We start from the raw sequence: 115,343 nt of genomic DNA on the forward strand, positions 1-115,343 counted from the left end.
ACCTTTGCAGTCTAGGAAGGACGAGTACTGGCGCGGAGCGAATTTCACATTCGTGAGCACCAGCACGCAGGACTGACACCGAATGCGAGGGTTTGTCTACACGCTGAAGCTGCTCAAAATGAGCAGCTTTTCATCCATTACTTTTGTTCAATTCCTTTTTTCACTTCATCAATCATCGCATTCAATGATTCAAGGCCGCCGCCTGCTAAATACCACATGTCAGAGTTTAAATACACCACATGATTGTTTTTAACCGCTTTGACTGATTTCACATAATCATTTTCAACAAGCTGTTTCGCAGACGTTTCTTCTCCAATTGCCGCGCCTCGATCCACGACAAATAAGTAATCTGGGTTCGTTTTGACCATATACTCATACGAAATGCTTTGTCCATGTTTATCAGATGGCTCTAGCTTTTGATCTGCTGGTGTGATGCCAAATACATCATGGATCAGACCATATCTTGACTTAGGACCAAATGCCGTCATTTTGCTGTCGTTTGCCATAATGACGAGTCCATTTTTCTTTAACTCTTTGGCTTGTTTCTTTAATGCAGCCACTTTTTGGTCAATGGCAGAAAGTTCTTTTTTGACTTTGTCTTCCTTATCAAAAATCTTTCCTAATGTTTCAGCATTCTTTTTAAATGATTCCATATAGTTTGCGTTATCTACATCCATATAAATCGTCGGAGCAATTTTAGAAAATTCATCAAATGCATCTGCTTGACGGTGCTGAATAATGATCAAGTCAGGCTTCATCTCTGCAATTTTCTCAAAGTTTGGCTCTTTTAACCCGCCGACATTTTCATATTTGTCACTTTCATATTTAGATAAATAGTGAGGAATTACTTGTTTTGGTAATGCTGTCACGTTGACACCAAGCTTATCAAGTGTATCGAGACTTCCCATATCAAAGACGACGACTTTTTTCGGGTTTTTCTTGACCTTCACACCGTCTTTATTCAACATATCCTTTACTGTTACGGTTTCCTCATTCGTTCCCGCTGTTTTTCCTTGGTTACCACAGGCAGCAAGGACAGCAATCGCTGTTAATACTGTTATCATCCAAATCCATTTTTTCATGATTGATCACCTCTTCATTTTTTCAAGAAAAATATAAGCAAATACGCTCACCACGAATGACTTCGATCGGTATGCGCATGTCATAAATGTGTTCAAGTGCTTCTGTTTGAATCACTTCATCAACGCTTCCTTCTTTGATCACCTGCCCCTCTTTTAAGGCGACGATGTGATCTGAATAGACAGATGCAAAGTTAATATCATGGAGAACAACAACAATCGTTTTTCCAAGATCTTTCACGAGCTGCTGAAACAGCTTCATCATTTCAACTGAATGGTTCATATCTAAATTATTTAAAGGCTCATCTAAGAAAATATAATCCGTATCCTGAGCTAGCACCATGGCAATAAAGGCTCTCTGCCTTTGTCCGCCGCTTAGTTCATCTAAATATTGATGCTGGATTTCGATGAGTCTCATGTATTGAAGCGACACATCTATCATGTTCTCATCTTCTTTTGTCAAGCGCCCTTGAGAGTAAGGAAAGCGGCCAAAGCTGACAAGCTCACGAACGGTCAAACGCACACTCATGTGGTTCGACTGCTTCAAGATGCTCATTTTTTTCGCAAGCTCCTGAGGAGAGTACGCACGATAAGGTTTGTCCTCTAAATAAGCTTCCCCAGTATCAGGTTGAATCAGGCGGCTCATGATGGACAAAAGCGTACTTTTGCCTGCGCCATTTGGACCAATGAGAGAGGTCAGCTGTCCTTTTTTTACACTGACAGTTGTTTCGTGAAGCACTGTTTTTCCGTTATATGTCTTACTGACTCCCTTCATCACGACCATGAACGACTCTCCTTTAAAAGTAGATAAATAAAATACAGTCCGCCGACTAAATCAATTAGCACACTAAGCGGTGTTTGAAACGTAAATACCTTTTCCACAAGAAATTCCCCGCCTACAAGCGCAATGACACTAATGAAAAACGAGCCTAATAGCAAGTACGTGTGCCGATATGTACGAAACAGCTCTCTTGCCACATTTACGACGAGTAAGCCAAGAAACGTAATCGGGCCGACGAGGGCCGTCGCAATAGAAACAAGGACGGCAATGACGATCAGCATCTTTTTTGTGATCCTGTCATAGTCAATCCCGAGATTCACAGCCTGTTCCTTTCCTAACGACATGACATCTAATTTCGCGCGGAAGGTCCATATATAAAGACAAAGTGCCGCAAATAAAAGAGAAGCGAAGAGTAAAATATCTGTGTTCATGTGATTAAAGCTGGCAAAGGACTTGTCCTGTACGACTTGGTATTCATTCGGGTCAATGAGCATTTCCATAAAGGAAGAAAGACTTTTGAACAATGTTCCAAACACAATCCCGACAAGCAGGAGTAAGAAAATATGCTTGTTTTTGCGCTTGAACATGACCGTATAGAGCAGCACAGAAAACAGAATCATTAATCCAACGCAGAGAAAGAAATTCAGGTTCTTATTCGCGATCATCAAATTGGTCGATCCAAAAAGATAAATAATCGCCGTTTGCAAAAACAAGTAAAGCGCGTCTAACCCTAAAATACTTGGCGTTAAGATTCGGTTGTTGGTCAATGTTTGAAATACAACAGAGGAAAAGGCAATCGCGCCTCCTGTCAAAGTCATGGCAAGCACCTTTTTTAAACGGCTCGGCACTGTGTACTCCCAGTACCCCATTTGAAAGGTGACGAAGATGACAATGAATACGGCTGCAATGGCTGCAATGAGAAATAATGTTCGTTTCTTATGCATAGCGCTTCCTCCTTAATAACATGTACAGGAAGATCGCACTTCCAATAATGCCGACCATAAGCCCGACAGATATTTCATATGGATAAATGATCACTCGTCCGAGCACGTCACATATGAGCACAAAAATGGCCCCTAATAAAGCCGTATGCGGAAGGCTCTTTTTCAAGTGATCCCCTCGGTAGATCGATACAATATTCGGAATGATTAAGCCGAGGAAAGGTAGCATGCCAACAGTCAAAATCGTTACAGAAGTAATCATCGAAACAATCACCAAACCAACTGCCATGACACGTTTATACGTTAAACCTAAATTGACGGCAAAGCTCTCACCCATACCAGCCACTGTAAAGCGGTCAGCATATAAATACGCGATGATCAATAGAGGAACACTCACATAGAGCAGTTCATAACGCCCCTGAACAATAAGAGAAAAATCCCCTTGCAGCCATGCGGATACGTTTTGGATCAAATCATATTTATAGGCTATAAACGTGGAAATTGAACTAATAATTCCGCCAAACATTAAGCCGACTAACGGTACGTAGATCGTATCGTTCACCTTAATATGGCGTAAAATTTTTAAGAATAATAGATTGCCAGCTAACGTAAATAAAAACGCAATCGCCATTTTCATCAGCGGGCTTGCCTGTGTAAAAACAAGCATAGCGGTTAAAATACCCAGCTTGGCACAATCCATTGTTCCTGCAGTCGTTGGAGAGACAAATTTATTTCTCGTCATGCTTTGCATGATAAAACCGCATAAGCTCAGGCTCATGCCAGCAAGCACAATACTCATCAGCCGCGGGATGCGACTTGAAAATAAGGTGTTCATTTGTTCATCTGATAGATGAAACAACTGTAAAAGAGGCAGGTCCTGTACTCCGACAAACAGCGACGCACATGCCAAACACACAAACAACAAACTTAATTGGTACAACTTCATACAGGGTTCACACTTTCTATCAAGCTCTCTGCCACAAATGATTATCATTATCAATTAACGGCAGTTCATATATTATCATATTTAGTGAAATATTCAATAGTAGAATGAGAAAGGGTGAAAACTGCATAAAAAAACAGCTTTTAGGATCAGCTGCTTTTTTACGCTTCAATATTCAATTGAAACTGCCCTTGCAGTTCCTCTTCAGCCTCTTGAAATAACTGCCGCAAATTCTCTGCATAACCACCAAGCTCGTCTTTGCAAACTTGATAATGAATCCACGTGAGCTCTACAGGCATACTCACTTCTCCTGTTAAACAGTCCCAAAGGGCATCAAGATTTTCCCCGTAATGATCAGGAAGTTGTAACACTGTTTTTAGTTGATCATGAAGCTCCTCTTGTGATCTGCACATCGCACCATTTAGCTGTACTTTTTTCATTTCCCTCCTCCTCTTCTGTCTTTATTTTAAACGAATTGGAGAGGAAAGAGAAAGAATCCATTTCACTTTTGCCTCTCTCTGAAACTTAGACTAAACAAGATCAGACAGGCAGCCAGCACGAGCATGAAAAAGAGCGTTAACACTGTCTGAGTACCGTACATATCAGCAAAGAGACCCACAAACACACTTGGTATGCCAAGACCTAGATACGCAAACAAGTAATATCCAGCAACGGCTCTAGCCGCTTCCTTCTTCCCTTTCTCAACAATCAGCTGGAGACCGCCTAAGTAAGTAAATCCATAGCAAGCTGTGCCCGCTAAAAGAGTTCCAGCAAGGACAAGGAATATGGACCCGCTATTAGCACCGAATAACAGCAGGCCATATCCACATGGAAGACAAATAAAACCGATATGAAGCGCTGCACTGCTATTCATCTTTCGGACAAAAGGCTGCATCAGAACACCTGCCATATTAATAAAAAACAGTGCCGGGCCTACCCACAATTCATAGCCATTTAATTTAAGCTGTGCTGGCAAAATCGAAATGACAAGACCGCACACAGACCATGCGATAGCAATGGCTATGTTCGCTGGCATTGTTCCTTTTGGAAACCTCGGCATGTTCATGAGCGGTTTACTTGCCTCCCCTTGTACAGGCGGCACCAAAAAGAATACAGCAACAATCGTCAACATAATCAAGACCAACACAATCCAATAGCTAAGAGGCGTCAGTGACACTTGCTCAAAAGAAAGAATCGCTGTAAAAAGAGCACCTCCCCCAAATCCAATTGAACTGCATAACGCGATAAACGTTGGGATCCAGCCCGATTTCTCTGGATATAAAGCAATCAAGTAGGCAGTACATGTGCCAACACTTAACCCAAGTCCCACTCCTTGCAGCAGCCGGGCGACAAAGAGCATTTGTATGGTCGGATGCACGATCATGAGCAGGGTGGCACATAATGAAAAGCAAAGTGCAATCAATAAAATCGGTTTTCGTCCTGCCCGGTCAGACATGCCGCCAAGTAACAGTAATACTGGAATCAGTCCGAAAACATACGCAGCAAACACAAGGGCTGTTGACGCCTTTCCGTATCCTGCCTGCTCTGCATATTCCGTATAAAGAGGGACTTGCAGGTTCACTGCTGTTGTAATCATAAAAAGGCTAAATAAAACGAACACAAACGGAATCATGGATAGCTGTGCTGTTTCTTCTTTTGATGCAGGAATCATGGGACTCTCTCCTCTGTGTAAATGATATGAACCAGTGTACACATCATTTGGATTTCTTCCCACATCCAAAAATGAAGCTATTGACCAGTCCATAATTCCATGTCATCATCAATGATGACATGACAAAGGAAAGAAGGTGCACTGTGTACATTCATTTAGACCGTTCCAGCTCTACCCCGCTCTGGCAGCAAATCGTCAATGGCATCATTCAAAAAATTCATACAAACACACTGAATCCTGATGATCAGTTGACTCCAACAAGAGTATTAGCACAAGAGCTCAACGTATCTCGATCCACCGTACAGCTTGCCTATGATGAACTGCTAGCAAGAGGCTATGTCAGCACCTCTAGAAGAGGCGGGACAAAGGTCATTTCAAGTAATCACTATGCTGCTTCTCCCCCACATCAAAACGAACCGCCTTTTGCACTTCCGATAAGACCTCACTTTGACGAGGCTGAAAAACAAATGGATCACTGGCTCTCGGCCAATCAATTTCATGACACACTTGAGATTGATTTCCGCCATCAAGAACCAGCCATCGACGACCATTTTCAAAACATATGGAAACGCTCGCTTCTAAAAGCATTACAGCGCTTAAATATGAAAGATTGGGGCTATTCTTCTCCGCATGGATTATGGGAAGTGCGTTCAGAAATTCGCCAATACTTATCAGTTGAACGCGGCATTGATATAGAAGAAGACCAAATGGTGTTAACAGGGGGCACACAGCAAGCCATTGACTTAATTTCACAAGTCATGCTCAAAAAAGGAGATACAGTAGCAGTTGAAGATCCTGGTTTTCCTGGAGCTAGGTTGTCCTTTTTACATCGCGAAATGAATATTTACCCCGCACCAGTCGATGAAGAAGGAATGATGGTGAATACATTGCCAGAACGTACAAAACTGATCGCTGTAACGCCCTCTCATCAGCGGCCAACCGGAGTCTGTATGAGCGTCAATAGAAGACGGGAGCTGCTGCAGTTTGCTGCGAAGGCTCAATCTTACATATTAGAAGATGATTTTGATGGGGATTATCGTTATCATGGCGGACCGCTTCCTTCTTTATTTTCAGAAGCACCCGATCATGTGATCTATATTGTCAGTTTTTCCAAGGTACTTGCTCCAGGCATCCGCCTTGCTGCCATCATCGGCTCCAAAGCAGTCATCAAAGAAATCGCTGCACTGCAATCACTTATTCAAAGACAGCTGCCGATCATGGAGCAAATCACTCTTGCCTCTTTTTTCAGAGAAGGAGAGTTTACGCGATATGTCAGGCGGATGAGACAGGTGTATAAAAAACGGCAGGCAGCGATGATGGATGCTCTTTTGACATATCACTTTGACAAACACTTCCGTTTATATGGAACTGATACAGGCCTTCACGTCTTTTTGGAAGGAACACCAGACTTTGATGAACAAGGTACGATTGAGGCCGCAAAAGCGGCAGGTGTCGGCATTTATCCATTAAGCCCCTATTGTTATGAAAGCAAAAGGAAAGGGTTGCTGCTTGGTTTTGCCTGTACGGATGAAGCCATGATTCAAGAAGGTGTTCGCCGATTAAAGCAAACACTGCACATCTAAAAAAGCCTGGAAGTCTCTCTTCCAGGCTTTTCATTGTGATTGCTGAACGTTTCCCACTTCTTCAATGAAAGAGGCTGTCTCTTGCAATCCATCTTGAAAATGTTGAGTGGCTGACATAAACAGCTTTTCTTGATCAGGACGCTTTAACAGCTGCTCTACCTTGCTCATTCCTTTTTCAAATGAAGCAAGACCTGTCTTTAATTGTTTGTCTGCCTTTTGATACACAGCTGGCACTTCTTGATGAGTAAGCCCTTTTTGAATGACACGGTCGAATGCTTTCGTCGCTTTTGTCAATTTTTCATTCACTTGAATTTTTCCGTGTCCATCTGAAATAAATTGATCGGTCATGTTTTCATATGCTTCATTTAACTCATCCATATAACGCTGAACCCATTGTTCATACGCAGCTTCTTTTGTGTTTTGTTTTGAAGGCGGCTGACCTGCTTGATTGCAGGCTGTGAGTAGTGTCACTGTCACGGTAAATAGCAGCATCAAATGCCATCGTTTTTTCATACACGGCCCCCATTTCTCTTTCCCATTTGTTCATATCGGTCAAATATGATCAACTTTTACCTCATACGAACACCTTGCAAGAAATGACTTATTTTTATTGTAACAGACCGCATGTATCACTTCTGTGATTTATGCGGAAATGAATGAAAATCCTTCTAATGGTTCACATTTCCCTGCCATTTCATGATGATACAGTCAATAGACGACGAGAAAGGCACATTTGGTTTCAATCTAATTCATCTTCGCCATTTTTTCTCCAATAAAAAAGACCCCTTTCGGCGCCTTTTATGATCCTACCCATTTATTGCAGCTTTCCTTTACAAGCAATCTCCAGCTCTTCTACCACTTCGCCATCTTGAATGAGGTATGCTTTTTCATGAAGATTCACAGCAGGACAGATGTGATTCGGAATAATTTGCACCTTCTCACCGATCTGTACACTTTGACGAAAGCCTTCATGATAGATAATGGCATGCTCGTCAAATACGCTTGAAACAAATACATCATCATATTCTTTCACTTTGCCTAAGCCCTCTGTTTTGGTCAGCCCTTTTGTACGTGTTTGTGCCGTCAGCCCCTTGGCCCCTACATCTGTAATCACCCGGCGCTCTGTCGGTTTACTAATGACCGTTGTCAGCACAGATGCTGCACAATGTGAATATGTGCCGATTACATTGGACTGGGAAGCGTCCATCAAGATGTATGTGCCTGGCCGTATTTCTGTGACTCCTTTTGGAATATCAAATTGAAATAAAAATGGCGGTGTTGATCCAATACTGACGACCTCTAGCGGCATACCAGCTTCTTCTGCAATCTGCGCAAAACGGAGCGTTCGATTTACAGCCTCCTTGTATAATGTCCGGCAATGTGCTTTACTTTCCGCTTGATACGTATGACCATCATGAGAAAAAATCCCCTTTAAATGAACGGCATCACTTGTTTGAATCGCCTCTAATATGTGGCAGAAATCATGTTCTTCAATGACACCAGACCTTCCCTCTCCAACCTCTATCTCAATTAAAACCTCCGCTTTTTTCTCTGATTCACAAAAGACTTGCTCAATCTGCTTCACATGCTCAACACAATCTATACCGAATGAAATCTGTATCAACTCTGCCAGTTTACGAATCCGCTTGAGTTTAATCTCACCTACAATTTGATTGGCGATAAAAATATCCTTGAGCCCATGGGCTGCCATTACTTCAGCCTCTCCTACTTTCGCCACCGTAATGCCAGATGCACCTTTCTCTTCCTGCAGCTTGGCAAGTGCAGGCGTTTTATGAGTTTTCGTATGAGGGCGCAATTTGACATGCTGACGGTCTGCGTATTGCTGCATCGCCACTACATTCTCCATCATCACCCGTTTATCAATGAGTAGTGCCGGCGTATCCAGTTCTTCATACATCATCCCCATGACCCCTTTCGTTATATAAAAAATTATATGATATAGATAAATTATATATTTTTTTATACGATAATCAATGGTTTTTTCTGCAAAAAAGTGATGACGATGAGTAAGCAGTCCAGCGGCTGTCTGCCGCTGGTCTCTCACTAATAACGATTACGAAGTTCTCTTAAGATAAAATCATACACAAGGTTGAGCTGCTGTTCCTTTGGATACAGCATAAATTCTTGTTTCTTAGGAAGACCTCCATCAAGTCGATCTTGAAATTTCGTTCGGAGATACGCTGTTCGGTGTACCTGACTCTCAAATGACTTATATGAGACATCTAATTTGACCGATTGCTCATTTGTAAAAGTAACAACCGTGTCTCCGAGGGATGATTCCTGAAAGATATGAATGTATTTGTGGGAGATCCATCCGCATTGAGGGCGGTTGGATGAATAGGTTGGGAAGAAATACAGATGATTGGATGAGTCAATCACGATGGGAGGCTTGTGTGATATACCTGTTACTTCATATGTTCCCGCTTTTCTGCCTGCATAGCTTGAGCCAAAGAACCTGCAACTGCGTTCTATAATTTGCAGCGGCTTTAATTCAACGTAAAAGCTTGTCTCTCTTTCGATCACTTTTGAATATACTCGTTTTCCTTCTTCAACCGGAAGGACCGCCATTGTTGTTTGATTAATGACGTATGAATCTAATGGTGTTTCACTAATTCCTGACACTTCATTTCCTCCTGTGTTAATTTTTGGTTATTTTAGATACTATTAATCTATCACCAACGTATAAGAAACGACAGGATTTTTTCAATATTTATTTAAAATTATCTTTTTATCATGTTTTTTAGTACATTCGATCTATCTAAAAGCCATTTTTAAAGATATATCGCATCTTGTCGACTGGACAAGTGGTGTCGATATGGCTCAAAAATAAATTGTCTAAAAATTATAAATCCTTGTTGATTTTTTCTCCGCCAATCCATATACTATAAAAAAGGCATCGGGGGGATTCTTTATGAAAGAGAAAAAAACGTATGCTGAGCTCATGAAGTCCCGCAACACCCAAAAAACCGAAGAGAATGGCGTTACTATTTTAGACATTTATATTCAAATGGTTTTAGATGAGGCGCTTTATAAACAGCGCTTAACCTTCCTTAGAGAAGAGATTGACAAGGCGCTAGATCAGCGTGATGAAAAGCGTTTTAATGACCTGTCAGCTCAATATGCAGAACATTGCTTACATCAATCATGATGATTTTACTTGCGGCAGAGAGACAGAAACTTGTCTCTTTACCGCAAGTTTTTTGTTTTTATCCATTTAATATGGTTCCGCCATTCACATGAATCATTTGTCCATTCATATAAGAAGAGTCTTCGCTCGCTAAAAATAAATAACTCGGTGCTAACTCTACTGGCTCACCAGGCCGCTCCATTGGGACATCACCACCAAATTCAGACACTTCCTTTTCCGTAAATGTGGATGGAATCAGCGGTGTCCAAATCGGTCCAGGCGCTACCCCATTTACCCGAATCCCTTGTTTGATAAGAGATAGAGATAATGATCTTGTAAACGTTACAACCGCCCCTTTTGTCGATGCATAATCAATTAAGGTTTCATGACCTTTATAAGCAGTGACCGATGCTGTATTAATAATACTGCTTCCTTTTTTTAAATGAGGGAGCACCGCTTTTGTTAAATAGAACATGGCAAATATATTCGTTTGAAATGTCCGAAGAAGCTGGTGAGAGGTAATCTGTTCAATGCTTTTTTGCGGATGCTGTTCACCTGCATTGTTGACCAAAATATCAATCGAACCGAAAGCATCTTTTGTTTGTTTGACGACCTCGTGTGAAAAAGCTTCATCGCCTAGATCGCCTGCTATTAAGATAACGCGACCTCCCATTTTTTCAATATAGTCCTTCGTTTCTTCCGCATCACGATGTTCATTCAAATAAACAATCGCTACATTGGCTCCTTCTTTCGCAAATAAGACAGATACTGCTCTTCCAATCCCGCTGTCTCCACCTGTGACAATCGCCGTTTTCCCTGTCAGCTTTTTGCCTTGCACCTCTCGATCAAAGATAGGTCTAGGGTTCATTTTATATTCAAGTCCTGGACGTTCGTTCTGATGCTGAGGCGGTAACGTTTTCTTTGGCTGCTTTGTTGACACGTCAGACCACTCCTTCCTTTTTATCTCGTTTATTTTTATGTGTTGCTCATTTTTTTATGTATTTCGCTCTTGTTTTCATTAAAATGTATGATTTTCAGCATCGTGGAAAAATTATACACAACAAGTGACTGGAGGCGACAACATGGAACAAGAACATAAAGGATCGGAACAAGCAAAGTCATTATGGCTAGCTGATAGTGAGAAGCCCTCTTTTCCTACTGTCAGCGAAGATCTTACAGCAGATGTCATCATTGTCGGTGCTGGTATTACCGGTATCGCTACTGCATTTGAAATGACAGAACGCGGACTGGATGTCATCATCATAGATGCTGATCAAGTATTGCAAGGAACCACCGGACATACAACAGCGAAAATTACCTCCCAGCATGATGTGTACTATCATGATCTGATTCAACATATTGGTATGCCGAAAGCCCGTTTATATGTAGAAGCAAATGAAAAAGCTAAGGAACTCATCCAAGCACGTGTGAAAGAGTATGACATTGATTGTCATCTTGAGGTAAAAGATGCTTATCTTTATACAACAGAAGAAAACGGCGTCAAAAAGTTAAAGAAGGAATTAGATGCGTACAAACAGCTCGGTATCGATCGCGAATGGAAAACAGCGCTCCCGTTTGATGCTGGCATCAAGGCAGCCCTCGCCATGACGCAGCAGGCACAATTTCATCCTCTTCATTATCTTCATGCACTGATCGATCAGCTCATTGACAGAGGCGTGCGCATATTTGAACAGACAACGGCAGTCGATGTAAAAGAAGGAAAACACCCTGCTGTCATCACAAAAAGTGGCCATCATCTGATGGGGCGCTCTATCATTTCATGCTCACACTTTCCTTTTTACGATGGCAAAGGACTGTATTTCACGCGAATCCATCCTGAGCAATCTTATGTCGTCGCAGCCAAAACAAAAAAACCGCTTCCAGACGGCATGTACTTAGGAATTGATCAGCCTGCCCATTCATTAAGAACAGCAAAATTCCATGGAGAAGACGTCGTGCTCATCGGTGGACAAGGCCATAAAACCGGACAAGGCGGAGATGAATCCGCACACTATGAAGCACTAGAAAAGTTTGGTGAAGCGACCCTTGGCATAACGGAAGTCCTTTACCGCTGGTCCACGCATGATATGGTCACAATGGATCAAATCCCATACATTGGCCGCCTGACATCACATCATTCGAATATTTTTGTGGCAACAGGCTTTAGAAAATGGGGCATGACCACTAGCCACGTAGCAGCAACACTGATCGGAGATTTGATCGAAGGAAAATCGAATCCTTACGAATCCATCTTTACTCCATCAAGACTCGTGTCAGACGCATTCGTAAAAGACTTTATCAAAGAAAACACCAATGTTGCAGCGAAGCTGATCAGCGGTAAATTAAAGCGAGCTGATCAAACAATTGATGATTTAAAACCGGGTGAAGGCGGGATTGTGTCTTATGAGCATAAAAAATGTGGCGCTTTTAAGTCAGAGGACGGCGATATCTTTCTTGTCGATACAACCTGTACTCATTTAGGCTGTGAAGTCGCGTGGAATAATAGTGACCGCACGTGGGACTGTCCTTGTCACGGGTCTCGTTTCTCCATTACGGGAGAAGTAGTAGAAGGTCCGGCGAAAAAACCACTAAAAAGGTCATATAAAGAACAGTAAAATTTCACTGTTTCCCCTTTAAAAAATCCAATATTATCCGATAAAAAACATAAAGTCTGATATTTTTGATGATCATGGGGGGACAAACACATTGTTATTTAAAAAAGAGAGTAAAAAGAAAAACACTGCTTTTTTCACACAGCAGGATGATGGGATAAAACGAATCAATTTTCCGGAGAATACGGACATTGCCAAACAAATTAAAATGATTGATTTGACGCAGCAAGACCTTTTTATCTTGAAACAGCTGAATCCAATCGTTCAAGATGAAATTGAACATATCGTCGATAAATTTTATAAAAACCTAGAAGTCGAGTCTTCCTTGATGCACATCATTCAAGATAACAGCTCAGTCGAGCGTCTAAAGAAAACACTACGCATTCATATTAGTGAAATGTTTGCCGGTGTGATTGACGAATCTTATGTGGCCAAAAGAATTAAAATTGCACAAGTTCATTTAAGAATTGGACTTCAACCTAAATGGTATATGGCAGCCTTCCAAGACCTATTGCTATCCATAATGGATTTATTTGCCCAGCATATCCAAGATTTCAAAGAATATCAGACGGCAGTGAAGGCGACGACGAAAATTTTAAATCTAGAGCAACAGCTTGTCCTAGATACGTTCCAAAATGAATACTCTAAAGTTCGTGATGAAGCAGAACTACAGCAAAAAGAGCTTCATACAAAAATTACAGAAACATCTAATTCACTTGCTTCTCTCTTCTCAAACACAACAAATGCAGTGGACAAACTTGTATCAAAATCTGATGAGATGGCGGATATGTCACAGGCTGGCACAAAGATCTCAGCACAAGTTGAAGAGAAATCAATTGGCGGTAAAAAAGAGTTAGAAATTCAGCAGACGCAAATGAACCAAATTGACGGCAGTATGACAAAGATTGAAACAGAAATTAAACGCTTAGAAGAAATTGCGAAACAAATTGAACAAATTTTTGGGATCGTCACAGGTATTGCGGAGCAAACGAATTTACTATCTTTAAACGCTTCAATCGAATCAGCTCGAGCAGGTGAACATGGCAAAGGCTTTGCTGTCGTTGCAAATGAGGTTCGCAAATTATCAGAGGATACAAAGAAAACGGTTTCAACTGTATCTGAGCTCGTCAACAACACAAATTCACAAATCGCCATTGTGTCACAGCATATTGCTGATGTGAATTTACTTGTGACAGACAGTAAAGAAAAAATGACCCAAATCAACTCGCTATTCGATGATATCGTCAGCAGCATGAACTTAAGCAAAAACCAAAACGGAAAAATTGAAATAGATTTGCAAACATTCCTAAACGAATTGAAAGAAGTCAAACAAACAGTGTCCCAAGTGGCAAGTTCGGTCGAGTCTTTAACGAGTCTGACAAATCACTGATCCAGTCATTCTTCTTCTGTTTTAGTATAATAGAGGAAAAGATAGAAAAGGCGGGATTTGATTGACAGCAATTTGCCTAGTCAGACACGGAGAAACCGATTGGAATGCAGCAAAACGAATTCAAGGACGAACAGATATCCCTTTAAATGACACTGGTAAATGGCAAGCGGAACAAACCGGTCTTTACTTAAAAAATGCCCACTGGGATGTTGTCATTTCCAGTCCGCTATCAAGGGCAAAAGAAACAGCTCATTTGATTTTACAGCATGTACATGCACCGCTCGTGATCATGGACGATTTTATTGAACGTGACTATGGCGACGCTGAAGGCATGTCATTTGAGGAACGTCAGAAACTGTTTCCAAATAAACAGTATCCAAATATGGAACCACTATCGGCACTTCAAGATCGAATGCTAGAAGGTATTGAAAAAGTGAGAGCAACCTACCCAGATCAACGGGTACTAATCGTAGCACACGGTGCTGCCATCCATGCCTTACTCACCTCACTAGCTGACAAACATATGGGTATTAAGGATACAAGACTTGAGAATGCCTGCTTAAATTATGTGGAATGGACAGATGGTGAATGGAAGGTGAACGATTACAACGTGGTCAGCCATTTAACACAATCTGCCCCTTCTTAAAGAACCTGTTTTCATAGCAGGTTCTTTTTCATGTCAAAAACAATGATAAAATAATATTTTTTTATATCGAAATTCGAAATAGATGATAGCCTTTTCTACCTATTTTATGGCATTTCGGGTATCGAATGTTTATCCTCAAATGGATCATGAGAAAAAAAGCACGATTCCTTTTTAATAGAAAACCGTTGGAAATATAAAATAAACATATTTTACCATCATTTCCAAGTGACTTAATTCCCTATTTTTCGCTAGGACTTCCACAAAAATTCAGGTCTACTCTTATTTGCCTATCTCTATTAAACTGAAAATACAGAATAATCAAACGGATCATTCTAATAGACTACGGATGATTATTCTGAAATAAGAAAAAGGGATGTGGAATGTGCGTGAAAAAGAAAAATGTGATGACAAGTGTTTTATTGGCTGTCCCTCTTCTGTTTTCAGCAGGGTTTGGAGGCTCGATGGCAAATGCCGAAACTGCCTCAAAGTCAGAAAGCGAAAAAAGCTATATCGTTGGCTTTAAAGCTTCTGCCACCACAAACAGCTCTAAGAAACAGGCAGTGACACAAAATGGTGGGAAATTAGAAAAACAATACCGCCTCATTAATGCTGCACAAGTGAAGATGTCTGAACAAGCCGCAAAAAAACTTGAACACGACCCTAGCATTGCTTATGTAGAAGAAGACCACAAAGCAGAAGCATATGCCCAAACCGTCCCTTATGGTATCCCTCAAATCAAAGCTCCAGCCGTACACGCTCAAGGTTATAAAGGTGCTAACGTCAAAGTAGCTGTCCTTGATACTGGAATCCACGCCGCACACCCTGACTTAAATGTTGCAGGCGGTGCTAGCTTCGTCCCTTCAGAGCCAAATGCCACACAAGACTTTCAATCACACGGAACTCATGTAGCCGGAACCATTGCTGCCCTTGATAACACGATTGGTGTTCTTGGGGTTGCGCCAAGCGCCTCCTTGTATGCCGTTAAAGTATTAGATCGTTACGGCGATGGACAATACAGCTGGATTATCAGCGGTATTGAATGGGCTGTTGCCAATAACATGGATGTCATCAATATGAGCTTAGGCGGACCAAACGGCTCCACAGCGCTTAAAAATGCTGTAGACACAGCGAATAACCGCGGAGTAGTTGTCGTTGCCGCAGCAGGGAATTCAGGTTCAACTGGCTCTACTAGCACCGTAGGGTATCCTGCAAAATACGACTCTACAATTGCTGTTGCCAACGTGAACAGCAACAATGTCAGAAACTCGTCTTCTAGCGCAGGTCCTGAATTAGATGTTTCTGCACCTGGTACATCGATTTTAAGTACAGTACCAAGCAGTGGATATACGTCTTATACGGGAACATCAATGGCATCTCCTCATGTAGCAGGAGCAGCAGCGCTTATCCTTTCTAAGTATCCGAATCTATCAACGTCTCAGGTTCGTCAGCGCTTAGAAAATACGGCAACACCGCTTGGTAATTCGTTCTATTATGGAAAAGGATTAATTAACGTTCAAGCGGCTTCTAACTAAAATAAGTGTGACAAAAAAATCCGGCGAACTGAGCCGGATTTTTTATTTATTGCTTTTTCGATGTTTCCTCTTTTTTTGCGGCTTTTTCCATATCGAAGATTCTCTCCATCATCGTCGGGTGTCCATAGCGGAAGATTTTCACTAAAAGTGGCGGATTGACTTGGGAAAGCCCTGATTTTGCAAGCTTTTGAAATGACGTCACCCCCGCCTCTCCATCTTTCGTCAAGTTCACGGCGTATTCATCAGCTGCACGTTCTTGATGCCTTGACACAGCATTTGTAAAAGGAGAAGCAACAAATGACAGCATAGATACAATGATCAACAGAAGCGGAAGAGCAGCAACGTCATGTGGTGCCTTCAGACGAAATGGAGAAGCGCCTTTTTGGTAAAGGTAAAAATAAAGACGGTCAATGGCAAAAAATCCAACCAGAGACAGCACTAAATATCCTGCTAAACCGATATACACATGCTTCATCACGTAATGTCCCATCTCATGCGCCATGATAAATAAGATTTCACGGTCTTTCAGCTTTTGAAGTGTCGTATCCCACAAAACAATACGCTTATTTTCACCAATTCCTGTGACGTAAGCATTCATCGTGTTTGTTTTCTCTGACATGTTGACTTCATATACATGATCTGCTGGAATGTGTGCTTTCTCTGCAAGAGTTAATATCTTTTTCTCAAGCGCTTGATCCTTCAATGGGTAAAAATCATTGTAGAGTGGATCAATAACGACCGGCTGTATAAAGAAGAGAAACAGTGTAACTGGAACGGTTAAACACCAAGCATACAGCCACCAATATTTCCTTTTCTTTTGAATGAGCCAAAAGAACACAATGGCGCATAGAACAAGCAGTGGATATTGAATCCAAAAATCAAGCGTTTGGTCTTTTAGCCAACTTGTCGTACTTTGTGCTGAAACACCGTAGTACAAGGACAACTGGTAGCTCACCCACTTGACCGGCAATGTGATCAGCATCGTCAAAAGTGACAGCACAAACACATACACAAGTTTGCTCAAAAGGTCAAAACGAGCTGCTGCCAAGCTCCAATCTGCTAATTTCCTTGAAAACCCTGAAATGAGCAAAAGGAAAAAGACATACCAATCTAAAGGAATTGTCATAAAGTACAACAGGTTACGAATGTTCGAGTAACTTCCACTAATCACAAGCTCATGGCTTGTCATAAATGTATGCGGGTCTGCACTTGTCCCTTTCACACTGTCAGGGACAGATGAATCCCCCATTAGAAATAAGTAAGAATAAATAAAAAGACCGTACAATATGTATGCTACCGTTGCAAGAGCTACCCATTTGCGTACTCGCACTGGTCAGCCTCCTTTCCATTTCTCTCTCTATTGTAATCACGCACGTTTTTGTTTAGAACCTGTCTCATGTGGCTCCATCATAGCATGCCCTATCTGAAAAAGCTTGAGTGAAAAAAATGATTATGCTGTTCAAAAATCGGAGAAACTAACCATAAAAAAGTGAGTTGGAGGTTCATCATGAAGAAAATCCTTGCAGGAATTGTGATCTTTGGGCTTTTACTGATTACCTTCTTTTATGTGTTCAGCCGGACAAGTGACATCTTCGATGAAAATCGAGCAGAGAAATTATTGCTTTCACCCACGAACCAGTCCATTTCTTATGAAATAGATGATAAAGATACAACTGAGGATCTAATTGAACAATTAAACAAAGGGAAACAAACAAGCAGCCATCTCAAAAAGAATGTAAAGAAGCCAGATTATATCGCCAAGGTCATGTTCGGACGGACAAATGGCACTTCTTTTCAGCTATGGACCAACCGCTCTCAAGTTGTTTTTTTAGTAGACGGCACCTATTATGAATTAAATCAAAAACAGTCAAATTCCTTTCGAAAACAGGTACAAGAAGCGATTCAAAAAGGAGCCTCTTCATAAGAGTCTCCCTAGATTGTTGACAAAGGGATAAAATGAACTTTATTTTATCCCCTTGTCTTCTTTTCAGCATGATAGAAAACCTTTGCAGTCTAGGAGGCGCGGAGCGAATGTGAACCAGCACGCAGGACTGACAAAGAATGCGAGGGTTTGTCTACACGCTGAGGAGCCTCCTCATAAGAAGAGACTCTTTTTTTATTTACTTGTTTCTGCTTGGTACTTATCCTTTAGCGCTCTTCTTAAAATTTTACCAGTCGTGTTTTTTGGAATATCATCAATGAAATGGATCGTTTGGGGCTGCTTATATTTCGCCAAATAGCGTGAACAATGTGTGATGATGTCTTCTTGATTGATGTGAGCATGTTTCTTAGGGGAAATGTAACAGACAACAGCCTCTCCTGTGTTTGGATCGGGCACACCGATGACAACGGCTTCTGCTACAGCTTCATGTTGATAAAGCACTTCTTCTACTTCTCTTGGATAGACATTATACCCGCCTACGAGAATCATATCCTTTTTTCGATCGACGATATAAATATATCCGTCTTCATCTCTTCTCGCCAAATCTCCTGTGTACAGCCAGCCATCTTTCAGTGCTGCTTCTGTGTCTTCTGGCATTTGATAATAGCCTTTCATAATGTTTGGCCCTTTTGCGATCAGTTCTCCGACTTCGTTTGGTCCAACTTCTTCTCCAAGTTCATTCACGATCTTATTTTTCACATTCATAATATCAGTGCCGACCGAGCCTGGTTTTCTTTTTCCATCAAGGGGATTGAATGCCGTCACTGGGGAAGCCTCTGACAATCCATAGCCCTCTAACACCGTGACACCGAACTTTTCTTCAAAACCGTGAAGTAAAGCAACAGGCATGGACGCACCGCCTGATATACAAATCCTCACCGACTTCATCGCTTCCTCATGACCGTCCTGACGATATAAATAGTTATACATGGTTGGAACACCAACAAATAGCGTTGGTTTTTCTTTCTCCATCATTCGTAAAAGCTCTGATGGGCTGAAATGCGGCAGGACATAGATGGTCGCTCCATGAATCAAAGGGGCATTCATACAGACGGTCAAACAAAACACATGGAACATCGGTAAAGCAGCAATCACCTTGTCCTTCTCATCAATTGACAGGTACTCCGCAATGTCTCTTGCATTTGAATATAGGTTAACATGAGTGAGCATTGCCCCTTTTGGTTTTCCTGTTGTGCCAGATGTAAATAAAATAACGGCCGTATCGTCAGGTTGTATGACAGGATGCTCAGTTTCCGGCGCATCTCCAGACACAAGCTTTCCGAAGAAAACAAGACGATCAGATACTTCTTTTAAACTTGACCTGCACGCAGATTCATTTTGTGCACAAATAATGACTCGTTCAATAGATGGAAGCTGTTCATACACCTGCTCGTATATCGGCAGAAGCTGATCCGGTGCAACAATCCCTTTTACATCACCAGTGACCAGCATATAGCCGATTTCACTTGGCGTATATGTTGGATTGACAGGTACAACAACAAGTCCTGCCTTTAATGCACCAAAAAATGAAATCACAAAATGCGGTGAATTTCCTAAAATCAGTGCGATATGATCTCCCGCTTGAAACCCTTCGCTCACTAAACCATCTGCAAAACGTTCGATACTTGTCATCAGTTCTTGATAGGTCCACTTGTTCCCTTCAAAGATCAGTGCGACGTTCTCTCCCTTGGTCATCGCAGTCTGCTCAAGATTTTTGATCAAATCCATTCTCCCACCCCTTATACTTCATCAATGAATGAATAGCCATTCATTTTATGACCAAACATTCCTCCTTTCTATTATAATAGACAATCGAAAAAATTCACAAGATCAAATGTAAACCGCTTTCATCTCTTTCATTAGAAAAAGCACCGCTATCTCTAGCCGTGCTTGTCCTTGCTTAATAAATCAAATCCAGAAAATCTTCTTTTGATACGTTACCAAAATAATGGCGCATATCCATGTCTTCTAATACATCACTAATGGTTTTGCGATCATATTGTTGCCCAATGAGTCGTTTCTCAATATCAGCAATATCCCCTACACCGAAGAAGTCACCAAAAATTTTGCAGTCTTGAATGATGCCTTTTTTCACTTCTAATCGAAGATCAATCGATCCAGCTGGAAAACGCTTAGAGTGCTGCAAGTTAAACTTAGGTGAACGGCCGTAGTTCCATTCCCATTTTTGGTATCGATCACGAGAAATCTCATGAATCTTCTCCCAATCCTTTTCTGTCAGCTGATACTCAGGCACGTCTCCGTTCGTGTCAAAAATATAGCTTAAAAGAATTTTTCTAAATTCTTCTGTTGTCATCTTTTGATCCATCAGTTCACTAATATTCGCAACCCTGCTTCTAATGGATTTGATGCCTTTTGATTCGATCTTTTCTTTCTTCACATTTAATGCCGAGACAACATGTTCGATTTCTGAATCAAATAATAGGGTGCCATGACTGAAGATACGTCCTCGTGTAGCAAATTGAGCATTCCCCGAGATTTTACGCCCATCTGCCATGATGTCATTTCTGCCGCTTAATTCCGCTTTGACGCCAAGCTTTTCAAGCGCTTTGATGACTGGCTCGGTGAATTTTTTAAAGTTATGAAAGCTGTCCCCATCGTCTTTTGTAATAAAACTGAAGTTCAAGTTTCCTTTGTCATGGTAAACCGCACCACCGCCAGATAACCGGCGAACGACTTTGATGCCATTGTCTTCCACATATTTTGTGTTGATTTCTTCTATTGTATTTTGGTTCTTTCCAATAATAATAGACGGCTGGTTGATGTAAAACAGCAAATACGTTTCTTCTGGATCTAAATATTTTAAGCAATACTCTTCAATGGCTAAATTAATCATTGGATCATAATGTTGCTCGTTATCGATAAACAGCATCTCTATCTTCCTTCCTTGTTCCATCTAAGCCCTGATTGGGCAAGCTGTATATTGCCAGTATATAACGCCTGTGCTTCATTGACTAGGTCTTTATGCCGACCGAAATGAGGCAGATGGGTGATGATAAGCTCTCCAACATTTGCTTCACTTGCCAGCTTCCCTACTTCAGTGCTGTTCATATGTCCTGCACCCGATCCGTCTTGTCCGGCGTAAAAGTTGCTTTCGGCAATAAGTAAGTCTGCATCCTTGCTAAAAGGGATAAATGCATCTTGATAGCTGGAGTCAGCTGTATACACCACCACAGCCTCATTTGCCTGAATTCTCATCGCATAGCATTCTGCCGGATGAACCGTTTTCAAAAAATCAATTTGAAATGGTCCAATTTGAATGCCCTCTTCCGGGTGATAAGGTTTTGTCTTTGTATGTACATCATCAGAGAGCCGCTGAAATGCTGCTTGATCCCCGGTATGTCCGTAGATCGTCAGCGGACCACTGCTTTTTCCTAAATGATAACCCACTAGCTTCGCATATTGGAGAGGTCCGATATCTGCAACATGATCGTGATGATAATGAGAAAGGAGTACAGCATCTAGTTCTTCTATATCAATGTATTGCTGAAGCTTTGACAGAACTCCGCTCCCGCAGTCGACAAGCAGACGAAAACCATCTGATTCAAAAAGATAACCTGATGTGGCTTCACCAGCTGCTGGAAATCCTCCGTAGCAGCCAATCACGGTTAATTTCATCGTCATATTTCCTCCTTTTCAAAAAATCCCCTTCTTACAATATACCCATTTTTCATAAAAAAAGCATTCTTCTTGCCTATTGTTACAAAACAGATTGACAATTATAAATCTGTTATAATACAATGATAACAATAAAACGTATTGGAGGATGACAAATGCTAGGAAAAATCACTGAGTTTTTTAGAAATTTGCCTTCAAAAAAATGCACAAAATGTGGAAATGATTTAATGGAACAGCACGAGTGTTACGGTAATGAATGTGAGGAATGCTCACAAGTAAGTTATCTTAAATAAGGAAATAAATAGAATAAAAAGGCACTTTTTTCCTCCTTCGTCAGTTGGAGTCAAAAGTGCTTTTTATTTTTTCTGAAAAATAGGTAAAAAGGTAAAACCCTTGGTACAGAAGGGTTTTTTAGTATTTTCATATGATGACTTTTAGTTCGGAAGGCACTTTTTATTGACTTAAAACAACGAAGGGGGTTCGAAGTGTCCATTTTTTCAAATAATTTTGTATTTTCTTAATATAATTTAATCGTGGACGAACCTCTTTAATTTTAGTTATACTTTAATTCATATATTAAAACTTAATATGATGGGAATATTCCTTTAATGAATATGCTAGGGAGGAAATCTATGAAAAAATTAAAATTTGGATTAGCTACACAAATCCTAATCGGTCTTATTCTCGGTGTCGTTGTTGGGGCAATCTTTTTCGGTAACCCAGGCGTTGAGACTTATTTAAAACCAATTGGAGACTTCTTCTTAAGACTCATTAAGATGATTGTGATACCAATTGTCGTATCTAGCTTAATTTTAGGAGTTGCAGGTGCCGGTGATGGTAAAAAGGTAGGGAAGCTTGGTTTTAGAACCATTCTTTATTTTGAAATAATCACAACATTTGCGATAATTCTTGGTCTCGTGCTTGCAAACTTTGTACAACCTGGTGCAGGCGTTGACTTCGGAAATACGGAAAAACAGGACATTAGCCAGTATGTTGAAACGGAAAAAGAGCAAAGCAGTAAATCAGTTGCTGATACGTTCCTTCATATCGTTCCAACGAACTTCTTCCAATCATTGGCGGAAGGTGATTTGCTTGCGATTATTTTCTTTACTGTGTTATTTGCACTTGGCGTTTCAGCCATTGGTGAACGCGGCAAACCAGTGCTCGCCTTCTTTGAAGGTGTATCACACGCCATGTTCCATGTCGTCAATGTTGTGATGAAAGCTGCACCATTTGGTGTCTTCGCACTCATTGGTGTGACTGTCTCAAAATTTGGTCTTGAATCTCTTATTTCATTAGGTAAGCTGGTAGGTCTTGTTTATTTTGCGCTCGCTCTCTTCCTTATCGTTGTATTCGGAATTATTGGAAAGATGATTGGCGTCAATATTTTCAGATTTCTTGCTTACATGAAAGACGAAATGCTTCTCGCCTTTAGTACATCCAGCTCTGAAACAGTTTTACCGAGAGTCATGGATAAAATGGAGCGCATCGGGTGTCCAAAAGGAATTGTTTCTTTTGTTATCCCAATTGGTTATACGTTTAATCTGGACGGCTCCGTCTTGTATCAAGCCATTGCGGCGCTTTTCTTAGCGCAGGTATATGGCATTGACCTCACGATCGTACAGCAGCTCACACTAATCCTTGTATTGATGGTGACATCAAAAGGAATGGCTGCCGTTCCTGGTACATCCTTTGTTGTATTACTTGCAACACTTGGAACAATCGGTGTTCCTGCTGAAGGTCTAGCCTTTATTGCAGGTGTTGATCGTATCATGGATATGGCAAGAACCGTTGTCAACTTAACAGGTAATGCACTTGCAGCTGTCGTGATGTCTAAATGGGAAGGGCAATATGACCCTGAAAAAGGACACCGCGTGATGACTGGACAAGATGTACCTGAGCCAACACAACTTTCAAGCTAATCAAAAAGAACCCCGCGATCGGGGTTCTTTTTTATACTGTGATTAATTTGCTTTGAACATAGTGGTACAGAAGATTGGCTGTATGAATCAATGAGTCTTCATGGGTTCTTTCAAAGGCATGCGAAGAGTCAATGCCAGGTCCAATCAGTCCATGAATGATATCATGCCCTGCTCGAATCGCTGCCGACGCATCTGAGCCATAATAAGGGTAAATATCAAGGCGGTAATCGATCTTATTTGCCTCAGCTAATGCTGCTAAATGTTTGCGCAGCCCATAGTGATAAGGACCGCTAGAATCCTTCACACATATTGACACACTGTATTCATCAGTTGATTGACCGTCACCGATGGCTCCCATATCAACAGCCAAATATTCCACCGTTTCTTCCGGGATATTTGAGTTCCCACCGTATCCGATTTCTTCATTATTTGAAATTAAGAAATGTGTCGTATGCGGCAATGTGATGTTCTCTGTTTGAATGCGGTGAATCAATCTCAGCAACAACGCCACACTTGCCTTATCATCAAGGTGTCTTGATTTAATAAAACCTGAAGATGTCACTTCCACTCTAGGATCAAATGAGATAAAGTCTCCTACTTGAATGCCAAGTGCTTGCACATCGTCTGCATTTTTCACTTTTTCATCTAAGCGAATCTCCATATTTTCTTGATTTCGCTTCGCTTTTCCAGCATCCTCATATACGTGAACGGACGTTTGATGCATCAGAATGGTACCTGTGTATGTACGGCCTGTTACTGTTTCAATTTCACAATACTCGCCTTCTATCGAGTTATATTGAAAGCCTCCAATGAGTGCAAGACGCAGCCGGCCATTTGATTTAATTTCTTTGACCATCGCACCGAGCGTATCGACATGTGCTGTCAGCATGCGGTGTTCCTTGTCATCTGTTCCTTTTAGGGTGGCAATTAATCCGCCTTTTCGATTTCGCTTCGTTTCAATATTTAAATCTTGTAAAAAACGTTCGACAAAGCCAATCACTTTCTCAGTATTTCCTGATGGACTTGGGATCGACACAAGCTTTTGAATAAGCTGAATCGTTTCATTTACTTCCGTTGTCATTCGGCATATCCTCCTTCATCTAAAAGAAATTCTTTCCAAGCATGCCTTTTTTCAGCATCCTTCTTAAAATATATCGCTTCGGGTTCCTGATGTCTAATTTCTAATAGAAAAACCTTTCTCAGGAAAGAGAAAGGTTTCAGAATGTTGACAAAGGGCTAAAATGAACTTGATTTTAGCTCTTTGTCTTCTTTTCAGCGTGATAGAAAACCTTTGAATTCTAGGAAGGACGAGTACCGGTGCGGAGCGAATTTGACATTCGTGAGCACCGGCACACAGGACTGACAAAGAATGCGAGGGTTTGTCTACACGCTGAAACCTTTCTCATGAAAGAGAAAGGTTTTTTTGATTAAGCTTCTTCTTGTTTCATTTTTCTTATGTTCCAAGCAAAGTATGCTGTTGTTGCAGCCATCATGATGATGGCTACTGTTCCAAGAATCGCTGCTTGGTGCCATAAATAACTGTTATCACCGCTTGCAATGATCGTTCTAAATCCGTTGATGGTATACGTCATTGGAAGCAGACTGTGAATAACTTGGAAGAATTTTGGTACAAGCTCAAGCGGGAATGTACCCGCACTTGCTGCAAGCTGAAGAACCAAGATAATGACGGCAATAAAGCGTCCTGGGTTCCCCATCGTCGTCGCAAGAAGCTGAATGATCGCTAGGAATGTCAGACTGACGATGATCGCAAAGAGATAGAAGCGCCAGAGGCTTTCCACTTCAAGTCCAAGTCCAAAGATCAGCATGGAGCTTGCAATCACTGCCTGCAAGATACCGACTAAGAGAAGCACACTATATTTGCTGACAAACCATTCAAACGCATTTCTAGGGCGTCCTGCAGGATCTTTCATTGGGAATACAACAGTCAGCATAAGAGCTCCAACAAAGAGTCCCATTGATAAAATATATGGTGTGAGCCCTGTTCCATAGTTATCAATTTTTTTCGCTGTATCATTCTCTGTTTTGACTGGGCTTGCAATCATATTGTAGTTGTCCTGCCCCGCATCAATGTCTCCTGTTTCATCTGCAGCGCTTTTTAGCTTATCAGAAAGCTTTCCAGTTCCACTTTTTAAGTCACCTAATCCTTTATCAAGGGATTTTGACCCTTCAGCCAGTTTAGATGAGTTGCTTTGGATACTCGCTGATCCACTTTCTAGTTTATTCAATGCTGCACTAAGCTGGCTTGAACCATTTGCCAGTTTATCCGCACCACTTTTCGCTGTATCAAGCTTTCCATTTGCTGTTTGCAGGCCATCTTGTAATTTCCCTTGGCCCGTTTGAAGCTTCAGTGCACCTTGATACAATTTATTCGTACCGGATGTCATTTGATCAATCGCATTTTGTATGGCGACTGTCGATGTATACAGCTGTTCTGTTTTCTCTGGCAGCTGCTTGACTTGCTGTAGCTGTGCTTTTGCAGATGCAACCGCAGACTGAACTTCACTTGCGTCAGGCAGTTCCTGCAGCGCCGCTAAGCTTTGCTCAAGACCAGACAAATCAGGCAGTTCAATTTTAGGAAGACTGTCTAGCTGATCCATTGCCGCCTTTTTCTCTTCATCTGTCATCGAGCTGTTTTGAATAATACTTTTTACTTTTGCATCTCGATTAGATAATGCTTCTTTTAAAGAAGCAAGTTTGGTACTAAACGTTTTTGCATCTTCTTTCACCTGATCAATCTTAGGCGCCATCTTTTCAAGATTCGCTAATTCAGGTGAAGACAATACTTTCTCCACAGCAGCGATTTTTTCTGAAAATGACTGTGCTTTATTGTTCAGCTGCTCAATGCCTGCTGTGAATTGCGGCATTTTAGAAGAAAGCTGCTCATGTCCTTCACGGCTTGTGTTTAACCCTTCGGTCAATGTATCAATTCCTGTGCCAAGCTCACCAAATTTCTGATCAATCGTTTGATAGCCTGTTAAGAGCTGACCAAGACCGCTATCAAGAGATTGAATTCCAGTGTTCAGTTCACCCATTTTTCCTGCAAACTGATGAACACCTTCGCTATACGTTAACGTTCCTTCTGCCAATTTCGCCAGATTGTCTTTTAACTTTTGGCTACCGTCTTTTGCGCTTTTTGTTCCGTCATCAATTTTCTTCGCTCCATCGCTTGCTTGATCTAATCCTTTTGCAATCGTTTTGAAGTTATCAAAGATGACCTCTGCATAATTTTCTGTGACTTCCTTTGAAACCGAATCTTTTAATTTGATAATGGCGTTATTCGCAATTTGAGACGCAGCATAGTTTGCGCCTGGATTCGTATAATATTTCAGATTCGATTTTTTCGGATGTTTGTCTAGTACTGTACTCGCATTTTTCGAGAAATCTTTCGGAATCTCGACGACGAGATAATAGTCTTCGTTATTTAACCCTTTGATGGCCTTTTCTTCACTATCAACAAAATGCCATTTAAAACTATCGTTTTTCTTTAATTCCTTCACTAAATCATCGCCCACTTGAAGGGTTTTGCCGTCATAATGACTGCCTTCATCCAAGTTGACAACCGCTACAGGTAATTGATCAACTGTACCATATGGATCCCAGTAAGCTTTTAAAAATACACCACTATAAATCAGTGGAATAAATAAGACAGCTAAAATCGGGATCAGTAGTTTTTTGCTCGTCACAATGTCTTTCCATTGATTCCGAATTAAATTCATTGCTGTTTTCCTCCCATTGATGAATGACTAAATTAAGAATTCGGTCATTTGAACTCAAAAAAAATTATGTTGTTGCAGACAGTCCTTTTAGTACATAAAGCTCGAGCGATTCAGCGACCTCTTCTTTTGTTAAAGGCTCATATCGCTTTTCCCAGTCGAAAATAAGTGCAATATATAGTTTCACCATCACAAATGCCGTCAATTCAGGATCACAGGGCTTAATGTCGCCTTTTTCAATCGCTTCTTTTACTTTTGTTTTAATATAGCGAATGATCATCTGCTCCATTTTTTCAATCATTTCTTTCACTGCTGACGTGCCAAGCTCCGCATTTTCCTGAAAGATTTTAATTGTAAGTTGGTGGTTTTTTCGAAATTCTAATATTGCAAAGAGTGCTAAATGAAGGTTTTCTGAGAAACTATTCTTCTCATCTATTGCTTCATCTGCAATTTTCTTCATCTCCATTAACAGTGATGTGAAAATTTCATCGAACAGCTCTTCTTTGTTTTTGAAAAAGGTATAAATCGTTCCTTTTCCGACGTTGGCAAGCTTTGCTACAAGGTCCATTGTCGTGGCTTTATACCCGAACTGAGTAAATGCCTTTGTTGCTCCATCTAAAATCATTTGTCTCCTATCAACACTCATGATCTCACTCCCAAAATGACTATTTGAACGTTTCGGTCATTAAGTACAGAAAGTAATATACCATATCCTTTTCCTCAGATGCAACAACTTTGTTCAATTTTATTATTCACCACTCTTTTCTAAACATACAAACATGAAAAACTCCCTTTCCATGACAGAAAAGGGAGTTTGTTTTTTATGAAAATAGATAAGATACAGCTTCTGAGATGGCAGCTTTTCCTTGATCAATACAATCAGGAATCCCAACACCTTCGAAAGCAGCACCCGTGATATAAATACCAGGATATGATTGCTTAAACGTTTCTCGCATAGTCGAAATCTGTTTTTGATGACCCACATGATATTGCGGCATGCTTGTTTTCCAGCGAGTCACTGTCGTCAGCTCTGGATCTGCTTTAATATCCATGATTTTCTTCAAATCCTCCAGCACGATGCTCACGATTTGATGATCAGACTGTTCGACAATTGATTCATCGCCAGCTTTCCCAACGTATGCACGGAGCAATGTTTTTCCTTTAGGTGCAGTGTGAGGCCATTTCTTATTTGTCCACGTACATGCTGTAATGGAGAAATCACTATTTCTTGAGATGACAAAACCAGTACCATCATATTCATTGTGAACATCCTCTTCTTTAAATCCGAGTGCAACTGTTGCAACAGAAGTCGATGTCATGTCATGCAAGTACTCAAGCCCTGCTTCTTTTGGAAACATGGAATAGATCGATTGGTGAGGAGTTGTCACAATGGCAGAATCTGCAAAAAGCGTTTGACCGCTGTCTAATTGAACGCCATAGCCTCCCTCTGCTTTTTCGATCTGGGTCACTTTTGTCCCTTTGTAAATCTTCGTCAGCTTGAGTTTACTTTCGACCGCTTCAACAAGTGCTTGCAGCCCTTGATTGATTGTCTGGAACTGTCCTTGCTTTTTCGCTGTCACTTGTTGCGCTTTTGCATGCTGCTGTGATTTTTTCATCCCAAGAATCAAACTGCGATGCTTCTGTTCTGTTTGATAGAACTGCGGGAAGGTAGACATTAAGCTCAGGCGATCAATGTCACCAGCATAAATGCCTGATAGTAGCGGTTCAATTAAATTCTCCACCACTTCATCACCCACACGTCTTCTAAAAAATTCCCCCAGAGACTGATCTTCTGTCTGTTTGCTTTTTGGTAAAACGAAATCCATCGCTGCACGTGCTTTTCCGGCAACTGAAAAAAGCCCAGTTGTAATGAAAGGACTGATTTGAGTTGGAATGCCCATGACAGCCCCCTTTGGCATCGGATGAAGGGTTTCATTGACTAATACATACGCTTGCCCTGTTTCATTATTGACGAGCTGATCAGATAGGCCAACATCTTTTGCCAGCTGGGGTCCACTGACCTTTCTTTCTAAAAATGAATCGGGTCCACGTTCAATGATATAACCGTCTTTATATAATGTTTGAATTTTTCCACCTAGCCTAGGACTCGCTTCAATAAGAGATATTTGGATAGGAAGGCCTTTTTCTTCAATTTCCTTTTCCAAATAGAAGGCGGCGGCCAAACCCGTGATGCCACCGCCAATGATGACAAGGTGTTTTTGATTGTCATGCATAGGATCGCCTTCTTTTATATGATTACTTGCTTTCATTAAGCTTCTTTAATACGACTGTTGCCAGTGCATCAATAAATGCTGGTTTCGCATTTGGCATTTCTGGACGATAGTAGGCTGCACCAATTTCATCCGTGACGACTTTACATTCATAATCATTGTCGTATAACACTTCAAGGTGATCAGCGACAAATCCAACAGGCACGTATACAAAAGTTTTATAGCCTTTTTGCTCAAATAGGTCACGCGTGAGATCCTGTACGTCTGGTCCAAGCCACGGATCAGGCGTATTGCCTTCACTTTGCCAGCCAATTTCATAATGCTCAATTCCTGCACCTTCAGCAATCATTTTTGCAGATTGTGCAAGCTGTTCAGGGTATGGGTCCCCTGCTGCAATAATTTTTTCAGGAAGACTGTGTGCAGACACAATCAGCACTGCTGAATCTCTTTCTTCCTGACTCATGGATGCATACGTCTCTTTCACTTGTTTCACCCAATAGTCCACAAACTTCGGTTCATCGTACCAGCTTTCAACAGAAGTAATGTTCAGATGGCCAAGCTTTTCTGCTTCATCTTGTGCACGTTTGTTATACGATTTCACACTAAATGTGGAGAAGTGCGGTGCAAGGACAATACTCACCGCTTCTGTGATGCCATCTCGGTGCATGTCAGCGACCGCATCTTCAATGAAAGGCTCGATGTGTTTTAACCCAATGTATACATGAAATTCAATCTCGTCTTGGATCTCATTCAAATGTTCACACAAACCATTTGCCTGCTGTTCTGTAATTTTTGATAAAGGAGAAATGCCGCCAATTGCCTTGTAGCGGTCCTTTAAATCTTGCAGCATCTCCGGTTCTGGCTTTCTGCCTCTACGGATATGTGTATAGTAACGTTCAATGTCTTCTTCTTTATATGGGGTGCCATATGCCATGACAAGTAGCCCCATTTTCTTTTTCTCCACAACCAACACTCCTTCAGATCATTTGAAATCATTTAGATGGATGTCTTTTTATGTTTAGCTGAATAATCGTGAATAAAATCAGTCAGCTTCTTTAACGTGTCTGGTGAGACATCAGGGAATACCCCGTGACCTAAGTTAAAGATGAATTGATCTGATTTCATCCCTTGATCTAAAATCGCTGCTGCTCTTTCTTCAATCACTTCCCAAGGAGAAAGTAAAATCGTTGGATCAAGGTTTCCTTGTAACGTTTTTGTTAAGCCTTCTTTTCGCGCTTCGTCTATACTCATACGCCAATCCAGTCCAACGACATCAAGCGGCAAGTCATGCCAATCTTTCGCCAGATGGCTCGCACCGACACCATACATAATCATTGGTACGTTTTCAGACTTCAGCTCTGTGAAAATACGCTGCATGACAGGCTTAATGAAGGTCCGGTAATCTGCTGCATTTAAAGCGCCAACCCAAGAGTCGAAGATTTGAAATGCTCGGACGCCTGCTTTTACCTGAGCGCGTATGTATGTGATCGTCATATCGGCTAATTTATTCATCAAAAGCATCCATGTCTCTGGCTCACTGTACATGAGCGCCTTTGTTTTATGATAATTTTTAGATGGACCGCCTTCGATCATATAGCTTGCCATCGTAAAAGGTGCACCTGCGAAACCAATCAGCGGAACATTCAACTGCTCCTCTGTTAACAGCTTGATCGTATCAAGCACATACGGCAGGTCTTCTTCAGGATGAAGCTCTCCAAGACGCTGGATATCTGCCTTTGTCCGAATAGGCGAGTCAATCACTGGTCCAATTCCATTTTTAATTTCAACGTCCACTCCAATAGCAGGAAGCGGAGTCATAATATCTTTATATAAAATAGCGGCATCTACACCATATTGTTCTACAGGAAGTCTTGTTACGTAAGCACATAGCTCTGGCTGATGCGTAATTTCAAATAGCCCGTATTTTTCTTTAAGGGCACGATATTCAGGCTGCGAGCGTCCTGCCTGTCTCATATACCAAACCGGTACATGGTCTGTTTTTTCCCCTTTGCACGCCTTTAAGAACGTGTCATTAAAAGCCTTCGTTTTTCCCATTACCTTTCATTCCACCTTTCGCCTCACACTCTCTTTGTATAAGGCTCAAACACTGCTTTTACTATACCGCTTTTTCAGGGCTCGGTATACTAAAGCGGCTCAATGTTCAAAAAATCGCCGAATATTAACGTCCAAAAGCCTCTGGCTTGATATAAGCACTGCCTTCGCCTTCTTCTTGTGTTTGAGTATTGTATGGAACAACCTTATACTGCGCATCTGAAAACACATTCGCATACGGCATTGTGTAGCTGTTTGTTCCTGTTACTGAGTCGATCAGGGTCTCGCTTCCATTTCTCTTTTCATAAATACGATATTCAACGCGTTTGTCTTCCTGTTCATCCCATGACAGCTCCAATGTAAAGAGCCCTTTGATTTTAAATGCATACCGTGCTTCAAAGCCTGACAGTCCTTCTAAATGGATTGGCGATTGAAGTTCTTTAATTCCCTCTGGTTTTTGGAATGTTTCATTGGTTATTTGGGCTGTCGTTAAAATATCTTTCATTAACTGCACTGGATACTGACTGCCGCCAGTTAAATAATGACTGTTATCCGTTTTGTCATACCCCATCCAGATTGCCCCTGTTGTACTAGGTGTGTAGCCAGCAAACCAAGCATCTTTCGTTGCCCCTTTGACACCGGAATACGTAGTTGTGCCTGTTTTACCAGCCAAATCTCCAGCGTATGATCCGCTCTGAGCGGTTCCGCCTTTGACGACCTGTTGAAGCATTCTTGTCATATTCCAAGCATTTTGTACGCTAAACACTCGTTCTTCTTTGTTTCGATTTTTTTCAACGGTTTCACCATCATCATTCGTGATTTTCTGAATGAAGAACGGCTTTTTATAGACGCCTTCATTTGCAAATGTATGAAATGCTCCAGCTATCTGCAATGGAGAAACCCCTTTTTCTAACCCGCCAAGCGCTATGGCAAGTCCTTTATCCGAAATATCCATCCCCATTTTCTCAAGATAGGATTTAGACGTATCGATGCCAAGCTGGCTTAACGTCCATACGGCAGATGTATTTTTACTTTTCATGAGAGCCTCTACCATCGTGACCCTGCCCTCGTACTGTCCATCGTAGTTCTTTGGAGAATAGCCGTCATAGCTTTTTTCCTTGTCCTCAAGCAGTGAATACGGTCTGAATTTTTTCTCCTGCATCGCTGGACCATATACTGCGATCGGCTTAAAGACAGAACCAGGCTGTCTAACAGCTGTGACTCTGTTATAGCCTCTTGCCTGATATTCTCGTCCGCCTATTGCTGCTTTTACACCACCAGATGCGTTGTCAATAAACACAGCGCTGCCTTCAGGTGACCCGCTTTTTCCCGGGAAATAACGATTGTTTTTCATCGCATCATAGGCAACTTTTTGCAAATTCATATCGATTGGTACCGTAATGGTATAGCCGCCTTGAAGCAATTGTTCATGCGAAATCGAATACTGTGATTCTGCTTCTTTAATCATGAGATCTACATAACTGTCCACCCAAGGGGTTTCTGATTTCTTTTTTAAATGAATACCAAGTGTTCTTCCTTTTGCTTCAACTGTTTCTGTAGAAGACAAATATCCTTGTTCATTCATTAAATTCAGGATGGTATCCCGTCTTTGTTTATTTTTATCTGGGTGTAGAACAGGGGAATACGTTGAAGGTGCCTTTGGCATGGCAGCAAGTGTAGCTCCTTCACTGACAGTGAGATCTTTTACATCTTTACTAAAATAGTAATTGGCCGCTGCTTGGATCCCATAGACGCCATGACCAAAGTAAAGCTGATTCAAATACATTTCAAGCAGCTTGTCCTTTGAATAATCTCTTTCTAAATTGATCGCAATAATGACTTCTTTTGTTTTTCGAAGAAACGTTTTATCATTTGTGAGAAAGATATTTTTGGCGAGCTGCTGGGTGATGGTACTGCCGCCTTCTACCTTTCCACCTGCTAATATATCTCGATAAACCGCCCTTGAAATCGATTGTGCATCAATTCCGTGGTGCTCATAAAAGCGCTTGTCCTCTACAGCAACAAAAGCTTTCGCCACTTTATCTGGGACCTCTTTTAATGACACAGGGTCCCGATTTTCTGAATACATGCTTGTGAGTTCTTTTCCATTCTGATCAATGATTTTCGAGGAAGCGTGAAAAACGAGCTTCTTCTCATCTATGACATAATGTCCTAAAAATAAAATGGTCAGATAGCCAATAAATGAAAGCACGATTGTACTTCCTGCAATGACTAATGGAATGATTATCTTCTTTTTCTTCAAATTAGGTCACCTCATTCCTTTATACGGATAGTATGGGATGTATTGCTTCATAATATGTTTTATGGATTGACTATCAAAGAATTATATATCATTCTTTTGTTATACTATCAAGCAGGAGGCGGTTTAGATGAATTTCTATATTACATATGGAACAGCAGACTTTTTGCAAAAAATCGCAAAAAAACATCATCTTGAAAATCTGCTTTATACGGTCGGTAAGGAACAAGCGGCTCTTTTTCATGAAACGGAGGGTGAGACAGTCTTTAAAGCACCCCATGCCTATGATGTGATTTATACAAAAGGTGAGCTCGTCCAATCTGGCTTTGTCACGCTGAATCATATCCCTGTAAAGCTCGAAAGCAGAGCACTTTTTGAATCCACCTTTCAGAAAAAAACAAACATGTCAGAGCACCAGCGCGGCTTTCAGGCGCTTCGTGTGTTAAGACCAAAAAAGGATGAAGAAGTGTACTTGATATTGACCCTTTGGGAATCTGAAGACTTATTTCAAGACTTCCAAGAGTCAGAAGCGTTCTTTCAGCCGCACGAGGATACTGGCTCCATCTTCTCTCGTCCTGCCTATCTGACATCCTATCATGCAGTTATAGACCATTAAGGAAGTGCTGCTTTTCGCACTTCTCAGATTGTTGACAAAGGGCTAAAATGAACTTGATTTTAGCCCTTTGTCTTCTTTTCAGCGTGATAGAAAACCTTTGCAGTTTAGGAAGGACGAGTACTGGCGCGGAGCGAATTTCACATTCGTGAGCACCAGCACGCAGGACTGACAACGAATGCGAGGGTTTGGCTACACGCTGGGAGGTGCTGCTTTTCGCACTTCTTTTTTTCATAAAAAAAAGCCCTTCTGCTGGGCTTTCAACGCTTATCTCTAAGCTCGTACCGATGAATGATTGGCTGAAGTACATAAAAATTCAGCAAGATCCATCCTAATAAGATTGGCCATTTGAGCATAGGTGAAGCACCTTTCATCTGAATAAGTAGTACCAACAGTGGAATCAAACAAATCATCAAAAAGCTCATCTTCGAAACGAACGTTTCTTTGATTTGATGCCGGCAGCTTGGACAAAGCATCATTCTCGTATGCGATAAATGAAATTTTTCGACGAAAGAAAATGCTTTTGAACAATTTGGACAGCTTCCCAATGCCACTCCCCCTTTTCAAGCTTCATACTTAACCTTCGACTTTTATGTAAAATGACCTTTTCTGTCATTCTCGACATCCTCTTCTGTTGAAAGATTCTAACAATTACCATACAATCAGTAAAAGAGCCTAAAGGAGGTTTTCGGATCAATGACAGTATCCACTTTACACAAAAGGATCAATGAACGTCTTGATGAACATTATGAGGAAATGGTTGAAATTAGACGCTATCTCCATATGAATCCAGAACTTTCTTTTCAGGAAGAGGAAACAGCTGCTTACATCGCTCAATATTATGACAGATTACATATCCCAACACGCACACATGTAGGCGGACATGGTGTACTCGCTTTTATTGAAGGAGCTTCCCCTGGACCGACCATTGCACTGAGAGCTGATTTTGATGCACTTCCCATTCATGATGAAAAGGATGTACCTTACCGTTCAACAAAACCTGGCGTCATGCACGCATGCGGTCACGATGGCCACACAGCAACACTTCTCGTCTTAGCGAAGATCTTACATGAGCACCGAGATCAATTAAAAGGAAAAATCGTCCTTATTCATCAACATGCTGAAGAATATGCCCCCGGCGGTGCGAAACCAATGATTGAAGATGGCTGTTTAGACGGTGTTGACGTCATTTTCGGCACCCACCTTTGGTCCTCAGAGCCATGCGGCACTGTTCTTTATAAAAGCGGGAACTTTATGGCAGCCGCCGATCGTTTCTCTATTCAAGTGCAAGGGAAAGGTGGACATGGCGCACAGCCGCACATGACGAAAGATGCCGTACTCATCGGTTCACAAATTGTAGCCAATCTTCAGCAGGTCGTGGCCCGTAAAGTCAACCCGATTGATTCTGCGGTGGTATCTGTAGGGGGATTTGTCGCTGAAAATGCCTTTAACGTCATTGCAGATTCGGCCGTGCTGACAGGTACTGCACGTTCCTTTGAAGAGAGTGCACGCCATATCATTGAACGTGAAATTGAACAGGTGGTGAAAGGTGTCTGCCACATGCACGATGCCTCTTATACTTATGAATATGTAAGAGGCTATCCTGCAGTCAAAAATCACCCTGCACCAACTGAATATATAGCAGAAATAGCCAAACAGACAGAAGGAGTCACAGAAGTAAAAGAAGCCGAAACCCAAATGGGCGGAGAAGACTTTGCTTACTACCTTCAGCATGTTCCTGGTACTTTCTTCTACACAGGCGCTATGCCAGAAAACAGCCAAGATGTGTATCCACACCACCATCCAAAATTTGATATTAACGAAAACGCAATGCCTGTCGCAGCAAAGGTACTCGCTCATGCCGTCCTTTCCTACGATGAATGAAAAAAAGCCGCTGTTAGGCAGCGGCTTTTCTATTTCAATTCCTTCAACACACGCAAGTGAAACACATGGCGTGCGACTTCACCAAGCTGTCCTGTCAGCTGATGATTTGCCACCCCGCCAACAGCGGCACCGACCACAGGCATTAATTGAAACAGCTTCACAAGGTCAATATAATCTCGATATTCCTGCTGAAAGCTATACCAATCCATTTCTTCCCGGGTTGTTTCCCATTCTTCAATGAGTTTCATCATTTTTTGACGGTGTGCACTGCTTGAAAAGGCGAGTTGAAAAATACAAAGCAAAAAGAGCCTTTCCTCTTTTTGAGACAAATCAAATCCATATATACAAGCAAGCTCATATAGACATTTCATTTTAATACTCAAAAGGAGAGGGAAATCCGCCATTCCGAGAAACAATCCACCCGCACCTGTGCCAATTCCTTCAATCGCAGCGGCCTTTTGATAATATGTCACCTTTTCCTTTGCCAGCTCATTTCGCTCTACAATAGACAATTGTTCATCAATGACTGTAAATGAAGTAAAATGGCTTCCTGATACGGTGGATTCAACCATTGTTTTCACCGCACTTGTGATGACTTGATGAAATCGAGCAGGGATTCGGCGATTCACTTGCTGCTGAACGCCTTTTGAAAACCGCTCGATCTTGGATGGTTTTCTTAAAAAACGCATTTGAAAAAAAATGGCCTCTTCATACAGTTCCCGTTCAGCTGCATTCATCCCAGTTCCCTCCTTGGTGACATCATACGCTCGCTGTAAAAAACAAATCTCCGCTTATCTCATCTTTTTTAATCTGCTTTGTACGTAAGGCTTAAATAGGACAAGCACAAATACCAATGAAATGAGAACAGCAAGTCCGCTTCCCTTCCATCCACCTGCTGGGAAAACGGCGGAGCTCAGTACAAATGACTGGATGATGAGTACATTTCGTACGAGAACAAAAAAGCTTCGATCTTTTTCTTGCTGAGACACAGGATAAAGTGCCTGTAACGACAGATGAGCAAAGTGCTTTGTTAACGGGACAAGCTGTACACCTGTGATAAAGACTGTAAACAAGACAAGTAATGCCCCCACCCAACCTGCTGCACCTGTATACAAGAGGATGAGCACAAACACGACCGTTAACCTAAACACAAGACCAAAATAGTCATTTGAACGTAAAAACGCCCTCACATACATATAAGAAAAAGCTTTACGCTGTTCATAAGGGACAAACTGCAAGACCCAGTCCATATACGCCCTTCTTTTCACTTGTTTCTTTAAATGAGGGACATCTGTAAATAAGTTTGCCAAGCGGTAAAAACGCTGTTTTCGTTTTAACTCATCAGAAATATGCAATTCCCATTGAAAAGGCTGTTTTTTTACTGCATTTGTTAAGTAAATGAGATAGACAGCATATAAAAGATAAAAAACGATGGCAATGGCATAAGCTGCTTGTAAAACGGTATACATTAACATTGTATTGAGCAGAAAACGAATCACTGCATCAATCCATCTGACATGTTTCCCTTGAAAATAAGTGATTCTCCACTGAATCGCTGTATTCAGACCTTTTATTAAGATCATTTGCGCCAAAATGAGCACATATAGCATCAGATCGCCTGAGGAGACAGCCGAATATAGCGGAAGTGCAATAATGGACACGGCAATCAAAGGAAATAACTGAGAAATGAAGCTAAAGTTAAACGCTTGTTTTAAATAAGGGTCCATCTTAGCTTCCAAAGGAAGCATAAACACAAGATCTGCCTCTTTGATCAACGTTCGCACGTAAGAACTAGTCAGTACCAATGAGAAAACAACTGCCATGACCCAATAGGATGGGAAGTGAGCTGGAATATGCTTCAGCCAATTACTGTACCAGCTCGCCCCGCCTGCAAGGAAAAAAATGAGCACAATCACAAGATGATCATTGAACATATATTTTAAATATTTTCTTGTTTCTTGTACGTGTTCTTCTAATCTTGATTTCCAAATGGTTTGCGTTGTTTTACTCATAGCTTTCTTCCTTTGTTAATTCCAAATAAAGATCATCGAGTGTCGCATCTCTCATGTTGAACTGCTCTCTTAGTTCTGTCAGTGTTCCTTTCGCTCTAATTTCCCCTTCATGCAAAATAATAAAGGAATCACAATAACGTTCCGCTGTGGCTAAAATATGCGTTGACATCAGAACACTTGCGCCATTTTGTTTCGCCGCATTCATACGTTCTAATAGTGCGTTGATCGCAAGCGGATCAAGCCCTAAAAACGGCTCATCGATAATATACAACTCTGGCTCCACAAGAAACGCACACATAATCATCACCTTCTGCTTCATCCCTTTAGAAAAATGAGCAGGGAACCATTTCAATCGCTTCTCCATTCGGAATTCCTTCAGCAAAGACGGCAGACGTTCTTCTAATTGTTCTTTTGAAAGGCCGTAAGCCATCGCTGTCAGCTCTAAATGCTCTTTTAACGTTAATTCTTCATATAAGACAGGTGTCTCTGGAATAAACGTAAATTGTGAACGATACGCCTCTTGATCTTCTTGAAGGGTTCGTCCGTTCAGCTCAATGACCCCTTTATGAGGTTTCATTAATCCAATAATATGACGAATGGTTGTACTTTTTCCCGCCCCGTTTAAGCCAATGAGACCAACGATTTGGTTTCTTTCTAATTCAAATGAAATATTTTTCAGAACGGGATTCTTTGTATATCCACCCGTTACATCTTTTACAGTTAGAAGGGACATCAGTTCGTTCCTTTCTTTCTTTTTTCCTTTATAGTACCAAAAACGAAAGACAATTTGAAATGTTTACCTATAGACAACTCATGAATAAAACATCGGCATACTGGTCATCATAATGTATGTAGAAGAAATGAACTTGATGACCAATACGTAAATGAGGTGTTTGTTAAAGGCAATGACCGCATGACAAATTGGTTTTTCATCTAAAAACCTTAGCTTCTGTTTTGCTTCACTGATTCTTGATTTTTGTGTCCTATACAAATATGTATACGACGAACCAAAACGTCAAATGAGGTGTTTACGGCAGAAATAGCAGGCATATGAATTCTTTATTTCAGTAAATAGAGAATTCAAAAGGCATATCAAATGAAAGCATCAGCATTTCTTCTGCAGGAGCAGGATGAGCGACCAAAGGAGTTCGCTTGTCCTGTTTTCTTTTTTGCTTCTTTTTGTGATACGATAAAGGAAAAATAATGAGGAGTGACATGGCGTGAGCGACTGCATTTTTTGCAAGATCATTGATGGAGACATTCCATGTGCAAAAGTATATGAAGATGAGCACGTATTGGCTTTTCTTGATATTAGCCAAGTAACGAAAGGACATACCCTAGTAATCCCGAAAATACATAAAGAAAACATTTATGACATGACACCAGAAGTGTCTAATCATTACTTCCAAGCGATTCCGAAAATTGCTAGAGCGATTAAGCAAGAATTTGAACCAATTGGTTTAAACCTTCTGAACAACAACGGTGAAAAAGCCGGACAATCTGTGTTCCATTACCATATGCACATTATTCCGCGTTATGGCAAAGGCGACGGCTTTGGTGCCGTATGGAAATCTCACCAAGATCAATATACATCAGAGGATTTAAAAGACATTTCTTCTGCCATTCATACGCGCCTTACCTCATCTTAATGGATGAGGTTTTTCTTTTTTTCACCTCTTTTCTGTGCTTATCCTGTGAATCGTAAGATATTTAGGACGATTCAAATTTTTTGTCCAAATGCTTCAAATTTGTGATAGGATGGTTTTATCTTTTGATCCATTAACGCGAGAAATAGGGAGAGATTGTGATGAAGCGAACGACGAATTTTAATGCTGGTCCGGCGGCGCTGCCGCTAGAAGTGCTTCAAAAAGCACAGGAAGAACTTGTTGATTTTAAACAAACCGGAATGTCTGTGATGGAACTTTCTCATCGCAGTGGTGAGTATGAAGAAGTCCACAATAAAGCGAAAGCACTCTTGGTAGAATTGATGGACATTCCAGAAGATTATGAGGTCCTCTTTTTACAAGGCGGGGCAAGTCTTCAATTTGCAATGATTCCGATGAACTTCTTACATGAAGGCGAAACGGCTCATTTCATCCAAACAGGTGCTTGGTCAGAGAAAGCCTTGTCAGAAGCAAAAGGGTTTGGTGAAACATCAGTGTTTGCCTCAAGTGAAGACGACAACTATTCGTATATTCCAGATGTAGATGCTTCCGTTTTAAATGACGGTGCTTACTTGCACATCACATCGAACAATACCATTTTCGGTACTCAGTGGAAAACGTTCCCGAACACGTCACTCCCGCTTATTGCCGACATGTCCAGTGATATTCTCAGCAAAAAAATAGACGTGTCTTCATTTGATTTCATTTATGCCGGGGCACAAAAAAATCTAGGGCCTTCTGGTATCACGATTGTGATCGCGCGCAAACGTTTATTAGAGAAAGAAAAAAGCGGCACACCTAAAATTTTAAAATATTCAACACATGCCAAAGCCAATTCTCTTTATCACACACCACCGACTTTTGCGATTTATATGCTGTCCCTTGTCCTGGAGCATGTGAAACAGGCGGGCGGCGTAGAAGCAGCAGAAAAACGCAATGAACAAAAAGCAGCGCTTCTGTATGATACGATTGATCAAAGCGGCGGTTTTTACAAAGGGCATGCACGTGCTGACAGCCGTTCGCATATGAATGTCACGTTTACCCTGCGTGATGATGCACTCACTGCATCCTTTGTGGAGAAAGCAAAACAAGAACAAATGGTTGGACTTGCCGGCCACCGTTCTGTTGGCGGATGCAGAGCCTCGATTTACAACGCCGTCTCTATAGAAGACTGCCAAAAGCTTGCGGACTTTATGAAAAAGTTCCAGCAAGAAAATGAGTAAAAAGGCTTTTCTATCGTGAAATAAATTTGTTATAATAACAAGAAATATAAAGTCATGACTCTTGCAATAAATGATCAGCCATATTATTGGAGAGTTCTAAGAGCTTAGCAGAGGAGAGCATAGAAATGAAAACAAAAGAATTAGTGATTATGTCATTGCTTGCAGCAATGGGAGCTGTTTTGCATACGATTTTCCCGCCCATCTTTTTCGGAATGAAACCTGATATGATGCTGGTCATGATGTTTTTAAGCATCATCCTTTTTCCGAAGGTACAGCATGTCGTTGTGATCGCCCTAGTCACTGGGGTCATTTCCGCTTTGACAACAGGTTTTCCAGGCGGACAAATTCCAAATATGATTGATAAACCGGTGACAGCCTTTATCTTCTTAGCCCTTTTCTTATCTTGCCAGAAGATCAAGAACAAAGTCGTTCTGACCGCTGTACTCACCGCTGTTGGGACCGTCGTATCGGGCGTGATTTTCCTATCTGCCGCTTTACTGATTACTGGACTGCCGGCTGCGTTACCAGCACTTCTTGTAGGTGTTGTCCTGCCAGCAACTGTGATAAATACGATAGCAATGGTATTTGTCTTCCCGATTGCTCAGTCCATATTAAAGCGCGCAAGAATGATTGAAGTCGCTTAACGAATAACTGAACCTCTTCATTAGATGAAGAGGTTTTTTTCATATTGTTGACAAAGGGCTAAAATGATTCTTTATTTTAGCCCTTTGTCTTCTTTTCAGCATGATTGAAAGCCCTTGAAGTCTAGGAAGGACGAGTACTGGCGCGGAGCGAATTTGACATTCGTGAGCACATGCACGCAGGACTGACAACGAATGCGAGGGTTTGTCTAAATGCTGGAACCTCTTCATTAGATGAAGAGGTTTTTTTCATGCTTCTATAAAAGAAAAAGGGTAAGCAGCAAAATGGAGAGCGAAATCCCTGCACCTGCTGCACACACAATTGCTTTTTGTCTTAATACATGTTTTGGCGGATAAGACCCCGCATACCCAAGCTGCCTTACATAATGAATAGAACCACCTGCGAAAATCACACACATACACGTAAAAACGAACAGAAAGACAGACAACCTTCTCCCCTCCCTTTTCTTCAAAAGTATGCTAAAATAAAGCAAGCTATGTATGGAAGTTCAATGAAGCTGATCGTCAGCTCAGAGAGAACATGCGAATGTGTAAAATTTGACTAGAGGTGATTGGAATGGCTAGTGGACGTTCTTTATTAACAGGATTATTTGTAGGCGGTCTCCTCGGAGGTGCGGCAGTGCTCCTGACGACTCCCTCTTCTGGCAGAGATGTACGCGGAAAGATGAAAGACGGCTATGACAAATTCGAAGATACGCTGACAAGATTAAAAAGAGATGGACAAGCTTTAAAAGAGCAGATTGTTGAAACCGCAAAAGAAAGTGCTGAAGTCATTAAAGAGGTCGGAACTGAATTACAAACATCGATACAGCAATGGCGCGAGGAAATCAAACCTCATCAGCAGGACTTACAAAAGGAAATTCAGGAAATTGAGGAAAAGCTCAAACAACTGGAGAAAACCTTACAAAACTAATATACTCACAAAAAAATATTCGTTTACAAAAGTGTGCGGGGTGCGTATCCCGCACTTTTTTTGTTGAAAAAAGGTTATTTTGTCAATGTTTTTCATGACTTTTAAAAATTCTTGAATTTTCAGCTTTATTAATCTTTATTTTATTGGCATAATAGAATTACAAGAAAAAGAGAAGTAGGTGAAATGGATGAATCATTCGGAACAGCCTTTCGATGTAAAAGAAGCACTTTTATTCAGTCAAAGAATGGCCCAATTGAGCAAAGCTCTTTGGAAATCCATTGAAAAGGACTGGCAGCAGTGGATCAAACCGTATAACCTAAATATCAATGAACATCATATTTTGTGGATTGCGTATCAATTAAAAGGAGCTTCAATATCAGAAATTGCAAAGTTTGGCGTCATGCATGTATCAACGGCGTTTAACTTCTCTAAAAAATTAGAGGAAAGAGGATTTTTAAAATTTTCTAAAAAGTTAAACGATAAACGCAATACGTATATTGAACTAACGCCAAAAGGCGAAGAGACATTCCATAAACTACTCGAAGATTACGACCCGGCCCGAACTGGTATTGTCAAAGGCGCACAGCCGCTTCATGACATTTACGGAAAGTTCCCTGAAATTTTAGAAATGATGTGTATTATCCGAAACATTTATGGTGAGGATTTCATGGAGATTTTTGAGAAATCGTTTTCAAACATTGAGAAGGACTTTTTGAATGAACGTGGGAAAGTCACGAAAAAGCCTGAAGAACTTGAAGACTCAGCGGAGGAAAAAGCGGCTAAAGCAAATCAAATTGTTTAATGATCTTTATAAATTCATTCATTAACGGCTGAAACAGCCCTTGATCATGCAAAGCAAAAATCGTCTCATGAACATCCAGCTTTTCAATTAACTGTCCCGCAAACAGCGCAAGGAGATCGTCGAACATGACGTAGCCTTGTGCTTTTTGCTTGTCCATTTCATCTGAGAGCTCAGCACAAATACGCTCAATGTCCTTTGCCTCTTCTTTCGATACACGCTGCCGGATCAATAACGCATAATATGGATAACGGCTCATATCTGTCGCCGTCAGTAACAGTTCCATATAATATTCGAGCTGGCTCATTCGTTCCTCAATACTCATGTACGTTCCCTCTTTCTCTTAGTCACTCTATTTTAGCCGAAATTACTCATTGACGAAAGAGACGAACCTCCCTCTTATGTCTTTTTTTCTTGAAAAACCCAAAGTTTCCTCTCTTTATTCCATATGAATGTAACAATTTATTTTTTTTCATGAAAACCATTGATTTTTATCCTCAGGAAGAGTAAATTATCTTGAGATATTCAATTAGTTTTTTTGAGATTGGAAGGATGAAAAATGAATTGTTGGAAGACCATTAATCTTGAAAAGGATTATGGTTATACGAGAATGATGATTTCAGCCATATGTCTTACTGTATTTTTTTTCATTATGGCATTTTTATGTTTTCAACTGACTCATCCTGAAACGAGACTCAGCAGTCACAATGCACCACTTTTTGTCGTGCTTTTACTTGCGACATTGCTTGTCCACCGCATGGTTCACTTGATACCAGTCATGAAACATAAGAAAAAAATGACGTTATTTAAACGAAATTGCTGGCAGCGCGTGCCTAAGAGAGTGATGCTTTTCTCACTGCTCAGCCCGTTTTGTGTCATCTCACCTGTTTACTTTGTTTTAGGAATGGCATTTCCAATGTACGCACACTATTTTATCATGATCGCAAGTATTCATGCAGGCTATTGTTTGCCTGACTTTTTATTTGCTTGGAAACTGCTAAAAGCGCCAAAATCATGCATTATTGATCAAGCCCAAGACGAGTTTGATATTTTAGTTGACCCAACTTCCTCATCATGAGGTTTTTAAAGCCAACTTCTATCTTTTTCATAAAAAATTTGGTAATGTAGTATGGGAATAGCATAGAGAGGGGGGATCTCCGATAGTTTTATTTTACTTCATCGTCTTTGCCGCGTTTATTGTGTATTCAATAAACAGGCTTACTAATACATTATGCCTTGTCAGAGAGATTCCTGAAGAACGGCAAGATAAGGTGTTTCGCTTTATCAATGTATCGATACTGATCTTACTGATCTCATCATTTGTTGAAATTACCATATCTATTTAAGATCAAAGCAAAAGCTGCCTGTTTGATGGCAGCTTTTTGTGTATGATGATCTATTAGCAAATCCACGATGCACCGATAATGATCAATAAGATGAATAACACGACGACTAGTGCAAAACCGCCAGCAAAGACTTCTCCTCCCATGTGAAAACACCTCCTGCCAGTTCTTCCTCTGTTCTAAGCTCAGTGTATGCAAAAAATTTTAAAACGTTTAGGCACCTGTCATCGTTTTAAAAAAGAACCGCCCGCACGCATGGCAGGACGGCTCCTTTCTGTTACAGCGATTTAATTAATAAAGATATGCTGCACCAACGATGATCAGCAAAATGAATAGCACGACCAATAAAGCAAACCCATTAGAATATCCTGCTCCCATATAATTCAGCCTCCTTTTTGTGATCAATATATGTGTATGTTGGTCGCAAAAATTTGACTAGACGAATGCCCTCCCATTTGCATTTCTTTTTACAGCATGTCACAATATGTTATGATACAAGCAATGATAAATAAATTGGAAAGATTAGGAGTGTTTTTTGAATGAAAAAAATGGCTTTAGCAGCTGTAACAGCAGTAAGTGTTTTAACTCTTGGCGCATGCAGTAGCGGTGACAAAGAAGTGATCGCAACAACAAAATCAGGAGATGTCACAAAAGAAGAGCTTTACACAACACTTAAGAAACAAGCAGGTGGAGATGCTTTAAACCTACTTGTTCAACAAAAGGTTCTTGCTGACAAATACAAAGTATCAGATAAAGAAATTGATAAGAAATTGGAAGAATATAAAAAGACACTTGGTGAAGATCGTTTAAAACAACTTCAAGATGAATTCGGAAAAGATTACATCAAAGATCAAGTAAAATATGAGCTGCTGACTCAAAAGGCTGCCAAAGCTAACATCAAAATCACTGACAAAGAAGTAAAAGCGTATTACGATGACCTAAAAGGAAAAATCCGCGCAAGCCACATTTTAGTTGCTGACAAGAAAACAGCAGATGAAGTAGAAAAGAAATTAGATAAAGGCGAAAAATGGGATGACCTTGTATCTGAATATTCAACTGACACTGCTTCAGCAGCACAAGGCGGCGATGTAGGCTGGTTCGCAAAAGATGGCCAAATGGATGAGAACTTCAGTAAAGCTGCCTTCAAACTAAAAGTAAATGAAATCAGCAAACCAGTAAAATCTCAATTTGGTTACCATATCATTAAAAAGACCGAAGAACGCGGTAAATACGATGACATGAAAGCAGACTTGAAAAAAGAACTGCTTGATCAAAAACAAGCAGATAACAATGAAATTCAAACGATCTTAAACAAATTGGTGAAAGATGCTGATGTGAAAGTAAAAGATAAAGAACTTGAAAATACATTCAAAGAAAAATCTGAGCAAACCACACAACAAACACCAAACCAATAATGAACGAAAAACCCCTCTACATGAACTTGTAGAGGGGTTTTTTTATTCTTATTGATTATGCAATCGAATGGTCCTCATGCTTCGCCGTTTCCTGGGATCGTTTCATTTGCTGTCCTTGACGTCTACGCTCTCTCTCCTGCTCCATTCGTTCGATAAAGATTTCTCCCTCTTTTTCAATAAAGGATTGATCAATCTCTTGCTCCTCTTTGGCTGTCGTCATTAATTTATAGGCACAAAAGATAATACCAATGATACATGCATATACCCACCATGGAAAAAATAACATTGTCTTCGCCTCCTTTTTCAGGACTAATCTCTCTTCCTTCGTGTTACATGCTTATGCGAAAAGAAGACAAGTTATGAAAAAAAACGCCCGCATCAAACGGGCGTTTTATCATGATGATTCATTGTGAAAGGTTGGTTTATAAAACGAACGATTCTCTAGTGCAAAAATACGCTCTGTATATTCTCCTGGCTTCACATGCTCAAGCGCACGATCCATCATGTTCATTTTTGCATCTAAATTATCTATATAGTGGAGAATTTCGGCTTCCTTCACCATTGGTGGTTTAGGACTGCCCCACTCCCCTTTTCCATGATGACTCAGCACTAAATGCTGCAGAATCAGAATTTCCTCAGAATCAATGCCAAGCTCCTCTGCGGCTTTCGCAATTTCTGTCACCATAATAGAAATGTGGCCAATTAAGTTCCCTTCTACTGTATATGTGGTGGAGACAGGACCCGAAAGCTCTTTGACTTTCCCTAAATCATGTAGAATGATCCCTGAATATAAAAGATCTCGATCTAGTGATGGGTATAGATCAACAATGGATTTCGCTAAATGAAGCATCGATACCACGTGATAGGCAAGACCCGAAACAAACTCGTGATGGTTTTTCGTAGCTGCTGGGTAATCAGCGAATTCCTGTCCATATTTCTTCAGCAAATGTCTTGTGACACGCTGAATATTAGGGTTTTTCATATCAAAAATATATTGCATGATGGTATCCATCATATCGTGCTTTGGAATAGGAGCTGTTTCTAGAAAATCATCAATGCGGATTTGCTCGTTTTCAGCAACAGGACGTATATTCCTAAGCTTCAGCTGATTCCTTCCGCGATAATGATGAATATCACCTACTACCTTCACAATGGTTTGCGCAGCATATGTGATTTCATCATTCTGCTTTGCATCCCATAGCTTCGCCTCAATATCTCCACTTTGATCTTGAAGAATTAACGTTAAAAATGGTTTGCCATTACTCGCAATCCCTTTAGTAGATGATTTAATTAATAAATGCAGGTCAACTTGTTCGCCGACGTCATAGGTCATGATCCCTTTAGCCATTCAATAAATGCTCCTTCCATGTTTCTGCTCATATAAGTATAACATAAGTCATAATTTGTCAATCATTCCACTACTAAACTCGTAATCTGCCCGTCTTCCGCTGCTTGTTTCATATAATGATGACAAGTGAAATAAAACAGCTGTGTTTCAAAACGAGTGAGTTCACTCATCAGCTCCAGCACCCTGTCTAGACGGACATGATCAAAGTGAACGAAACTGTCATCCATCATAAATGGGAGCTGACAATCTTGCTGGTGGGACAAAGCAAGTGCAAAACGAATCGAGAGATAAATTTGCTCACATGTTGCTTGTGAAAGCTCCTCCGGGCGGAATAGGCGTCCATCCCTCCGTTTCACAATCAGACGGTCATCTTCGGCAGAAAATAAAATCACTTCATATCGATCATTCGTTAACGGCTGAATAAATCGGGAAGCTGTTTGGAGGAGTGCTGGTAGCCTCGTTTCTTTATGCTCATTGAGTTTCTCTCGAATGACGGAACGAACGAGCTGAATAGCCGCCCATTTTTTCGCTAGATGCTTTGCCTGCTCCTGCTCTACAGCAAGCTGATGAGTCAAATCAGACACTGTACCTGATGCTTCTATTTGGCGTATTTCTACTGCTAATTCTGCCAAGCGTTTTTTCATATTCGTCACATTCTCTTGCATGTCATTCAGACGTCTTTTTGCTTGTGCACACTGCTCCTCAAGGGTGCGTAAACCTTTACGGACAATGACCTCTTCCTCATCTATATAACCGCTTTTGTGCAGCTCTTGGTTCTGCTGCTGCAAATTGTACAGCCGCTCACGGTATTCTTTGGATAGATGAGACAGGACATGATAATCTTCTTTTGACGCTGCTTCTACTTTTCGAAAAAGCTCGTCCGTTTGTTTTTCATAATATTGAACTTCTCCTTCTAATGTTGTCAGCTGCTGCTCTACATGCTGAATGGATACGTGCAATGTCTGACGTTCTTTTTCTCTTTTTTCCTCATCTTTCAATATCTCTTGAAAGGCTGAGATATTCTCTTGAATGGTCCCTTCTTTTCTTTGAAGGAGACTCATGAGCGCTGAAACTCTTTGCTCGTAGGTCGATTGCTGCTGTGTGAGCATCTTTATTTCCTTGTTAAGCGCCTCATATGCCGCTGTATTCGCTTTTAATTGTTTCAAGATATGGAAAGCTTCCACAAGGAATGAGAGCTCTGAGGACAACCCCAGCTGCCTTCTCATATCTTCTACTTGCTGCTGTACAGGTTCCAGTTCCCGCTCCCAGTCTTCATATTGCTGTATCATTCTTTCGTATAAAAGCTCCTTTTGCTTCACTAGCGTTTCAGCTGAAGCTGTTTGAACTTGAAAAGAATGATAGGCGTTACTGTCGTTTGCTTCCTTCATCTGAGTCTGTTTAAGCACTGGATAAATAGCAATCAAGATAAATACGGAAAATCCTGCAAACAGTAACGTCACCCAGCTCTCTGCTAAAACGAATAAGACCGTGAGAATGATAGCACATAGCACGAACATCAGCGGGAATAACCACACTCTGGAATGCTTCTGTTTCACTGTAGCCCTTGTGCCCCTGACATCTTCTGCATCTTGCTCTTTAACGGGCTGTTCCTTTAATCCTTTTAGAGCGGTTTCCGCTTCTTCTAGCTCATGTCTTGCATGATCAAACCGGTCATCGAGCTGCGTTTTCCTATCCATTAAACGAACGTATTGGCTCACAGCCTCTTTTAATTCCCACTCAAAGTCAAGTGAATCATCCAGCTGGTCAAGCTTGATTGGACGCTGCCACTTCAGCTTCGCTGATGCTTCTTCTATTTTTTGTTTCAAAGAATTCTGCTCTGTTTTCCCTTCTGCTAAGCGTTTCTTCACAAGTTCAGCATCAGATGATTCAGCTATGACTCGCTTCATCTCCAATACCGTATCCTTGTCATAGAGTGGCTGAACTTGCGTGAGCGACGTTTGCAAATGATCTAATTTTTGTTTCAGTGCCGTCACTTGCGCCTTTTTTGGGTGAAGGTGTGATTCTAATTTATCAAGTTCATGCGCGGTTTCCGGTCTAAACCGTTTGACTCGTTCTGGATAACTAGCCAAATCTTTTTTTAACTCTATCTTGTTTTCTATCATAGGATAAAGTCGAATATGTTCAGTCAAAAGCTGAATCTCTTCTTCAGTCTGTCTCATTTCATGCTGAAGCATTTCTACCTTTTCGGTTAATTCAGCTTGTTCTTTTTTCTTTGCGGTATAACGACTTTCTACCAATTTGGCCTGTTTTAACTTACCTGACAGCTCTTTTACATGATCAAGCTGCTGATTTAATTCAGGCTTACGTCCATTCGGTTTAAAAAGCTGCTCCTGCTGTTTTAGCAGCCTGCTGTCCATTTTGGATGCCGAATCTGAGCCAAACAAACTTGAAAAGAGTAGAAATTCCCCTATTTGATCTTGATTTAATGCTTGTACATTTTGCAGACCAAACACGTCAAAAGAATAGATCGATTGGTATAATCTGCGATCCGTTCCCTTTAACATCGCATGTAGAAACGCTTCATCTTTCACTTCACCATTTGGCAGCAACACCTGAGCTTGTCCGCCATGATCAGATGTTCTTTCAATATGAATCACACCTAATTCTTCATCTAAACATGTAAGAGACCCGCCATAAAATGAGCCATGCTTTGGCTTATACATATGGCTTTTGGAAAAACCAAATAACATCGATTCAATAAACGCCTTCAATGTCGTTTTCCCCGATTCATTCAGGCCATAAACTAACTGAAAACCGTCATCAGAAAAGTGGAAGGTTTGATTGGAAAATTTCCCGAAATTCGCAATATGGAGTGAACGTATTTTCATCATACCTCTCCTTTTCTCATAATTGCTTCAGCTGTTCTGCCAGCAGCCTTTGTGCCTCTTCTTTAATATCGATCTCGTCCTCTTTTGTAAATGCTCTTCCTGCCTTTCTATAGGTTGGATGACGCTTGATCGGTGAAAGCAGCTCATCATACGCATCAAACTCGGCAATTTCTGCTGTTAGTTCTGTCAAAAAAGAATCTTCTGGATAGACGGCATCTTCATGTGTCCGGCAGTCAATCGACATCACCCAAACGAACAAGTCTTCATCTTCCTCCTGTTCATGAAGAACAGCCATCAGCTCCTCAAGCACTTCAAGCTGCGTGAGCTCCATATAAGCAGGAGCATCGCCAGTTAGTACGATTTTCAAAAAATGAGGAACACCTCTCTCTTTCAGTCCACTCATCTTTTTGTCCACAAGTGTCACAAGATCGGTCATATGAGCGGTATGTGTGATATCTATTGTCAATGTCTCAAAGATGACATCTGAACAGCTCATAAACTCCGCTCTTTGAGCATCTTCAGATAGGTAAACGACATAACAGCCTTTCTCTCCTGTTTCTTTTATATGTCTTCCTTGCACGTTTCCAGGATAGATCACCATTGGATCTTCATGCAGAAGAGCCCGCTTATGAATATGTCCAAGCGCCCAATAATCAAAATCCCGCGCTAGAAGCTGCTGAAGCTGAAATGGTGCATACGCATCATGCCCTTCTTGACCTGCTAATGTGCCGTGAAGCATGGCAATATGATAGGGGGCATCTGTTTTTTTTTCATAATAAGGTGTCATATTTTCATGGACAGCCCGCTCTTTGTAGCTGAACCCGTAAATACTTGCCACAAGCTGACCTTCTCTATAAAAGGCTTGCTCACTTGGCGTACTGCTCAAAAAAACGTGAACATTCTCTGGCCACTCAATTGGTGTCCATTCACCACCTAAATGATCATGATTACCATAAATAATAAACACTTCAATCCCGTGTGATTGCAGCTGAAGAAACTGATTTCTTAAAAAAAGCTGTGCTTTTAGGCTGCGATTCGATTCGTCAAATAGATCTCCGCTAAGCAGCATAAAGTCTACTTCTCGATCAATCGCAAGTTCAAACATGTTCTTGGCACTTTGAAATGTACTTTCTTTCAACCTTTTAAAAATTCGGTTCGGTATATTGGACATTCCCGCAAACGGACTATCTAAATGAAGATCTGCGGCATGAATAAAAGTGAGCTTCGTCAAACGTCTATCTCCTTGTACGTTACTGTAGTTGTCCATATTTTATCACGCCGTTTTTACGAATGCACGTTCTATCGCTCTCATTCTAAAAAACACATTTTTAGGGGCGAAAAAAGAGGTTTTAACTTCCTCCTTGTATAATTCATTAAAAAACAAGAAGAAAGGGAAGATCAGAGATGGAGAAAACCTACTATTTGACTGTATTTGATTCGTCAGGTGAAACCTTATTAAACGAAAAAATCACCACAGATAGTGATGAAAAAGCAAAAGAATTAGGACGGCATCGTTTAATCGAACAACAATACACAAAGCATTCTCACCGGCTCGTCAATGATGCAGGTAAACTTCTTTTATTTGAACGTTAAAAAAGCCGGCATCCGCCGGCCATTCATTCTTCTATTTAATGAAACACAGGACGTCTTTTTTCCAAAAACGCTTGAACACCCTCCTGATGATCACGGCTTTGTCTCAGTCTAGCTTGTGCAGCACGCTCTTTTTGAAGAACGGCTAACAGCTGTGATTCTGACTGCTGAAAATAAATCATCTTTGTTTCAACAAAGGCTTGAAGCGGCATATTTAAAAATGGCTTGACGCACGCTTTCTGATAAGTATCCACCTCATCTTGAAACACGCCGTCTGCAAGGCGAAGCTTGAGCGCTTCTTCAGCCGGCAGCTTTTGTCCGCTCCAAATCAATTGTTTAGCGGTTTGTTCACTAACTCTTTTGGTGAGGAAAAAATGCCCTCCGCCATCTGGGATTAACCCGATTCCATTAAAGTTCATGGCAAGCTTAGCATCTTGATGCATAAACAAATAGTCACAGCTAAGGGCAAAGCTAAAAGCAAGACCAGCCGCTGCCCCGTGGACAAGTGCAATCGTCACTTTTTTCATACTGGCTAAAGAAAGTGTAATTCCCTCGATCAGATCCATCACGCGATGAAAATCTTCTTCACGATCTTGCTTTAGCATCATGCCAATATCTCCGCCTGCTGAAAACCCTTTGCCCATCCCCTTGAGTACAACAATTTTCGCACTGCTCTCACTCGCTGTATCACACGCTTCCTTCAATTCAGCAAACATGTCAACATGAAACGAATTATACGCTTCAGGCCTATTGAAAACGATTTCAAAAATATCCCCATCTACCTGACAATTGATATATGTCATCATCCATTCCCCCTCTTTCTTTTCAAGCTCATCACTTACTTCAATTTCCATCAAGCAATTCCTTTTCCTCTACACAAAAAATTTCAAGATCAACTGATACTAAAATAAGCATAATTGTTGAAACGAGAAATATATTTTTATATAGTAAAATAAGAAATAAAACATCATATGAAAGGGGGAGAATGTTTGATAAGAAGTTCCATATGTATATTGATTAGCTGCATCGTCATGTTTTCTCCCTTTTCAAATGTCGTTTTTGCTTCACAAGCAGAAGCGAGCACACCGAGCCTGATTTCTCCATCGGTTTATGATGAAGAAATCAACGCTGTGAAGACACCTCCATTTTCAAAAAAACATGCATCATCTCTTCTGTTAAAACAGAGGTTATCAATGGGCGCTTCAAAAGCTTTTCTTGTAAAGTTTGCATCAACCACAGCGTTATCCATTGATTTATGTTTTTTAGAAATGAAGTGTGCAATCCCCATTATGTACCAATCAAATTACCTCGACTGATTCATTTTATTTCATCCGTACTCACTATATGAAAAACAAAACCTATCATATTCGGAGGGATAAAATGAACATTAAAGAAAATGATCTTCCTGGGATTGGAAAGAAATTTGAAATTGAAACGAGAAATAGAGAAAAGATGACGATTGTGATTCATGATGATGGCAGACGGGAGATTTATCGTTTCGACGATGAAGATCCAGATGAAGTACTGTCCACCATTTCTCTCGATGATGCTGAAGCCCGGCAAATTGCTGCCATTATTGGCGGTATGGTGTATAAGCCGCAAGCACTTGAAACGATTGAAATGGCGTTCAATGATTTGATCATTGAATGGTTTAAGGTAGAAAAAGACGCAAAAGCGGTTGGACATACACTCGGCGATTTAGATGTGAGACAAAATTATGAAGTCACCGTCATTGCGATCATTAAACATACAAATGAAAAATTACTCAACCCCGGTGCCGATTCGATTATTCAAGCAAATGATACGATGGTCATTTCAGGCGAAAGAAAACACTTGAAGCGATTGATACGTGATTTTCTTTCTAGAGGGGGAGAGTGATGAATGGATCATTTAGTCTTTGAAGTTGGAACGGCGCTTATTCTCATCGCCATTGCCAGCTTAATCGCCAATAAAATTAAATTTTCTATCATTCCTTTTCTCATTGTCCTCGGGATGATTGTTGGTCCGCATGCACCAACCATCGGGATCATTGATTTGAAGTTTATCGAGAGCACCGAGATTATTTCATTTTTTGGTAGAATGGGTGTCCTGTTCCTTCTATTCTACCTTGGGCTTGAGTTCTCTGTCGGCAAACTCATAAAATCGGGTAAATCCATTGCAGTCGGCGGATCTATTTATATTTTGATCAACTTTAGCTTAGGATTGCTTTATGGGTTTATCACAGGCTTTGGATTCCTTGAAGTTCTCATTATGGCAGGCGTTATCACCATTTCATCCAGCGCCATTGTCGCCAAAGTCCTTGTCGATTTAAAACGGACAGCGAACCCTGAAACAGAGTTAATTCTTGGGATTATTATGTTTGAGGATATTTTTCTCGCCGTTTATTTATCTGTCGTATCAGGTCTTGTCCTTGGAGATGCCACATCCGTTGGCGGTGCCTTATTATCTATTTTAATCGCTTTTGGTTACATGATGATTTTCTTTATCATCGCGCGTAAGCTGCCAAAACTATTAAACAAACTATTCGATATCCGTTCAAATGAAGTATTTATCATTGTCATTTTTGCCGCTTTGTTCTTCGTGGCTGGTTTTTCAGAGACGATTCATGTCGCAGAGGCCATTGGCGCTCTCTTACTCGGTCTTGTGTTTTCAGAAACAGAGCACTCAGACCGCATTGAACATCTCGTTGTTCCTTTTAGAGATTTCTTTGGCGCCATGTTCTTCTTCAGCTTTGGACTAAGTATTGATCCATTTACATTAGGAGATGCCTTCTGGCTTGCGATCGGTGCTGTCATTCTCACCTTGATCGGGAACTTCACCGCCGGGATGTTTGCTGGAAGAAGAGCCGGTTTCTCTCATAAAGCCTCTTCTAATATTGGATTAACCATCGTATCAAGAGGAGAGTTTTCCATCATTGTAGCCGAACTTGGGATTGCAGGCGGGCTTGCCGCTACATTGAAGCCATTTGCTGCATTATATGTATTAATCCTTGCGATTTTAGGACCGCTAGTGACGAAAGAATCAAAGCGTATCTATCAAATCCTAAACAAAATCTTCAAATGGAAAACTGAAAAACCAAAAGTAAAAAGAGAAACAACCATTTAATTGAAAAGGGCCCTGTGCAGGGGCCCTTTTTTATATCTATTCAAATTGCTGAAATGCTGTTTCTTGCTTCACTTGTTCTTTCGTATCCCCGCGAATGGTTCGGATGACTTTCTGATTGCGGTAGATCGATAGTTTTAAATTGGTCGCCGCTGTTCCATGAGAGTGATCGAGGTTCGTGAATGTAAAGAGATGATGAGACCGTTTGTCTTTAAACACAAGCCTGAAGTCATCTGTCACTTTAAAATGCTTATCGCTCTCCCATTCAATCAATGGTTCATATGCGCTAAACCATTCCGGAATATTAGGCGTATATCCTGTAGCCAATACCACATGATCGGCTGTGATTTTCTTTTCTTTCTTGAGCTGCCATTGTTTCAAATGCAGCTCTACCTGCTGCTCATCCTCCATATGTATCGCTTCAAGCTCCGTCATTGGCTGAATGAGTACAGAAGGCTCTTCTCCTGAAACGGAGCGATGGTACAATTCCTGATAAATACGAGAAAGCGTCGATGCATCTATGCCATTCCTTAATCCTGCCAGTCTAGGCAATGTGTTCATCCGTTCTTCATAAGGAAGGGAATGAAAATATTCAACATACTTAGGTGTAAATAGCTCCTGACCAAGCTCCGCTGTCTCTAGTTCTCTAAATTCACTTGAACGTGTAAACCATGAAAGCTGCTGTCCTTTCTTCTGATGCTGAAGCAGGTCTAAGAAAATTTCAGCTGCACTCTGACCTGATCCAATCACCGCCACCGTTTCAGCTTCATGAAGTTCTTTTTGTTGATCCACATAACGGCTGCTATGGGTCACATGCGGCAACGCAGCTTCTGGCACATCGACAGGAATCATCGGCTTGCTTCCAGTACCAAGGACGACATGCTTTGCACGATATTCAGAAAGCACCCCATCTTTCAACCGCCGAACTTTTACAAGATACCCGTCTTCACAGTCGGTCACTTCTTCCACCTTCATCCCGAACTGACAGCTATCTAATTCACCTGCAACCCAGGATAAATACTCATTGAATTCTCTCCGGGGGATATCAAATTGTTCAAATGTATAAAAGCGGTGAAGCCTGTTTGATTCATGTAAATAATTTAAAAATGTATACTTGCTCCTTGGATTAGCCATTGTCACAAGGTCCGCTAGAAAGGAAACTTGCAAGTCCGTTCCTTTGATGAGCATACCAGGATGCCAAGCAAATTCGGTTTCCTGTTCAAAAAAACAGCATGTCACATCTTCATACTCCTCTAATAAAGCGGCCAATCCTAAATTTGCTGGCCCAATCCCAATTCCGATCACATCCATCATATGTACACCTGCTTTATCTTTTTACCCCCTATATACCCTTTTACAAATGAAAAAAACACTGCGTCACCGCAGTGTTTACATGTGAGAAACAAATAATGACTCAAGAAACTGAATCTTCTCTTCCGTATAGTGCTCATAACGATCATTATAAGATTTTGGATCTTTTGGATTGGCATATTGCGTAATTTTTCCGGTTCGCGGATCAATGAATTTACTCGCAGCACCGCATCCGATGCCAATGATCGTCTGCACCTCTTCCATAATGATAATATTATACAAACTTTCCTGTCCATCTAACGAATACCCGACATTTTCGAGATTCCCCAAAATGTTTTTTTGTCTGTATAAATAGTACGGATGATAGTCATGTGCTTTTGTCCAAGCAACCGCTTCATCCATCATACGTGTGATCTCTTCTCGGTCTGCCACTTGATACTTTTCCTTATTGCGGGTCATTTCAGACGCTCTCTTAAAGGAAAGTGTATGCACCGTTAAAGATTCAGGCTTCAGTTCTTCTGTCTTGTTCAAGGAATGCTGGAATTCCTTTAGCCCTTCTCCTGGCAGCCCGATGATTAAGTCCATGTTAATATTATTCATGCCATACTGCCTTGATAAATGATACTTTTCAATCGTTTCTTCCACACTATGGTGCCGGCCAATCGCTTTCAATGTTTCATTCTCATATGATTGCGGATTGATACTAATCCGGTCAATATGATAACGGTTGAGCACCTCCAGCTTATCAGGTGAAATCGTATCAGGTCGTCCCGCTTCTACTGTGACTTCCCGAATATGTTTCACATCTGGAAAAGAGCGATACATCTCCTCATACAGCAAATCCATTTCTTCTGCTGTAATACTCGTTGGAGTACCTCCGCCAAAATAAACAGTCGTCACTTTAATCCCATGTTCCTTTAACCATTCGCCCATTTTTTGCATCTCATAATGCAGCCCAAAAAGAAACGTTCCCACTCTTCCAGCTTGTCCTTGAATGGCATAAGCAGGGAACGTGCAATAAGCACATTTTGTTGGACAGAAAGGAATACCGATATAAATACTCACTTCCTCCTGTAGATCGTACAGATCTGGAATGGCTTTGATTTGACGATCAACAATTTCCTGCATCAAATGGATCTTTTCATCATGAATCAAGTAATCGCGCTTTAACGCTGCATGTGCTTCTTCCTTTGTCATGCCTTCTCTTAGCATCTTATGAAGTAATTTCGTAGGGCGTATCCCCGTAAGAATCCCCCATTTTTGCGTCATTCCTGTATGTTCCTGAAGCAGATGTAAATAAACAGACAACACAGTGTTTTTGATTTGCTTCCAGCGCTCTTTTTCATTCAAGCCCTCTGGCATCTCTCTTGTAAAACGACTCGTCATATCTGTTCCAGCGATATGGCCAGAAGCCTCCACCCTACCATGGGTTTCTTTCCAATCAAACACCATCACTAGGCCATCATCCACTTCACCGGAATCAAACAGCACTTCACTATCTTCTTCAAATAAATTGGCTATATTGACAAGCGGTCGATGAAATCGTTCATCAGACAGCCCTTTAACTAAAATTCGCATCGTATCACCTTTATCTTCAAACTTGTTTCATTTTACAAAATTCATCTAGGAAAAGCAATGAAGAGAACAGACGAAGGCCCTGCCATTTCTTAATAGACAGGGCCTTCACTATACTATCGTTTAATATCAAATTGATGTAAAAAACCTTCCCTTTGCTGCATTCTAAAGTATTCTTTGATCATATAAGCAACACCCTGTTCATCATGAGAACGTGTCACCCAATCGGCTTTACGTTTGACCGAATGAGGTGCATTCCCCATCGCAACGCCTAAGCCAGCTAACTCAAGCATCGGGATGTCGTCTGTCCCGTGACCGATCACGACCGTATCTTCTAATGTAAAACCTAGTGCTGAGGTTAAAAGAGAAAGTCCTGCTTCTTTCGATACCCCTTTGCATACAATATTCATTTTCTCATCACTGATCTTAATCAGATCAACAGATGGGAATGCTTGTTGAATGGTTGTATGGATTTCAGGCTGAAGTGTTGCTGTCGAATACACTTCAATGACAGGTGTGCTCACCGGTTCATCCATGAGCATATCACTTAATGATTCAACAAATTGAACGGGATAGAAAATGGGATCAGACGGATGAATCAACGTTTTTCCCATCAATTGAGACTGTGTTTTTTTCCGATTGCCGATTGAGAATTTTTCATGTAACAAGCGAACATTACAATCAAAGCTTTCAAGGATCTGCACAAGATTAAATGTTTTCTCTTCCGTTAATTTCTTCACATGGAGCGGCTCATCGAGCTTATCAGCGATAAATGCACCACTATGCGTCACAAGAGTTGAAGTCGGTATTTTCAACGCCTTGGCAATTTTTTGCGCGGATCGAAAATGACGGTTGGTGACAATCGTCACGTAAACCCCTTTTTTCTTAACATATTCCACAGCTTCTTTTGTAGCGGAATGGATTTTCCCATTGGAACGAAGTAACGTTCCATCTATATTGAGTGCAAGTAGCTTTTTTGACACTGAGGCATCCCCCTTCTTGATGACTGTACTTACGATGAGGATATGCCCTAGCTTATCGCTTTAGAACATGCAGTTGAAGCAGCCCTTGTTTTATGCCTAATCGCAAATAAAAAAAGCCTACCCCTAGGCTTTTTTTTATGTATGGTTTGGATGCGTAACAATGGCGTGATGAAGCTCCCCATGATCCCCTCATCTTTCACACACCAAAGCATTGCTTATATCATATCCCCTTATGCTTTGCTTTTCTCCCAGAAGCGCTTCTCTCTCATTTGACTCATCGTCGTAAATCCAAAGTGGAACGCACCCAATTCATCACGATAGCGCTTTTTGAAAGCACTTTCAATAAGTATTATCGCAGAATTTACGAGCTTCGACAACCCTTTTTTTAAAGATATACAAGCGGCGATATGAATGAAAAAAAGGGCGAATATGATCGCCCTTTCAATTAATTTTCTTCTGTATTTCCATAAAGCTCTTCAAGAGGCTTCATGATAATTTTATTTAATTCACCGATGAGAACACTTACGCGTTGTTCTGCTTCCATCAACTGAGAGATTTTATCGTGCTGCTGCACAAGTGCAACTGTTTTTTGCGCTTGCTCTACTTCTTCTTGTGTAATCTCTTGACCAGTCATTTGTTTTTGTTGAAGGTTTACTTGAATGTCACGGAAGTTCTCAAACATTCTTTTAGAGGACTCATCCCCGTTTACCTCATCATAAAGATTTCTTAACGCTGAATATTCTTCGCTATGACGCAGTGCTTTTTCAAGGTCATATGCAACATCATAAAGATTTACAGACATGTTATGTCTCCTTTCTATCCGTTATCACCGATATGGATCGGCGGACACCACTCCACTATAACAAACTATGGCTTTCGTTTCACATATATACAATAAATTCATCGAAATTTCTCGATCTTGCCTTAGAATAAGGTGACAAAAATCGCTTGGACAGCACCGATCAATCCACCTAAAAGACCGCCTAAAAATGTGATCATCTTCAGCTCCTTATTAGATATGCTGATCACAAGCTCTTCCATTTTTTCAAGCGGGAAAAGTTCAATTTGTTCACGAATAATTTCTTCAAATTGGAGCTTTGCGAGCAGTCCCTCAAGCGCATTAGATGCGGCTTCAATCCCTTTATCAATGAGAGATGGAGCAAACTTGGTCTTAAGATCATCCGCTACTGCACTGATGTAAACTCCTACTGGTCTATCTAACAGAATCTTTGTAGAAAAATGTGAAAGTAATTGCTTTTTCACACTAAATAGAAGCTCTTTCACATTCCATTTTTTATCAAGCTCATGTAAAGAAAATTGCTTTACCTTGTCCCATTCTTGAACAAGTAAATCTGATAAAAACCTTTTTGTCTCTGCATTCTTTAAGAACTTCATCATTTCAGGATGTACGCGATCAATTAAGCTTGAATTCCCTAAAAACATTTGGACCATACTGCCAAGCATTCCTCGTTCTTTTAAGAAATCATCTATCATATGACCGAGTCTTGCTTTTCCCTCATCACTTTCAAAGTAATGAATGCCTCTCTTTAAAATATAATCTGCGGCATCTGGAATTTTTGATGCAAGCTTATTTTCTACATCCTGTGGCAGCAGCTCAGACAACGTTTGCTGATCATACTTTTCAAGCAGTGAGTGGAGCTTATGATCAGTCCACTGATGAAGCCATGCGTCAGCTTTAACGTCAGCCTCTGAAAAACCGTATCTTTCTAACATGGAGAAAACCGTCATTTCCATATCAGCACCTTTATCAATATATCGGTGCACTGTCTGTAATATCTCTTGCCTTGCCTCCGATGATTCAAATCGTTTTTGAATACCCTCTGGCGTTAGTAAATGCTCCATCACCATGACGCCAACCTGCTTGGCTACTTCATCTCTCCTTTTAGGAATAAGACCTGGTGTAAATGGGAGCTGCTTCCCAAATAAATAATATGGCTTATACGGACGAAAGAGCATTTTAATTGCGAGATGGTTTGTTGCTGCCCCTATCACTGCACCTATCACAATCATAAAGAGAAACGTTGTGAATATATCCAAAGTCGTCATCTACCTTTCAAACAACACCTGAAGTTTATTGTTTTTATCTATACGTATTATAGTTGTTGTCAAGAGCCCAAGCAAATGAAGCATTCAATGTGACATATGAGACAACGATCTGTCGTAATGATATAGGAACGCCAAGTTTATGTAAAATCAACAAAAAGTGTTTTTCAGATGTTAAAAAAAGAATTTGAAAAGTAGGTGTTGTTTCATGACGTCAACGCTCGGCATTGTCACTCTTTCTCCGAAGCATGAAGAGGCATTCACACTTCAGCTTGCCAAAGCTGCCTCTACTTTTGATTTAGAAGTTGTTCGTTTTTCACCTTTAGATTTAAAGCCTGCTTCAAATGTCATTCACGGTCAAAAATTTACGACTGGCAAAGGATTTGAAGCGTCAGAATTTCAGATTCCTGACTTGATTTATGATCGTTGTCTTTATCAGCATGACGCACAATCTAAAAAAGCAAAACCTATCATGAATTGGTTAAAAAAGTATCCAAAAACCGTTTTTTTAAATACTGGAATTTCAAATAAAATGCGGATATTCGAGCAGCTCCGTCTCCTCCCTTCTTTACAACCATACTTACCTGTCTGCTCTCTATTGACAGAGCCTTCAGACCTTCTCAACTTGGTCAGAAAGGGCGGATATTGTAAAATACAGCCGCTTTCTCAACAGCACGCAGTACCCTCTTGCTTCATTTCTTTAAGAGACAAATCACTCATTACTGTGCAGCTAAACGCTAAGCAAATCATCACCTTTTCACATTCAGAAGAGGTTGAGCGCTGGTGCAAAAAGTATATCGGCCGATCTTTCCTTCAATTTTTTAACACGAATGATCAAAAAGACGTTTTATTCAATGAAATTAGAATTTTACTTATAAAAAACTTACAAAATCAATGGAATAGCATGGGGATTCATACAAAACCATCAGTAGAAAACAGCCTTTTAAGCAATACACAAAATTCCGGTCATGTGGTAGCCTTTGATCACTATTTAAACTCATTAAAGCCACACATCAAGGAGCTGCTGTTAGATGATATTGCCTCCATTCAGTCATCTCTTCCAGCGTTTATAGACAAAACTTTCTCACCGTGTATTGAATTCGCTATAGACTTGCTTCATACAAATGAAGGCAGACTTTTTATCTCAAACGTAAGATCAAAGCCAGGACGATCCTCTTTTTTAAAAGCTTATCCTGAGAAAGAGAAGCAATTGATTCAGACCATACTTCAACATGCCAAATCAATGATGGCTGAAGAAAAGGAGGTTCCTTATGAAGAGAAAACGCTACATCATCGCTCCTCATTCAGCAAGTGAAAATACAGTACATCTCCCTGTCCAGTTTAAAGAGCAGGGGGCAATTTTATCTATTGCTTTAGGTTCTTGTTTAGTAGATGATTTCACCATTTCCTATCATCATCAATCACAAAGGATTTTATTATCAGAAGACCTTTATCGCGCTTTACTCATTCCATACAAAACGAAAGCTGAGGTCATATTAGTTCAACATACACTCTATATAGGACCTCTCATCGGCATTTTCACTGCAGGATTCGAACAAAATACAGCACCTTTAGGCACTAGGTCTTCCTATTTTATGAAACTGTTGCAATCTTGCAGGCAGCATGCTGGTTTCGCATATCTTTTTGGTACTCATTCTATCGATTGGGATAAAGGAATAGTAGACGGTTTGCTTTACCAAGAGGAGCGCTGGGTAAAAAAGAAGATGCCCCTCCCATCCGTTGTTTATGACCGGCTCCCTAATAGAAAGGCTGCTCAGTCGGCATTCATTCAAGAAACAAAACGAAAACTCACTCAAGACTACGATATCCCTTGGTTCAACCCTTATTTTTTTAATAAATGGGACATTCATGAACAGCTATTAACAGATGAAAAAACAAGCTCTTTCTTACCACATTCCATACGATTAGATCCTGTTGATGCTTTAATTAAAATAGAAACACTCCTTCATCTGCATCATGTCATTTATTTAAAACCAACAAACGGCAGTCATGGAGACGGTATTTATCAGTTAAAGAAGACGGAAAACGGGATCACTGTCTGCTCAAATAAAGAGAAATCCACTTCATATCATTCCGTAGACCATTTCGTGAAAAAACTGCGAAAAGATTGTGCAATTCAAGACTTGATTGCACAACAAGGCATTGAGCTTCTTCAAATAGACAATCAACCACTGGATTTTAGAATTCATACGAATAAAAATAAGTATGGTCATTGGACTGTTACAGCCGCTGCTGGAAAAGTTTCAGGAGATCACACTGTCACAACCCATCAACTGCATGGTGGTTCAGTAAAAACACTGTATGATATCTTTCCTGATGCAGAGAAACGTTTGAAGGTTTTGCAAGAGCTCTCTGATACTGCCCTCGCACTTAGTCGTGTGATAGATGAAAAAATGCCCGGTCTGATTGGCGAAATTGGTTTTGACTTAGGTATTGATCACTTAGGTGCTATCTGGATGTTTGAAGCCAATTCTCGTCCAGGCCGCGAGATTTTTCTACATGCACCATTGAAAAACTCAGAATGGCTGATTGGGAAAAGAATCGTTGAATACGCATCTTACCTAACACAAATGGCTCTTAGTCCTATAGACCATGCAAACGCCTACTGATGATTTCTTTTCATGTCTCTGAAATCTGTGCTTTCCCTATGCTCTTTTCATCAGATGAGATACAATAAAACCAAGTTCAAGGTTGTTTCCGTATTGTCGTGTGTATTTATTGTTTCATCAATAAAAGCAAGGAGGCAATGATGATATGATTTCTCATTTTCAATGGAAACCTCTCTTTAAAAAAGCGCAATTACCTGGCTGGAAAATATCCTTTTTTCATAATGGTTCACACTATGAAGGCATTTATCACAAAACGGGTGATATTGAATGGGGCTCTCAGCTTCCGCCTCATGAAGTTGAACCAACCTTAAAAGAAGAAATCCACGAATTAATGCTATTCCATGTGTATGATTAAACTGTTTAAGGAGCCTCGCCATGTTAGAAAAGCTAAAACTTGTTTACGGACACCATATCATCAGTTCACCAACAAATGATAAACAAACTCTCTGGTATCAAACAGACGAAGGCGAAATTTTCGGAGTAAACAAAACGGAGCTAACAGAAAGGGAAACGCTTCTTCTCAATTCATTCCTCACACCAATTGATGTACCTCATACGCAGGAAACGGAAGAAGAACAGAAATGGTACAGCTATCTCTTTGAAAACAAATCAATCACCATCGATCAATCCGTCCGTGTTCATTTTTTTAAAATGGATCACCAAGCAGAACAAAGGCAGCAAATAAAAGAGGCTGTGAACAGCAGCCTCGAACATATTCATTTCATATGGACAGGCACTGAAACAGCTATGCTCATTCAAACAAACGCCACATCAGAAAATGGTCAACTTGAACAACTACATGATTTGTCTCAAGCCATCACAAGTGATTTTTTAACAGACGTTGTCTTCATGCAAGGACAGCTGCATTTGCCAAATGAAAATTTAAAAAAGAGATTATTGAATGAACATCAGCTCTTTTTATGGCATCTGAAGCAAGGAAAACTTAGGTCAGGGGTTGCAACATTTTATCAATGTCTACCTGCTTTCATTCGCCATGATACAGACATGGTTTCTGCCGCTATATCAGATGCATTTATAGAAACAATCTTTGATCGGGACGTTTACAGAACTCTCATGACCTATATGCAATGTAATTTAAATGCATCGCAGGCAGCAAAAGCTTTATATGTTCATCGAAACAGCCTTCAGTATCGGATTGATAAATTTATTGAACGGACAGGACTAGATATACGGCATTTTCAAGAAGCGTCAGCTGCTTATTTCATGATGAATCTTCTCGATCTTTCTTAAATGATCCTATCATGAGCACCTTGCCTAAAAATGAAAATAAGATATTGTGCACGTTGTCCATTTACAGACACCCTTCCTTTTTATACACTTCATTTATAAGTAAAGCGCTTTCAAAAAAAGGACTGGGAGGCTACCACCTATGGCTGAAATGATGCTGAATCAAATTTATAAAGTGTACGATAACAAAGTAACAGCAGTAGATAACTTTAATCTACATATTGAGGATAAAGAATTTATTGTGTTTGTTGGTCCATCTGGCTGCGGAAAATCAACAACCCTCCGCATGATTGCAGGCCTTGAAGAAATTTCACAAGGGGATTTTCTATTAGACGGCAAGCGAATGAATGATGTGGCACCAAAAGATCGGGATATTGCGATGGTTTTCCAAAACTATGCCTTATACCCTCATATGAATGTGTACGATAATATGGCTTTTGGATTAAAGCTTCGAAAATTTCCTAAAGCAGAAATTGATGAGCGGGTACGAAACGCTGCGAAAATATTAGGGCTTGAACAATACTTAGATCGAAAACCTAAGGCATTGTCTGGAGGTCAAAGACAGCGTGTTGCACTTGGAAGGGCCATTGTGCGAGATGCAAAAGTCTTTCTTTTGGATGAACCTCTCTCTAATTTAGATGCTAAACTTCGTGTTCAGATGCGTGCCGAAATTTCTAAACTCCATCAGCGGCTGCAGACGACATTCATCTATGTCACACACGATCAAACAGAAGCCATGACAATGGCTACTCGGCTTGTTGTCATGAAAGATGGCTTTATTCAGCAGGTTGGCGCACCAAAGGATGTGTATGAAAACCCAGAGAATGTCTTTGTAGGAGGATTTATTGGCTCTCCAGCGATGAACTTTTTTACAGGAAAACTGTCTGACGGAGCCATTGCCATTGGGAATACGCACATTCGTGTACCAGAAGGAAAAATGAAAGTATTACGCAGTCAGGGCTATATCGGAAAAGATGTGATTCTAGGCATCAGACCAGAAGATTTCCATGATGAGCCTGTGTTTATAGAGGCTTCTGAGGGAACAAAAATTGAAGCAAACGTAGAAGTGGCTGAATTAATGGGAGCCGAAACGATGCTTTATTCTTCTCTCGCTGGTCAAACGTTTATTGCACGAGTTGATTCTCGCACAGATATTCAGGCAGGTCAGACGCTCCCTCTTGCCATTGATATGAATAAAGCTCACTTCTTTGATACAGAGACTGAGCTGCGCATCCGCTCAGCTGAATAAGAAGACGTTCCACAAACCATCACCATTGGGTGGTGGTTTTTTGTATGTGAAAACAACATTTACCATGTTCTTTTTCCGTATGTTTTTTTCGTAGCGAACCATAATATTTAGTACAAAGCAGTTACCTCATTGGGTTTCGCCAAGTGGCAAATGACTTGATCATTTCGCTGGTGCGACTCCAGCAAACCCAACCAAAAAAATCATATATAAAAAGGAGATTCACATCATGGCAAATTCTAATAGTTCAAATCAATTACTAGTTCCTGGAGCAGCGCAAGCAATCGATCAAATGAAATACGAAATCGCTTCTGAGTTTGGTGTAAACCTTGGAGCAGAAACAACAGCTCGTGCTAACGGTTCAGTTGGTGGAGAAATCACGAAACGTCTTGTATCTTACGCTCAGCAAAACCTTGGTGGAACAAAAGCTTAATTTCATATCTGGATCATAGAAGGCACCTCTTATGGTGTCTTCTTTTTTTGGTTTTATCCCTCACCGATTCCTTTTGAATTCATATGATGTATTAGAAAGGAGCGGATCTTCATGGACATTATTTCAGGTGTGAATTTTGAACTTCTACAATTTGTCGGTCTCTCTCTATTATGTGAATATGCTCATAGTATTCGGTCCTTTCATCTTTATAAAAAAAGCATGACATAAAACTGTACCATTTTAAGTTCTTTTCACTTATAGTATGTAGTGGAGGGATCGATCAGATGAAAATAGCTCTTTTCGGTGCTCATGGACGTGTAGGACAAGCATTTCTTCGTTTCGTAAAAGAAGATGATCGTTACATGGTTCGCTCGTTAATTCGGACAAACCGGGAAGAAATGCTTGCGGGTATGTTTCAAGTCACCGGCAATTCCAGAAATCAAGAGGATGTGCTTGAAACGATTAAAGGATCAGATATTGTCGTGAGCTGTCTATCAACAGATGGTGATGATACTTTATCTGTTTCAATGGAGCATATCGTACAAGCCATGAAGCAAACAGGAACATCAAGAATTATAACGATTGGCACTGCGGGGATTTTAAAAGCAAGGCAGCAGCCTGAGCTTTACCGCTTTGAAACAAATGAATCAAGGCGAACCACTTCCCGAGCTGCTAAAGAACATGCCAAAGCATTTGAAATTCTTCAATCAACTGAACTAGATTGGACAATCATTTGCCCAACCTATTTACCAGATGGAGAAGTGACACGGTCATATCGCTATGAAAAGAATTTTCTCCCTATAGATGGACAGAAAATTTCAGTTGAAGATACCGCACACTTTTTGTATCAGCAGTTAAACTCAAAGGAATTTGTGCATCAACGCGTCGGTATCGCTTATTGACCATTTAGTTCGTGTAAATGATATACAACCAGTAAAAGTCGAGATCATTTCATGAAGCCTCGACTTTTTTCATTGCCATGAAAAAAGCCTCTTTCAAATTGAAAGAGGCTTTTTCTACTCATCCTATCAGCTGCTCGTCACAGCTCCCTTTTGTAATTCGTACATTTGCGCATACAGTCCGCCTTGCTCCATGAGCTCTTCGTGGCTGCCGCGCTCGACAATCTCACCCTTTTCTAACACCAAAATCATGTCAGCTTTCTTAATAGTAGATAATCGGTGTGCAATGACAAAAGTGGTTCGTCCTTCTTTGACGACATCTAGTGCCCGTTGAATGATGGCTTCTGTTTCTGTATCGATGTTAGCCGTCGCTTCATCTAGAATTAAGATCGCTGGATCGTATGCCAGTGCACGGGCAAATGAAATCAATTGACGCTCCCCAGAGGAAAGAGTACTCCCCTTTTCAACAACTGGTTCATCAAAACCTTCAGGCAAATGCTTTAATAGTTCTGCTGCGCCCACTTGCTTTAACGATGTTTCAATCGTTTCTCTTTTAATGTCTTCATTTCCTAAACTGACATTGGAGGCAATCGTTCCAGAGAACAAATAAGGATCTTGCAGTACAATGCCCATTTGCTTACGCAACGTTTGGCGCGACTGATCATAGATGCTTTTTCCATCAATGAGGATATCCCCATGCTGAATATCATAAAAACGCAGCAGCAAATTCATGATCGAACTTTTCCCAGAACCGGTATGTCCAACGAGTGCCACCGTCTGACCTTTTTTCGCCTCAAAGGTGATGTTCTTTAATACATTTTTCCCTTCATTATACGCAAAGGTAACATCCTGAAATTGAACGTGCCCCTCGATTTTCTTCTGAACCGGTTCTTCCACTTCAGTACCAGGCTCATCTAATAATCGAAAGACCCGTTCAGATGAAACCCTTGCTAATTCTAATCTAGAAAATTGATTCACAATGCCTGTAATCGGCTGGAACAAACGATTTAAATAATCGACAAATGCATAGAGCACCCCAATCGACACAATGCCCGTCGCACTTAAGGACGCGCCGCCAAAATACCAAATGAGTGCGACGTATGCTAAGTTCCGAAGCAGATTCACCAAGTTATGTGAGAGCAGTGAATTTAAATGAAGCATCTTTCGCTGATATCGAAAGTGATTGTTATTCAGCTCATCAAATTCTTCTTTCGTTGCTTGTTCATGTCGAAATGCTTGAATAATCGTCATTCCTTGAATAGCTTCATTTAGCTTGGCATTAATTTCACTGATGATGGATCGAATGCGATGATTGTAAACCGACGCAAACTTTCTGTAAGTCATCGACCATAGGAAAATAATCGGAACAGCCACTAAACAAATGAGCGCCAGCTTCACATTTAATAAAAACATGGCGATATAAATGCCAATCATGTAAATGGCACTTGTGACGAAATTCGCTAGTACTGTGACATATAAATCACGAATGGTTTCTGTGTCATTGGTAATCCGCGCGACAACCTTTCCAGCCGGTAAATTATCAAAATACCGAATCGGAAGCGTTTGAATATGTTCAAATACGTCCACTCGCATTTTTTGAATAATGCGATTTGCAATACGCTGGAGTAAATAGTGCTGCCCATATTGAAAGAAAATCGCAATGACGAGCATCCCAAAATAAAATAGAACAAGCTGCACCAAACCACTGATTTCCGGCTGATAAAAAGCGAAGATTTCCTCTTTGGATAAACGCTGTACCTGATACGTCTCACGCTCGCTCCCATTTTCAATGGTGAGCTGATCCCCTTCTATTGTCCGGCTCCCGTCAAATCGAATCGGTTCATTCACAAAATAGTACCCAAATCCGACTTGCACGACATTGATTTGCTTTCCAGCTTCATTTTGATTCTGTAGCCGGTCACTTCTTATATAGTTATTTCCCTGGTAATAAACCGTTTTATCTGTTTTTTCATTTACCTCAACATACGGTTTTTCTACACCTAAAATATGATCATCAATCATTTTTTTCCCAATGAAAGGTCCTGTCAACTCAGCACCAACTGCAATGATCAGAAAGATCAAAGCAACAGACAATACTTTTTTATATAGGAGTGCATAGGCAAGAAGTCTTCTCCCTGTTGTCATGCCTCATCCCCTCCTTCCAGCTGATTTGTCAGCTGCTGACGCAGAAATTGCTCTTTATACCATCCATCTTGCTGAATAAGCGCTTGATGGGTTCCCTTTTGAACAATACGTCCTTCTTCCATGACAAGAATGAGATCCGCATGCTCTACAGCTGATAGACGGTGGGTTGTAATAAATGTCGTTTTTCCATGACGATTTTGTCTTAAATTCTCTAAAATAGCCGTTTCTGTTTTTGCATCAACTGCAGATAACGAGTCATCCAAAATCAAAATGTCTGGATCAATTAATAAAGCACGTGCAATGGAAATCCGCTGCTTCTGTCCTCCTGACAGCGCCACTCCCTTTTCTCCAACCATGGTTTCCAAGCCTTCTGGTAAAAGGCGTAAATCCTTTTCAAAGTAAGCATCTTTAATCGCTTGTGCTAATTCAGCTTCTCTCGCGTCTCTATGACCGAAACGCATATTCTCTTCTACACTTTTAGAGAAAAGGACATGATCTTGCGGCACATAGCCAACCCATTGGAACAGTTGATCCAATTCAATGTCCTCAATTGGAACACCTGAAAGCAAGATCTTCCCATCACCTGTCGGATACTGACGAAGAAGCTGTTTGACAATCGTTGTTTTTCCACTTCCCGTTTTTCCTGTAATACCAATCGTTTGCCCTTTTCGTACAGTAAAGGAGACATCCGTTAGATTATCTTTAGAGGAAGTTGGATACCTAAATGTCACATGTTCAAATTGAATATCGCCAGGCTCTTGTAATCTTTTTGGTTTGGCTGCGTCAGTTACATCCGGTTGATAACTGAGTGTATGATTCAACCGGTCTAATGAGGCATTTCCTCTTTGCATGATATTAATCAATTCACCAATGGCAAACATTGGCCAGATCATCATCCCCAGATAGACGTTAAATGCAACAAGCTCACCAATGGTTAAATCACTTTGGAACACAAGATATGCGCCGTAACCGATACCGATTAAATAACTGATCCCCACAAGCAATTTCACCGTCGGCTCAAACAATGAATCAATGATCGCTACTCTCATATTTTTTTGAAAAACATCATCTGTCATTTCTCGAAAGCGATTCACATCTTGTTTTTCCTGTACAAAAGACCGAATCACCCGAACGCCGGCAACTGATTCTAATACACGATCATTCATATCACCAAATGCATCTTGAGCGACTGTAAAGCGTTCATGAATTTTACTGCCATAAAACGCTATCAAAATCGCCATCAGTGGCATCGGAATAATGGCCATTAAAGTTAATTTCCAGCTGATCGTCAGTCCCATCGTAAAAAAGATCATCAGCATGTAAGCAGTGGAATCGACTAATGTTAAAACGCCAAAGCCTGTTGTTAAAGCCACAGCATTCAAATCATTTGTACCTAACGCCATTAAATTTCCGGTTTTTTTCTTTTCATAAAAGGTGGGTGTCATCTTAAGTAAGTGGCGCATTAATTTTCCGCGCATCACACGCTCCATGACATTCGCGCCGCCAAATAACTGGTACATCCAAAAATAGGTGAGCGCATAGACACTGACACCAAGTAAGCAAAAAATGGTTACGTAAAACAGAATACTGGATGTTGTAAATTGACCAGACCGAATGTCATCAACTGCTTGACCTAGATACCTCGGTGGTAGCATTTCAAGCACATTCACAATGAGCAGCAGAGTAATGGCGATTGTATAGCGCCTCCACTCTTGTTTAAAGAACCAGCCTAATTTCACAAATACTGAAAACATGTTTGTCTCTCCTTTTAAAGCTAGCCGCTTTCTATATTTTCCTGATTGTCACCTTGTTTCGTTTTTTGAGCTTTTGTCATTTGTCTTGCCTTTGGCATGTTCACATGCTTTCACTCCTCTTCATTTAGTTGTTGATGCATTCCATTATTTCGAGATGCGAAATGTATACAACAAAAAAAGAGGCAACCAGCTGACTGGTACGCCTCTTTTATACATGATAAAAAGGCGCATGTTGACAAATACGCAACATACGCCTTGATTCATCCGATCAATTGGAACATACGAGTCCCTTTTCAATGACCAATGAAGGTGTAATTGTCACGTGAATCAACCCATTCATGTAGTTTGATTTCATTCTTCCAATGATGTTGCACATGACATTTCCTCCTTTTGGCTCTTGAATCTTTTTTTATCTTATAGTGGCTGTCACTATTTTGTCAATAAATATTTTTCAATAAATGAAATTTTCTAACAAAAAGTTCACACCCTTTATGTGTATCTTTTTCAGATATCGGGTATACCATGAACGTATAGACTCCTTTTGAAAGGAATGAGGACATTGTTTCAAGCTGATCGGATGGTCGTTGCGTTTGATGGACATGAAGACAGTAAGAAAGCATTAAAGAAGGCAATCGCTTTAGCCAAAACTTTGCATGCCAAGCTGACCATTGCCTACGCTCATGATGGGAAATCCAGCAGACAGGTGTTTGATGCACCTCGCCCAATGACTGGCGGCGCTTATATCGGAGGCGGCATGGCAGACCTTCAAACACCCCCTGTGTATGTACCTCATGATGAACAGCAAAGTCCCTTGATTTTTGAAGACCATACAGAAGAGGTCGTTGCAGAAGCAAGAATGCTGTTAAATGAAGAGCAGTTTGAAGCTGCGATTGAAATTGTTGAAGGGGAGCCTGCAGAAGCGATTATCGAATACGCTGAAGAGATTTCAGCAGACCTCATCGTCATGGGAGCACGTGACCAAAGCAGATTGAAAAAGATGCTCTTTGGCAGTGTGAGTGAAAAGTTATCGTCCAAATCAGATATACCTGTACTGATCGTGAAATAAATGTCATCACAAAAGGCTGTAAACATTGGTTTACAGCCTTTTTCTTCTTACGAAGAAATAGATGCTTCGCTTTCATGCTTAATTTTCTTCTGGAACCCTTCCTGTACACGCTTCGTGATCTCTCCTGGAACACCTTCCCCAACTGGCTGACCATCTATCTCTACAATTGGAATCACTTCAGCTGTCGTTGAACTGATGAAAATTTCCTGTGCATGCAAAAGTTCGTCTTTACTCATGCGGGTTTCTTCCACACGATATCCTTCTTCCTGACAAACCTCTAGCAGCTTTCTACGTGTAATGCCGTTTAAAATCAGGTGATTTGCTGGGTGTGTACGAATGACACCGTCAATGACGGCATATACATTCGAGGACGTCCCCTCTGTCACAAAGCCGTCTCTTATTAAAATCGCTTCAAACGCACCAGCTTCAGACGCTTTCTGCTTTTCCATGACGTTATATAAAAGGTTTAAGCTTTTAATATCACATCTTAACCAGCGAAGGTCTTCAGACAATAGAGCTTTCGCACCAGCTGTCTGCTCTTGAATAGGCTTTTTTACTTGAAATGTATATGCCGTAATCTGAGGGGTAAGTGCACCATATTGATGTTTACGAGGTGCGACGCCTCGCGTGACTTGAATATACACGCCGCCATCAATCACTTGATTATCTGCGACTAGCTTCTTCAAATTCTCTTCCATATCGGATACTGTACCTTGCAGATGAATGCCGATTTCCTTTGCACTCTTGAATAGACGCTCAGTATGCTCTTTTAATGTAAACAAAGTCCCATTATATACGCGGATGACTTCATAGACTCCGTCGCCAAATTGATAGCCTCTGTCTTCAATATCAACATGTGCATCTTTTTTTTCAATAAAATCCCCATTGTACAATACTTTCATATGGAATCTCCCCTTCGCTTTGCTTAATGGTTGAATCTGATGCTATCTTAGCGGATAAATGTAAACGTTTCAATGATTATTCAGAATTATTTCATATCCATTTGACAGGATAACCTTCTATTGTAACAAATATAGATTCATAACCAAAAAGATTCCAATTTTTTAGCATCTTCTATATTCATAGGCTCTTTTTTCCTGTATACTTACTCCATATGAGCACGACAAAAAACAGCGAAAAAAGACAGAATCCACTACATGATTCGACACAAACTACTGATTTATTGGAGCGATTGTAATGCAACGGGTTACGAAAAAACAGACACCTTCAAACATGATGCTGCTCTCAAAGGCGATTGGTCTAGTCATCCTGACATTGATCCTTTTTTTCATTTGGGATATGTCTAAAACCAATATGCAGGCAGCAGATCAACCAAATGAAGTGTCTGCGAGCAGTCCATTTCGAGACACAAGTACAAGTCTGAAAGCAAAAGATGATTCGCCAAAAACATTAGATGCACATTTTAAGATCAATCCAAACAAACATGTAACGGATCAAACGATCTTTTTAACCTTTGATGATGGCCCTTCTGCTACATCAAATCAGCTGTTAGATGTGCTAAAGTCACAGCAAGTGAAGGCCACATTCTTTATGCTCGGGCCGCAAATCAAAGAACACCCAGCAGCTGTGAAAAGACTTCATCAAGAAGGTCATCAATTAGGACTTCATGGCATCACGCATGATGTGAAACGCTTTTATCAAAAAAGTGATTCTCCTGTAAATGAAATGAAAGAAGATCAACGTATATTGGCTTCTGTTACTGGTGAATATACACATCTTGTGAGAACACCTTATGGCAGTTCTCCAAACTTAACAGACCAGCAAAAAACACGTTTAAAACAAAAAGGCTTTGTATACTGGGACTGGACCATTGACAGTCTTGACTGGAAATATAAAAGCTCAAAATATGTACCAGAAGTATTAAATCAGCTGCAGGTACTTGAAACCAAGTACCCGAAAGAGCCAAAAATCATCTTAATGCATGATCAGCCAGCTACCGCAAAATACTTAAACAGTCTGATCACACAATTAAAGGCGAAGGGCTACACGTTTGAAGTCCTTGATGAAACAATGAAGCCACTACAACAATAAAGCAAACCCGCACCTGTTGGATGCGGGTTTTTTATGATTTATAAAGCATTCACAAGCTCGCCAATTCGTTCGTGAAAGACAAGATCAAACAGCGGATCGAATTCCGTTTCACTTAAATTCATCATGACCTTAAAGATGGAAGGATGATGAGCAGCATCTTCCGGAATATATCGGGCTGGTGCCACTTCTAAGGAAGTTCCCATGACGAGTAGCATGTCCGTTTGCTGGAGCGATTTCTCCACTTGATCAAAGTGCTTCACCATGTCCCCAAAAAGGACAACATCTGTTTTAAGTACTCGTCCACATGTACGGCCGTCTGATGAAATCCGCTCACAAACCGGCACCTCTTCTTGTAATAAATAAGGCAGTTCGTATGTTGACCCGCATGATGAACATGTAGCTGTTTGAATGGAACCATGCAGTTCATACACATGCTGGCTTCCCGCTTTTTTATGCAGACCATCGATATTTTGCGTGAAAATATCCACGCGTTTTCCTTGCTTTTCTAAATTGGCTAAAAAAGCATGTCCAGCGTTTGGCTCGTACTCTCCACTCATCTTCATTTGAAACAATTCTTTGAATTTCGGCCAAAATTGATGAGGATGTGATAAAAAGTAAGACCGGCTCATTGCCTCCATGCGAGAAGTATCTTCTGTCCATAGTCCACCCGTTGATCTAAAATCGGGAATTCCCGATTCTGTGCTCATCCCAGCACCTGAAAGGACTGTAATATGTGAGGCCTTTGATAATCTCTCTCTTAGCGCTGCCACTTTTGTTTGATCCAACCACCATTCCTCCTTTATTCACCGAGCTGTTTCTCACCTTTTTGTTTCATATAAATGGTCTGTCCAGGGAAAGCAAATTCTACCCCTTCTTCATGGAAGATATCAATAATGCGATAGTTAATATCCTGCTTAATATCCAGGTTTTCAGACCAAGCCGTTGTGTTTGTATAAAAGTTAAAGAATAAGTTTAAATAGCTGTCTGCCAGCACATCGAAATTCACCATAATCGTTTCCTTATGAACCCCATCATGCTCATAAAGCATTTGTTTCAGACGTTTGATACACTTATCAATGTTTTCCTTCGGTGTATTGTACGATACGCGAACGGAGAACGTAATTTGACGTTTATTCATTCTCGTCCAATTTGTGATCGGCTCCTTTGAAAGGGTCGAATTTGGCACTGTCACCACTGCTTCAGCAGGTGTTCTAAATTTTGTGCTCCGGAAGGTAATGTCCTCTACAGTCCCAAGTACACTTGGAGTCTCTACAAAATCACCCATTGTAAAAGGCTTCTCTGTAATAATCACAATTCCTCCAAAAAAGTTTGCCACTGTATCCTGCGCAGCGAGCGCAAAAGCAAGACCACCTAGACCAAGCCCTGCCACAAGTCCGTTCACATCATAATTAAATTCTTGTGCAATGACGCTAATACTCAGTGCAATAATCATAAACCGAAGAACCTTTGATAAAAATGGGGCTAAAATATCATCCATCTCTAATTCAAATTTTGAATTCACTTTTTGAAATAAGAAGGAAGAAGCTGCGGTTAGATTACAAAGCCCCCACGTCAGCATCAAAATAATAGAGGATCTATACAATTTGACAATGACATCCATATGGTGCTCAAAGTATGGGGCTTGTCTTAACGCAAAATATAAACCTAGTGCCACAAAAAACAGTCTCGCAGGTTTTTCAAACGCCACGACAATTTGGTTAATGACTTCGGTTTTAGACCGGTTTGTCAGCTTAAAGAGCAGGTGAAACAAGTATTTCGTAAATACTTTTCGAAGTAATAAAAAAAGCAATAAAATACAAAGGCTAATGCCTATTTGGATCGCAATATCGACTGTAAAATATGTATCCATCCATTTTTGTGTAAACATCTCTGTCTCTCTCCTTTAAAACAATCCTCTCTAGTTTATAATATAACCTTCGTTTATGTCCTCTCTTAAATGTCTGACCTCTATATAAAAAGCCTCGGGACCTATCCCGAGGCATGATGTTCAATTATGAAATTTTGGCTTGAGACATATCGACGGGCAGCAAACTACTTTTTCTTCTGAGCCTGATCAAGGAGAGTCGCTTTAAACATTTCAGCATCCGTTTCGGCCTTAATACGTTCTTCCACTCTAATTCTCCCTTTACCCAATCATCTCGCCTCCTTTTCATCATTATAAAACATCAGAATTTTCAGTCAACATGACGAAAGCACTAATATTTTGACGAACGCTGACGATTTGGACAAAATTGATCGAAGAAAAATTGATGTAATTCAGGTTTACTCAATCAAAGCTTGCTCTATTCCTGTAAATTTTTCAAAATGATACATCAAGCTTTTTCGGTACATGAGGTTCCATGATAATACGGCGCTCTTCTTCTCCATATAGTAAAGAAGGAAAACCACCAAAGCATTTGATATGATAAGACCAGAACTTATGTCAGGGAGCTGGAGCAAGTGTATATTATCGCACATAGAGGGTCATCAAGCGCAGCCCCAGAAAATACAATCGCTGCGTTTGATGTAGCTGTCGAGCAAGGAGCAGATTATATTGAATTAGACGTACAAATGACAATGGATCAGCACGTCGTCATCATCCATGATGATACCGTTGATCGAACGACGAACGGAAACGGATTAGTCAAAAGCTATACACTTGATCAGTTGAAAAAACTGGACGCAGGAAGCTGGTTTGACCAACAGTATACGAATGAACGAATTCCAACATTACAAGAAATTCTTGAAAGATACAGTCAGCGGATTGGGATATTGATCGAGATCAAACACCCAAAACGGCAGATAGGAATCGAAAAGGCAGTTGCCCGCATCATCAATCGGTTTGCCTATTCTCGTCATATCATCATTCAATCTTTTGATGTTCATGCACTACAAAGAATCAAAGCATTCGCCCCTTCTCTTCGCACAGCTTTGATTATCAAGCCTGATGCATTTAAACTAACAAAGCGAAAGTTAACGACATACAGCTCGTTTGCAAATTGTCTTAATATGAAGAAAACGATGATCAATAGATGGTGGATAGACCGCATCCACACATTCGGGATGGATGTGTTTATATGGACTGTAAAAGATCAAAAAACAGCGGATCGAATCAAAAAATATCCAATTGATGGTGTGGTAACCGATAACCCGCTATTTTTTCAAAAGGAGAAATGATGCAGATGAAAACTTATTTCGCCGTTTTTATCGGTGGATTGATTGGTACACTTTGCAGATATGAACTAAGTCAAACTGTCATCAGCCAGACATTCCCCTATGCAACGATGATTGAAAACATTTCCGGCAGCCTGCTTCTTGGTTTTGCGACAGGATACTTTCTATTTCAGAAAGGAAAAAAATATCTTGCAGCTTTGATTGGAACAGGGTTTTGCGGCGGGTTTACGACCATGTCCACCTTTTCTAAAGAGACAGTTCTTCTGTTACAGGCAGGGCAGTTCAATTTAAGTATGATGTACATCCTGCTCTCAGTCATTGCTGGAGTAGCCGCTGCTTTAGCTGGCCTGATACTTGCTGAACGGCTCTTTCATCAAAATAAGCAGAAAGGAAGCAGATAAATGATTGTTTTTTATACAGCTGTAGCTGGAGGGATCGGTAGTGCATGTCGTTTCTTCATCAGCCAAACAATCCAGAAAACTCCATCCCATGCCCTTTTCCCGTACAGTATTATTTTCATTAATTTATTAGGTGCAGCCGGTTTAGGTTTTTTCACAGGCGCTGTAACGTCCAATCATCCACTGCTAGTGATCATAGGAACCGGTTTTTTTGGCGGCTTTACCACATTCTCTACGTTTAGTGTAGAATCTGCGACGATGCTGATGCAGCGTCAAATAGGAAAGCTTGCTGCCTATTTACTTGTGACAATTATCGGCTCTTTATGCCTTTTTGCGGCGTTTTATCAAATAGGACAACTTCTATTTTAAATATCTGTGATGGCAGCTAGGCTGATGAGCAGTTGATCCATCAGCTGGCGCTTCATTAAAAATAGTGTCTTCTCACTATAGCCGATTTCGATTGCACATTTTGCCATGCGCCAATCTCGAAAATACTTATAATCAATGAGCTGCTTCTCTATTTCATCCAATTCTTTTAAAGCCGTTTCAATACAAGCAACAATCAGTTCATACTGACTTTTCTGCTCTTCTAATTTTTGACGTGCCATATGATGATGTTGGAGAGAACTTCGCTTTTCAAGCTGTCTTTCAATATTTAAAATGGCTGCTTGATAGTTCTTGAAATTTTTTAAATGAAACTCAATACGTTTCATTGAGGTTTTTTTCTCCGCGATACTTGCTGTTTCATACCAGAGCATGTCCATCCCCCTTTTGCGAACGTTTGTTCTTATTATATACGAACATATATTCTCAAAAAAAGAGGCTAAATACCTAAAAAAACCTTGAGCTTATTTTTCGCTCAAGGTCATTTCATTTACTAACAGCGGCTCTTTTATATCAAGCCCTGTGCGTGTATTTTCTTTTTCTGATGATATGACGCCTTTTTTCAGGTCGATCTTTTTCACATAGCGTCCATCCATCTCCAAGACCTTCATCCGAATATCATCAAGATAAATGGATTGTCCTTCTCGGATATCAATGTTCTCATTTAAGATTAGCCCGCCTATCGTATCAATTTCTTCATCATGATATGACAATTCGATCAAATCTTGAACTTCCTCTAATCTCACTTTTCCATCTAATATATAATGATGCTCCGCTCTCTTTTGGATGACAGGCTGCTCATCTTCATCGAATTCATCTCGAATGTCTCCAACAATCTCTTCTAGAATATCCTCCGTTGTGACAAGTCCAGATGTCCCGCCATATTCATCCGTTAAAATCGCCATATGCATTCGATCGCGCTGCATCTTGACGAGAAGCTCTTGAATTGGAATCGTGTCGATCACTTCAATCACTGGATAAATATAATCTTGAAGCTTCAGTTGATCGTTTTCTCCTTGATACACAATATCTGCAAAGAGCTGCTTTTTGTTGAGCATGCCAATGACATGGTCTTTATCCCCTGAAAACACTGGGAAACGTGTGTACTTTTCCTTTGTCATGATCGCCAGTATTTCGTCTAACGGCATATCTTCTGGAATCGCACAAATTTCTCTTCGCGGTATCATAATTTCTCTTGCGATTCGATTATCAAAATCGAATATCTTGTTCATATAATTATACTCTGATGAGTTGATTTCCCCATTTTTTAAGCTTTCAGATAATAAAATCTTTAATTCCTCTTCGGAATGGGAATGTTCTTTTTCAGACCCCATATCGATACCCATCATTTTCGTTAGTACACGGGCTGACCCGTTCAACACATAAATGAAAGGGTACATAAGGATATAAAATGCATGCAGCGGTCCTGACAGCCAAAGCGTCATTTTTTCTGCCTTTTGTATGGCAAGTGTTTTTGGTGCAAGCTCGCCAACAACTACATGCAAAAAGGTAATAATAGAGAACGCAAGTGTTGCTGAGATCAGGCTGATTGCTGAATCAGGAATGTTTGTCAAACCAAAACCTCGAACTAAAAGTTCTTTTACTGCCGGTTTACCGATCCACCCTAAACCAAGGGATGTCACTGTAATACCGAGCTGACAGGCTGACAAATATTCATCTAGCCTTGATGTCACCTTTTTCGCCATGATAGCCTTTTTGGACCCTTCGGCAACAAGCTGATTAATTCTTGAACTTCTCACCTTTACAATGGCAAATTCAGATGCAACAAAGAAAGCTGTTAAAGCAATCAAAACTCCGACTATACTCAGATTAACAATATCGTCCATTTAACCTTGCTCTTTCTTAGAAGAACAAGGAGTCACCTCCTGATTGATGATGTTGTCTTTTGCAAAACGGTTAACTGATTAAATAAGACTACTTTGAGGGCCCCACTTAACCACCTCCGGTTCACGTAAAATCCGTCTCTCTACATATATATGAAACGGTATTCATTTTATCTTACCATAAATAATCTGAAAATTCCTGTATCGCTACAGTATTTTAGAGATGACAACCTAAATTGATGGAAATGCCCTTTGTTTCTTCATATTGGCAGGAAATCTGAACAATTATCTTGTATTTCAGACTCGAATTATATTAAACTATTTTCATAAACTATAACGTGACGGTTAGGAGGAGATGTTCAGATGGGGCTGAGAAAAAGTATCGTATTGGTGAACTAGCACAGATTGCACAGGTGACGAAGCGAACTGTAGATTATTATACGAATCTAGGGTTGCTTGCGCCTGTTAGATCTTGCTCTAATTATCGTTATTACGATGAACATGCTTTAAAACGATTACAATTAATCGTTCTTTGCAAACAGCAGAGATTGGCTCTTTCTGACATCAAATCCAGATTAGATGAACAATTCCCTTCTCAAAAGGAAGAACATGACGAACTTGTCCATTTAACCTCTGATATCGATCGGATGAATGAGCATATGGACCGCATTTTGGCACGTTGTAAGCAGCTTCAGCCAGAACAACGTGAAAAACTAAAAGAGCAGCTTACTCCTGAAAAAATGACGGCTGTCCAATCATTTTTACTGCTGTTAAGTTAAAATTTTTACTAAACAGGAGGTGTTACCTTCGTTCTCAAAGTCAGAACGAAGGCCTTAATTGGACATAGTGAATTTACTCATAGTTGCTTTACTTATAGCTTTAACCGCGTTTTTCGTTGCATCGGAGTTTGCGATCATTCGCTTAAGAAGCTCAAGAATTGATCAATTAATTGCAGAAGGTAATAAAACAGCAGTTGCTGTCAAGCACGTCACCACTCATCTTGATGAGTACTTATCGGCATGTCAGCTTGGTATCACCATTACCGCCCTTGGGATTGGTTGGTTAGGGGAAGAAACGATTGCGCATATGCTTGCTCCACTATTTGTAGAGCTGTCGATTCCTCAATCAGCCAGTCATATTGTCACTTTTATTATTGCGTTTAGTATTATGACGTTTTTACACGTCGTGGTTGGAGAGCTTGCACCGAAAACACTCGCCATTCAAAAGGCTGAGCAAGTGTCCCTTCTATTTGCTAGACCGCTTATGATATTTTATAAAGTGATGTTTCCGTTCATTTGGGTGTTAAATGGATCTGCTCGTTTATTAACGAAAGCATTTGGTCTTCAACAAGTTTCTGAGCATGACATGGCGCACTCTGAAGAAGAATTGCGGATTATTTTATCTGAGAGCTATAAGAGCGGCGAGATTAACCAGTCTGAATTCAAATATGTGAATAAAATTTTTGAATTTGATGACCGTCTGGCGAAAGAAATTATGATTCCTCGTACCGAAGTTGTCAGCTTCCCTCATGATATTACCATTGAAGAAATGCTGAAAGTGACCAAAGTCGAGAAATATACACGTTATCCAATTGAAGATGGCGATAAAGACAACATCATTGGTGTTGTGAATATTAAAGAAGTACTCACTGCATGTATTAGTGGTGAATGTTCCACAAGTGATACGATCGAACATTTTGTAAACCCGATTATTCATGTAATTGAAACAGTTCCTGTTCATGATCTACTGCTTAAAATGCAGCGTGAGCGTGTACACATGGCCATTTTATCAGATGAATATGGCGGTACAGCAGGACTTGTAACAGTTGAAGACATCCTTGAAGAAATTGTCGGTGAGATTCGTGATGAATTCGATATTGATGAAATCAACGAAGTGCGTAAACTGGGAGAAGACCACTATATCTTTGATGGAAAGGTCCTTGTGGATCAAGTCAACCTGCTACTAGGTATTCAGCTTGATAACGAAGAAGTCGACACAATCGGCGGCTGGTTCCTTACACAAAAATATGAAGTCGAGAAAAATGACGCGATTCGTGAACAAGGCTATGAATTTATCATTAATGAAGTCGATGGACACCATGTGGCATACATCGAAGTCAAAAAACTAAACGAACAACTATTAGAAGCAGCTGAAGAAGGCGCTTCTTAAGAAAAAAACGACCCTTGCCTTAGCAAGTGGTCGTTTTCTTTATCCCTTTTCGATTAACTTAGCTTCAAGTTCTTTGATTCTTGTGTTTAATACTTCTGTCATCGCACCTAATCTTTCTTTTGGCGGCAGATGATCAAATTCAGACAGCTCAATCGGTTCACCAATGATTAAGCGCATTTTCCCCTTCTTAAAAAGGCTTTTTGCATTAGAAGGTCCTTTGTACGCTGCTGGAACGATTGGTGATTTGCCGAGCTGCGCAATCGTAACGGCCCCTCTTTTTAAAGGAACATCTTCTGTTGTACGTGTTCCGCTTGGAAAAATCCCAACGATTTTCCCCTCTTTTAATAATTTAATGGGCGTTTTAATACTGCTTGGCCCAGGATTCTCTCGATCAACTGGAAAAGCATGAATCTTCTTTAAAAATCCGCCGATCCATTTATTTGCAAACAATTCTTTTTTCGCCATGTAGTGGATCTCAAACGGAAGAATTCCTGCGCCTAATGCAAGAACATCCACAAAACCCTCATGCGTACAAGCAATGACAAACCCCCGGTCTGTTGGCAGATTCTCTTTTTGATATACTTTGATTCCGCCTCGGAGAGCAAAAAAAGCTTTAACGGTATAGCCTGAAAATTTATACATAGTGCACTTCCTTTGTTTGAAGAATGAAGGATTTGTTTCTATTATAACAAATTTTTTATTACCTGGTACTAAAAATTTTCTCCTGCTGATAAAATAGAGACGGTTCACTAAAATCATCTTTTCACTTAAGATGACCGCTCCTTCTGTATTCAAGCATGTGTTTTTAGGAGAGAATAAAGGAAGAAATGTGTCCAAAATTGTCGTTTTTTGAGTTTTTTTCCTGATTTGTTCTATTGAAAATACTTTATAAATGATGCAAATTTCGCTATGATAAGGAGAAATGATTTTGATTCGGCGAAAGAGATGAGTAATGTACGGCCTATGAGAAGTTTCGTGCAACTTTATGCCTTTCTTATGCGTGTATAACATAGAGGGGAGAAAAATCAGTGACGATCGATGAAATTTATCAAATGTATATGAACGATGTTTACAGGTTTCTGCTCTCCATGACAAAAGACAAACATTTGGCAGAGGACTTATTGCAGGAAACCTTTATGCGTGCTTATATACATATTCATTCCTACGACCATAGCAAAGTGAAACCTTGGTTATTTCAGGTGGCACGAAATGCTTTTATTGATTATGTCAGGAAACATAAAAAAGAAGTGACCATATCGGATGATCTCATTGGCGGCCTTTTACAAACGTCTGTACAAAGTCCCGCTGAACAGATTGAAATAAAAGAAGTCCTCAACATGTATTTGGAGCAGCTTCCAGATAACTACAAGGAAGCGTTGACATTGTATTATTTAAAAGAGCTGAATTACAAAGAAGCATCCAAGGTCATGAATATTACTGAAGCAAATTTTAAAAGTGTTTTATTTCGTGCAAGGCAGCGCCTAAAAGCACTATATAACAGAGGTGTTAATGATGAATGAAGAGTTTAATAAGCGATGGGAACAATATAATAATGGCGAGATGAATGAAGAAGAAATGATGGCGTTTGAAGAAGAGCTCGAAGAAAATGAAAAACGCTTAAGCCAAGAACTGAATGACTCAGATTGGACAGACTTCTCCATCAGTCCTGAAAAACAAAAAGCCATTTTACAATACGGAAAAAGAAAGTCCTATTTACGTATTTCTGTGCTTGCTGTCATATCTACGCTGATTATTTTACCGCTTTGTACACTAGGTAGTTATCTATACTACGGCGTTGGCGGAGCAGACAGTAAAGGCAATCATTTTATGGAAACGGCCGCTGTAACAGTCGCCCTAACAAAACCGAATGTCGCCATTGATATGAAGGATTTAAAAGGGCAAGTCAAACTGTTTGGTATGAACACAGAACTTAAGCTACAAAAACAAATTGGCAATAAAACAGAAGCCATCGGCAGTGAACAAATCGAAATGTTTTTCGATAAATTAAAGCAGCCTACGATCTCTTATTATGGCGACAGCGCACGTAATACGGAGGATTTCTTTACGCACCCTTCGTCTCAGGCAGATACATCAAAAAAACAAACACTCACTACTCTAGACAAGCTACCTGAAGGAACAGTGAGTGAAGTGTATGTATCCTATGACAAAGCATACACACCGAAAGACGTGTATTCATTTGCTAAAAAATATGATATGAAAGTGCTTTGGAATGCGATAAAAACAGAAGATTCATTAAGTGGAAATCAGCGTCCAATCGGTTTTCCCGGGAAAGACTCTGAATTTTTAAAAGAGCTTCAGCACACATCAAAAACAGAAGTTGATCAGTTCAAAGATGCCCTCGCCTATGTCAACCAGCATCCAACCTGGGCAAAAACGATCTCTGGCAGACCTGAACTTGACCTCTCTAACCGAATACGCTACATCAATCAAAATGGTGTCACGGTTTACGGTTCTGTTGTCACAGGTCCTTCTAAAGAAATAGAGAAATTTGTGAAGACAAAACGCATTAAAACGGCCAAAGTGAGCGAGGTGGAATTATGGAATTGGTAAGAATTTTTAAAGAGCATAATGTGTTTGGCTGGATTTCGGTCGGCACCGCTATTTTATCGCTGCTCATGCTGAACCTCGCCATTATTAGCAATGTGACATTTTATTCGTTTCAAATGCTTCCTTTTGCAATGGCCGCAGTTCCATTCGGTGTGATTGAACTGTTCATTAAAAAAGGCCGCACTGGACCAGGTTTCCTAGGCGTCGTTCTGAATATTTTTGTCATCGTTTGTGTCTATGCGATCGTCTCCATTGATGTCGATCTTCAATTAGGTTTTTAATACTAAGAAGCCAGTCATACTTGACTGGCTTTCAGATTGTTGACAAAGGGCTAAAATGAATTTTATTTTAGCCCTTTGTCTTCTTTTCAGCGTGATAGAAAACCTTTGCAGTCTAGGAAGGACGAGCATCGGCGCGGAGCGAATTGGACATTCGTGAGCACCGAAGCGCAGGACTGACACCGAATGCGAGGGTTTGTCTACACGCTGAAAGCCAGTCATACTTGACTGGCTTTTTCTGTACACTCTTATTTTTTGTTTAATTCGGAGTGCTTTCTTGAATATAAGAAATAGACAACAAGCCCAATGGCAAGCCAGATTAAGAAACGAACAAATGTGATGGTGCCAAGCTTATAAATGAGCAGTCCGCAAGATAGAATAGCCAAGATTGGAATGAGCGGCACTGCGGGGCATCTGAATGCTCTCGGTAAATCAGGCTGTGTTTTTCTCATGACAATGACAGCAACTGAAATCAAAATGAAAGCTGAAAGTGTTCCGATGTTCACTAGACTTGCCAGCTCATCAAGCGGAATGAATCCACCCATTAATGCTGACAATGTTCCAAAGAAAAGAGTATTGATATAAGGTGTTTTATGTTTTGGATGAACCTTTGAAAGAACCTTTGGTACCAAGCCATCACGAGACATGGCAAACATGACACGTGTTTGGCCGTACAGCATGACAAGCATGACCGTGGTCATCCCTAAAATCGCCCCAACATCTACAATACCCGCCACCCAATTTTGACCGGCTACTTGTAAAACAAGAGACACTGGATGGGATACTCCCTCAAAGTTCATAAATGGAACAATGCCTGTCATGATCGCACTGACTACCACATACAACACGGTACAAATCAATAAGGAAGTGATGATTCCTCTTGGCAAGTTGCGGGATGGATTTTTTGTTTCCTCTGCCGCAGAAGCAACTGCATCAAATCCGATAAATGCAAAGAATACGAGAGCTGCTGCACTTAACACGCCTGAAGTTCCAAAAGGAACGAATGGTGTCCAGTTTTCAGGTTTTACATATTTCACAGCGACTAAAATAAAGAGCAGAATCACCGCAATTTTCATAATGACCATAATGTTGTTGACTCGTTTTGATTCTTTAATACCGAAGTAAAGCAAGAAGGTGATGATCATTAAAATAATAAATGCAGGAAGATTAAAATATGTCACTTGACCCTTTAAACCACCTGGTGCTGCTGTTAATTCAACCGGTATATGAATCCCTATCCCATTTAAAAACGACACAAAGTAGCCTGACCAGCCTGCTGAAACGGCACTAGCGGCTAGCATATATTCTAATATCAAATCCCAGCCAATGATAAACGCTAAAAATTCTCCCATAGATGCGTACGTAAATGTATAAACAGATCCTGATACTGGCACTGTGGAAGCGAATTCCGCATATGACAATGCCGCAAATAAACATGCAAGACCTGCAATCACAAATGATAAAACAAGTCCTGGTCCTGCTGTGACGGCGCCTGTACCTGTCAGAACAAATATCCCTGTACCGATAATCGCACCAATACCAAGCATCGTTAAGTCAAATGAACCTAATTCCTTTCTTAACGCTTTTTCCCCTTGTGTTGCCGCAATTAGCTCTGAAATGCTCTTCTTTCTAAACAACGAATTGCTCATACCATCACTCCCAAAACTTAGTATCCGTCTAAAGACGCCACCACTTCGTAATTCACTTTATTTTCTGAATATTTAGATTTAATTTAGCGCAATAAATTAGTGGCGTAAAATTATTATATATGAAAATTAAAAAATGAAAACACTTTTTTTCGAAATAGAGTGAAAATTCTTATTTATCAACAAAATATTTGTCAATCATCAGGGTAGATTTTCTTCAATCTTTATTCAAATCATAGCTTGGCTTCTTCTATTTATTATACAACATACAAAATTATACTTTTTTGATATAATTTTTATAAAGTGAAAATAAAATTATTCTTTTGATAACTTGTCTTCACTTTTGCTTATTTAAAAGCCTTTAGACTCATAGAGAGCTATGATAAAGGACTGATTTAGCTGCGCAAACGATATACAAAAAAAGAGACTGCCTAGTAAGCAGTCTCTTAAGATCCATTATTAGTTTACAAATGTCTTTGCGCCAAGGTAAATTGGCTTCCAATAGCTTGAAGTCATATCGCTGATCGTCACACCATCAGAAGCAGCGTGGATAAACTTGTTGTTCCCAAGGTAGACACCCATGTGAGATGGGCCAGATTTATAGGTTGTAAAGAAGACAAAATCTCCAACTTTAGGTGTTGAGACGCTTTTCATTGATCCCCAAAAACCTTCAGTCGTTTGTCTTGAAATCTTTGTTTGTTTGTTAATGATATACCACATAAAACCGCTGCAATCAAAGCCTTTCGGTGTCGTTCCACCCCATTTATATGGTGTACCGTTTTGTGCTTTCGCATCTGCTACGAGTTTAGACGTGTTTAAAGAAGAAGTAGCAACTGTTTTTTCTTTGACAGGTGTTGGTTTCACTTTGGACGTCTTTTTCACTTTCAGCTTTTGTCCAATTTTAATCAGATCTGTTTTGAGTTTATTTAACGATTTCAGCTCTTTCACTGTCATTCCATATTTTTTGCCGATTTTAGATAAAGTATCACCTTTGACAACTTTATGAGTGGCTGTCGCTGAAGACGCTTTTACTTTTGTTGTTGTTTTTGATGTTTTCGTTACCTTTTTTGAAGAAGTACCATTCACTTTTAAAGTTTGTCCAACATAAATCGTGTTAGATTTCAACTTATTGTCTGATTTAATCTTACTCACGGTTGTTTTGTATTTTTTCGCTAGAACAGAAAGAGAGTCACCTTTTTGAACCTTTACTGATTGTGCTGAGGCAGCTCCGGCAAATAATGTCGTCCCAAGTAGAACTGCACTTGCAGCTGTGATCAATTGTTTTTTCATTTGTTCCTCCTGTATGTTTCTATCGTGATCCGAATTTTTATCTACTTTCTATTATAAGGATCGAATACCAGAAGAAATAGTCTTGACTTCCTACGACATTATGCTTATTAATTCGGCAAAAATTATTTTTTTTTAGGGTTCTTTTTATTTCATTTTTATTACACAATCATGACAAAACAAATGCATCTTGTCATAGATAAATCATACATTCATTTCTCTTTTTGGTTCATTCTATGTAAAGTGGACCTTTACAATTTTAAAGTGAACTTTACGGTGCTGTCATTTGGAATCCACACTTCTGCTCTACCATTGTAAACGTGAGAGCGATACATAAACAATGAGGAGGCAAAATGAATGAGTGTGTTGAAAAGCTCGAAAACGAAAATAGCTGCAATCGCAGCCGCATCAGTGTTATCGATTGGTATTTTTTCAGGAATTGAATTTGGACAGGCTGACAAAGCTGAGGCTAAAAAGAAACCAAAAAATGACGTACAAAATGTGATCGTGCTCATTGGAGATGGCATGGGAACACCTTACCTTTCAACTTACCGCTCATTTAAACACAACGGTGATCTTTCCAAGCAAACAGCGTTTGATCCTTACCTCACTGGCATGCATAAAACATACCCTGATGATTCTAAAAGTAACATTACTGATTCAGCAGCAGCTGGTACAGCCATGGCAACTGGTCAAAAGACATACAACAACGCCATTGGTGTAAACAAAAATGGCAAAAAACTAAAAACAGTATTGGAAGAAGCAAAACGCAAAGGAAAGTCTACTGGTCTCGTCGTCACATCTGAATTAACCAATGCGACACCTGCTGCGTATGCCGCCCACGATGTGTCTAGAAAAAACACAGCAGCCATTGCTGATGATTTCTTCGATGAGAAAATTGGCAAACAGCATACAGTCGATGTCATGCTTGGCGGAGGACTGATCGATTTTGTCCGCAAAGATCGTGATTTGACGAAAGAATTTCAAAAAGCAGGCTATCGTTACGTAACCAATAAAGCTGACTTACAAAAAAACAAACAGCAAAAATTGTTAGGCATTTTTGCTGACGGTGGTCTCGATAAAGCAATTGATCGTGATAAAACGACCCCTTCCTTGCAAGACATGACATCCTCAGCCATCAAACAGCTGTCTAAAAACAAAAAAGGATTTTTCCTCATGGTTGAAGGCAGTCAAATTGACTGGGCTGGACATGACCACGATATTGTCAGTGCGATGAGTGAGATGAAAGATTTTGAAAAAGCATTTGAAGAAGCCATTCGTTTCGCAAAAAAGGATAAAAACACGTTAGTCATCACGACAGCAGATCATTCAACTGGTGGCCTTTCCTTCGGGGCAGACGGTTCGGGCAGCTGGGATTATCAGCCCGTCAAAGCAGCAAAAAAGACACCTGATTTCATTGCAAATAAAATTGTAGGGGGTATGACGGTCGAGACTGCGCTCAAACAATACATCGACCTTGATTTCACAAAAGAGGAAATCGCCTCTATTCAAAAGGCAGCTGAAACAAAAGATCTTGTTCAAATTGATGATGCCATCGAAAAAGTCATTAATACGAGGTCTCATACAGGCTGGACCACATCGGGTCATACAGGGGATGAAGTACCATTTTATGCTTATGGACCAACAAGCGAACAGCTAAAAGGGCTCATGGAAAATACAGATCAAGCGAAACACATTTTCAAACTGCTGAAAAACCAATAAAGTGCTAATCACAAAAAAAGATGTCTAGTCGTAGACATCTTTTTTGATCATTAAGTGAGATACTTCCTATGAACCCCTTTTCCATCGTATGAAAACATCACTTCTTTTCCTTCAAGAACTGACTCGATATGCACACTTCTTCCCCATAGCTGATGCAAATATGGAAGTACCTTTTCTAAGTATTTGAGATCGAGCTCAATGCCTTCATACCAATGTTTAATATAGAGTTCATTGTTTTTTAAATAGTCGCCATCGATGACTGTCAAATACGGAAAGCCGCCATTGACCCTCATGCTGACTAGCTGATCACGGACTGCCTTCCATTCTTTATCAATGACTTTATAGTCTCTCCCCTGCTTTTGAAACAAGTACAAATCTTCCCTCATCACAAGGTCTTTCGTTAAGTAATTTCGAATAAAAGAAATGTCTGATTCAATTTCCCGCACTTCAAACATTTTGTTGCGACCGGACCCTTCCGTCACTCCTGCTTTTTTTAATTCCTCGCATGGATGATCGTAGCGCTCTTCAATATCTTCAAAAATCTTCAGCCCTAAATAGTAAGGATTGATTCCTGTCTTAGATGGCTGCACGACACCTGCATTTAATTTGGCAAATTCAATCGATTCACTTGAATCTAAATCAAGTTCACGCATAATCCGCTGGTGCCAATACGATGCCCAGCCTTCATTCATGATTTTCGTTTCTAGCTGCGGCCAAAAATAGAGCATTTCCTCTCTCAGCATCGTCAGCACATCCCGCTGCCAAGGCTCTAGCTCCCGGGAGTGTGCCTCGATAAAGAGCAAAATATCTTTTTCTGGCTTTGGGGGGAATTGCTTGATCGTTTTCTTTTTCTCACGTGTTTTCGGTTCATCCATTCCCCACAAATCATCATATGGCGTTTGACGTTTTGGTTTGTCCTCTTCATATTCATCTTCATCGTCGAGATTCCAGCTTAATTTTGAACGAACAAGCGACGGATCAATATGCTCCTGCAATGCCAATACAGCATCTAAAAAGGACTCGACTTCTTTTGTACCGTGGATATGTTCATATTCTTTAATTCGCTCTGCCGCCGCTGACATACTTTCCACCATATCTCGTTTTGTGTTTTGGAAACGGCAGTTGTTTTTAAAGAAATCGCAGTGTGCCAAGACATGAGCCACAATTAGTTTATTTTGAACAAGCGAATTGTTATCAAGGAGAAAGGCATAGCAAGGATTTGAATTAATCACAAGCTCATAAATTTTGCTTAATCCTAAATCATAATGAAGCTTCATTTTGTGAAATTGCTTTCCAAAGCTCCAGTGGCTAAATCGTGTTGGCATGCCATATGCACCGAATGTATAAATAATCTCCGCGGGACAGATTTCATACCTCATCGGATAAAAATCTAGACCAAATCCTTCTGCAATTTCTGTAATTTCATCAATGGCTCGTTGTAAAAGACGCTTTTCAGATACGCTCAAGGAAACCATCCCTCCTCATCGGACTTATCCCTACTATATGAGCGTACTTAATAAAACATGATGTTCAGCCAGTTGTTTAGACGACTTCCATCTCTTTCATGGACTGCCCGCCGAACGATTCATAATGGATATTCTCTTCCGGGATGTCCATCGCTTTTAAACTAAGGATCATCTCTTGTGTAAATGCTGGGGAACCGCAAACATAAAATTGGCCTTTCCCTTCACCAATGACTGATTGGAGGAATGGCTGGTCAATACGGGAAGCCGCCTTCTCAACCAGCTCACTCTTTCCACTCTTTTCAAATTGTTCGTTACAAAGGATAATACGCCCCTCTGGAGATGAAGTGAGAACGTGTTCAAACTCTTGTTCGAAAGCGGTTACATCCTCTAGTCTGTCTGCATGAATCATCGTGAATGGCTGATTGTTATGCGACGCTGTTTTCACTAAACCAATCATTGGTGTGACACCAGAACCGGCACTAATCAAATAAACGGGTTCTTTGGTGTCATCTTGCAAGCAGAACATTCCCTGCGGCATACTCACTTGAAGAATATCGCCTTCTCTCATTTCATCATGCAGGAATGTGGAGACATGCCCATCTCGTTTCACTGTGATGCGGTAATAAGATGGGTGATATTGGTCCGATAAGCTGTATTGTCTGCTACATACATAAGCTTCACCCGGCATATTTGCTTGCACCGTGATGTATTGACCAGCATCATACATTGGCAGCTCCGATTCATCCTCTGGTACTAAATAAAAGGAAATGAGTGATGGAGATTCTTGTTTCTTTTTCTTAATCATAAACGGTTTGACATCAGTCCATCCGCCAGGTTGTTTCACATTTTCAGCCATCATTTCTGCCTCAATGGTGATGAATATATTCGCAATGATGTCATATGCAGCCTTCCAAGCCGACAATGTGTCATCTTCCTCTGATAACCCAAATACCTCTTTCATTGCTTCAAGAAGGTGATATCCGACGATTGGGTACTGCTCTTTTTTCACCATGACACTGACATGCTTATGGGCAATTTGTTTCACAGCAGGTAACAAGTCTGCCAAGCGATCAATGTGCAGTGCAGCTTGATAGAGTGTTGCGGCAAGCGCCTCTGGCTGGCTTCCATTCATGAGATTTGTTTTATTAAACTGATTGAGTAGCTCTGGGTGCTGTCTAATCATATTTTGATAAAAAACAGTCACAAGTTTTGTTCCCTCAGCTTTTAGAAGAGGGGCTGATTGTTTTATGGCATTCATTTGATCTGTGGATAACATCGTTATTCCTTCTTTCAAAAGATGTATTTTAAATACATCTTTATCGTAACGGATGACAGCTTATAAAAGCAATATTTAAAATGCATGTTTTAAATGTTGTCACATTTAGTACTTTCTCGAACAGTTTTTGTCTAAAATGTGTTACGATGATACAAAACTCTATTAGGTTTAGAGGTCGTCCAAATGAAACTTACGAATTATACAGATTTCTCATTAAGGGTACTCATTTATTTAGCTTCGAGAGAAAACAATGAACTGTCAAATATTCAGCAGATTGCCGATATTTATGGCATTTCGAAAAATCACCTGACAAAGGTCATTTACCATCTTGGAAAACGTGGTTATGTAGAAACGATCCGCGGAAGAAATGGTGGGATTAGGCTGGGGAAAAGCCCAGAAAGCATTAATATTGGTGAGGTTGTCCGCTATACAGAGGATGATTTAGTCATGGTTGAATGCTTTGATCCGAAGAAAAACAGCTGTATTATCTCCCCGATTTGTTCATTAAAGCACGTACTTCATGAAGCTCTCACTGCTTATTTACGCGTTCTTGACCAATACACATTAAGTGATTTAACACAAAACAAAGATGCTCTAAGAGAGCTTCTGCTCTAAGGCGAAAGAATTTATTTCTTTCGTCTTTTTCTTTACCTCCTTGTAATAATAATTTATTTAAAATTATTATAAATAAATATTGACTATCATGTTTGATTCAATATAATTAGGGTATATAGATTGCTAGAAACCATTTTTTGTTTACAGGAGGAGAAAAAGAATGACAAATTCTAATCATAAAAATTTGACGACGAATCAAGGCGTGCCAGTTGGCGATAATCAAAACTCAAGAACTGCTGGTCACAGAGGGCCTTCATTTCTTGATGATTACCATTTGATTGAAAAACTTGCACACTTTGACCGTGAACGTATTCCAGAGCGTGTTGTTCATGCAAGGGGCGCCGGCGCTTATGGTGTGTTTGAAGTAGAAAATAGCATGGAGAAACATACAAGAGCAGCCTTCTTAAGTGAAGAAGGAAAACAAACAGACGTTTTTGTCCGTTTCTCAACGGTTATTCACCCTAAAGGTTCACCTGAAACATTACGTGACCCTCGTGGTTTCGCTGTCAAATTTTATACAGAAGAAGGCAACTATGATCTAGTTGGGAACAACTTGCCGATCTTCTTCATTCGTGATGCACTCAAATTCCCTGACATGGTTCACTCTCTCAAGCCAGATCCTGTAACCAACATTCAAGATCCTGACCGTTATTGGGATTTTATGACGTTAACACCTGAATCCACTCACATGCTCACATGGCTATTCTCTGACGAAGGTATTCCTGCGAACTACGCTGAAATGCGCGGTTCTGGTGTTCATACGTTTAGATGGGTAAACAAATACGGAGAAACAAAATATGTGAAATATCACTGGAGACCATCAGAAGGCATTCGCAATTTATCAATGGAAGAAGCTGCAGAAATTCAAGCAAACGACTTCCAGCATGCGACAAGAGACTTGTATGATCGTATTGAAAAAGGAAATTATCCAGCATGGGATCTTTACGTTCAGCTTATGCCGCTCAGTGATTATGATGAACTAGATTATGATCCATGTGATCCGACGAAGACGTGGAGCGAGGAAGATTATCCGCTGCAAAAAGTGGGCCGCATGACACTGAACCGCAATCCAGAAAATTTCTTTGCTGAAACAGAGCAAGCTGCTTTCACGCCAAGTGCCCTAGTACCAGGAATTGAAGCATCTGAAGACAAACTGCTTCAAGGTCGTTTGTTCTCTTATCCTGACACGCAGCGTCACCGCCTAGGTGCAAACTACATGCGCATCCCAGTGAACTGTCCTTATGCGCCTGTACACAATAACCAACAGGATGGCTTTATGACAACAACTCGTCCAAGCGGTCATATCAACTATGAACCAAACCGTTATGAAGATCAGCCAAAAGAAAACCCTCACTACAAAGAAAGTGAACCAGTTCTTCATGGTGACCGTATGGTGAGACAAAAAATTGAAAAACCAAATGATTTCAAACAAGCTGGAGAAAAATATCGAAGCTACTCTGAAGAAGAGAAACAAGCATTGATCAAAAACCTGACAGCTGACTTGAAAGGCGTAAATGAAAAAACGAAATTACTTGCGATCTGCAACTTCTATCGTGCAGATGAAGATTATGGACAGCGTTTAGCGGATTCACTCGGTGTGGATATTCGTTCATATCTTCAAGGAAGCATGAAATAAATCTTCTTTTCAGCTGGAGCACCTCTTTTTAAAAGAGGTGCTTTTTTATAACCGAAATATGTTAATACTAATCAAATGACCCGTCACTGGATGAAAATAAATTTCTGCATGTGCTGCAAATCGTGTGGAGCCTTCCTTCACGGTCACGCGAAACACATCTTTTGTTTGATCTTCATTCACTTGTGTACGTCCAATGTAATGATAATCGTTTAAAGCGGCGCCTTCATATTCATCTTGCAAGGCAGTATACGCAAGTCTTTCCCAATTCTCTGCCGGCTGCACAGCTGCTTGTGAAGATGGATGAACCATGAGACTGCCAAATAAAACAATTCCTGCTGCAAAAAGCATCCATAATTTCGGGTGCATAATATCAATATTCTCACTTTCATGTCTATTTTGTTTAGGTTTTGCTGGTTGGTTCTTTTTCATACATCAAGCATTTATTCAGCCTATAATTCCCGGTACCCAGTTTATGCAGACACCAACTTTTCCCCTGAAAAAGTCGACCTGATCCGAGCAAACTAATGAGGACTTCTCAAGGGAAAGGAGAAGGTTTAATGAATGTGGCAGATTATGATAAGGCACTTTATTATACGCATCGCTCGCAATGGGATAATTTACTTATTCTTATGGTCCGTACGCAAGATGATTTGCTCTCGAAACGTATTGAGCATTTCTTACATGCGTATCAATTTAACCGGAACGATGCAGATGTTGAAAAATGTTTATATGGACTCCTGCAGTATATCGACCATGCTTCAGAAGCTGCCGTTGCTGAAGCATATGCTGAACCAATGTACACATAAAGGAAAAGGTTGATTTTCGATTGTTGACAAAGGGCTAAAATGAACTTTATTTTAGCTCTTTGTTTTCAGCCTTTTACTAACCGCCTTTCATAAAGAAGAAAAGACTTCATGAGAAATACTCATGAAGTCTTTTGAAATGTCACTGTTTACAAAAGCTCTTTCGGCTGATTTTTTTGATATTCTACTGCATAGAGAGCGGCCTGAGTTCGATCTGCCAGCTCTAACTTTGATAACACATGAGACACGTGAGTTTTCACAGTCTTTTCAGAAATAAAAAGCGATGAGGCAATTTCTTTGTTACTTTTCCCTTTCGCGATTTCAAATAAGACATCACGTTCTCTATTGGTCAGTTCGTTCATCAATGCCCATTTCTGCTCTTTAGGTTCAGTTAGATGCTGGACGAGAAACGTCGTAATATGACCGTCTAATTGATACGTACCATTTTGCACCTCAATCATTGTCGTGAGAAGCTTTTCAGGTGCTACATCCTTGAGCTGATAAGCCTTCGCTCCCGCTTGGATAGCAGGGATCACATAGTCCTTATCTGCATAGCTTGTCAGAATGACAATGCGGACATCCGGCATATCCAGCGTCATTTGCTTTGTCGCCTCAATCCCATTCATTACAGGCATAGAAAGATCCATCAAGACAATGTCAGGCTTTGTCTGCCTCACTACCTGTAGTGCCTCTTCTCCATTGGATGCTTCACCAACGATGTCCACATCTGGCTGGGTTTGCAAGAAAAAGACCAGTCCTTTTCGGACAATGTGATGATCATCTGCAATAACTACCCTCATGACAATCCCTTCCTTTCTTGAGAAAATGGTACTTTCACATCAATCGTCGTTCCCTTACCTAGCTCAGAATTGATGCAAAATGTACCTCCTGCTCTTCGGATACGGTCAGCCATCCCTTTCAGCCCAAATGAAGGAAGACTCATTTGTTCATCATACTGAAATCCCTTTCCCTGATCGATGATTTTCATACCAAACGTATCTCCTGATTGCTCCAGTTTGACCTCTACTTTCTCAACGCCCGCATGCTTTTGGCAATTATTTAGAGCTTCTTGGCATACACGAAATAAGGTTTCGTGCTTTGAATGATCTATTTCCATACAGCCTGATAAAGACAATGAACAATTTAGACCTAAAAGCTGTGCATACTCTTCAATCGCTGTCGTAAATCCTTTTTCAAGCCCTTTTGGTCTTAACTGCCAGATGAGTGATCGCATTTCAATGAGGGCATCTTGTGATAAATGCTGAATAAAATCAATCATTTCACCTAATTTTTGATCACTTGTCATTTGACGCGCTGCCTTTGCAGTCAAACTCACGGAAAACAGCATTTGATTCACAGAATCGTGTAAATCCTGCGCAAGTCGGTTTCGTTCTTCTAAAAGTGCATGCTGCTGCTCATTTTGCACAAGCTTCATGCGCTGAATAGCCGTACCAATTTGCAGTGCAATACTTTCAAGCAGATTCAGCTCCTCCTGTGTAAATGTGACCTTCCCTTTTGCCGCCACATTTAATAAGCCAAACGTACGCTTACATGCTTGGAGCGGAACGGTTGCATGATGGGTAATTCCTTCTGTATCTCCAAGCTTTTGCTCAATCGCCGTTTCAATCCGTTTACAATTGATGATATTGGTAGCTGATTGCAGTGAGCCTTTCGTGTAGCGGTTGATGCAATAGCAATCGTCTTGACACATCAATTGCTTTCGATCCTTTGCCAGCGCTTCAGGTAAGCATACTTCTGCCATTAGTTCATACGATCCGTCTTCTTCTATAAAATAAATCCATGCTGTTTGAAAGCCTGTCACTTCCATAAGCATATGAAGCACTTCATGAAGCGTTTCCTTCATTTCCATCCCTTCATTTAGCTTTTCAGCAATTTCTTTTAACGTTTTTAATGTTTTGACTTTTTCTTGGTAATCTCCCATCGTGTGTACCCCCGGCTTTTACTGCCTCTCTTATCAATATGTTGATTATACCATGAGCATCTGTGCGGCCCTTTCTCAAAAAGGATGATTTTTTCTCATCCTTTTGACTGAGAAAAAGCCATCATGCATGACATGATGGCTTTGTGATATTTTATTTAGCTGTTTCTTCCACAATGTCATAGACGACTTTCATGACTTCTTCTGATAAGTGTTTCAGCTTTTCTTCGCTGTCTGTTAACGATGTGCCTTTGACTGCAATATAAAATTTGACTTTAGGCTCCGTACCAGAAGGTCGTAAACAAAACCATGAGCCATCTTCAAGGAAATATTTCAGGACGTTTGATGCCGGCAGATGAATCGTTTCTTCTTTCTTTTCAGCCACAAGGTGCCTTTGACTTGATTGATAATCCTCAATGACCGTAATGCGCTGACCGGCGATAGAAGCTGGCGGGTTTGATCTAAAGGTATGAAGAATAGCAGAAATCTGCTCTGCTCCTACTTTCCCCTTTAAGGTTAATGACTTTAACCCTTCTCTGTAAAATCCAAATTCCTTAAAAATATCAACAAGCGCATCATATAATGACTTGCCTTGTTTCTTATAAAAGGCTGCGACTTCAACTGCTAATAACGCCGCTTGAACTGCATCTTTATCTCGTGCAAAATCACCGATCAAATAGCCGTAGCTTTCTTCATAGCCAAATTGAAACGTGTATTCTCCGCTTTCCTCGAACTGCTTGATTTTTTCTCCGATAAATTTAAAGCCAGTGAGCGTATCAATCGTGTCAGCTCCAAATGCTGAGGCAACAGCACGCCCAAGCTCACTTGTCACAATCGTTTTCATCACAACGGGGCGAGGCGGCAGCTGACCTAGTTTTTGTTTTTCAGATAATAAATAATGAAGTAGTAAGGCGCCTGTTTGGTTGCCGGTCAAAACGGTAAATTCACCATCATGATTTTTCACAGCGATACCTAATCGATCTGCATCTGGATCTGTCGCAATCAAAATATCAGCATTTTGCTTTTCGCCAAGCTTGATGGCGTATTCAAAAGCGGCATGCTCCTCTGGATTTGGAGACGTAACCGTCGAGAATTGCGGATCTGGTTTTTCCTGTTCAGGTACAACCGTCACATGCTTATAACCAAAGGCCTGAAGTCCGTTTCGGACAGGTTTATTCGCCGTCCCATGAAGCGGGGTAAACACCACTTTGACATCGACTTCTTTTGCAAGCTCAGGGTGCACACGAATCGTTTTTAATTTTTCCATATACGCTTGATCGATTTCTTCACCAATCATGCGGATCAAACCATTTTGCTTCAATACTTCTTCTGATTCCACTGAAATGGCTAATTCATTTTCGATGGCATCTACTTCTTTAATGACTTGATCTGCTTCAAATGGGGGCATTTGGCCTCCATCTTCTCCATAAACTTTATAGCCATTATATTCTGGCGGATTGTGACTTGCTGTCACAACAATCCCTGCAAAAGCATTCAGTTCTCGAACTGCAAAAGAGAGTTCTGGTGTCGGACGCAGTTCGTCAAATACGTATGTTTGAATGCCACTCGAAGCAAGTGTTTTGGCCGCTTCCATCGCAAATTCAGGAGATTTATGGCGTGAATCATAGGCAATGGCGACGCCTCTTTTTTTTGCATCCTCTCCATGTGCTGCAATATACGCAGCAAGACCAGCAGATGCTTTTCGAACAGTGTAAACATTCATTCGGTTCGTTCCAGCACCAATTTCTCCGCGCATTCCTCCAGTACCAAACTCAAGGTTTTTGTAGAAGCAGTCTTCAAGCGCTTGATGATCATCTTGATGTGCCTCCAGCCATTCCCTTAGTTCAGTATCCAGGTGCTTCTCATTGATCCAACGCTCATAATTCGTATTCCAACTCATGGTCGTCCTCCCAGCTCTTATCATCAATAAAATAACATCTACTGTTATTTTATATGGAATTATCCTTCATGTCATGTTATATCATGAACATATGAAAAAACGATGAACAAAATAAAAAAAGCCGATACACGATCGGCTTTTTACTTATTCAGCATCAAGCGGTACGACTGCTTCATGGAATAGTCGGTCTAATTCAGTTTGATGTTTCTGTTTTGTCGCTTCATCCCAGCCAAAACGATCTGCCATATAGTCAACAACAGGCTGTGCATACGTTTTTGCCCAATTGATATTAAATAATAGGCTGCCTGTTCTTCTCAAAAAGAAATCGACAGGTGTAACAGCCAATTCTTCTTCGATCGCATAGACAAGTTCAGCCAACACATATGCGGGAATATTTCGTTTGTCTGCTTCCCCTTGAAGCTGCTCCACACGCTTGAAGACATTGCTGACGTTTGAGCCATATTTCTCAGCTAATTTTTGTGCAATCGGTTCTGTCAAACCAACGGATGCTCCTTCTGCCGTTTTCGCTTGAACAAAGGATGCCATATTTTTTGAACCGCCTACATGCCCGCCTGAAATTGGCATATGTTTCGTTTTACATGGTCCGAAATCTTTTCCAGTTTCCTCTTTAAGTCCATCACGTACAAGATTCACAATGTGTTCAGCCATTTTACGGTAACCTGTTAATTTACCGCCAGCAATCGTGATTAAGCCTGAAGATGATGTCCATACCTCATCCTTACGAGAAATTTCTGAAGGATCTTTGCCTTCTTCATGAATGAGTGGACGAAGACCAGCCCAGTTAGATTCAACGTCTTTCTCTGTAATATGAAGATCTGGGAACATATATTGAATGGCTTTGATCACGTAATCACGATCTGCTTTTGTCATACGCGGATGTTCCAGCTGTTTTTTGTACACTGTATCTGTTGTACCAACGTACGTTTTGCCTTCTCTTGGAATCGCAAAGACCATCCGTTTATCAGGTGTGTCAAAGTAGATTGCTTGTTTTAATGGGAAAACAGATTGGTCAAATACTAAGTGAATTCCTTTTGTATGTTGTAAATGTTTCCCCTCTTTTGAGTGGTCCTTGTCTCTTAGCTGATCGACCCATGGACCTGTCGCATTGACGATTTTTTTCGCATATACATCGTATGTTTTCTGTGTTGTGACATCTTCAATGACAACACCGACAACTTTGCCTTTATCATAAATAAATTCTTTTACTTTCGCATAGTTGACCGCTTCTGCCCCGAATTTCACAGCCTCTTTCATGACTTCAATTGTCAGGCGTGCATCATCTGTACGGTATTCAACATAGTAGCCCCCACCTTTTAAGCCATCCTTTTTCACAAGTGGTTCTTTTGCAAGTGTCTCTTTTGCACTTAGCATACTTCTACGTTCACTATGCTTAACGCCAGCTAAAAAGTCATATACTCTAAGTCCGATTGAAGTTGAAAACTTACCGAATGTCCCGCCTTTATGCATCGGGAGAAGCATCCATTCTGGCGTTGTCACATGAGGACCGTTTTCGTAAACGATGGCACGCTCTTTACCGACCTCTGCGACCATTTTCACTTCAAATTGTTTTAAATAACGAAGTCCGCCGTGTACAAGTTTCGTTGAGCGGCTAGACGTACCTGCTGCGAAGTCCTGCATTTCCGCAAGACCGACACGCATTCCGCGTGAAGCCGCATCAAGTGCTGTACCAGCGCCAGTAATACCCCCACCAATGATAAACACATCATATGGTTTTTTTGTCATGTCCTGAAGCATTTGTTCTCTTTCTAAGCTAGAAAAAGTCATCTCTTGTTCCTCCCATGTTGTACGGTAAAGAAAAAGAGACCGCAAACACCCAAAGCGTATTTCTACACTTCGGTGCTTGCGGTCTCTCCAGTTCTCCAACCGTTCTATTAACTTACTTGAAGTATACCATACTTTTTGTTTATTTGAAAGCTTGAGCTGCTTTTACAGCCTTTTTCCACCCGCTGTATAACGAGTCACGGCTGTCTTCTTCCATTTTAGGTTCAAAGCGCTTGTCAAGGTTCCATTGTTTTGCAATGTCTGAACGGTCGTTCCAGAAGCCAACTGCAATTCCCGCAAGATAGGCCGCACCGAGTGCCGTCGTTTCATTAATTTCTGGACGTTCTACTGGTACATCGAGCAAATCACTTTGGAAGCCCATTAAGAAATCATTCTTTACAGCCCCGCCATCGACGCGCAATGTTTTAAGTGAGATGTTTGAATCTTTTTCCATCGCATCTAAAACATCTTTCGTTTGATAAGCAAGTGATTCTAACGTTGCACGAACAAAGTGCTCTTTAGAAGTACCGCGTGTTAAACCGAATACAGCGCCTCGGACATCACTATCCCAGTATGGTGTGCCTAAACCAACGAATGCTGGTACGACATATACGCCGTCTGTTGACTCAACGCGCTTAGCATAAGCTTCACTGTCTTTTGAGTCTTTAAACATTCTAAGTCCATCACGCAGCCACTGGATCGCTGAGCCAGCAACGAAAATACTTCCTTCTAAAGCATATTCAACTTTGCCGTCAATGCCCCATGCAATCGTCGTTAACAATCCATGATCCGACTTAATTGCTTTTTCCCCTGTATTCATCAACATGAAACATCCTGTACCATATGTGTTCTTCGCCATTCCTTCTTCAAAGCAAGCCTGGCCGAATAACGCAGACTGCTGATCTCCTGCCGCTCCTGCAATCGGAATATTTTTACCGAAGAAGTGATAGTCTGTTGTTTCACCATAAATGTGTGATGATGGTTTGACGTCTGGCAGCATGGAAGCTGGAACACCTAAGATATCAAGTAGTTCTTCATCCCATTTCAGATCGTAAATATTGAACATTAACGTTCTTGATGCATTCGAATAATCTGTCACGTGTGATTGCCCGCCAGTCATTTTCCAAATGAGCCATGTATCAATTGTGCCAAACAGCAAGTCACCATTTTCTGCTTTCTCACGAGCACCTTCGACATTGTCTAAAATCCATTTCACTTTAGTACCTGAGAAATAAGCATCAATGAGTAGACCCGTTTTATTTCTAAACGTTTCATCGTGCCCTTGCGCTTTTAGCTCATCACATATACCAGATGTTTGTCGTGACTGCCAAACAATTGCATTGTAAACGGGTGCGCCTGTATGTTTATCCCAAACGACAGCTGTCTCACGCTGGTTCGTAATTCCGATACCGGCGATTTGATCTGCTTCAATTCCTGATTCGATTAAAGCAGTTGAAATAACTGATAGAACAGAGCTCCAAATTTCATTTGCATTGTGTTCTACCCAGCCTGGGTTCGGAAAATATTGATTGAATTCCTTCTGAGCTGTATGGGCAATTTTACCTTCTTGATTAAATAAGATCGCTCTTGAGCTTGTTGTCCCTTGATCTAATGCGAGAATATATTTTTCTTTTGCCATGGTGTTTTCCTCCCCTTACATACTTTCATTGACAGCATTTGTCTGGTTTTTTGTAGAAACATAGAGTCCTAACAATACCACAACTAAAATAACGCTTACAATCCAAAAGGCTGGTGTGACGTTCGCTTTAAAGGCTGCATTATAGAAAACACCGCCAAATGCACCGCCCAAAATTGGACCAACAACAGGAACCCAAGCATATTTCCAATTTGATGGACCTTTACCTGGAATCGGCAGAATAGCATGTGCGATTCTTGGACCTAAATCACGTGCAGGGTTAATTGCGTAACCAGTTGTACCACCTAATGAAAGACCAATTGCGACAATTAAGAAACCAACAATCAGCGGATTGACTCCGTCTGCAAATTTATTTGCACCAATCGCTAAAATTCCTACCACCAATACAAATGTACCAATGACTTCACTGAGCACGTTTGCAAAAGTATGCGGAATTGCAGGACCAGTAGAGAATACGCCTAGTTTTGCACCTGGATCGTCTGTCGCTTTCCAGTGTGGTAAGTAATGTAAGAAGACAATGATAGCTCCGAGTAATGCGCCAAGCATTTGACCGACAATATACATTGGAACATCAGCCCAAGGAAAACTTCCTTCTAATGCAAGACCTATTGTCAGCGCCGGGTTTAAATGTGCACCGCTGATTCCTCCAGTGGCATAAGCTGCAATCGCTACTGCAAATCCCCATCCGAAAGCGATTACAATCCAGCCGGACTGGTAAGCGAGCGATTTCTTTAAACTGACTGCCGCACACACACCGCCTCCGAAAATAATAAGAAGCATTGTACCAACGACTTCACCCCAAAATGGTGTCATGAAAAATTCCTCCTCTGGTTCAGTTGCCATCCCCTATAAATGTGTAGAAAAGATAAAGAAAAAAGATCCACAACAAACATACTTTACATCAGGGTCATTTGTCACCTAGTAAAGCGTCGTTGTGGATCTCCGTTTCTCCATCACATGATATTAACTTAGTGCTATAGTAACAGAGGATGAAAACGTTGTCAATCAATTTTCACATTTTATCTTTTTCACTTTTGGAACGCTTTCCAAAGCTCTGTATTCGATGTGGTGACAGCTGTCGCCCCTGCTGCAAGTGCCCTTTCTACATCTTCTTTTGTTCGAATAAACCCTCCTGCAAATATTGGTATTCCAGCTCTTTCGCGCACTTCTGTAATTAAATCTGGCACGACACCCGGCAATACTTCAATAAAATCCGGACGATGTTTCCCGACAAACTCCATGCTTTTTTCCATCGCACTTGTATCAAGTAAAAACATTCGCTGGATGGCATATACCTTTTTCTGCTTGGCTTTTACTATGACAGAAGACCTAGTAGAAATAATGCCAGCTGGTTTCATTTCCTGACAAATAAATTCCGTTCCGTACTCATCATGTTTGATTCCGTGAATGAGATCGACATGGACAAACATTTTTTTATGATGCGCATTCGCCTCATTCATGATGCCCTTAAGCCGCCCTAAGTGAACATCTAGTAAGACCCCATATATAAATGGACTTTTTAAAAATTCCTCAAATTGCTTCATATTGCGAACAGCAGGTAGAATGGGTTGATCATGAAAACTCATATGCCGTCTCCTTCTCGTGTGTATTGGTTCTATCTTCTCCTTACAGTAATAGAATTGCATGTTTTTTTCAATACACCTAGTGTGCCCATTGACCATTCAGCCTAGCAGATCGATCAAAACCTGATCCTTTCAGGGCATAGAAAAAAGCAGAGAAATCTCTCTGCTATAATTGTGCCATGCTTTCTTTTAAAGTATGAATAATGAATGAGGCGTCTTCATCAGTGATATTTAGCGGTGGTGCGAGCTGTGCCACGTTATTATAACCAGCCACTGTATCGCCATTTTTCCCGATGATCAATCCTCGCTTTTTACATTCTGTAATCAATTGACCGACTACACTTGGATCAGCTGGCTTTTTTGACGCCTGATCCTGCACAAGCTCAATCCCAAACAGCAGGCCTTTTCCTCTCACATCACCGACAAATGGATGCTCTTTTAACTCTTGCAAACGTTCGAGCATGTCTTGGCCAAGCGTGCCTGACCGCTCCACTAATTGTTCGTTTTCCATGATTTCTAGGTTAGCAAGCGCAACCGCACAGGAAGCAGGGTGACCGCCAAATGTATTCACATGCCGTAGCCTGTCATACGTATCTTCTCCTGCATATGCTTCATAAATGTCTCGTTTCACGCACGTTGCAGATAGCGGTAAATATCCACTTGTGATCCCTTTTGCCATGGTGATGATATCTGGCTTCACTTCCTCATGCATAAATCCAAACCGCTTTCCTGTCCGGCCAAAGCCGCATATCACTTCATCCACAATGAGGAGCGCCCCATGATCTTCACAGATTTCTTTCACCTTCTTCAAATATCCTTTTGGCGGCATTAAGATACCGCCTCCTGTAATCATCGGCTCCATGATGACGCCAGCAATGGTCTCACTTAATTCCCACGTCATCGCTTGATCGATTGCATCAGCACTTGCCAAGCTCTCTTGATCTTCAGGATGCCGGTACATATCAGGCGGTGCGACATGGATAAACCCCTGCCCTAACGGTTCATATTTGTACTTACGCTGCGCTTGACCCGTTGCGGCTAGTGCTGCTGCTGTGTTGCCATGATACGATCGATATCGGGAAATAAATTTTGTGCGTGTACTCTCTCCCTTTTGCGCATGATATTGTTTGGCAATCTTAAATGCCGCTTCATTCGCTTCAGAACCACTGTTAGAAAAGACGATCACATAGCCCCCGCCTAGCCATTCATTGAGCTTCTCAGCCAGCTGAATCGCTGGCACATGGCTTTGTGTCAGTGGGTAGTAAGGCATCGTATTTAATTGCTTATACGCCGCTTCTGCAAGCTCTTTACGTCCATATCCGGCATTTACACACCATAGTCCTGACATCCCGTCTAAATAGCGATTTCCATGAATATCTGTCACCCATGCGCCTTCTGCCTCATGAATCACCATACTTTCATTTTCTTTGTTTGTCCCTTTCATATGATGCCAAATGAACTGATCATCTTTCGCCTGAAGATCTTGTGCGTTATGTGTTTTCATCTTCCCACGCCCCCATGTATCCGTTTTCATCATCAAAGAAGCTTAAACCGGTCCTGCATATGACCTCTCCATTCATTATATGGATAAAAGTGAGGCATATGAAACTGAAACAAGACCGCCCGTGTCGTTACTCTCATTATAAAAAAGGGGCCAGACACATTACATTAGACAGATCGTCAACTGATTGAAAAGAACCATGAGACACTCTACTTGATCCCTTGGCAAATCTAACATATACCGTTAATGGCGATTCCCCTGTAAAAATTCATAAGCAAGGATCGCAAATTCAAGCGCTTGACGTTTTGGCGCTTGCATCATATCCTCACCAAGTAAAGCATGAAGCTTATCCAATCTGTGATAAAGCGTCTGCCTCACAATATAGAGCTGGCTTGCGGTTTCTTTTTTAGAACCGTTTGTCTGTAAAAAGATATTCAGCGTCTGATAGAGCCTGCCGCTATTTTGTTTATCATATAAAATCACCGGCTCTAAATACTCTTTCACCATGCATTCTAATAACCCGCTTTCTTTCATGACAGGCATCAACCGAAGCATATGTAAATCTTGATAAAATGGGCTTTTTATCCGTTGCGGCATCACTTTCTTTAAATGCAGCACTTCTTTCGCTGCTTGAAAACTTTTTCTCATGTACTGAAATTGCTCACAATATGAACCGATTCCATAATTGATGACTGCCTCGCCGGGCTTCTCACGGTCATATAATTGCGTGATGTCGTTTGCCGCTTTTTCTGCACGCTCTTTCCAGTCCTCAACTTTTCTTGTATTCAATAAAATAAATAAGGTTTGTCCTTGATGCTCGTACACAATCAAATAGAAACCAGCACGCTGAAAAATAGAACGGCAAGAGACAAGAAAATAAAGATTCCCTGCGATTTCTTCTATTTGGTGGTTTTTTTGAAAGAGCATCACCACACAGCCGGTCGGTTTTTTCAGTCCTTCTGTTTCCTCAAGGTGTTCTATGATTTCTCTTTCTGTATGCTCTTCATGAAACCATTTTTGCAGCCATTCATTCTCTTTTGTCTTCTTCAGCTCTTCTGTATACAGCTCTCTTAAAGTTTGCTGGGCAAGGGCATTCGCTCCTTTATCCATCACAAGCAGTTCAAATTCCGAGAGCGTGTTCGATTGATGAATGAGGACGAGGTCTGCAAAGGTTTGTTTGAGTGCAAGGACTTGTTTTTGCGTCACTTCATATCCTTTTGGTAATGAAGCATATTGCAAATAATTCATCACCAGCTCTTCTGTTTGTTTGGAAGAATCACATAAAATAATCGGCTCACCTTGAACAGGGATCAGCAGTAGTATCCCTCTCACATGCTGATACACTTGATCCAAAATATCCATCTGCGGATGAGGAGTTAGTAAAAGCTCATTCAACTTGGACGACAGTGTTTCTAAATCTGCCATCATCTGATACTGACGCTCAATCATCATCGTATGGAGATGCTGTGTAATATTGACGAACTTCACTTCTTTTGTAAACAGAATAAGCGGAAAATCACGTTCTTCTGCATAAATAATCAGTTCTTCCGGTACATCAAACCGGAGCGGTACAAATTCAATACATAGTCCAGCCGCACCTGAGTCAATCAACTGCCTTAAAAACGCCTGAAAGACTTCCAATTGATCATGGAAGCCTGCGGCCGTCGTTAAGATCAGCTCGCCTCCGTTTAACAAATCCTCTACAGCAGGCACTTCAAGTACATGTACCCATTTTACCTGCCGAAACAATCCCTTTTCCCCAGCTAACACTTTCGCATGCGTAAAATGCTTCGTTTTTAACACATCACTTACTTGAAAATGAACATCTACATTCATTCATAAGTCCCCCTTTGTTTGCCGTCCCCTATCCCAGAGGGTGCATGGATAAAATCCATAATAAAACAGGTAAAGTCACAATACTTAAAATCGTACTGAGAAACGTCGTGCTTGAGACAAACTCAGGCTTCGTTCGAAATTGCACAGCCATCAGCGTTGTATTCGCCGCTGTCGGCATCGCTGCAACTAAAATCATAATTTGTTTCACCAAATCATCTACAGGTAAAATAAGTGTAAAACCAAAGGCGATGAGTGGTGAGATAAACAGCTTCAGCAACACCGCATAGGAAATATTGCGATAATCCACTTGCTTAAAAGAAATCACTGCGAGCTGCATACCTAAAATCAGCATAATCGTTGGTATCGCTGCATCCCCGACCAGCTGAACACCTGTCATAAGCTCTTTAGGTAATGAAAGGTCAATGAGCTGAAATAATAGACCAAGAAGAGCCCCGTAAGCAACCGGCATACGCAGCACTTTTTTTAGAACGACCTTCAAGTCTCCCGCGTCCTCTCCACCTTTTGCTGCATAATACATGCCGATCGTACTCATGACGAGCTGCTGAAGGACCATTAGCACAATCGCAATATCTAAACCAGCTGCTCCAAAAACAAGAAGGACAACAGGCGTGCCGTAATTTCCATTATTCATAAATGCTGATGACAAAATCATGGCACAATACGTTTCATTCGAATACCCGTAAATTCGAGATAAAATGAAGACACATAAAACAAGTGAAAGACAAAGCCCTACGACAAATATAGATAAGTACACATAGTCCATCGATACTTTATTTTGATAAAAGGTTTCAAACGCAAGAAATGGTGACATTAAATATAAAGACATTGATGAGAGCGTATGTATATCAAAACCAATTGTCTTCTGCCCAATATACCCTATAAGGAATATGCCGAACACTGGCATTAAGACAAGTAAAAACTCCATGCAGCACCTACTTTTCTCTAGATGAATTCCTTATTTTTTACCCTCTTATCATACCACTGATCATCAATAAAAAAGAAGCACCCTTATGAAAGGTCGCTTCTCTCCTCATCCATATAAAACACTTCCCATAAATGACCATCACGATCCTGAAAGCTCCAGCCATACATGAAATCATGGTCTTGTTTTTCCTTAAACGGTGAACCACCAGCTGCGATCGCACGCTCCACAAGCTCATCAACCTCTTCCCTCGTCTCGACCTGTAAAGAAATAATGACCTCTGCCCCATTTCTGGCATCTACCAATTCCTTCTCTGAAATGGATTGGAAATGCTTAAGTGATAACAGCATGACTGTGATCGTCTCATTCATCACAAAACAAGCAGCATGTTCATTCGTCAGTTCTTGTTGAAAGTCAAAACCTAGCTGTTCAAAGAAATCCTTTGACTCATTTACATGCTTAACCGGCAAATTGATATACAGATGTTTAGATTGTCGCCCCATATCCCTCTCCCTTTGTAAAACATCATTTCCATTCAGTATATTCGTCTTTTCATTTGGCATCCCTTTGTCGCATGAAAAAATAAGCGGTAAGCCCCATTACCTTATTTTAACAAAAATGTATAATAAATCTCGTGCACAATACTAAATGAACTAGGAGGTTTTCTTAATGAAAACAATCGCAAAATCTTTGATGCTCTCCACCTCTGTCCTTTTATTCGCTTCACCTATTACACAAACAGCTGATGCTGCATCTATTCAAACGAAGCAGGTGACAGCAGAAAGTGATTTTCAGCTTCCTTCAACAACAGACACCATTAAACAAAACATCGAACAATCTTTCCAAAAACAAGAAAAGTGGCTACAAAAATTAGAAGTGATTGCCGGACAAGAAAAACGTGAACAATTTGAACAGTTTTTCAACCAGCATGTAGGACCTGATTTAAAAAATCTTTTAGAAGAGTCTGATCTTACATGGAAACAAGTAGAAAAAACGATTTATCAATCTCTTGTTAAATCAGACGTTCCATTTTTAGCTGCCAAAAGCATTGCCCATTTTGCTACAGTGGCATTAAAGAAAATGTAAACATACAGAAAAGCGCCTCGCATAACTGCGGGGCGCTTGTTTTGGTTATTTCTTATATTCAATATGGTACACGTCTCTTCTTCGGTCTTTCAGCTGACGAACCGTCCCATCTTGACGCTGCCTTCTTAATATTTCTAAGTCGACATCACCGACAACCACCATTTCAATATTCGGGTTGCATTCTCCTACAATGCCATCTCTTGCGAATTCAAAATCAGATGGTGCAAAGATGGCTGATTGTGCATATTGGACATCCATGTTTTCTGTTTGCGGAAGGTTTCCGACCGTTCCAGAAATGACCGTATATATCTGATTTTCAACCGCTCTCGCCTGCGCACAGTAACGCACACGTAAATAGCCTTGACGGTCTTCTGTACAGAATGGAGTGAAAATAATTTTCGCTCCTTTGTCAGCTGCAATTCGAGCAAGCTCAGGGAATTCAATATCGTAGCAAATTTGGATCGCAATTTTACCGCAGTCCGTATCAAATACCCGGACTTGGTCACCAGCTGAAATCCCCCACCATTTTCTTTCATTCGGCGTGATATGCAGCTTATATTGCTTTTCAATCGTTCCATCACGTCTAAATAAATAGGCGATATTATAGATTTTCCCTTCCTCTTCAACGAAATGAGAACCACCGATGATATTAATGTTGTACTTGACCGAGAGATCTGTAAACAAATTGATGTAGTCCTCGGTATATTCTGTGATCCGCTGCACTGCTAGACTTGGTGATCTCTCTTCTAAATATGACATAAGCTGCGTTGTAAAGATTTCCGGGAAAACGGCAAAGTCAGCTGACGCATCTGATGCCACATCCACGTAATACTCCACTTGATTCATAAACTCTTCAAAGGAATGAATTTGCTTCATTGCATATTGAATGACACAAATACGTACTGGGAACGCCGATTTATAATATCTTTTCGATTGCGGGCGATAATCGACATTGTTCCATTCCATTAGCGTTGCGTACGTGCTGGAAGCTTTATCATCCGGCAAGTAATTCGGATTGATCCGCATCAGGCTAAATTCATTTAACAGCTGAAAAGATAGCACAGGATCATAAATTTGGTGCAGCATAACTTGCTCTACATATTGGCGAGGCGTCATTTCCTCTTGATATTTATGATAATTCGGGATACGTCCGCCAATAATGATGCTTTTTAAATTTAATCTTCTCGCTAAGTCTTTTCTTGCTTCGTATAAACGATGACCGATTTTCATCCGGCGGTACTCAGGACTGACCATTACTTCAATTCCGTACATATTCATCCCATCTGGATTATGGTTTGTGATATATCCATCATCTGTGATGTCCTGCCATGTGTGACGATCATCGTATTCATCAAAGTTAATTAATAAACTTGAACATGAGCCAATAATTTCTCCCTCGAATTCCGCACAGAACTGACCTTCTGGGAAATGTTCAAGGTGGCTTTCAAGGTGCTCTTTTTTCCAAGGGTCCATGCCTGGAAAGCATACCTCTTGCAATGCAATGATTCGGTCGATATCTTCTTCTCTAATATTTCGAATCACCATTCTTTTTTCAAATCGCGTTAAATCTAGTTTTTCTGCCATGATGTATTGCCCCCTTACTGATCCTCTTTTTCAAGCTGATGGAATAGCTGGAGCAATTCGATTTCAGCCATGGATTCTAATCTCGCATCATATTCTTCAAACTGCAGTGTGCTCGTCACTTTATTTGGCACGATGACACATTTCATACCCGCTCGTTTGGCAGCGATTGACCCATTCACAGAGTCCTCAAATGCCACGCAATCTTTTGGCTCAACGCCTAAGCATTGTGCGGTTTGCAAATAAAGTTCTGGGTGAGGTTTCACTTCTTCCACATCGTCTGACGTGCGGATACATTCGAAGTAATCGAAAAGTCCAATTTTTTTCAGGTGATCAGACACCCATTTATAATCTGAGCTGGAAGCAAGTCCAATCTTAATTCCAAGCTCCTTTGCCGCTTCTAAATAAGCTTCTACACCAGGTCTTGCTGCTTCGTCCTTCATTCTCTTTTGAAAACGTGAACGCCGGTCTTCTGTGAGTGCCTCATGATCTAATGTCTTTCCTAACTGCTCTTCCAAGTATTCAAAAGGCTTAAAACCTGCCTGCGTTCCAATCACATTTCCCCATACAGACAGAGGCAGCTCCGATTCATGCTCCGCAAACATTTCCTGCAGAACCTCATATTCATGTGTTTCTGTATCTAAAATTAATCCATCAAAATCAAATATAATCGCCTTTACCAAAGAGGCCACTCCTTTTTTCCGAAAGTCTGAAATATCTTCCATACTGCTATCATATCGTGAATAAAATTGACTTTCAAAGATGAATGTCTGCTAAAATGATTATGTATAAAAGGAGCCTGCATCGTTTTGTCAGGCTCCTGTCATGTTCGATTCTTTCTGCAAGAGATCCAAGCGCTCCGATTCGTGGAGAATAGACATTGTTGAAAAAGAGCGGAATTGGTATTACAGATCTTGAAGGTTTCTCCGTTCCCTTAAAAATAGTATGTGCGACGACCTTGTAAGTTAACAAGGAAGTTCACACCAACTTTTACGCATTTTGAAGGTGACGGCCTGCAAAATCATCTAAATCAAACGGGAAAGAAAAGCCGCACGCATTAATTTGTTCACGGTTGAGTTCAAATAACTCACGATCTCGTTTTGTGATATGTCGCTTCGGCTTTAAAATAATGGTATGTAATAGCTGAAGACCTGATAAGATACGAAAAGCATCATCCATTGTCCCGTTATACACACCATCAATGAATGTAAGCGGGGGTTGTTTTTCCTGCGCTTCTCCATTGACAGAATGGGATAAAAGATCTTCAATTTCCTTTGATACTTCTTCAATTGCCTGCTCTTGAAGGTCTGTCGCAGCTTTCATTAATCTCACGTGGCATCTACCTCTCTGTCGTTATTACTCCATTCAGAATAGCACAGAAAAAAAGTCATTCGCTAAGGTAAGTGTTTCCTATATATACCCAAAGAGAGGACGAATATCATGATCATAAAAGGACACACGCTCTCCCTAAAAGTAGGTGAGCATCAAAATGGCAATTCCTTAAGTCAATTTTTAAAAGACGAAGTGTCTGCCTCTAAACCGATTATCCATTTTTGGATGGAGCACCAAAAAGTCCGTCTCAATCAAAAACCTGCCCACCATGCTGCAAAAGTGAGTACAGGTGATCAGATTCTCATTGATTTATTTGAGACGGAAGAAAGTGATGTGACGCCAGAATACGGTGAATTAGAGGTACTCTTTGAAGACGAGCATTTATTAGTTGTCCAAAAGCCTGCTGGAAGGCCGACGCATCCAAATGAAAAAGGACAAACAGGTACGCTGGCGAACCTAGTCGCTTTCCATTTTCAAGCAAATGGAGAAGAAAAGCGGGTCAGACATATACATAGGCTGGATCAAGACACAAGCGGCACCGTTATTTTTGCCAAACACAGGTTGGCACATGCTGTACTCGATCAAATGCTTTCAAAAAAAGCGATTAACAGAACGTATCTTGCCATCGCACAAGGACTGTTTAAGAAAAAGAAAGGAACGATCCAAGCAGCCATTGGACGTGATAAACACCATGCCGTCAGAAGGAGGGTTTCTCCTACTGGTCAAAGCGCCAAGACTCATTATGAGGTCTTCCATCTCAATAAACGTTTACAGATGACGGCCGTTAAGCTTCGATTAGAAACAGGCAGAACGCATCAAATTCGGGTCCATCTTAGCAGTCTCGGGCATCCTTTAGCTGGCGATACATTATATGGCGGGAAGCGTGACCTGATAAACAGATGCGCCCTTCATGCCAAACAAGTAGACATGAACCATCCATTCACAGGTGAAAAGCTGACGATAGAAGCACCGCTTCCACCTGATATGGCTGAATTAATGGACAATATGTAGAAAAAGAGCCTGATCATACAGGCTCTTTTGACGTTAGACAGATGCTCTTTTCGCATAAATAATGTACCGCTCTGGTGCATTGCCGACAAAATGAAATGGATAGCATGTGGTTAACACAAGCTCTTCTTTTTTATTTTGTAAGGTAATAATGGATGTATCATGCTGATCCACAATTTTCGTATGCGTAATTTCATAAACAAACTCACCATACGGTACAGTGATTTTCAGCTGATCCCCAATATCCAGTTCACCAGTCCGGCGGAAGACCGTATCCCTGTGTCCCGACAAAACGATTTGTCCATTTTGATCAGGGTAATAACTGCCTTTATAATGACCGACGCCTTTGGCAAGGTCGTCCGCATCTGTCCCTTCAACAATCGGCAAATCGGCTTTTAATTTCGGAATGGTCAGGATGCCAGAGGCTTTCCCCATTTCAGGTGAAAATTTTTCCTTCGTCATCCCTTGATCAGTTTCTACGACCTTTTTTGCTTCCTCTAAAGAATGTGCTGTTTGTAGGTGAGTAGAAGCCATTTGCCAGATTCCCCAGCCAAGCACCACAATTCCCGCTGACATGACAATCACTGCAAGCCATTTTTTCATGCGTTAACTCCTTTGTCTTTGCTGATGATTCTTTAGCTTGCTGCTGCCTTTTCTTCTTGTTTCGCTTGTTGAATTCGGCCCTCTTTTTGATACACAATAGAAGCTCCCTCGAAGCTCTTTACAAAAGCGACCGTTGCTTCTAAATCTTCTGGGCCTGTTTCCGGATTTTTCCCTAGCCGCCCAATCGGTGCATACTTACTTCCAGTGGCAGTCGCCATGAAGTTGTTCACTGTGAGTGTATACGTTTTATCGAAATCAACGGAAGAACCATCAGGCAGTTTTAAGTCGACTACTTTATATGTTAACGGATTGTACGAATAAGAAAAGCCTGAAATGCTATAATCCGGTCCAAATTGAGGAGATATTTGAGCTTCAATG

Annotated in this window: 114 protein-coding genes (1 of these 114 only partly in view); 45 read left to right on the forward strand and 69 right to left on the reverse strand. The window is 40.7% G+C overall.

Features of this window, described 5'->3' with window-relative positions; translation table 11 throughout:
* Positions 1-137: 137 nt before the first annotated feature.
* The 6 genes from ACTJJQ_RS02125 to ACTJJQ_RS02150 form a co-directional block, all read right to left on the reverse strand.
* On the reverse strand, positions 138-1,082 hold the full coding sequence (locus tag ACTJJQ_RS02125) for a siderophore ABC transporter substrate-binding protein (RefSeq protein ID WP_024720013.1): 945 nt from the start codon (positions 1,080-1,082) through the stop codon (positions 138-140).
* A gap of 22 nt (positions 1,083-1,104) precedes the next feature.
* Positions 1,105-1,863: an iron ABC transporter ATP-binding protein gene (locus ACTJJQ_RS02130; RefSeq protein ID WP_440599910.1), complete on the reverse strand. Its 759-nt coding sequence runs from the start codon at positions 1,861-1,863 to the stop codon at positions 1,105-1,107.
* Entirely contained in the window at positions 1,854-2,804 is a 951-nt protein-coding gene (locus ACTJJQ_RS02135; RefSeq protein WP_057079733.1) for an iron chelate uptake ABC transporter family permease subunit, read from the reverse strand. Before ACTJJQ_RS02135 ends, ACTJJQ_RS02130 begins: the two co-directional genes overlap by 10 nt.
* Positions 2,797-3,747, reverse strand: a complete 951-nt coding sequence (locus tag ACTJJQ_RS02140) for an ABC transporter permease (protein WP_440599911.1) — start codon at positions 3,745-3,747, stop codon at positions 2,797-2,799. Before ACTJJQ_RS02140 ends, ACTJJQ_RS02135 begins: the two co-directional genes overlap by 8 nt.
* Before the next feature lie 158 nt (positions 3,748-3,905).
* Positions 3,906-4,184, reverse strand: coding sequence for a barstar family protein (locus ACTJJQ_RS02145; protein WP_440599912.1), 279 nt, complete (start codon positions 4,182-4,184; stop codon positions 3,906-3,908).
* A 62-nt stretch (positions 4,185-4,246) separates the two neighbouring features.
* Positions 4,247-5,416, reverse strand: coding sequence for an MFS transporter (locus ACTJJQ_RS02150; RefSeq protein ID WP_440599913.1), 1,170 nt, complete (start codon positions 5,414-5,416; stop codon positions 4,247-4,249).
* Between the two features lie 143 nt (positions 5,417-5,559).
* On the opposite strand from ACTJJQ_RS02150, the gene pdxR reads away from it, so the two are divergent.
* Positions 5,560-6,999 (forward strand): MocR-like pyridoxine biosynthesis transcription factor PdxR, encoded by a 1,440-nt coding sequence (gene pdxR, locus ACTJJQ_RS02155; RefSeq protein WP_440599914.1) that lies wholly within the window; start codon positions 5,560-5,562, stop codon positions 6,997-6,999.
* A 30-nt stretch (positions 7,000-7,029) separates the two neighbouring features.
* Here the strand turns inward: pdxR and ACTJJQ_RS02160 are convergent, their stop codons facing one another.
* The 3 genes from ACTJJQ_RS02160 to ACTJJQ_RS02170 all read right to left on the reverse strand — a co-directional run bounded on the left by ACTJJQ_RS02160 (position 7,030) and on the right by ACTJJQ_RS02170 (position 9,642).
* On the reverse strand, positions 7,030-7,512 hold the full coding sequence (locus ACTJJQ_RS02160) for a hypothetical protein (protein ID WP_007499155.1): 483 nt from the start codon (positions 7,510-7,512) through the stop codon (positions 7,030-7,032).
* A gap of 301 nt (positions 7,513-7,813) precedes the next feature.
* A complete protein-coding gene (locus ACTJJQ_RS02165) occupies positions 7,814-8,920 on the reverse strand; it encodes a D-TA family PLP-dependent enzyme (RefSeq protein ID WP_144626466.1) in 1,107 nt (368 codons plus the stop codon).
* 143 nt (positions 8,921-9,063) lie between these two features.
* Positions 9,064-9,642 (reverse strand): competence protein ComK, encoded by a 579-nt coding sequence (locus tag ACTJJQ_RS02170; RefSeq protein ID WP_017366958.1) that lies wholly within the window; start codon positions 9,640-9,642, stop codon positions 9,064-9,066.
* Positions 9,643-9,931: 289 nt separating this feature from the next.
* On the opposite strand from ACTJJQ_RS02170, the gene ACTJJQ_RS02175 reads away from it, so the two are divergent.
* On the forward strand, positions 9,932-10,168 hold the full coding sequence (locus tag ACTJJQ_RS02175; RefSeq protein WP_008348804.1) for an IDEAL domain-containing protein: 237 nt from the start codon (positions 9,932-9,934) through the stop codon (positions 10,166-10,168).
* A 58-nt stretch (positions 10,169-10,226) separates the two neighbouring features.
* Here ACTJJQ_RS02175 and ACTJJQ_RS02180 read toward each other — a convergent pair whose 3' ends face one another.
* Positions 10,227-11,087, reverse strand: a complete 861-nt coding sequence (locus ACTJJQ_RS02180; RefSeq protein WP_008348806.1) for an SDR family oxidoreductase — start codon at positions 11,085-11,087, stop codon at positions 10,227-10,229.
* 142 nt (positions 11,088-11,229) lie between these two features.
* On the opposite strand from ACTJJQ_RS02180, the gene ACTJJQ_RS02185 reads away from it, so the two are divergent.
* From ACTJJQ_RS02185 to ACTJJQ_RS02200, 4 genes are all read left to right on the forward strand, one after another.
* A complete protein-coding gene (locus ACTJJQ_RS02185) occupies positions 11,230-12,762 on the forward strand; it encodes an FAD-dependent oxidoreductase (protein ID WP_008348809.1) in 1,533 nt (510 codons plus the stop codon).
* Between the two features lie 25 nt (positions 12,763-12,787).
* Positions 12,788-14,149, forward strand: a complete 1,362-nt coding sequence (locus tag ACTJJQ_RS02190; RefSeq protein WP_370539267.1) for a globin-coupled sensor protein — start codon at positions 12,788-12,790, stop codon at positions 14,147-14,149.
* 61 nt (positions 14,150-14,210) lie between these two features.
* Positions 14,211-14,795 (forward strand): histidine phosphatase family protein, encoded by a 585-nt coding sequence (locus ACTJJQ_RS02195; RefSeq protein WP_008348812.1) that lies wholly within the window; start codon positions 14,211-14,213, stop codon positions 14,793-14,795.
* A gap of 386 nt (positions 14,796-15,181) precedes the next feature.
* Positions 15,182-16,327 carry a serine alkaline protease SapB gene (locus ACTJJQ_RS02200; protein ID WP_008348814.1) on the forward strand — a complete coding sequence of 382 codons (1,146 nt, stop codon included), beginning with the start codon at positions 15,182-15,184 and terminating at the stop codon, positions 16,325-16,327.
* A 46-nt stretch (positions 16,328-16,373) separates the two neighbouring features.
* On the opposite strand, the gene ACTJJQ_RS02205 is transcribed toward ACTJJQ_RS02200, so the two are convergent.
* Positions 16,374-17,657 (reverse strand): M48 family metallopeptidase, encoded by a 1,284-nt coding sequence (locus ACTJJQ_RS02205; protein ID WP_440599915.1) that lies wholly within the window; start codon positions 17,655-17,657, stop codon positions 16,374-16,376.
* A 177-nt stretch (positions 17,658-17,834) separates the two neighbouring features.
* Between ACTJJQ_RS02205 and ACTJJQ_RS02210 the strand changes: the two genes are divergently transcribed.
* Positions 17,835-18,251 carry a hypothetical protein gene (locus ACTJJQ_RS02210; RefSeq protein ID WP_007497192.1) on the forward strand — a complete coding sequence of 139 codons (417 nt, stop codon included), beginning with the start codon at positions 17,835-17,837 and terminating at the stop codon, positions 18,249-18,251.
* Positions 18,252-18,443: 192 nt separating this feature from the next.
* Here the strand turns inward: ACTJJQ_RS02210 and ACTJJQ_RS02215 are convergent, their stop codons facing one another.
* The 3 genes from ACTJJQ_RS02215 to ACTJJQ_RS02225 all read right to left on the reverse strand — a co-directional run bounded on the left by ACTJJQ_RS02215 (position 18,444) and on the right by ACTJJQ_RS02225 (position 21,905).
* The gene (locus ACTJJQ_RS02215) at positions 18,444-19,997 is read right to left on the reverse strand and encodes a fatty acid--CoA ligase family protein (RefSeq protein WP_008348843.1); all 1,554 of its coding nucleotides are present in this window, start codon (positions 19,995-19,997) and stop codon (positions 18,444-18,446) included.
* Between the two features lie 172 nt (positions 19,998-20,169).
* Entirely contained in the window at positions 20,170-21,159 is a 990-nt protein-coding gene (locus ACTJJQ_RS02220; RefSeq protein WP_008348846.1) for a lipoate--protein ligase, read from the reverse strand.
* 2 nt (positions 21,160-21,161) lie between these two features.
* Positions 21,162-21,905, reverse strand: coding sequence for an MBL fold metallo-hydrolase (locus ACTJJQ_RS02225; RefSeq protein WP_045034874.1), 744 nt, complete (start codon positions 21,903-21,905; stop codon positions 21,162-21,164).
* Positions 21,906-22,060: 155 nt separating this feature from the next.
* On the opposite strand from ACTJJQ_RS02225, the gene yhfH reads away from it, so the two are divergent.
* Both yhfH and ACTJJQ_RS02235 read left to right on the forward strand, forming a co-directional pair.
* On the forward strand, positions 22,061-22,198 hold the full coding sequence (gene yhfH / locus ACTJJQ_RS02230) for a protein YhfH (protein ID WP_008359029.1): 138 nt from the start codon (positions 22,061-22,063) through the stop codon (positions 22,196-22,198).
* 339 nt (positions 22,199-22,537) lie between these two features.
* Entirely contained in the window at positions 22,538-23,827 is a 1,290-nt protein-coding gene (locus ACTJJQ_RS02235) for a cation:dicarboxylate symporter family transporter (protein ID WP_144484625.1), read from the forward strand.
* 31 nt (positions 23,828-23,858) lie between these two features.
* On the opposite strand, the gene ACTJJQ_RS02240 is transcribed toward ACTJJQ_RS02235, so the two are convergent.
* The 7 genes from ACTJJQ_RS02240 to ACTJJQ_RS02270 all read right to left on the reverse strand — a co-directional run bounded on the left by ACTJJQ_RS02240 (position 23,859) and on the right by ACTJJQ_RS02270 (position 34,107).
* The gene (locus ACTJJQ_RS02240; RefSeq protein ID WP_024720001.1) at positions 23,859-24,908 is read right to left on the reverse strand and encodes a M42 family metallopeptidase; all 1,050 of its coding nucleotides are present in this window, start codon (positions 24,906-24,908) and stop codon (positions 23,859-23,861) included.
* 346 nt (positions 24,909-25,254) lie between these two features.
* Positions 25,255-27,564, reverse strand: coding sequence for a YhgE/Pip domain-containing protein (locus tag ACTJJQ_RS02245; RefSeq protein ID WP_045034864.1), 2,310 nt, complete (start codon positions 27,562-27,564; stop codon positions 25,255-25,257).
* A 64-nt stretch (positions 27,565-27,628) separates the two neighbouring features.
* Entirely contained in the window at positions 27,629-28,207 is a 579-nt protein-coding gene (locus ACTJJQ_RS02250) for a TetR/AcrR family transcriptional regulator (RefSeq protein ID WP_026050070.1), read from the reverse strand.
* 175 nt (positions 28,208-28,382) lie between these two features.
* Complete coding sequence (gene hemY, locus ACTJJQ_RS02255) at positions 28,383-29,795, reverse strand: protoporphyrinogen oxidase (protein WP_008348859.1); 1,413 nt, start codon at positions 29,793-29,795, stop codon at positions 28,383-28,385.
* A gap of 22 nt (positions 29,796-29,817) precedes the next feature.
* Entirely contained in the window at positions 29,818-30,756 is a 939-nt protein-coding gene (gene hemH, locus ACTJJQ_RS02260) for a ferrochelatase (protein WP_045034863.1), read from the reverse strand.
* A gap of 32 nt (positions 30,757-30,788) precedes the next feature.
* On the reverse strand, positions 30,789-31,847 hold the full coding sequence (gene hemE / locus ACTJJQ_RS02265; RefSeq protein WP_025207037.1) for a uroporphyrinogen decarboxylase: 1,059 nt from the start codon (positions 31,845-31,847) through the stop codon (positions 30,789-30,791).
* Positions 31,848-31,971: 124 nt separating this feature from the next.
* Positions 31,972-34,107 (reverse strand): transglycosylase domain-containing protein, encoded by a 2,136-nt coding sequence (locus ACTJJQ_RS02270; protein ID WP_017360307.1) that lies wholly within the window; start codon positions 34,105-34,107, stop codon positions 31,972-31,974.
* A gap of 127 nt (positions 34,108-34,234) precedes the next feature.
* Between ACTJJQ_RS02270 and ACTJJQ_RS02275 the strand changes: the two genes are divergently transcribed.
* The gene (locus ACTJJQ_RS02275) at positions 34,235-34,720 is read left to right on the forward strand and encodes an antibiotic biosynthesis monooxygenase family protein (protein WP_007497177.1); all 486 of its coding nucleotides are present in this window, start codon (positions 34,235-34,237) and stop codon (positions 34,718-34,720) included.
* 257 nt (positions 34,721-34,977) lie between these two features.
* Here ACTJJQ_RS02275 and ACTJJQ_RS02280 read toward each other — a convergent pair whose 3' ends face one another.
* A complete protein-coding gene (locus ACTJJQ_RS02280) occupies positions 34,978-35,265 on the reverse strand; it encodes a hypothetical protein (protein ID WP_223255613.1) in 288 nt (95 codons plus the stop codon).
* Positions 35,266-35,413: 148 nt separating this feature from the next.
* On the opposite strand from ACTJJQ_RS02280, the gene ACTJJQ_RS02285 reads away from it, so the two are divergent.
* Positions 35,414-36,601, forward strand: coding sequence for a M20 family metallopeptidase (locus tag ACTJJQ_RS02285; protein ID WP_440599916.1), 1,188 nt, complete (start codon positions 35,414-35,416; stop codon positions 36,599-36,601).
* Between the two features lie 29 nt (positions 36,602-36,630).
* On the opposite strand, the gene ACTJJQ_RS02290 is transcribed toward ACTJJQ_RS02285, so the two are convergent.
* Genes ACTJJQ_RS02290 through ACTJJQ_RS02300 form a run of 3 tightly spaced genes read right to left on the reverse strand, consistent with a single transcriptional unit; the run spans position 36,631 to position 39,346 of the window.
* Positions 36,631-37,338, reverse strand: coding sequence for an EcsC family protein (locus ACTJJQ_RS02290; RefSeq protein ID WP_046527140.1), 708 nt, complete (start codon positions 37,336-37,338; stop codon positions 36,631-36,633).
* A 54-nt stretch (positions 37,339-37,392) separates the two neighbouring features.
* Positions 37,393-38,613 (reverse strand): ABC transporter permease, encoded by a 1,221-nt coding sequence (locus ACTJJQ_RS02295; RefSeq protein WP_008348875.1) that lies wholly within the window; start codon positions 38,611-38,613, stop codon positions 37,393-37,395.
* Positions 38,606-39,346 (reverse strand): ABC transporter ATP-binding protein, encoded by a 741-nt coding sequence (locus ACTJJQ_RS02300; RefSeq protein WP_008348877.1) that lies wholly within the window; start codon positions 39,344-39,346, stop codon positions 38,606-38,608. Before ACTJJQ_RS02300 ends, ACTJJQ_RS02295 begins: the two co-directional genes overlap by 8 nt.
* Before the next feature lie 487 nt (positions 39,347-39,833).
* Here ACTJJQ_RS02300 and ACTJJQ_RS02305 point away from each other — a divergent pair, with 487 nt between their 5' ends.
* The 3 genes from ACTJJQ_RS02305 to ACTJJQ_RS02315 all read left to right on the forward strand — a co-directional run bounded on the left by ACTJJQ_RS02305 (position 39,834) and on the right by ACTJJQ_RS02315 (position 42,144).
* A complete protein-coding gene (locus ACTJJQ_RS02305; protein ID WP_008348883.1) occupies positions 39,834-40,262 on the forward strand; it encodes an HIT family protein in 429 nt (142 codons plus the stop codon).
* 158 nt (positions 40,263-40,420) lie between these two features.
* The gene (gene serC / locus ACTJJQ_RS02310; protein ID WP_007497164.1) at positions 40,421-41,500 is read left to right on the forward strand and encodes a 3-phosphoserine/phosphohydroxythreonine transaminase; all 1,080 of its coding nucleotides are present in this window, start codon (positions 40,421-40,423) and stop codon (positions 41,498-41,500) included.
* Positions 41,501-41,625: 125 nt separating this feature from the next.
* Positions 41,626-42,144: a tryptophan transporter gene (locus tag ACTJJQ_RS02315; protein ID WP_008348886.1), complete on the forward strand. Its 519-nt coding sequence runs from the start codon at positions 41,626-41,628 to the stop codon at positions 42,142-42,144.
* Positions 42,145-42,398: 254 nt separating this feature from the next.
* Here the strand turns inward: ACTJJQ_RS02315 and ACTJJQ_RS02320 are convergent, their stop codons facing one another.
* Positions 42,399-42,590 carry a hypothetical protein gene (locus ACTJJQ_RS02320; protein WP_008348888.1) on the reverse strand — a complete coding sequence of 64 codons (192 nt, stop codon included), beginning with the start codon at positions 42,588-42,590 and terminating at the stop codon, positions 42,399-42,401.
* Between the two features lie 128 nt (positions 42,591-42,718).
* Here ACTJJQ_RS02320 and ACTJJQ_RS02325 point away from each other — a divergent pair, with 128 nt between their 5' ends.
* Together ACTJJQ_RS02325 and ACTJJQ_RS02330 are read left to right on the forward strand one after the other, a co-directional pair.
* Positions 42,719-43,075: a YtxH domain-containing protein gene (locus tag ACTJJQ_RS02325; RefSeq protein ID WP_007497160.1), complete on the forward strand. Its 357-nt coding sequence runs from the start codon at positions 42,719-42,721 to the stop codon at positions 43,073-43,075.
* Positions 43,076-43,262: 187 nt separating this feature from the next.
* Positions 43,263-43,877 carry an HTH-type transcriptional regulator Hpr gene (locus ACTJJQ_RS02330; RefSeq protein ID WP_008348891.1) on the forward strand — a complete coding sequence of 205 codons (615 nt, stop codon included), beginning with the start codon at positions 43,263-43,265 and terminating at the stop codon, positions 43,875-43,877.
* On the opposite strand, the gene ACTJJQ_RS02335 is transcribed toward ACTJJQ_RS02330, so the two are convergent.
* Positions 43,855-44,199, reverse strand: coding sequence for a YhaI family protein (locus tag ACTJJQ_RS02335; protein ID WP_007497157.1), 345 nt, complete (start codon positions 44,197-44,199; stop codon positions 43,855-43,857). The genes ACTJJQ_RS02330 and ACTJJQ_RS02335 overlap by 23 nt on opposite strands.
* Before the next feature lie 234 nt (positions 44,200-44,433).
* Here ACTJJQ_RS02335 and ACTJJQ_RS02340 point away from each other — a divergent pair, with 234 nt between their 5' ends.
* Together ACTJJQ_RS02340 and ACTJJQ_RS02345 are read left to right on the forward strand one after the other, a co-directional pair.
* Positions 44,434-44,952 (forward strand): DUF3267 domain-containing protein, encoded by a 519-nt coding sequence (locus ACTJJQ_RS02340; RefSeq protein ID WP_327855367.1) that lies wholly within the window; start codon positions 44,434-44,436, stop codon positions 44,950-44,952.
* Positions 44,953-45,034: 82 nt separating this feature from the next.
* On the forward strand, positions 45,035-45,220 hold the full coding sequence (locus ACTJJQ_RS02345; protein WP_072368131.1) for a hypothetical protein: 186 nt from the start codon (positions 45,035-45,037) through the stop codon (positions 45,218-45,220).
* Positions 45,221-45,273: 53 nt separating this feature from the next.
* Here the strand turns inward: ACTJJQ_RS02345 and ACTJJQ_RS02350 are convergent, their stop codons facing one another.
* Together ACTJJQ_RS02350 and ACTJJQ_RS02355 are read right to left on the reverse strand one after the other, a co-directional pair.
* Entirely contained in the window at positions 45,274-45,363 is a 90-nt protein-coding gene (locus ACTJJQ_RS02350) for a YjcZ family sporulation protein (protein ID WP_017360317.1), read from the reverse strand.
* 145 nt (positions 45,364-45,508) lie between these two features.
* Positions 45,509-45,595 carry a YjcZ family sporulation protein gene (locus ACTJJQ_RS02355; RefSeq protein ID WP_008361129.1) on the reverse strand — a complete coding sequence of 29 codons (87 nt, stop codon included), beginning with the start codon at positions 45,593-45,595 and terminating at the stop codon, positions 45,509-45,511.
* A gap of 161 nt (positions 45,596-45,756) precedes the next feature.
* Here ACTJJQ_RS02355 and ACTJJQ_RS02360 point away from each other — a divergent pair, with 161 nt between their 5' ends.
* Positions 45,757-46,632, forward strand: a complete 876-nt coding sequence (locus tag ACTJJQ_RS02360) for a peptidylprolyl isomerase (RefSeq protein ID WP_008348897.1) — start codon at positions 45,757-45,759, stop codon at positions 46,630-46,632.
* A 55-nt stretch (positions 46,633-46,687) separates the two neighbouring features.
* Here ACTJJQ_RS02360 and ACTJJQ_RS02365 read toward each other — a convergent pair whose 3' ends face one another.
* From ACTJJQ_RS02365 to ACTJJQ_RS02380, 4 genes are all read right to left on the reverse strand, one after another.
* Complete coding sequence (locus tag ACTJJQ_RS02365) at positions 46,688-46,918, reverse strand: sporulation YhaL family protein (protein ID WP_017360318.1); 231 nt, start codon at positions 46,916-46,918, stop codon at positions 46,688-46,690.
* Between the two features lie 108 nt (positions 46,919-47,026).
* Positions 47,027-47,980 (reverse strand): 3'-5' exoribonuclease YhaM, encoded by a 954-nt coding sequence (yhaM, locus tag ACTJJQ_RS02370; protein WP_052321011.1) that lies wholly within the window; start codon positions 47,978-47,980, stop codon positions 47,027-47,029.
* 62 nt (positions 47,981-48,042) lie between these two features.
* Positions 48,043-50,829: an AAA family ATPase gene (locus ACTJJQ_RS02375; RefSeq protein WP_440599917.1), complete on the reverse strand. Its 2,787-nt coding sequence runs from the start codon at positions 50,827-50,829 to the stop codon at positions 48,043-48,045.
* 16 nt (positions 50,830-50,845) lie between these two features.
* Positions 50,846-52,060 (reverse strand): metallophosphoesterase family protein, encoded by a 1,215-nt coding sequence (locus tag ACTJJQ_RS02380; protein WP_440599918.1) that lies wholly within the window; start codon positions 52,058-52,060, stop codon positions 50,846-50,848.
* A 173-nt stretch (positions 52,061-52,233) separates the two neighbouring features.
* Here ACTJJQ_RS02380 and ACTJJQ_RS02385 point away from each other — a divergent pair, with 173 nt between their 5' ends.
* On the forward strand, positions 52,234-52,422 hold the full coding sequence (locus ACTJJQ_RS02385) for a YhzD family protein (RefSeq protein WP_024719988.1): 189 nt from the start codon (positions 52,234-52,236) through the stop codon (positions 52,420-52,422).
* A gap of 35 nt (positions 52,423-52,457) precedes the next feature.
* On the opposite strand, the gene ACTJJQ_RS02390 is transcribed toward ACTJJQ_RS02385, so the two are convergent.
* Complete coding sequence (locus tag ACTJJQ_RS02390) at positions 52,458-53,273, reverse strand: enoyl-CoA hydratase (protein WP_080688154.1); 816 nt, start codon at positions 53,271-53,273, stop codon at positions 52,458-52,460.
* 526 nt (positions 53,274-53,799) lie between these two features.
* Here ACTJJQ_RS02390 and ACTJJQ_RS02395 point away from each other — a divergent pair.
* Both ACTJJQ_RS02395 and ACTJJQ_RS02400 read left to right on the forward strand, forming a co-directional pair.
* Positions 53,800-54,297, forward strand: coding sequence for a cation:proton antiporter regulatory subunit (locus ACTJJQ_RS02395; protein ID WP_017366937.1), 498 nt, complete (start codon positions 53,800-53,802; stop codon positions 54,295-54,297).
* 3 nt (positions 54,298-54,300) lie between these two features.
* On the forward strand, positions 54,301-55,524 hold the full coding sequence (locus tag ACTJJQ_RS02400) for a cation:proton antiporter (RefSeq protein WP_007497140.1): 1,224 nt from the start codon (positions 54,301-54,303) through the stop codon (positions 55,522-55,524).
* 36 nt (positions 55,525-55,560) lie between these two features.
* On the opposite strand, the gene ACTJJQ_RS02405 is transcribed toward ACTJJQ_RS02400, so the two are convergent.
* The 5 genes from ACTJJQ_RS02405 to ACTJJQ_RS02425 form a co-directional block, all read right to left on the reverse strand.
* Positions 55,561-56,835 carry a lysine N(6)-hydroxylase/L-ornithine N(5)-oxygenase family protein gene (locus ACTJJQ_RS02405; protein WP_440599919.1) on the reverse strand — a complete coding sequence of 425 codons (1,275 nt, stop codon included), beginning with the start codon at positions 56,833-56,835 and terminating at the stop codon, positions 55,561-55,563.
* A gap of 75 nt (positions 56,836-56,910) precedes the next feature.
* Positions 56,911-58,410, reverse strand: a complete 1,500-nt coding sequence (locus ACTJJQ_RS02410; RefSeq protein WP_440599920.1) for a coproporphyrinogen III oxidase — start codon at positions 58,408-58,410, stop codon at positions 56,911-56,913.
* 113 nt (positions 58,411-58,523) lie between these two features.
* Positions 58,524-59,390, reverse strand: coding sequence for a Cof-type HAD-IIB family hydrolase (locus tag ACTJJQ_RS02415; protein WP_224559640.1), 867 nt, complete (start codon positions 59,388-59,390; stop codon positions 58,524-58,526).
* A 445-nt stretch (positions 59,391-59,835) separates the two neighbouring features.
* Positions 59,836-60,192 (reverse strand): YlbF family regulator, encoded by a 357-nt coding sequence (locus tag ACTJJQ_RS02420; RefSeq protein WP_008348927.1) that lies wholly within the window; start codon positions 60,190-60,192, stop codon positions 59,836-59,838.
* Positions 60,193-60,314: 122 nt separating this feature from the next.
* Positions 60,315-61,448, reverse strand: coding sequence for a DUF445 domain-containing protein (locus ACTJJQ_RS02425; protein WP_048001737.1), 1,134 nt, complete (start codon positions 61,446-61,448; stop codon positions 60,315-60,317).
* 214 nt (positions 61,449-61,662) lie between these two features.
* On the opposite strand from ACTJJQ_RS02425, the gene ACTJJQ_RS02430 reads away from it, so the two are divergent.
* From ACTJJQ_RS02430 to ACTJJQ_RS02460, 7 genes are all read left to right on the forward strand, one after another.
* Positions 61,663-62,769 carry a YheC/YheD family protein gene (locus ACTJJQ_RS02430; protein WP_272511359.1) on the forward strand — a complete coding sequence of 369 codons (1,107 nt, stop codon included), beginning with the start codon at positions 61,663-61,665 and terminating at the stop codon, positions 62,767-62,769.
* A complete protein-coding gene (locus ACTJJQ_RS02435) occupies positions 62,726-64,084 on the forward strand; it encodes a YheC/YheD family endospore coat-associated protein (protein WP_317328997.1) in 1,359 nt (452 codons plus the stop codon). Before ACTJJQ_RS02430 ends, ACTJJQ_RS02435 begins: the two co-directional genes overlap by 44 nt.
* Before the next feature lie 145 nt (positions 64,085-64,229).
* Entirely contained in the window at positions 64,230-64,439 is a 210-nt protein-coding gene (locus tag ACTJJQ_RS02440) for a YheE family protein (RefSeq protein ID WP_008348933.1), read from the forward strand.
* Between the two features lie 20 nt (positions 64,440-64,459).
* Positions 64,460-65,335: a helix-turn-helix domain-containing protein gene (locus ACTJJQ_RS02445; protein ID WP_440599921.1), complete on the forward strand. Its 876-nt coding sequence runs from the start codon at positions 64,460-64,462 to the stop codon at positions 65,333-65,335.
* Positions 65,336-65,474: 139 nt separating this feature from the next.
* Positions 65,475-66,581: an ABC transporter ATP-binding protein gene (locus tag ACTJJQ_RS02450; RefSeq protein WP_396484199.1), complete on the forward strand. Its 1,107-nt coding sequence runs from the start codon at positions 65,475-65,477 to the stop codon at positions 66,579-66,581.
* Positions 66,582-66,807: 226 nt separating this feature from the next.
* Positions 66,808-67,011: an alpha/beta-type small acid-soluble spore protein gene (locus tag ACTJJQ_RS02455; protein WP_008348940.1), complete on the forward strand. Its 204-nt coding sequence runs from the start codon at positions 66,808-66,810 to the stop codon at positions 67,009-67,011.
* Between the two features lie 284 nt (positions 67,012-67,295).
* Positions 67,296-67,913, forward strand: a complete 618-nt coding sequence (locus tag ACTJJQ_RS02460) for an NAD(P)-dependent oxidoreductase (protein ID WP_008348943.1) — start codon at positions 67,296-67,298, stop codon at positions 67,911-67,913.
* 126 nt (positions 67,914-68,039) lie between these two features.
* On the opposite strand, the gene ACTJJQ_RS02465 is transcribed toward ACTJJQ_RS02460, so the two are convergent.
* On the reverse strand, positions 68,040-70,055 hold the full coding sequence (locus ACTJJQ_RS02465) for an ABC transporter ATP-binding protein (protein ID WP_098681049.1): 2,016 nt from the start codon (positions 70,053-70,055) through the stop codon (positions 68,040-68,042).
* Positions 70,052-71,809, reverse strand: a complete 1,758-nt coding sequence (locus ACTJJQ_RS02470) for an ABC transporter ATP-binding protein (protein WP_440599922.1) — start codon at positions 71,807-71,809, stop codon at positions 70,052-70,054. The genes ACTJJQ_RS02465 and ACTJJQ_RS02470 overlap by 4 nt, the downstream gene beginning before the upstream one ends.
* Positions 71,810-72,368: 559 nt before the next feature.
* Between ACTJJQ_RS02470 and ACTJJQ_RS02475 the strand changes: the two genes are divergently transcribed.
* The gene (locus ACTJJQ_RS02475) at positions 72,369-72,875 is read left to right on the forward strand and encodes a universal stress protein (RefSeq protein ID WP_008348950.1); all 507 of its coding nucleotides are present in this window, start codon (positions 72,369-72,371) and stop codon (positions 72,873-72,875) included.
* A 47-nt stretch (positions 72,876-72,922) separates the two neighbouring features.
* Here the strand turns inward: ACTJJQ_RS02475 and dat are convergent, their stop codons facing one another.
* Positions 72,923-73,777 carry a D-amino-acid transaminase gene (dat, locus tag ACTJJQ_RS02480; protein ID WP_440599923.1) on the reverse strand — a complete coding sequence of 285 codons (855 nt, stop codon included), beginning with the start codon at positions 73,775-73,777 and terminating at the stop codon, positions 72,923-72,925.
* A gap of 295 nt (positions 73,778-74,072) precedes the next feature.
* Here dat and ACTJJQ_RS02485 point away from each other — a divergent pair, with 295 nt between their 5' ends.
* A complete protein-coding gene (locus ACTJJQ_RS02485; protein ID WP_171465134.1) occupies positions 74,073-74,927 on the forward strand; it encodes a polysaccharide deacetylase family protein in 855 nt (284 codons plus the stop codon).
* 38 nt (positions 74,928-74,965) lie between these two features.
* On the opposite strand, the gene ACTJJQ_RS02490 is transcribed toward ACTJJQ_RS02485, so the two are convergent.
* From ACTJJQ_RS02490 to ACTJJQ_RS02500, 3 genes are all read right to left on the reverse strand, one after another.
* A complete protein-coding gene (locus tag ACTJJQ_RS02490) occupies positions 74,966-75,697 on the reverse strand; it encodes an NAD-dependent protein deacylase (RefSeq protein WP_440599940.1) in 732 nt (243 codons plus the stop codon).
* A 29-nt stretch (positions 75,698-75,726) separates the two neighbouring features.
* Positions 75,727-76,815 (reverse strand): mechanosensitive ion channel family protein, encoded by a 1,089-nt coding sequence (locus ACTJJQ_RS02495; protein ID WP_024719970.1) that lies wholly within the window; start codon positions 76,813-76,815, stop codon positions 75,727-75,729.
* Between the two features lie 164 nt (positions 76,816-76,979).
* The gene (locus ACTJJQ_RS02500) at positions 76,980-77,081 is read right to left on the reverse strand and encodes a YhdX family protein (RefSeq protein ID WP_017360338.1); all 102 of its coding nucleotides are present in this window, start codon (positions 77,079-77,081) and stop codon (positions 76,980-76,982) included.
* A gap of 306 nt (positions 77,082-77,387) precedes the next feature.
* Here ACTJJQ_RS02500 and ACTJJQ_RS02505 point away from each other — a divergent pair, with 306 nt between their 5' ends.
* The 3 genes from ACTJJQ_RS02505 to crcB (ACTJJQ_RS02515) are packed head-to-tail and all read left to right on the forward strand — an operon-like array spanning position 77,388 to position 78,868.
* On the forward strand, positions 77,388-78,104 hold the full coding sequence (locus ACTJJQ_RS02505; protein ID WP_440599924.1) for a glycerophosphodiester phosphodiesterase: 717 nt from the start codon (positions 77,388-77,390) through the stop codon (positions 78,102-78,104).
* Positions 78,104-78,502 (forward strand): fluoride efflux transporter CrcB, encoded by a 399-nt coding sequence (crcB, locus tag ACTJJQ_RS02510; protein ID WP_281215816.1) that lies wholly within the window; start codon positions 78,104-78,106, stop codon positions 78,500-78,502. Before ACTJJQ_RS02505 ends, crcB (ACTJJQ_RS02510) begins: the two co-directional genes overlap by 1 nt.
* On the forward strand, positions 78,503-78,868 hold the full coding sequence (gene crcB, locus ACTJJQ_RS02515; RefSeq protein ID WP_171465131.1) for a fluoride efflux transporter CrcB: 366 nt from the start codon (positions 78,503-78,505) through the stop codon (positions 78,866-78,868). It abuts the gene before it with no gap.
* Here the strand turns inward: crcB (ACTJJQ_RS02515) and ACTJJQ_RS02520 are convergent.
* Both ACTJJQ_RS02520 and ACTJJQ_RS02525 read right to left on the reverse strand, forming a co-directional pair.
* A complete protein-coding gene (locus ACTJJQ_RS02520) occupies positions 78,865-79,257 on the reverse strand; it encodes a hypothetical protein (protein WP_061418534.1) in 393 nt (130 codons plus the stop codon). The two genes, crcB (ACTJJQ_RS02515) and ACTJJQ_RS02520, sit on opposite strands and share 4 nt — an antisense overlap.
* A 90-nt stretch (positions 79,258-79,347) precedes the next feature.
* Positions 79,348-80,730, reverse strand: a complete 1,383-nt coding sequence (locus ACTJJQ_RS02525) for a hemolysin family protein (RefSeq protein ID WP_281215817.1) — start codon at positions 80,728-80,730, stop codon at positions 79,348-79,350.
* 335 nt (positions 80,731-81,065) lie between these two features.
* Here ACTJJQ_RS02525 and ACTJJQ_RS02530 point away from each other — a divergent pair, with 335 nt between their 5' ends.
* Both ACTJJQ_RS02530 and ACTJJQ_RS02535 read left to right on the forward strand, forming a co-directional pair.
* Positions 81,066-81,506, forward strand: a complete 441-nt coding sequence (locus ACTJJQ_RS02530; protein ID WP_076821966.1) for a MerR family transcriptional regulator — start codon at positions 81,066-81,068, stop codon at positions 81,504-81,506.
* 58 nt (positions 81,507-81,564) lie between these two features.
* Positions 81,565-82,896 (forward strand): hemolysin family protein, encoded by a 1,332-nt coding sequence (locus ACTJJQ_RS02535; protein ID WP_007497105.1) that lies wholly within the window; start codon positions 81,565-81,567, stop codon positions 82,894-82,896.
* A 39-nt stretch (positions 82,897-82,935) separates the two neighbouring features.
* Here ACTJJQ_RS02535 and ACTJJQ_RS02540 read toward each other — a convergent pair whose 3' ends face one another.
* Positions 82,936-83,538: a lysophospholipid acyltransferase family protein gene (locus ACTJJQ_RS02540; RefSeq protein ID WP_017360344.1), complete on the reverse strand. Its 603-nt coding sequence runs from the start codon at positions 83,536-83,538 to the stop codon at positions 82,936-82,938.
* A gap of 386 nt (positions 83,539-83,924) precedes the next feature.
* On the opposite strand from ACTJJQ_RS02540, the gene ACTJJQ_RS02545 reads away from it, so the two are divergent.
* Genes ACTJJQ_RS02545 through ACTJJQ_RS02555 form a run of 3 tightly spaced genes read left to right on the forward strand, consistent with a single transcriptional unit; the run spans position 83,925 to position 85,745 of the window.
* Complete coding sequence (locus ACTJJQ_RS02545; protein WP_008348979.1) at positions 83,925-84,416, forward strand: sigma-70 family RNA polymerase sigma factor; 492 nt, start codon at positions 83,925-83,927, stop codon at positions 84,414-84,416.
* The gene (locus tag ACTJJQ_RS02550) at positions 84,409-85,467 is read left to right on the forward strand and encodes an anti-sigma factor (protein WP_047946623.1); all 1,059 of its coding nucleotides are present in this window, start codon (positions 84,409-84,411) and stop codon (positions 85,465-85,467) included. Before ACTJJQ_RS02545 ends, ACTJJQ_RS02550 begins: the two co-directional genes overlap by 8 nt.
* A complete protein-coding gene (locus ACTJJQ_RS02555; protein ID WP_008348984.1) occupies positions 85,455-85,745 on the forward strand; it encodes a hypothetical protein in 291 nt (96 codons plus the stop codon). Before ACTJJQ_RS02550 ends, ACTJJQ_RS02555 begins: the two co-directional genes overlap by 13 nt.
* Positions 85,746-85,990: 245 nt before the next feature.
* Here the strand turns inward: ACTJJQ_RS02555 and ACTJJQ_RS02560 are convergent, their stop codons facing one another.
* Together ACTJJQ_RS02560 and ACTJJQ_RS02565 are read right to left on the reverse strand one after the other, a co-directional pair.
* Positions 85,991-87,391: an amino acid permease gene (locus tag ACTJJQ_RS02560; RefSeq protein ID WP_008348986.1), complete on the reverse strand. Its 1,401-nt coding sequence runs from the start codon at positions 87,389-87,391 to the stop codon at positions 85,991-85,993.
* Between the two features lie 456 nt (positions 87,392-87,847).
* Positions 87,848-88,678 (reverse strand): C40 family peptidase, encoded by an 831-nt coding sequence (locus ACTJJQ_RS02565; protein WP_008348987.1) that lies wholly within the window; start codon positions 88,676-88,678, stop codon positions 87,848-87,850.
* Between the two features lie 354 nt (positions 88,679-89,032).
* On the opposite strand from ACTJJQ_RS02565, the gene ACTJJQ_RS02570 reads away from it, so the two are divergent.
* On the forward strand, positions 89,033-90,397 hold the full coding sequence (locus ACTJJQ_RS02570) for an alkaline phosphatase (protein WP_440599925.1): 1,365 nt from the start codon (positions 89,033-89,035) through the stop codon (positions 90,395-90,397).
* A gap of 50 nt (positions 90,398-90,447) precedes the next feature.
* Here the strand turns inward: ACTJJQ_RS02570 and ACTJJQ_RS02575 are convergent, their stop codons facing one another.
* Positions 90,448-91,872, reverse strand: a complete 1,425-nt coding sequence (locus tag ACTJJQ_RS02575; RefSeq protein ID WP_440599926.1) for a SpoVR family protein — start codon at positions 91,870-91,872, stop codon at positions 90,448-90,450.
* A gap of 67 nt (positions 91,873-91,939) precedes the next feature.
* Positions 91,940-93,139 carry a globin domain-containing protein gene (locus ACTJJQ_RS02580; protein ID WP_281215821.1) on the reverse strand — a complete coding sequence of 400 codons (1,200 nt, stop codon included), beginning with the start codon at positions 93,137-93,139 and terminating at the stop codon, positions 91,940-91,942.
* A 183-nt stretch (positions 93,140-93,322) separates the two neighbouring features.
* Here ACTJJQ_RS02580 and ACTJJQ_RS02585 point away from each other — a divergent pair, with 183 nt between their 5' ends.
* The gene (locus ACTJJQ_RS02585) at positions 93,323-93,754 is read left to right on the forward strand and encodes an Rrf2 family transcriptional regulator (protein ID WP_007497090.1); all 432 of its coding nucleotides are present in this window, start codon (positions 93,323-93,325) and stop codon (positions 93,752-93,754) included.
* Positions 93,755-93,914: 160 nt separating this feature from the next.
* Positions 93,915-95,390: a catalase gene (locus ACTJJQ_RS02590; RefSeq protein WP_203085379.1), complete on the forward strand. Its 1,476-nt coding sequence runs from the start codon at positions 93,915-93,917 to the stop codon at positions 95,388-95,390.
* Between the two features lie 45 nt (positions 95,391-95,435).
* Here ACTJJQ_RS02590 and ACTJJQ_RS02595 read toward each other — a convergent pair whose 3' ends face one another.
* Positions 95,436-95,819, reverse strand: a complete 384-nt coding sequence (locus ACTJJQ_RS02595; RefSeq protein WP_008348999.1) for a YqzG/YhdC family protein — start codon at positions 95,817-95,819, stop codon at positions 95,436-95,438.
* Positions 95,820-95,947: 128 nt separating this feature from the next.
* On the opposite strand from ACTJJQ_RS02595, the gene ACTJJQ_RS02600 reads away from it, so the two are divergent.
* Complete coding sequence (locus ACTJJQ_RS02600; protein WP_008349000.1) at positions 95,948-96,196, forward strand: YhdB family protein; 249 nt, start codon at positions 95,948-95,950, stop codon at positions 96,194-96,196.
* A gap of 146 nt (positions 96,197-96,342) precedes the next feature.
* Here ACTJJQ_RS02600 and ACTJJQ_RS02605 read toward each other — a convergent pair whose 3' ends face one another.
* The 11 genes from ACTJJQ_RS02605 to ACTJJQ_RS02655 form a co-directional block, all read right to left on the reverse strand.
* Positions 96,343-96,993 (reverse strand): response regulator, encoded by a 651-nt coding sequence (locus tag ACTJJQ_RS02605; protein ID WP_277687824.1) that lies wholly within the window; start codon positions 96,991-96,993, stop codon positions 96,343-96,345.
* The gene (locus ACTJJQ_RS02610) at positions 96,990-98,135 is read right to left on the reverse strand and encodes a GAF domain-containing sensor histidine kinase (protein WP_406886431.1); all 1,146 of its coding nucleotides are present in this window, start codon (positions 98,133-98,135) and stop codon (positions 96,990-96,992) included. Before ACTJJQ_RS02610 ends, ACTJJQ_RS02605 begins: the two co-directional genes overlap by 4 nt.
* A gap of 151 nt (positions 98,136-98,286) precedes the next feature.
* Positions 98,287-100,032: a phospho-sugar mutase gene (locus ACTJJQ_RS02615; RefSeq protein WP_096881181.1), complete on the reverse strand. Its 1,746-nt coding sequence runs from the start codon at positions 100,030-100,032 to the stop codon at positions 98,287-98,289.
* Between the two features lie 144 nt (positions 100,033-100,176).
* Positions 100,177-101,838 carry a glycerol-3-phosphate dehydrogenase gene (gene glpD / locus ACTJJQ_RS02620; RefSeq protein ID WP_039169256.1) on the reverse strand — a complete coding sequence of 554 codons (1,662 nt, stop codon included), beginning with the start codon at positions 101,836-101,838 and terminating at the stop codon, positions 100,177-100,179.
* Between the two features lie 139 nt (positions 101,839-101,977).
* Positions 101,978-103,474, reverse strand: coding sequence for a glycerol kinase GlpK (gene glpK, locus ACTJJQ_RS02625; protein ID WP_374998527.1), 1,497 nt, complete (start codon positions 103,472-103,474; stop codon positions 101,978-101,980).
* A 15-nt stretch (positions 103,475-103,489) separates the two neighbouring features.
* A complete protein-coding gene (locus ACTJJQ_RS02630; RefSeq protein ID WP_008349011.1) occupies positions 103,490-104,305 on the reverse strand; it encodes an MIP/aquaporin family protein in 816 nt (271 codons plus the stop codon).
* 215 nt (positions 104,306-104,520) lie between these two features.
* Positions 104,521-105,078, reverse strand: coding sequence for a glycerol-3-phosphate responsive antiterminator (locus ACTJJQ_RS02635; RefSeq protein ID WP_142154601.1), 558 nt, complete (start codon positions 105,076-105,078; stop codon positions 104,521-104,523).
* Positions 105,079-105,241: 163 nt separating this feature from the next.
* Complete coding sequence (locus tag ACTJJQ_RS02640; RefSeq protein WP_236810342.1) at positions 105,242-106,579, reverse strand: aspartate aminotransferase family protein; 1,338 nt, start codon at positions 106,577-106,579, stop codon at positions 105,242-105,244.
* 240 nt (positions 106,580-106,819) lie between these two features.
* The gene (locus ACTJJQ_RS02645; RefSeq protein WP_236810341.1) at positions 106,820-108,412 is read right to left on the reverse strand and encodes a PucR family transcriptional regulator; all 1,593 of its coding nucleotides are present in this window, start codon (positions 108,410-108,412) and stop codon (positions 106,820-106,822) included.
* A gap of 28 nt (positions 108,413-108,440) precedes the next feature.
* Complete coding sequence (locus ACTJJQ_RS02650; RefSeq protein ID WP_007497064.1) at positions 108,441-109,358, reverse strand: AEC family transporter; 918 nt, start codon at positions 109,356-109,358, stop codon at positions 108,441-108,443.
* Between the two features lie 83 nt (positions 109,359-109,441).
* Positions 109,442-109,858, reverse strand: a complete 417-nt coding sequence (locus tag ACTJJQ_RS02655; protein ID WP_039169250.1) for a VOC family protein — start codon at positions 109,856-109,858, stop codon at positions 109,442-109,444.
* 166 nt (positions 109,859-110,024) lie between these two features.
* On the opposite strand from ACTJJQ_RS02655, the gene ACTJJQ_RS02660 reads away from it, so the two are divergent.
* The gene (locus tag ACTJJQ_RS02660; protein ID WP_046343052.1) at positions 110,025-110,441 is read left to right on the forward strand and encodes a hypothetical protein; all 417 of its coding nucleotides are present in this window, start codon (positions 110,025-110,027) and stop codon (positions 110,439-110,441) included.
* A gap of 45 nt (positions 110,442-110,486) precedes the next feature.
* Here ACTJJQ_RS02660 and ACTJJQ_RS02665 read toward each other — a convergent pair whose 3' ends face one another.
* The 3 genes from ACTJJQ_RS02665 to ACTJJQ_RS02675 all read right to left on the reverse strand — a co-directional run bounded on the left by ACTJJQ_RS02665 (position 110,487) and on the right by ACTJJQ_RS02675 (position 113,354).
* The gene (locus tag ACTJJQ_RS02665; protein ID WP_007497061.1) at positions 110,487-112,025 is read right to left on the reverse strand and encodes a bifunctional GNAT family N-acetyltransferase/carbon-nitrogen hydrolase family protein; all 1,539 of its coding nucleotides are present in this window, start codon (positions 112,023-112,025) and stop codon (positions 110,487-110,489) included.
* Positions 112,026-112,039: 14 nt separating this feature from the next.
* Positions 112,040-112,705, reverse strand: coding sequence for an HAD family hydrolase (locus ACTJJQ_RS02670; protein WP_017360360.1), 666 nt, complete (start codon positions 112,703-112,705; stop codon positions 112,040-112,042).
* A gap of 307 nt (positions 112,706-113,012) precedes the next feature.
* Positions 113,013-113,354: a DUF5365 family protein gene (locus tag ACTJJQ_RS02675; RefSeq protein WP_048003243.1), complete on the reverse strand. Its 342-nt coding sequence runs from the start codon at positions 113,352-113,354 to the stop codon at positions 113,013-113,015.
* Between the two features lie 108 nt (positions 113,355-113,462).
* On the opposite strand from ACTJJQ_RS02675, the gene ACTJJQ_RS02680 reads away from it, so the two are divergent.
* Positions 113,463-114,365 (forward strand): RluA family pseudouridine synthase, encoded by a 903-nt coding sequence (locus ACTJJQ_RS02680; protein WP_048003244.1) that lies wholly within the window; start codon positions 113,463-113,465, stop codon positions 114,363-114,365.
* Between the two features lie 33 nt (positions 114,366-114,398).
* Here the strand turns inward: ACTJJQ_RS02680 and ACTJJQ_RS02685 are convergent, their stop codons facing one another.
* Positions 114,399-114,965, reverse strand: a complete 567-nt coding sequence (locus ACTJJQ_RS02685) for a class D sortase (RefSeq protein ID WP_024719945.1) — start codon at positions 114,963-114,965, stop codon at positions 114,399-114,401.
* 32 nt (positions 114,966-114,997) lie between these two features.
* Positions 114,998-115,343, reverse strand: the final stretch of a protein-coding gene (locus ACTJJQ_RS02690) for a 5'-nucleotidase C-terminal domain-containing protein (RefSeq protein WP_440599927.1). 2,561 nt of this gene lie beyond the right edge of the window; only the last 346 of its 2,907 coding nucleotides appear in the window; its start codon lies beyond the right edge, outside the window — the gene reads right to left on this strand; it ends in the stop codon at positions 114,998-115,000.

The sequence above is a fragment of the Bacillus sp. 22483 genome (assembly GCF_052044605.1).
Taxonomy (GTDB): domain Bacteria; phylum Bacillota; class Bacilli; order Bacillales; family Bacillaceae; genus Bacillus; species Bacillus altitudinis.

Bases quoted from the DNA above. Each gene is read 5' to 3' on its own strand.
- ACTJJQ_RS02680 (WP_048003244.1), top strand. From the start codon at position 113,463: ATGATCATAAAAGGACACACGCTCTCCCTAAAAGTAGGTGAGCATCAA.
- ACTJJQ_RS02245 (WP_045034864.1), bottom strand. From the start codon at position 27,564: ATGAATTTAATTCGGAATCAATGGAAAGACATTGTGACGAGCAAAAAA.
- ACTJJQ_RS02550 (WP_047946623.1), top strand. From the start codon at position 84,409: ATGAATGAAGAGTTTAATAAGCGATGGGAACAATATAATAATGGCGAG.
- ACTJJQ_RS02615 (WP_096881181.1), bottom strand. From the start codon at position 100,032: ATGAGTTGGAATACGAATTATGAGCGTTGGATCAATGAGAAGCACCTG.
- ACTJJQ_RS02365 (WP_017360318.1), bottom strand. From the start codon at position 46,918: ATGTTATTTTTTCCATGGTGGGTATATGCATGTATCATTGGTATTATC.
- ACTJJQ_RS02290 (WP_046527140.1), bottom strand. From the start codon at position 37,338: ATGAATGCAGCTGAACGGGAACTGTATGAAGAGGCCATTTTTTTTCAA.
- ACTJJQ_RS02665 (WP_007497061.1), bottom strand. From the start codon at position 112,025: ATGGCAGAAAAACTAGATTTAACGCGATTTGAAAAAAGAATGGTGATT.
- ACTJJQ_RS02175 (WP_008348804.1), top strand. From the start codon at position 9,932: ATGAAAGAGAAAAAAACGTATGCTGAGCTCATGAAGTCCCGCAACACC.
- ACTJJQ_RS02660 (WP_046343052.1), top strand. From the start codon at position 110,025: ATGAAAACAATCGCAAAATCTTTGATGCTCTCCACCTCTGTCCTTTTA.
- ACTJJQ_RS02570 (WP_440599925.1), top strand. From the start codon at position 89,033: ATGAGTGTGTTGAAAAGCTCGAAAACGAAAATAGCTGCAATCGCAGCC.
- ACTJJQ_RS02220 (WP_008348846.1), bottom strand. From the start codon at position 21,159: ATGCTGTTTATCGATAACGAGCAACATTATGATCCAATGATTAATTTA.
- ACTJJQ_RS02160 (WP_007499155.1), bottom strand. From the start codon at position 7,512: ATGAAAAAACGATGGCATTTGATGCTGCTATTTACCGTGACAGTGACA.
- ACTJJQ_RS02125 (WP_024720013.1), bottom strand. From the start codon at position 1,082: ATGAAAAAATGGATTTGGATGATAACAGTATTAACAGCGATTGCTGTC.
- ACTJJQ_RS02635 (WP_142154601.1), bottom strand. From the start codon at position 105,078: ATGAGTTTTCATGATCAACCCATTCTACCTGCTGTTCGCAATATGAAG.
- crcB (WP_171465131.1), top strand. From the start codon at position 78,503: ATGATTGTTTTTTATACAGCTGTAGCTGGAGGGATCGGTAGTGCATGT.
- ACTJJQ_RS02590 (WP_203085379.1), top strand. From the start codon at position 93,915: ATGACAAATTCTAATCATAAAAATTTGACGACGAATCAAGGCGTGCCA.
- ACTJJQ_RS02285 (WP_440599916.1), top strand. From the start codon at position 35,414: ATGACAGTATCCACTTTACACAAAAGGATCAATGAACGTCTTGATGAA.
- ACTJJQ_RS02585 (WP_007497090.1), top strand. From the start codon at position 93,323: ATGAAACTTACGAATTATACAGATTTCTCATTAAGGGTACTCATTTAT.
- ACTJJQ_RS02420 (WP_008348927.1), bottom strand. From the start codon at position 60,192: ATGTCTGTAAATCTTTATGATGTTGCATATGACCTTGAAAAAGCACTG.
- dat (WP_440599923.1), bottom strand. From the start codon at position 73,777: ATGAAAGTATTGTACAATGGGGATTTTATTGAAAAAAAAGATGCACAT.
- ACTJJQ_RS02645 (WP_236810341.1), bottom strand. From the start codon at position 108,412: ATGAATGTAGATGTTCATTTTCAAGTAAGTGATGTGTTAAAAACGAAG.
- ACTJJQ_RS02650 (WP_007497064.1), bottom strand. From the start codon at position 109,358: ATGGAGTTTTTACTTGTCTTAATGCCAGTGTTCGGCATATTCCTTATA.
- ACTJJQ_RS02540 (WP_017360344.1), bottom strand. From the start codon at position 83,538: ATGTATAAATTTTCAGGCTATACCGTTAAAGCTTTTTTTGCTCTCCGA.
- ACTJJQ_RS02185 (WP_008348809.1), top strand. From the start codon at position 11,230: ATGGAACAAGAACATAAAGGATCGGAACAAGCAAAGTCATTATGGCTA.
- ACTJJQ_RS02565 (WP_008348987.1), bottom strand. From the start codon at position 88,678: ATGAAAAAACAATTGATCACAGCTGCAAGTGCAGTTCTACTTGGGACG.
- serC (WP_007497164.1), top strand. From the start codon at position 40,421: ATGAAGCGAACGACGAATTTTAATGCTGGTCCGGCGGCGCTGCCGCTA.
- ACTJJQ_RS02435 (WP_317328997.1), top strand. From the start codon at position 62,726: ATGAAGAGAAAACGCTACATCATCGCTCCTCATTCAGCAAGTGAAAAT.
- glpK (WP_374998527.1), bottom strand. From the start codon at position 103,474: ATGGCAAAAGAAAAATATATTCTCGCATTAGATCAAGGGACAACAAGC.
- ACTJJQ_RS02250 (WP_026050070.1), bottom strand. From the start codon at position 28,207: ATGAGTGTTGATAGGAGACAAATGATTTTAGATGGAGCAACAAAGGCA.
- ACTJJQ_RS02385 (WP_024719988.1), top strand. From the start codon at position 52,234: ATGGAGAAAACCTACTATTTGACTGTATTTGATTCGTCAGGTGAAACC.
- ACTJJQ_RS02150 (WP_440599913.1), bottom strand. From the start codon at position 5,416: ATGATTCCTGCATCAAAAGAAGAAACAGCACAGCTATCCATGATTCCG.
- ACTJJQ_RS02145 (WP_440599912.1), bottom strand. From the start codon at position 4,184: ATGAAAAAAGTACAGCTAAATGGTGCGATGTGCAGATCACAAGAGGAG.
- ACTJJQ_RS02460 (WP_008348943.1), top strand. From the start codon at position 67,296: ATGAAAATAGCTCTTTTCGGTGCTCATGGACGTGTAGGACAAGCATTT.
- ACTJJQ_RS02655 (WP_039169250.1), bottom strand. From the start codon at position 109,858: ATGGGGCGACAATCTAAACATCTGTATATCAATTTGCCGGTTAAGCAT.
- ACTJJQ_RS02355 (WP_008361129.1), bottom strand. From the start codon at position 45,595: ATGGGAGCAGGATATTCTAATGGGTTTGCTTTATTGGTCGTGCTATTC.
- yhaM (WP_052321011.1), bottom strand. From the start codon at position 47,980: ATGGCTAAAGGGATCATGACCTATGACGTCGGCGAACAAGTTGACCTG.
- hemE (WP_025207037.1), bottom strand. From the start codon at position 31,847: ATGGGAAAAACGAAGGCTTTTAATGACACGTTCTTAAAGGCGTGCAAA.
- ACTJJQ_RS02640 (WP_236810342.1), bottom strand. From the start codon at position 106,579: ATGAAAACACATAACGCACAAGATCTTCAGGCGAAAGATGATCAGTTC.
- ACTJJQ_RS02605 (WP_277687824.1), bottom strand. From the start codon at position 96,993: ATGAGGGTAGTTATTGCAGATGATCATCACATTGTCCGAAAAGGACTG.
- hemY (WP_008348859.1), bottom strand. From the start codon at position 29,795: ATGCATGACAATCAAAAACACCTTGTCATCATTGGCGGTGGCATCACG.
- ACTJJQ_RS02350 (WP_017360317.1), bottom strand. From the start codon at position 45,363: ATGGGAGGAGAAGTCTTTGCTGGCGGTTTTGCACTAGTCGTCGTGTTA.
- ACTJJQ_RS02210 (WP_007497192.1), top strand. From the start codon at position 17,835: ATGAAGAAAATCCTTGCAGGAATTGTGATCTTTGGGCTTTTACTGATT.
- ACTJJQ_RS02295 (WP_008348875.1), bottom strand. From the start codon at position 38,613: ATGAGTAAAACAACGCAAACCATTTGGAAATCAAGATTAGAAGAACAC.
- ACTJJQ_RS02470 (WP_440599922.1), bottom strand. From the start codon at position 71,809: ATGTTTTCAGTATTTGTGAAATTAGGCTGGTTCTTTAAACAAGAGTGG.
- ACTJJQ_RS02410 (WP_440599920.1), bottom strand. From the start codon at position 58,410: ATGCGAATTTTAGTTAAAGGGCTGTCTGATGAACGATTTCATCGACCG.
- ACTJJQ_RS02135 (WP_057079733.1), bottom strand. From the start codon at position 2,804: ATGCATAAGAAACGAACATTATTTCTCATTGCAGCCATTGCAGCCGTA.
- ACTJJQ_RS02330 (WP_008348891.1), top strand. From the start codon at position 43,263: ATGAATCATTCGGAACAGCCTTTCGATGTAAAAGAAGCACTTTTATTC.
- ACTJJQ_RS02390 (WP_080688154.1), bottom strand. From the start codon at position 53,273: ATGGAAATTGAAGTAAGTGATGAGCTTGAAAAGAAAGAGGGGGAATGG.
- ACTJJQ_RS02555 (WP_008348984.1), top strand. From the start codon at position 85,455: ATGGAATTGGTAAGAATTTTTAAAGAGCATAATGTGTTTGGCTGGATT.
- ACTJJQ_RS02240 (WP_024720001.1), bottom strand. From the start codon at position 24,908: ATGACAACGGAAGTAAATGAAACGATTCAGCTTATTCAAAAGCTTGTG.
- ACTJJQ_RS02580 (WP_281215821.1), bottom strand. From the start codon at position 93,139: ATGTTATCCACAGATCAAATGAATGCCATAAAACAATCAGCCCCTCTT.
- ACTJJQ_RS02395 (WP_017366937.1), top strand. From the start codon at position 53,800: ATGAACATTAAAGAAAATGATCTTCCTGGGATTGGAAAGAAATTTGAA.
- yhfH (WP_008359029.1), top strand. From the start codon at position 22,061: ATGCTAGGAAAAATCACTGAGTTTTTTAGAAATTTGCCTTCAAAAAAA.
- ACTJJQ_RS02685 (WP_024719945.1), bottom strand. From the start codon at position 114,965: ATGAAAAAATGGCTTGCAGTGATTGTCATGTCAGCGGGAATTGTGGTG.
- ACTJJQ_RS02400 (WP_007497140.1), top strand. From the start codon at position 54,301: ATGGATCATTTAGTCTTTGAAGTTGGAACGGCGCTTATTCTCATCGCC.
- ACTJJQ_RS02275 (WP_007497177.1), top strand. From the start codon at position 34,235: ATGAATTTCTATATTACATATGGAACAGCAGACTTTTTGCAAAAAATC.
- ACTJJQ_RS02455 (WP_008348940.1), top strand. From the start codon at position 66,808: ATGGCAAATTCTAATAGTTCAAATCAATTACTAGTTCCTGGAGCAGCG.
- ACTJJQ_RS02335 (WP_007497157.1), bottom strand. From the start codon at position 44,199: ATGAGTATTGAGGAACGAATGAGCCAGCTCGAATATTATATGGAACTG.
- ACTJJQ_RS02375 (WP_440599917.1), bottom strand. From the start codon at position 50,829: ATGAAAATACGTTCACTCCATATTGCGAATTTCGGGAAATTTTCCAAT.
- ACTJJQ_RS02465 (WP_098681049.1), bottom strand. From the start codon at position 70,055: ATGACAACAGGGAGAAGACTTCTTGCCTATGCACTCCTATATAAAAAA.
- ACTJJQ_RS02520 (WP_061418534.1), bottom strand. From the start codon at position 79,257: ATGCTCTGGTATGAAACAGCAAGTATCGCGGAGAAAAAAACCTCAATG.
- ACTJJQ_RS02485 (WP_171465134.1), top strand. From the start codon at position 74,073: ATGCAACGGGTTACGAAAAAACAGACACCTTCAAACATGATGCTGCTC.
- glpD (WP_039169256.1), bottom strand. From the start codon at position 101,838: ATGACTTTTTCTAGCTTAGAAAGAGAACAAATGCTTCAGGACATGACA.
- ACTJJQ_RS02610 (WP_406886431.1), bottom strand. From the start codon at position 98,135: ATGGGAGATTACCAAGAAAAAGTCAAAACATTAAAAACGTTAAAAGAA.
- ACTJJQ_RS02360 (WP_008348897.1), top strand. From the start codon at position 45,757: ATGAAAAAAATGGCTTTAGCAGCTGTAACAGCAGTAAGTGTTTTAACT.
- ACTJJQ_RS02300 (WP_008348877.1), bottom strand. From the start codon at position 39,346: ATGTCCCTTCTAACTGTAAAAGATGTAACGGGTGGATATACAAAGAAT.
- ACTJJQ_RS02325 (WP_007497160.1), top strand. From the start codon at position 42,719: ATGGCTAGTGGACGTTCTTTATTAACAGGATTATTTGTAGGCGGTCTC.
- ACTJJQ_RS02525 (WP_281215817.1), bottom strand. From the start codon at position 80,730: ATGGACGATATTGTTAATCTGAGTATAGTCGGAGTTTTGATTGCTTTA.
- ACTJJQ_RS02340 (WP_327855367.1), top strand. From the start codon at position 44,434: ATGAATTGTTGGAAGACCATTAATCTTGAAAAGGATTATGGTTATACG.
- ACTJJQ_RS02140 (WP_440599911.1), bottom strand. From the start codon at position 3,747: ATGAAGTTGTACCAATTAAGTTTGTTGTTTGTGTGTTTGGCATGTGCG.
- ACTJJQ_RS02600 (WP_008349000.1), top strand. From the start codon at position 95,948: ATGAATGTGGCAGATTATGATAAGGCACTTTATTATACGCATCGCTCG.
- ACTJJQ_RS02165 (WP_144626466.1), bottom strand. From the start codon at position 8,920: ATGATGTATGAAGAACTGGATACGCCGGCACTACTCATTGATAAACGG.
- ACTJJQ_RS02445 (WP_440599921.1), top strand. From the start codon at position 64,460: ATGTTAGAAAAGCTAAAACTTGTTTACGGACACCATATCATCAGTTCA.
- ACTJJQ_RS02560 (WP_008348986.1), bottom strand. From the start codon at position 87,391: ATGAGCAATTCGTTGTTTAGAAAGAAGAGCATTTCAGAGCTAATTGCG.
- ACTJJQ_RS02440 (WP_008348933.1), top strand. From the start codon at position 64,230: ATGATTTCTCATTTTCAATGGAAACCTCTCTTTAAAAAAGCGCAATTA.
- ACTJJQ_RS02430 (WP_272511359.1), top strand. From the start codon at position 61,663: ATGACGTCAACGCTCGGCATTGTCACTCTTTCTCCGAAGCATGAAGAG.
- ACTJJQ_RS02235 (WP_144484625.1), top strand. From the start codon at position 22,538: ATGAAAAAATTAAAATTTGGATTAGCTACACAAATCCTAATCGGTCTT.
- ACTJJQ_RS02495 (WP_024719970.1), bottom strand. From the start codon at position 76,815: ATGTTTACACAAAAATGGATGGATACATATTTTACAGTCGATATTGCG.
- ACTJJQ_RS02130 (WP_440599910.1), bottom strand. From the start codon at position 1,863: ATGGTCGTGATGAAGGGAGTCAGTAAGACATATAACGGAAAAACAGTG.
- ACTJJQ_RS02575 (WP_440599926.1), bottom strand. From the start codon at position 91,872: ATGGTTTCCTTGAGCGTATCTGAAAAGCGTCTTTTACAACGAGCCATT.
- ACTJJQ_RS02630 (WP_008349011.1), bottom strand. From the start codon at position 104,305: ATGACACCATTTTGGGGTGAAGTCGTTGGTACAATGCTTCTTATTATT.
- ACTJJQ_RS02315 (WP_008348886.1), top strand. From the start codon at position 41,626: ATGAAAACAAAAGAATTAGTGATTATGTCATTGCTTGCAGCAATGGGA.
- ACTJJQ_RS02595 (WP_008348999.1), bottom strand. From the start codon at position 95,819: ATGAAAAAGAACCAACCAGCAAAACCTAAACAAAATAGACATGAAAGT.
- crcB (WP_281215816.1), top strand. From the start codon at position 78,104: ATGCAGATGAAAACTTATTTCGCCGTTTTTATCGGTGGATTGATTGGT.
- ACTJJQ_RS02405 (WP_440599919.1), bottom strand. From the start codon at position 56,835: ATGATGGATGTGATCGGAATTGGGATTGGGCCAGCAAATTTAGGATTG.
- ACTJJQ_RS02225 (WP_045034874.1), bottom strand. From the start codon at position 21,905: ATGAAATTAACCGTGATTGGCTGCTACGGAGGATTTCCAGCAGCTGGT.
- ACTJJQ_RS02215 (WP_008348843.1), bottom strand. From the start codon at position 19,997: ATGGATTTGATCAAAAATCTTGAGCAGACTGCGATGACCAAGGGAGAG.
- ACTJJQ_RS02450 (WP_396484199.1), top strand. From the start codon at position 65,475: ATGGCTGAAATGATGCTGAATCAAATTTATAAAGTGTACGATAACAAA.